Below are 88,458 nucleotides of genomic sequence, written 5' to 3'. Positions count from 1 at the left end.
CGATACGACAAACGCGACGACAACTTCCTCGCATCCGTCCAGCTAGCCTCAATTCGAATTTGGCTCCGATCTTATGAGGCGGTCACCTAGAGCAATTCCAGGAAAAGTGCGAAGCGGTTTTCCGTCCGGAATTGCGCAAAACAATAGCATGGAGCGGTGGGGCGATTCCGTGAAACGCGTAACCGCCCTAAGGAGTACACCGCCCGAAAAATGCGTGATTATGTGCGCCTGCCCGCGACCCTTCGGGCAGGCCTCATTAGGCGCGGCATGCAAATCGACAATCAAGTCCGGTAAGATTCATGAACGCTGGATGAACCGGTATCTCAGCACCTGTTCAGCCTGACCATGGCAAAACAGTGTCCAGTATAGGGCACGGGTAGGGTCAGGAACATGGACTCGTTTATCATGGCACGGCGTTTTGTCATCGTTATGCTGTTTGCAGCCGTCTTCGCATTCAGCTTCTCTGTTGCGGTCGAACACGCCGGCCGCAGCGGCGCGCAATCGCATTTCGGGGCAAGCTTCACCTGCCTGCAAACCGGCGCGCCTTATTGCACGACCGTGCAATAAAGAAACATCTCTCCATCCCGGATGGCTGGGCTGGAGGCACGATTGCAAGAAAATAGCTGCGAAAATCCAGGGCCGTCTCTTTCAACGTCGTTTGCTTGTTAACAACGACACTCTATAATGGCTCATGAGCAACAGAATCTCTCCTTTTTCACCCCTCGACATCTCCTCCCCCAGCCCGGTCCAGCCCCGGACCTTCGATGATTCGGCCAAGGCCGTCGACGCGCTGACGGAGCTTTACGATCGCAATACAGCCTTCCTGATCGCCAGTTTCACCGAGTTGGCCAAGGGTGCGCCGATCACGGCGCGCTACCGCGCCTTCTACCCGCAGGTCAGTATAGAAACGACGAGCTTCGGCCATGTCGACTCGCGTCTTTCCTATGGTCACGTCACCGCGCCGGGCGTCTACACGGCCACCATCACGCGTCCGCAACTGTTTCGCCATTATCTGAAAGAGCAGCTGACGCTCTTGATGCGCAGCCACAATGTACCGGTGGTCGTGTCCGAATCGTCGACGCCCATTCCGCTGCATTTCGCTTTTGGCGAAGGCGCGCATGTCGAGGCCTCCGCTGCGGCTTTCGAGGATATTCCGTTGCGCGACCTCTTTGATACGCCGGATCTGAACACGACGGACGACGAGATCGCCAACGGCGAATATATCCCGCCTCCGGGAGAGCCCTCGCCGCTCGCACCCTTTACCGCGCAACGTATCGACTATTCGCTGGCCCGCCTCTCGCATTATACCGCGACGAGCGCCGCGCATTTCCAGAATTTTGTGCTGTTCACGAACTATCAGTTTTATATCGACGAATTCTGCAAATGGGCGCGGGATCTGATGGCCAGCGGCGGAGACGGCTATACCGAGTTCGTAGAACCCGGCAATATCGTCACCAAGGCCGGCTCCAGCCGGCCCGAGGGTGATGTGACGTCGCCGCGCCTGCCGCAAATGCCGGCCTACCATCTGAAGAAGAAGGGGCATGCCGGCATCACCATGATCAATATCGGTGTCGGCCCGTCCAACGCCAAGACGATCACGGACCACGTCGCCGTGCTACGCCCGCATGCATGGCTGATGCTCGGCCATTGCGCCGGCCTGCGCAACAGCCAGCGGCTCGGCGACTATGTGCTCGCACACGCCTATATGCGCGAAGACCATGTTCTGGACGACGATCTGCCGGTCTGGGTGCCGATCCCGGCGCTCGCCGAAGTGCAGGTGGCGCTGGAGGCGGCCGTCGCCGAAATCACCGGTTTCGAGGGCTTCGAGCTGAAGCGCATCATGCGCACCGGCACAGTCGGCACGATCGATAACCGCAATTGGGAACTGCGCGATCAGGCAGGCCCGGTCAAGCGCCTGTCGCAGGCCCGCGCCGTGGCGCTGGACATGGAATCGGCAACGATCGCCGCCAACGGCTTCCGATTCCGCGTTCCCTACGGCACGCTCCTCTGCGTCTCCGACAAGCCGCTGCATGGCGAACTGAAGCTGCCGGGCATGGCGACCGCCTTCTATCGCACCCAGGTGAACCAGCATCTGCAGATCGGCATCCGCGCCATTCAGAAACTGGCCGAAATGCCGCCGGAAAAGCTGCACTCGCGCAAGCTGCGCAGCTTCTTCGAAACGGCGTTTCAATAAGCCGGGCCAATAGGCTGGGGCTCTCCCCCTACCGCCCTTCTGCCGGTATCGAAACTATCTTGGCAGCGGCCGCAACTTGCGGCCGTTCGTCGTTTGGCGCCGCACCCCAGCTCAGGCACAGGATCAGCAGGGCAAAGCCCGCGAACCCCATCCAGATGCGGAACACGACCCTTCCGACATCCGCCGCGTCAAGCAGCTCTTCTTCCGACATTGTCTTCTTTTGCCAGTAGTGCACGATTGCGGCTTCCAGACCGTACATCTCCGTCTCTCCTTTCGTGACGACGGAGCTGGTCGACCGGGGTCGAGCTTTTTCGACAGGGCCGAAAATTTTTGTCATGCTGCGGATCGAGCTGTCGATTTGCGTACGGCCGGCTCGTCTATGGCTGTTATCAAATTGCGAGAGGAGCAGCTGCGATGAAATATCTCTGCCAGGTCTGGTTCGACGGTTCGATGCTCGACACCATGACCAAGGAGGAAAAGCACAGGCTCGATTCGGATTCGCTCGGCTACGACCGGGATCTGATGGCCAGCGGGCACATGATCCATGCCGAGGCGCTGCAGTCGCCAAGCTCGGCGGTTACGGTGCGGGTCCGCAACGGCGAGACCGCGGTGACGGACGGTCCCTTCATTGAGACCAAGGAATATCTAGGCGGCTTCATCCTGATCGATGCGAAGGATCTGAACGACGCAATCCGGGTTGCTGCCGGCATCCCGCTTGCAAAGCTCGGCAGCATCGAGGTGCGGCCTATCTATTCCTTCGGCTCGGATCTTTGAGGAGGCGGCGATGAAATTTCTTTGTCAGGTCTGGTTCGAGACAGCCGAGATCAGCAAGCTTTCCGAGGAGGAAGGGCGACAGCTGACGCAGGAGTCCATCGACAACGACAACCGGCTGCGCGCCAGCGGCCATATCATCGTCGCCAATGCATTGCGAGAGCCGGAGACCGCCAGAACGGTTCGGGTGCGCCAGGGCGGGACCGCGATCACCGACGGTCCCTTCGCGGAGTTGAAGGAGCATCTCGGCGGCTTCGTGTTGATCGAGGCCAAGGACATGGAGGAAGCCACGCGCATTGCCGCCACCTTCCCCGTCGCCCGCTACGGCATGATCGAGGTCCGTGCAGCCTTCGACATCCGGTTTCCGGATGAATAGGCACTAAGGGAGAGCACGATGCGATTTCTATGCTTGATCTACACATCCGTCGACGTCGACGGAAGGCTGACTCAAAGCGAGATGAACCATCTGATCGCTGAGCATTTCGTCTATGATGAGAGTCTGCGGCAGGACGGCCGCCTGATCGTTTCCGATGCGCTGGAACTCCGAGATAAATCGATCGTCATCCGACCGCAGGGCGACACGTTTTCGGTGACGGATGGGCCATTCGTGGAGACGAAGGAACATCTGGCCGGTTTCTATCTCATCGATGCGCCCGATCTGGATAGCGCGACCGATATCGCCAAACACATTCCCTCGGCACGCTATGGTGCCATCGAGATTCGTCCGGTGCGTATCCTGACGCTTCGGGGAGACTTAGCGGAGAAACACTGACGCCATGTCGCTGAACCAGACCATCGACAGCATCTATCGCAGCCATTCGCGCGGCGTGCTGGCAACGCTGATCCGCTTGCTCGGCGATTTCGATCGGGCCGAGGAGGCGCTCCACGATGCGTTCGCAGCGGCCGCGCAGCAATGGACGGAGGAGACGATCCCGACCAATCCCTATGCCTGGCTTATCTCCGCCGGCCGCTTTCGCGCCATCGATCACATAAGGCGGCGGGTGCGCTTCGATGCTGCCCAGGCCGATATCGCCGACAGCCTCTACCCGGAGGGGGAGACGATGGAGATCGCTGAACGCAAAGAGATCGAGGACGACATGCTGCGGCTGGTCTTCACCTGTTGCCATCCCCTCATTCCGGCGGAAGCGCAGATGGCGATGTCGCTGCGCGAGGTGTGCGGCCTGACGACGGAGGAGATCGCCCACGCTTTCCTGATTCCGGCGCCAACCGTCGCCCAGCGCATCGTCCGCGCCAAGAACCGCATCCGCGCGGCCGGCATTCCTTATGAGGTGCCTGACAAGATGGAGCTGCCGGAGCGGCTGGCCCAGGTGCTGCACGTCATCTACCTCGTCTTCAACGAGGGCTATTCCGCATCCTCTGGCGCAACGATCGTTCGCGCCGATCTCGCAGCCGAGGCCATCCGGCTCGGCCGGCTGTTGCTGCAGCTTCTGCCGGATCCGGAGGTCTCGGGACTGCTGGCGATCATGCTGTTGCAGGATTCGCGACGGCTTGCCCGCGCGGACGCCGCCGGCGAGCTGGTTTTGCTCTCCGATCAGGACCGCTCGCTCTGGGATCGCGGCAGGATTCGCGAGGGCCTGGCTCTCTCGGCCGAGGCCATGACCGCGGACGGCGTCGGCACCTACGCCCTGCAAGCCGCCATCGCCGCCGAACATGCGCGCGCCGCGACAGCAGACGACACGGATTGGCGGCGGATTGTCGCCCTCTATGACCTTTTGCTGCTGGCCAATCCCTCGCCGGTGATCGAACTCAATCGGGCGGTAGCCGTCTCGATGTGTGATGGGCCGGCAGCGGCGCTCGCCATCGTGGATAGCCTGCTCGGCGAGGAGCGTCTGGCGCGATATCACCTTGCCCACGCTGCCAAAGCTGATTTCCTGCGCCAACTCGAGCGCAACGAGGAAGCACGGCAATCCTACGAGATGGCGCTTTCGCTTTGCCAACAGGCACCGGAACAGGCATTCCTGCGCAAGCGGCTGGCCGAACTGGAAGACAAAACCCGGCATTAGCCGGATCAGGCACGCTTTCTGGAAACAAGCAGACCGATGGCGGTGCCCGTCAGTGCCGAAACAACGATCAGGAGGTGGGCGTTGATGCTCGCCTGCGCCAGGTTCTCGAGCGCAGCCTTCTCGCCCGAAGCGCCGAATGCCATGGCACCGGCGGTGATGCCGGCCGGATAGGTACCGACACCTCCCGGCGCATGCACCGGCAGCACTGACGACAATTCGCCGCCGAGCGCGCCGCCGAAACTTGCCGATAACGGCGTGACATTCATCAGGCCGAGCGCCCAGGCAAGTACCGCGACCTTGACCAGCCAATTGACCACCGTCGTCAGCCAGGCGCGCGCAAAGGCCTGGGCATCGACAGGCAGGCCGCGCTCCAGCTCATGTACCAGCCCTTGCGCCTTCTTCGGCAGAATGCGGGCGGCAAGGCGGATCAGCGGCCGGCGCGAAACGAAAGCTGCGACCGGCAAGAACAGGAAAGCCAGCCATGCGATCCAGGCCAGAACGCGGTAAGGCGAAGCAAGCGCAAGACCGACGCCGGCCGCCGCCAGCAGCGCATGCAGGTCGAGCAGCCGCATGACGAACAGCGCCGATGTGCCGCGCGCCAGCGGTATGCCGAATTCGGAGCGCATCAGCACCGGGAAACTGGTCTCCCCAGTACGAAACGGCATCATGATATTAAGCAGATTATGCACCTGCGTCACACGGAAGAGCGCTGCGAAATGGCCAGCCGTTTCCTTCGGGAAATAATCATAGATGCGCCAGGTGCGCAGAAAGTAGGTGCCGGTCAAAAGCGCTAGGGCGAGCAGGATCGGCAGAAGGCCGACCTTGCCCCACTGCGCCAGGATCGAACTCCATCCCCAGAACCATTCGATGAAGGCGGCATAAGCGACGACCACCGCGAGAGTGAGCAGCGTCATTCGGTTGCGAATAAACCAATTCTGTCGGCTGGCAACCGTCGGAGTCTTCATGTAGTTAGGGCACCCAATGCGAGCGGTGGCTGAGGCCGGACATATCGCTCGTTCCGTCCGGCAGGTTCTGCCGGTCTTTTAGGAGAAAGAAGAGTTGCAGACAACGGCAGAGTCGACCCTCCCCCAGGCCGATACGGCAGGCCCTCTTGAGCTTTCGCTGGTTGTGCCCGTCTTCAACGAGGAAGAAAGCGTCGGGCCGCTCGTCGAGCGCATCTGCTCCGCCATGGCTGGCTTTGCAAGACCGTGGGAACTGATCCTGGTCGATGACGGCAGCACGGACGCAACGCTTGCCAACGCGCGCCGGTCGCTGCCGCGCGACGGGCTGACGCTGCGCATCGTCGAGCTTCAGCGCAATTTCGGCCAGACGGCAGCCATGCAGGCGGGCATCGACGCTGCCAGCGGCCGGCTGATCGCCACCATGGATGGCGACCTGCAGAACGACCCGAAGGACATCCCTTCGATGGTCGAAGAGTTGGAACGGCGACAGCTCGACCTGCTCGTCGGCTGGCGCAAGAACCGCCAGGATGGGCTCCTGCTTCGCAAGATCCCTTCCTGGTGTGCCAATTACCTGATCGGCCGCATCACCGGCGTCAAGCTGCACGACTATGGCTGCAGCCTGAAGATCTATCGCGCCTCGATCATCAAGCAGGTGAAGCTGATGGGCGAGATGCACCGCTTCATCCCCGCCTGGGTCGCCGGCGTGGTGCCGAGCTCGCGTATCGGCGAAGTCCCCGTCACCCATCATGCGCGCCAGCACGGCACCTCCAAATACGGGATTTCGCGCACCTTCCGCGTCATTCTCGATCTGCTGTCGGTGATGTTCTTCATGCGCTACAAGGCGCGGCCGGGCCACTTCTTCGGCTCACTCGGCCTCGGCCTCGGCGCGCTTGCCAGCCTGATCCTGCTCTGGCTCTTCATCGACAAGTTCATTTTCGGCAGCGACATCGGCAACCGGCCGCTGCTGCTGGTCGGCGTCGTGCTGCTGCTGTCATCGATCCAGATGATCACGACAGGCATCCTCGCGGAGATGATCGCGCGCATCTACTATCGCGACGATCTTTCGCCGAACTATATCGTGCGCAAGATCTTCGATCGGGATCACCAGGATGCATAGGTTTCTGGTCCGCCGACCGGATGCCATCATCCCGCTTCTCGCTGGCTACTTCATCATCGAGTTCCTGGTGCGCCTCGCCATCCCGCATGGCATGCGCTTCGACGAGTCGCAGCAGGCCCTGTTCTCGCAATGGCTGACGCTTGGCTACGATTCCCAGCCGCCGCTATACAATTGGGTGCAGGCAGTCGTCGTTTCCATCTTCGGCCTGTCGCTGACTGCAATCTCCGCCGTCAAGAACATCTTCCTCTTCCTCGTCTATCTCAGCTATTACAGGCTGGCCAGGGAAGTGCTGACCGACAAGGTCTTCGCGGCGATCGCAACGTTGTCGCTGCTCACCATCCCGCAATTCTTCTGGGAGGCACAGCGCGACCTGACGCACACGGTCGCGCAGCTTGTCACCATCAACCTGTTTCTTTGCGGCGCGATCCGCACGCTGAAGGCGCCAAGCCTTGGTTCCTATGCATTCACCGGCTTGGCGCTCGGCCTCGGCATGCTGTCGAAATACAATTTCGCGCTGCTCGCCGCCGGCGCCCTGGTCGCCGTGCTGATGCACCCGCAGGGCCGTGCCCGCGTCTTCGACAAGCGCTTCCTGCTGACCATCCTCATTTCCCTGGTGATCTTCCTGCCGCACGGAATCTGGCTGATCCACAATTTCGACCTCGCCTCCGGCCGCACGCTCGGCATCATGGCGGAGGAGGCACCGGAGGGCGCTTTCGCCAAGTTCGTGAAAGGGCCGTTGAAATTCTTAAAACTGATCGTCATCATCGGCGCACCGACGCTCATCGTCTATGCGCTGGTGTTCGGCAAGAGCTTGCTGAAGAACTTCGGCCGGTCGAACGAGTGGACCCGCTTCTTCGAAATCCTTTTTGCCGTCATCGCCATAATCGTGCTGATCCTGATCGTCACCATCGGCATGACGGATCTGCGCGACCGTTGGCTGCTGCCCTTCCTCTTCCTGCTGCCGATCTATCTATGCCTGAAGATGGAAGTCGCCGGAATCACGGCCGCGGATTTCGGCAAGCGTTTCTTCTATGTCCCGCTCGTCATGATGGTCGTTATCCCGGCGCTGCTTTTGACCCGCACCATCTTCCCGATGCTGTTTGGCGCCTACGACCACTACAACACCCCCTATCCCGCCTTCGTGCGGCAGATCCTTGCGAGCGAAGGCAAGCGGCCGGGCTTGATGCTGACGAACGGATGGCTGCCCGCCGGCAACCTGCACCTGCAGCTTCCCGACGTGCCGGCCATGTCGCTCTTCTTTCCAAATCTGAAAGCCGATTATCAGTGGAGCGCAAACAAGCCGATCCTGATCGTGTGGCGCCCGGGCAAGGACAATGGTGTCATGCCGCGGGAGTTGTCGAACTGGCTGCGCGACACTCTCGGTTCGCAATATGCGACGCCGGACATCAAGCTCACGGATGTGCAATATATTCATGGAAAACCGGGTGACATGGCGTCTTTCGCCTATGCGTGGGTCTATCCGAAATAGAGGCTCGAACCGTACATGGACTCGAAGGACGGCGTCACACACCTACTGACCGACACCGCCGATCTTCCGCCCTGGGAGATAAAGAGCTCCACTTATCTGGTTCACGACCGGTGGCTGAAGGTCCGGGCCGATAGCTGCGTCACAGCGGAAGGCGTGGAAATCGCGCCTTATTATGTGCTGGAATATCCCGAGTGGGTCGAGATTATTGCGCTCGATGCCGAGGATCATATCTATCTCGTCCAACAGTATCGTCATGGGCTGGGTGTCGTGGCCCTCGAACTGCCCGGCGGAGCCATAGACGCGAGCGATGCAAGCCCAGTCGAGGCGGCAGCGCGCGAGCTGCGCGAGGAAACCGGTCTCTCCTCCACCGACTGGGACTATGTGGGCAAGCTTGCGCCCAATCCGGCCACTCACACCAATCTGGCGCACATCGTCATCGCCCGGAATGTCGAGTTCAGCGCCAGACCGGCGGACGACCCGACCGAACGCATTCGCCTGATCCGCATGCCGATCCGGCAGGCGATCGAGCTGGCGCTGGATGGCAAGATGATCCAGGTCATCCATGTCGCGGCGCTGACGCTTGCCCTTCACAAGGCGGGCAAGTGGGATGCGCCGACGCCGACGGACAAGCGCTGATTACGACTTCGCCTCCGCCCAGACGGCATCGAGCGCCAGCCGCGTGATGCGAACCATGGCATCCACTTCCTCATGGCTGATGACGAGCGGCGGCGACGCCAGCATGCGGTCGGCCGTCGCGCGCAGCACGAGACCGTTGGCGAGCGCGTGGTTGCGGACGGCCGAGCCTATCGCATCGGGCTTCTCGAACCGGCGGCGGGTGGATTTATCGGCGGCAAGCTGCAATGCGCCCATGAGGCCGATGCTGACGGCCTCGCCGACCATGTCATGATCCGCAAGGCTGCCCCAGGCCTCGGCAAAATAGGGACCGATATCGTCGCGAACGCGCTCGACCAGCCGTTCATCCTCGAGAATTCTCAGATTCTCCAGTGCGGCGGCCGCACACACCGGGTGGCCGGAATAGGTGAAACCGTGATTGAACTCGCCGACCTCGTTGATCAGCACGTCGGCAATGCGATCGCTGACGAGTACGCCACCGATCGGCAGATAGCCCGACGATAATCCCTTGGCGATCGGGGCGAGATCGGGCTCGACGCCGAAATGCTGATAGCCGAACCATGAGCCAAGGCGACCGAAGCCGCAGATTACTTCGTCGCAGACCAAGAGGATGTTCCGGGCCTTGCAGATGCGCGCGATTTCCGGCCAATAGGTCGAAGGTGGAATGATGACACCGCCCGCGCCCTGTACCGGCTCGGCGATGAAGGCCCCGACATTGTCCTCGCTCAACTCATCGATCTTCTCCTCCAGCTCTCGGGCGACGTTGAGGCCGAACTCCTCCGGCGAGAGCTCGCCGCCATCGGCGTACCAATAGGGCTGCCCGATGTGGACGACGCCTGGGATCGGCAGGTCGCCCTGCTCGTGCATGTATTTCATTCCCCCCATGCTGGCGCCGGCAACAGTCGACCCGTGATAGCCGTTCCTGCGGGCAATGACGGTCTTCTTGCTGGGCTTGCCGACCGCGCTCCAGTAGACCCGCGCCATGCGGAACCAGGTATCGTTGGCCTCCGAGCCGGAATTGGTGAAGAAGACGTGATTGAAATGCGGCCCGGCATGGGCGCAGACTTTTTCAGACAGCAGCGTCGCCGGCGTTGTCGTCGTGCCGAAGAAGGTATTGTAGTAGGGCAGCTCGTTCATCTGCCGGATCGCGGCATCGGCAATCTCCGTGCGGCCGTAGCCGATATTCACGCACCAGAGGCCGGCAAAGCCATCCAGATATTTCCGCCCTTCACTGTCGAAGATATAGACGCCCTCGCCGCGCTGGATGATCCGTGCGCCGTCGGCGTTCAACTTCTTCATATCGGCGAAGGGATGGAGATGATGGGCGGCATCGAGAGCGGCAAGATTGGAGCGGCTTGGCATGTCGGGCATGATTGAAACTCACCTCATTGCAATTGGTTTCTGCCAGGCGAGTCCGCCGACGCCGCAATTGTGTGCATGGCCCCTCACCCCAGCCCTCTCCCCGTCAAACGGAGAGAGGGAGTTTTCGTGCCAATTACCGCATTGCGCGAAGATGGGCATCGGAGAGTCCCCTCTCCGTTTGACGGGGAGAGGGCTGGAGTGAGGGGCCTGGCACGGAGACTCAGCGTCGCCAGACTTGACTGATAGCTATCATGGTTTACGACCATGCCGTGAGCATTGGGGATTTACAAGAGTATGGCGGCCGACAACGCAACCGAGGGTAATGCGCGTATCGAGGTGCTGATATCGGACATGAACGGCCGGCTGCGGGGCAAGCAGATCCCGATCGCGGCCGAAAAGAAGGTCTGGTCCGGCGCCGTGCGGCTGCCGACCTCGACGCAGTCGCTCGATATCTGGGGCGACGACAATGACGACATGACAGGCCTGTCGCTGACGATCGGCGATCCAGACGGTACCTGTGTCGCTGATCGGCGCACACTCGCGGATATGCCCTGGGCACCGCCTGGGTCGAAGCAGGTGCTGGCCACCATGCATGAGCTCGACGGCAGCCCGAGCTTTCAGGATCCCCGCGCCATTCTTGCGGCCGTGGGCGACCGCTACAAGGCGCTCGGCCTGACCCCCGTCATCGCAACCGAGCTGGAATTCTATCTGCTTGCCGGCGATTGGCGCGAAAGAGGCATCCCCTCGCCGCCGCCCGCATTGACCTATCGCGACGAGCCGAACGGCTACCAGCTCTACGACATGGACGCGGTCGACCTGCTCGACGGCTATCTTGAAACGCTGCGCAGCTATGCCAAGGCGCAGGCGCTGCCGGCGGACGCGACGACGGCGGAATTCGGCCCCGGCCAGTTCGAGGTCAACCTGCTGCATCGCCCGGATGCCCTTGCCGCCGCCGACGACTGCATCATGCTGAAGCGCGTGGCCGAGCAGGCGGCGCGCAAGCACGGCCTGAAATCGACCTGCATGGCGAAGCCCTATACCGATCACGCCGGCTCCGGACTGCATGTACATGCCAGCATCATCGATAATCAGGGCCACAATATCCTCGATGCGGAAGGCGGCGAGCCGAAGAAGCTGAAATCGATCTGCGCCGGGTTACTGCAAACGCTAGAGGATGCGCAGCTGATCTTTGCGCCCTATGCCAACTCGTACCGCCGCTTTCAGCCGGGCTCCTTCGCCCCCGTCGACCTGACCTGGGGCTATGGCCATCGCGGCACCGCAGTGCGCATTCCCGAAAAGGATGGGCCGGGCTCGCGCGTCGAGCATCGTGTCGCCGGCGCCGACGCCAATCCCTATCTGATGCTGGCGGCAATCCTTGGCGGCATGCTGCTCGGTTTAGAGAACCAACTGGACCCCGGCGAGGAGACGACACCGACCTACGTGCCGGCCAATGCTCCGCGGCTGACGCATGACTTCCTGACCGCCGTCGAACGCTTCCGCAGCTCTGTCTTCATCGCCGATATCTTTGGCGAGCGATATCAAAAGCTCTACGGCGATACGAAGCACAAGGAAGCCATCCGCTCTCTGCGCACCGTTTCCGATTTCGACTATCGAACCTATCTGCCGCGTCTCTGACCGCTTCAGACGGCCAGGCTGTTGACGGCACCCTCGCGCTCGATGCTGGCGGCGGTGCCTTCGCGGACCATCACCTTGAGTTCGCCGGGATGAACCTTGAGCGTTACATCGCGCTCCAGCGGCAGCAACTCGCCATCCATGACGCAGTTTGCGAGCTGGCGCAGCTTCGGGAAATGCAGATGCACTTCCGGCGCATGCATGACCATGACATCGGTGTTCTCACGAAACCGGCCGCGCAGCATATCGACGACAAGACGCGCCACGCCGAGCGGCCGCAATGGCTTTGCCATGTAGAAGCCAAGCTCACCGCCCTGCAGATTGTCAGCATAGAGCAGTGCATTGGCGCCAAAGGGATTGTTGGAGACGGAAATCGCCGACACGTGCCGGCGTTCGCGAACGCCGCCGGCTTCGAAGTCGACATCGAATTCCGGCGGATTGGCGATGACCCCGAAGGCGGCACGGGTGCTGGCCGACATCTTTCCGATGCGCGAGCGATAGGTATAGCCGTTGCGATAGCGCACCATGCGCGCATGCAGGCCCGCTGAGAACTGATGCACGAAGGCCCGGCCGTTGGCGCTGCCGATATCGACCTTGTCGACCTCACCTGTCGCGAGCACGTTCAGCGTCTGCCAGATATCGAGCGGCAACCTCAGCGAACGGGCAAACAGGTTCATGGTGCCGGCGGGAATCACGCCGAGGGCGACGCCGGTCTCCCAGGCGATGGCGGCGGCGGCCGAAATCGTGCCGTCGCCGCCTCCGGCGACGATACCGTCTATGTCGTCCCGGCGCGCCGCGCGCTCCATCGCCGACACGACGTCTCGTCCCGCCACGACCACGGCTTCGAAATCATGACCGGCATCGCGGAAGACTTGCTCCGCCTTCGCCTCATAGGCAGCCATATCCGTCGTCCGGAAGGTACCGCCATCGCGGTTGAAAAAGCCGATCAACTTCATTGGGGCTCTTGGTCTTTCCGCAAATTGTATTTCGGGAAGGGGCGAATGCCCCCGTGCGCCTCCCTCACAGATGGTTCCGAATGAAGCGATTTCAAGCATTACAACCGCTCTGCCCGATCGGAACCAGTGTTCACTTATGCAGCATGCGACATGCTGCACTGCAAAAAATGCACGCGACAGAAATATCGACGCCATCGATACTATGGCTTGAGGTATGTCCATGCCCCTCCAGTCCTTTATTTCCCCATGATGCATCGAATGCCGGGTTCCGGGCTCGCTGCATGATTCGCGGCGCCTTGCCCGGGTTTGTCGCCAAGGAGCTTTCGTGAGCGATATTGCCGCCGACATCCTCGATACCCAAACCGTCCTGGAAGCGCCTTCGCGCACGGCCATCGCGCTCGTGACAATGGCCCTCGCGGTCGGCAGCTTCGGCATCGGTACTGGCGAATTCGTCATCATGGGACTTCTGCCTGATGTTGCCGACACCTTTGGCGTCACCACGCCGGAAGCAGGTCATGTCATCAGCGCCTATGCGCTCGGCGTCGTCGTCGGTGCGCCTGTTATCGCCGTGCTCGCCGCCAAGATGGCGCGGCGCACGCTGCTCCTGCTGATGATGGCGATCTTCGCTGCCGGCAATATTTCCAGCGCCTTCGCACCGACCTTCGCAAGCTTCACGGCGCTGCGTTTCATCACCGGCCTTCCGCATGGCGCGTATTTCGGCGTTGCCGCGCTGGTTGCCGCATCGATGGTGCCGGTTCACCGCCGCGTTCGCGCCGTTGGCCAGGTCATGCTCGGCTTGACCATCGCCACGCTGATCGGCACGCCGATCGCCACCTTCCTCGGCCAGCTTCTGAACTGGCGGGCGGCCTTCATGATGGTCGGTGGCATCGGCCTCGCGACCATGCTGCTCATCGCCCTCTTCCTCCCCAGGGATAGGGTCGAGGAAGGCGCCAGCATCACCCGCGAACTCGGCGCGCTCAAGCGCATCCAGGTATGGCTGACGCTTGGCATCGCCGCCGTGGGCTTCGGCGGCATGTTCTCGATCTTCAGCTATGTTGCCACCACCACGACACAGGTTGCGGGCCTTGGGGCAAGCATGGTGCCGGTCGTGCTTGCGCTGTTCGGCATCGGCATGAATGTCGGCAATGTCGTGGGTTCCCGTCTCGGCGACATCTCGCTCAAGGGCACGATCGGCGGCATGATGATTTTCAATATCATCATCATGACGCTGTTTTCGTTGACCGCCGCCAATCCGGTGATGCTCTGCGTCTGCGTGTTTCTGATCGGCTGCGGCTTTGCCGCCTGTCCGGCCGTGCAGACCCGCCTGATGGATGTGGCGGCGGATGCGCAGACGCTGGCTGCCGCCTCAAACCATTCCGCCTTCAATATCGCCAATGCGCTCGGCGCATGGCTCGGCGGCATGGTGATCACCTGGGGCTTCACCGCGGCTGCGACCGGCTATGTCGGCGCGGCTCTCTCGGTCGCCGGTCTTGCGGTCTTTGCCGTTTCAGTTGGCCTGGAGCGCCGTACCGGCCACGCATGAGGCCGCGGGTGCGGCCAGCTCCTGCCGGCCATTGTGGCAGAAGACATTCTCCTCGCCCCATACAGACATCGCCTTGATGATCGGCCGCAGGCTCGCGCCAAGCGGCGTCAGAGCATATTCGACGCGCGGCGGTACGACCGGAAAGACGGTGCGTGAGACCAGCCCGGATTCTTCCAATTCGCGCAGTTGCTTCGTCAACATGCGCTGCGTCACCGACGGCAGCTTGCGGCGGATTTCATTGAAGCGCAGCGTTCCTTCCATCAGGTGAAACAGGATCACGCCCTTCCATTTGCCGTCGAGCAGGCTCAACGTCGCCTCGACCGGGCATCCCGGAAAATTCCTGACGAGCTTGGAGCGGGGAAGCGACATCGACAGTATCCTTTTTGTACCTACGTACAGAATTTGTGCATTCTTGCGCCCTTTGATGATAATGCGCATCTAGCCTGTGTGCAACAAAACCAGGAGCTTCTCCCATGCGTGCAGTCGCCTACAAACAACCTCAGCCCATTTCCGCCGAGACATCGCTCATCGATATCGACCTGCCGACACCCGAGGCCAAGGGACACGACCTGCTCGTCGAAGTGAAGGCGGTCTCCGTCAATCCGGTCGACGTCAAGGTCCGTGCCAGCGCCGCGCCGCCCGAAGGCGAATACAAGATCCTCGGCTGGGACGCGGCTGGCATCGTCAGGGCCGTCGGCCCCGAGGTCACGATGTTCAAGCCGGGCGATGAAGTCTTCTATGCCGGCGCCATCAACCGCGGCGGCTCGAATGTCGAATTCCATCTGGTCGACGAGCGCATCGTCGGGGCCAAGCCGAAGAGCCTCGATTTTGCGGCCGCGGCTGCGCTGCCATTAACCTCGATCACGGCCTATGAAGCGCTCTTCGATCGCCTGAAGGTGCAGGATCCCATTCCCGGTGTCGCGAATGCCATCCTCATCATTGGTGGTGCCGGCGGCGTCGGATCGATTGCGATCCAGATCGCACGCGCCTTGACCGACCTCACCGTCATCGCTACGGCCTCGCGGCCGGAAACGCAGGCCTGGGTCAAGGAGTTGGGCGCGCATCATGTCGTCGACCATTCGAAGCCGCTTGCGCCTCAGATCGAGGCGCTCGGCATCGGCGCGCCCGCCTTCATCTTCTCGACGACCAATACCGCTGACCACATCGCGTCCATCGTCGATGCCATCGCCCCGCAGGGCCGGTTCGCGCTGATCGACGATCCGAAGACGCTCGACGTCATGCCTTTCAAGCGCAAGTCGGCCTCGATCCATTGGGAACTGATGTTCACCCGCCCGCTGTTCAACACGGCCGACATGATCGAGCAGCACAGGCTGCTGACGAAGGTCGCCGAACTGGTCGATACCGGCAAGGTCCGTACGACGCTGACGGAGACCGCAGGCACGATCAACGCGGCGAATCTGAAGAAGGCGCATGCCCTGGTCGAAACCGGAAAAATGAAGGGCAAGGTCGTTCTGGCGGGCTTCTGAGAGACTGAAATTTTCAGCGAATATGGCCGGGCGCGAGGCGTCCGGCCAAGCTATTTAACGCATTCGCAACGGAATTTGTTGCAACGCACAAACTTTCAGCCGCCTAAAGAAATTTTTCTTGCGACATAGTGCCTTTAACTGCTTCCACCTCTTGACTTTTTATGCCTTCGGCGCGACTTCTCCCCCACGTGGGGAATAATGTTTTTCCATGCCGATTAACCGGAGCCATCTTTAGATGCCTAGCGACAGTAGTAGTCGATTGCCTTTGCCGTCAGTAGCATTCGTGCACTAACCGACTCCTGTCGGCTCGCCACGATCCGCTACGACGGCGGATCGACTGGAAAGGCGAGCTTTAATGAATATCAACAGCTTCCCCATGCGGGCTGGCAACGCCGCTCGTGCATTCATCAATAACAACCGCGCCGTAACCATCGCGGAACGCGTCGAGTCCTTGAACGTGCTCGATGTGGGCGAGGCTGCGCGCATTCTCGCCAAAATGCCGGAAGAGCGCGCCGTGCGCATTCTCGACCGGCCGGAATTGCGCAACGCATCCAAAATTCTCGAAGTCATGGGCAATGCGGACGCCTCCCGGCTGCTGCACGGCATGTCCAACGACCGTGTCGCCGACGTGCTGCTCGAGATGGATATCGACACCCGTGCCCGGCTCTTCGCCACGTTCGACGAGCATGCCCGGCAAGCGATCCAGGGCCTGATGGGCTACCCGCCGCGCACCGCCGGCGGCATCATGACGACAGAGTTCGTGAGCGTATTGGCAAGCTGGACCGTTGCGCAGACGCTCGACCACGTTCGCCAGGTCGAGCGCTCCCGCGAAACCGTCTATGCCATCTATGTGCTCGACGACGAGACACATGTGCTGCTGCATGTCGTGACGCTGCGCCGCCTCATCACCGGCGAGCCCGACGCCTGTATCCTCACCGTCGCACAGAAGGGCACGCCGGTAACGGCGCAGCCACTGATGAAGCAGGAGGACGTCGCCCGTCTGATCCGGCGCCACGATCTGCTGGCGCTTCCGGTTGTCGACGACAAGGGCCACATGCTCGGCATCGTCACCGTCGACGACGTCATCGACACGATGATTGCCGATACGACCGAAGACGCCCAGAAGTTCGGCGGCATGGAAGCACTCGGTCAGCCCTACATGAAGATCAGCTTTGGCGGCATGATCCGCAAGCGCGCCGGTTGGCTCGCCGCCCTCTTCCTCGGCGAAATGCTGACGGCAAGCGCCATGCAGCATTTCGAAGGCGAACTGGAAAAAGCCGTCGTGCTGACGCTGTTCATCCCGCTGATCATGAGCTCCGGTGGCAATTCCGGCTCGCAGGCAACCTCGCTGATCATCCGGGCGCTGGCGCTCGGCGAGCTAAAGCTTGCGGACTGGTGGCGCGTGGCTCTGCGTGAACTGCCGACGGGCATCGTGCTCGGCGCAATTCTCGGTCTCGTCGGCTTCGCCCGCATCGTGCTCTGGCAGACCATCGGTCTCTTCGACTACGGTCCGCACTGGCAGCTCGTCGCGTTTACTGTCTTTGCAGCCTTGATCGGCATCGTGACGTTCGGTTCGCTTGCCGGCTCGATGCTGCCGTTCGTTTTGCAGAAGCTGCGGCTCGACCCGGCCAGCGCATCGGCGCCCTTCGTTGCGACGCTGGTCGACGTCACCGGGCTGGTGATCTACTTCTCGGTCGCGCTGATGATCCTCAGCGGAACGATGCTCTGAGGATCATCAGGCTCTCATCCAAAAAGGGGCCTGCAACGGCCCCTTTTCATTTTCACTTCGCCTGTTTCATTCAGGCTGTGGCAGTTTCAGGGCACCATTGGTCTTGATCGTGCGGATCGCAAAGTTCGAGCGCAGATCGACCACGCCGGGAAGCACCAAAAGCTTTTCCGACATCACCTTCTCATAGGCGGCAAGGTCCGCCACCACGACCTCCGCGAGGAAATCGGCCGTTCCCGAAATCAAATGGCAGGCCACGACCTCCGGAATGGCGAGCAATGCTGCCTGCTGCGCCTCGGAATTTTCCTTCGAGTGATGACCGACCTTGAGTTCGACGAAAACCGTGAGGCCGAGGCCGGCCTCCTTGCGATCGATATCGGCGCGGTAACCGCGCAGTAGGCCGGATTTTTCCAGGTTGCGGATGCGCCTCAAACAGGGTGACGGCGAAAGATTGACGCGCTCGGCGATCTCGACATTGGTGGCGCGCGCATCCTCCTGAAGACAGTTGAGGATGGCAATATCGAATTTATCCAGTTTTGGCATATCTGAGAAACTCAAGCGTCCATATTGGCAGATTATTGCCTGTATCATGTTTTTTGAGCCACAACTAGCAAGGACATGCCTCGGCCTTCGGCGCTATCTTCTTCCCATCGAAAGACAAACTGGATCGTTGGAAAGGATATGTCGATGACCGCCTTGACCCTCCCCACCCGCAAAATCAGCCCCACAGCGATCGGCTATGCGGGCGCTATCGTCACCGTGTTGATCTGGGCGAACTGGATTCTGGCGACACGCCACACGGCCGAGACGCAGATGAGCACGATCGACCTCGGCCTGATCCGCTACGGCGTGCCGGCCCTGGTATTGGCCCCCGTCTGGTGGCGGACCGGCCTGCTGCCGAAAGGCGTGCCGCTGAAGCTGCTGGCGCTGATGGTCTGCGGTTCCGGCGCCCTGTTCTTTCAGTTGACCACCTTCGCCATTCAATTCACCCCGGCCTCGGCAGCCGGCATCCTGCTCGGCGGTTCCATGCCGCTGGCCGCCGCCCTAATCGGCGTGACGCTGTTTCGTGAACGGCTCGATGTGACCCGCTGGCTCGGCCTTGCCGGCATCGTCGCCGGCGTCGTCATCCTGCTGGCACGCAGTCTTTACGGCGTGCAGATCTCCTGGGAAGGCTTCACGCTGCTGCCGCTCGCAGCCTTGCTCTGGGCAAGCTACACCCATGCCTTCCGCCGCTCGGGCTTGAGCGCGCTGCAATCGAGCGCCATCATCGCCGTCTGGTCCTTTCTCATCCATGTCGGACTGGCCTTCGTCTTCGGCAGCTCGCTCGCGTCGGTGCCGTTGCCGGAAATCGGCCTGCAGATCGTCAGCCAGGGGCTGCTGTCCGGCCTTGCCGCCACCCTGGCCTACGGTCTTGCCGTCCAGGCCCTCGGCGGCACGCAGGCCGCAGCCTTCACCGCCATCACGCCTGTTCTCGCCACCATCGGCGGCGGGTTCCTGCTCGGTGAGGAAATCGGAGCGGCTGGCATTGCAGCCGCCGTCGTCACCGGCATAGGTGTTGCTCTCTCCACCGGTCTGGTCGCCCGGAAAAGCGCCCAGCATTAATTCCTGTCTTCGACATCATGGCGCTTCGGATTGGCGATCTGGCCCACCCTGGGATACGGATCAGAACCGAAGCGCCATCGCCACGCGTCTGGCCGGATCGGCGCCGTGCGCGACCTCATTCTCCAGGATCCGCGTCAACTCAGCCGGCATCTCTTCATTGCCCAATATTCGAAATCCCAGCGAGGCATAGAAAGGCGCGTTGAAGGCCACAAGTCGGTCGGTCGTCAAAGTGACGCCCGCAGCACCCTGCGTTTTCGCCGCCGCTATGACAGCTTCCATCAGACGCCTTCCGACGCCCTTCTTCTGCCAATGCCTGACAACATCGATTTCGGCAATGTGAACGGAACCATCCTTAAGGATGCCGGCAAGGAAGCCGAACGGCTGGCCGCCGTCATCGACGGCGACGAACAGCAGCTGCTCCGCCTGTGACTGCCTGAGCACTTCGATTGACAGCGATGTCGGCTCGCAGGCCACGGCACCGGCCTCATGCAACGCCCAGAACGCATCGATCTCGATATCAGCAAGCAAATGCTGCTCTTCCGGCCGAGCCAGACGGATCGCCCAGGCGCCTTGCCCGACCTCTGTCATTGCATCTCACATATTCGGATAGACAGGCCCTTCGCCGCCCTGCGGAGGCACCCAGTTGATGTTCTGGTTGGGGTCCTTGATGTCGCAGGTCTTGCAGTGGACGCAGTTCTGGGCGTTGATGACGTAGACCTCCTTGCCATCCTTCTCCACCCATTCATAGACGCCTGCCGGACAGTAGCGGGTCGAGGGGCCGGCAAAAATGTCGTGCTCCGACGATATCTGCAACGCCATGTCCTTGACCTTGAGATGCACCGGCTGGTCTTCCTCGTGGTTGGTGTTCGACAGGAATACCGAGGACAGCCGATCGAAGGTCAAGACGCCATCCGGCTTCGGATAGTTAATCTTCTCGTGCTTGGACGCGGGCTCGAGAGATTGAGCATCCGTCTTGCCGTGCTTCAGCGTGCCGAAGAATGAGAAGCCGAAAAGCTGGTTCGTCCACATGTCCAGACCGCCAAGGCCGATACCGATGAGCGTTCCGAACTTCGACCAGAGCGGCTTAACATTGCGCACCCGCTTCAGATCCTTGCCGATATCCGTCTGGCGCCATTCGGTCTCGATCTCGATCACTTCGTCATTGGCGCGTCCGGCGGAAATCGCCGCCGCGATCTTTTCCGCCGCCAGCATGCCCGACAGCACAGCATTGTGGCTGCCCTTGATGCGCGGCACGTTGACGAAACCGGCCGAACAGCCGATCAGCGCGCCGCCCGGGAAGGTCAGCTTCGGCACCGACTGATAACCGCCCTCGGTGATGGCGCGTGCACCGTAAGAGATGCGCTTGCCGCCCTCGAAGGTGCCGCGGATCGCCGGATGCGTCTTGAAGCGCTGGAATTCCTCGAAGGGATAGAGATAGGGGTTCTTGTAGTTCAGGTGCACGACGAAGCCGACGGCGACCAGATTGTCTTCCAGATGATAAAGGAATGAGCCTCCACCTGTCTTGAAGCCGAGCGGCCAGCCGAAGGAGTGCTGCACCAGACCCCTTTTGTGGTTCTCCGGCTTGACCTGCCAGAGTTCCTTGATGCCGATGCCGAATTTCTGCGGCTCGCGATCTTTCGAGAGGTCGAATTTGGCAATGAGCTGCTTGGCGAGCGAGCCGCGCACGCCCTCGCCGATCAGCACATATTTGCCGAGCAGTTCCATGCCGCGCGTATAGTTCGGGCCGGGCTCGCCGTTCTTCTCGATCCCCATGTCGCCCGTGGCGACGCCGATGACGGCGCCTTTGTCATTATAGAGCACCTCGGTCGCGGCAAAGCCGGGATAGATCTCGACGCCGAGCGCTTCCGCCTTCTCGGCCAGCCAGCGACAGACATTGCCGAGCGAGACGATGTAGTTGCCGTGATTGTTCATGAGCGGCGGCATTATGAAGTTCGGCAGCCGGATGGAGCCGGCCGGGCCCAAGAACAGGAAGTGATCCGCTGTCACTTCGGTCTTGAATGGATGGCCCTCCTCCTCGCGCCAGCCAGGCAGCAGGCGATCGATGCCGATCGGATCGACGACGGCACCCGACAGGATGTGCGCGCCGACCTCGGCGCCCTTCTCGAGCACGACGACGGTCAGGTCCGGATTGACCTGTTTCAGCCGGATCGCCGCAGAAAGCCCCGCAGGACCCGCCCCGACAATCACGACGTCGAATTCCATGCTCTCGCGTTCAGGCAGCTCGCTCGCGTCAGTCATATACTCTCTCCGATTGGCCGGACGCCCGATGGCATCGAAGCGCGGCCTTGTCCCCTTTGGGCGTCTTCCCCATTTCGGTTATCTCTTGTCAAAATGGGAAGGGATTGTCGAGCCGGGAAGCGACAGGCAATCCTCCAATTCGCCCAACTAGCAATCAAGTTAAATTACCTTTACGTTAACGTCAACTTTTGATCCCTTTTACCTGGTCGCTGTCACGCTGTGGCTTTCAAAATCGGCTGATGCCGCTCTATAAGTTCCACTTGAGAACTTCGAGATAGCAGAAGGGTGATCAAGATGGATCTTCGTATCGACGGGAAACGCGCGCTGGTGCTCGCCTCTTCCAAGGGGCTGGGGCATGGTATCGCCGTTGCGCTGGCACGCGAGGGAGTAAACGTCCTGCTTTGCGGCCGCAACGGCGAGAGGCTTGACAATAATTGCAAGGCCATCAACGCCGAGGGGAAAGGCCGGGCCGACTGGATCTGGGCCGATCTCAACGACGAGAATTTCATCGAGATCATTGGCAAGGCCGTTACCGAGAAACTCGGCGGCATCGATATTCTCGTCAACAATACCGGCGGCCCGACGCCGGGAACGACTGAGGATATGACCGGCGAGCGATTGGAGACCTATTTCATCTCCATGGTGGCGCGGATCATCACCCTGACCAATGCATTGTTGCCTGGCATGAAGACGCAAGGATGGGGACGCATCCTCACCGTCGCCTCCTCCGGCGTCATCGAGCCGATCCCCAATCTGGCGCTCTCCAATACGCTGCGCCCGGCGCTCGCCGGCTGGAGCAAGACCTTGGCGAGCGAAGTGGCGGCACAAGGGATCACGGTGAACATGCTCCTTCCGGGCAGCATCGCCACTGATCGACTGGCCGAGCTCGACGCCGCAACGGCCAGGCGCGGCGGCAAGAGCCTCGAAGAGGTCAGCACCGAGCGTCAGCACCGCATTCCCGCCGGCCGCTATGGCCGCGTCGAGGAATTCGCGGCAACGGCCGCTTTTCTCTGCAGCGAACCCGCAAGCTACGTGACCGGGACGATGGTACGCTGCGATGGAGGCGCTGCGCGATCCCTCTAGAGCGGTTGCGCGTTTCACGGAATCGCCTAACCGCTCTGGCTTATTGTTTTTGCGCAATTCCGGACGGAAAACCGCTACGCACTTTTCCTGGAACTGCTCTAAAGTCGTCATCGGCAAATCGAAAACAGGCCTTTGTAAATGGGGCCTGACAACACAATTACGTGAGCAAAGACGGGCCCGCCATGACGCCTGCGGCCTGTCTTTACGCGATAAGCGCTGTAAAAGCGTATGCAGCCCTCCGTTTATTACATGGCGGCAATCAAAAAATAATCATCTGACTATTTGCTGCGCCGCACAATGCAGAGCAAGTCGAAAGCTTTCCAAGCTTTAATTTTTCGTCATGTCGAACTGTGGTAAATTGCACTGGATGAGCGTTCATAAATTCAGGTTATAGGGACAGAATTACCGAACGTTAGCGGTAACGGCGATGTGATGGATTGCGGCGAAGCCCGTCTTTGTTGTGCGACGCAATAAATACACCTCGATGTCATCGCGCTTTCTGCAACTCGCTTCGACCGGTTCTTCAATATGAAAAAATTTTGGCTTCCCCTCGGCCTTCTAGTCGTCGCTGCCCTTGCAGTCTGGGGCTATCGTGACCGTATTCCTTTTCTTTCGGCATTTGTTGATCAGGCCTCCGCAGAAACCAAGGACGGCAGCAAGACGGCGACAGGTAGCCACAAGCGCGCGGCACTGTCTTCGGTCGTCAAGACCGTTGCGGTAACAAAAACACTCCTTCCAAATGACGTCACCGCTACCGGCTCGGCCGTTGCGCAGAATGCGACGACGATTGCCGCGCAGGAATCCGGCATCATCACATCGATCGAAGCCAAGGACGGCGTGATGGTCAAGGCTGGCGATCTGATCGCAAAGCTCGACGCACGGACTGCACAAGCCGCCGTCGACAAGGATCAAGCGACCATAGCCAAGGATCAGGCGACGCTTGTGGCGGCAGAATCAGCCCTCACCCGAGCCAAGAGCCTGCTTGCCAACGCCGGGACGCAGCAAACAGTCGATCAGGCAGTTGCGGCACGCGATACCGCCGTCGCCGACGTCAACGCTGATAAGGCTCAGCTTGCAGCCGACCAGGTGCTGCTGGAAAACACACAAATCCGAGCCCCGTATGATGGGCGTCTTGGCAATGTCGTCCCGAGCCCAGGTGCTTATGTCACTCCCGGTACGGCGATCGTGTCCATCACCCAATACGATCCGATCTACGTACAATTCCATCTGCAGGAAAATCATCTGCGGGAATTGGAGGAAGCTTTGAAGGCTGGCACCGTGCCGGTCAGCACTGTTCCGCGTTCGGATAAGGGCAAGTCTCGCCAGGGCGAAATCAGCTTCTTCGATAATTCGGTCGATGCCGCTTCCGGCACCATCCTTGCCAAGGCAAAGTTCGCCAATGCCAATGGAGCTATCTGGCCTGGCCGATCGGTCAACATCATCGTCCACCTTACCGATAGTCAGCCTGTAATCGTCGCTCCGACGGTTGCCATCAGCCCAGGCGCTGACGGTTTCTTCGCCTTTGTCGTCAAGGACGGCAAGGTTCATATGACGCCGGTCACCGTACAGCGCGAGAATGGGGGCTTTACCGCTGTCGCCAAAGGTCTTTCGGAAGGAGATCATGTCGTCGTCGAGGGACAGGTACAGCTGACCGATGGTCAGACCGTCGTCGAACAGTTCAACGACGGAAAGACACAGAACCTTGCCGCAGCCGATGATCAGTCGGGCCGGAAGAGCGAAACGATTACGGTTGGAGCACAGCAATGATCCCCAATTTCTGTATCCAACGGCCGGTGGCGACCACGCTTCTGGCGCTGGGTGTAGTCATGGCCGGTTTGGCCGGCTATCAGCTCGTGCCGGTCGCGGCTTTGCCCCAGGTCGACTTTCCGACGATCAACGTCTCGGCACAGTTGACCGGCGCCTCGCCGCAGACCATGGCGACATCGGTTTCCACTCCGCTGATCAAGCAGTTCGAAACCATCCCAGGCATCAGTGAAATCTCGGCCACGAACTCGCTCGGCAATACGAGCATCGTACTTCAGTTCGATCTCAATCGCAGTATCGATGCCGCCGCCGCCGACGTTCAGGCGGCAATTTCGAATGCAACGCGCCAGCTGCCCAATAACCTGACGACCCCGCCGGGCTACCGCAAGACCAATCCGGCCGACGCGCCGGTCATGCTTCTTGCCGTGCAGAGCGATACAATGCCGCGCAGCAAGCTCGACGAAATTGCCGAAGACATCATCTCCCCTTCGCTGTCGACGCTCCCGGGCGTTGCCGAAGTGACCGTTTTCGGCGCGCAGACTTACGCCGTGCGTGTCGAGGTCGATCCGAGCAAGCTGCAGGACCGCGGCATCGGCATCGACACCGTCAACACCGCGCTCGTCAACGCCAACAACCAGGTTCCGGTCGGCACTCTGCAGAACAACGCACAGAGCATGACCATCAACGCCAACACGCAGCTTACCGATGCTCAGCAGTTCAAGTCGCTGGTCATTGCCAATCCCAATGGCGCGGCGATCCACCTCAGCGATGTCGCCGACGTCCAGGACAGTGTGCAAAATACCAATACCGGCTCATGGTATGATGGCAAACGGGCCATCATTCTTGCGATCCAGCGTCAGCCGGATGCCAACACCGTCGACGTCGTCGATGCAATCAACGCAAAACTGCCGCAGCTTCATGCGGAAATTCCCGGTTCGGTCACGACGAGCGTCATGAACGACTCGGCGCAACCGATCCGTGACGCCATCTCCGACGTGAAGTTCACGCTGTTGCTGACGATCGGCCTTGTCGTTCTGGTCATCTATCTCTTCACCGGCCATGTGACGGCAACGATCATTCCCGGCCTTGCCGTGCCGCTGTCGCTGATTTCGACCTTTGGCATGATGTATGTGTTGGGCTACAGCGTCGACAACATCTCACTGCTAGGATTGACACTCGCGGTCGGCCTCGTGGTGGATGACGCAATCGTCATGCTGGAAAACATATTGCGACATGTCGAGGAAGGCATGCCGGTATTGCAGGCGGCGATCAAGGGTTCGGCGGAAGTCAGCTACACGATCATCTCGATGTCGATATCGCTGATCGCCGTATTCATCCCGATTCTTCTGATGGGTGGCGTCGTTGGACGCATCTTCAACGAATTCGGCATGGTGGTCGCCATCGCCATCGTCTCTTCGGCGATCGTTTCGCTGACAGTTACACCGATGCTCAGCTCCCGCCTCTCCAGCGGCCATGGCCAGCCACCGCTGCCAGTTCGTCTCTTCAACAAGGGCTTCGACTGGACGCAGCGCGGCTACGACAGAGGCGTATCCTGGTGTCTGCGCCATCGCGCGACCGTGCTTGTGTGCTTCTTTGGTTCCATCGGCTTTTCCGCCTATCTGTTCATGGTGCTGCCGGCGAGTTTCTTCCCCACGGAAGACATCGGCCGCCTGCAGATCTCCACCCAGGCTCGACAGGATATATCCTATTCGGCCATGCGCGACCTGCAAAACCAGGCCGCAGCCCTCGTCAAAAAGAACCCCGCCGTCGACCACGTGATGTCGATCGTCGGCGGCAGTGCGCGCCAGCCGCTGAACAACGGTACGATGTATGTCCAGCTGAAGCCGAAGGATCAGCGCGAGCCGCTGGACCAGACGCTGCGTGAAATACGCACCACCATCGGCACGATCGCCGGTATCAAGGCCTACATCACACCGCAACAAAGCCTGCGCTTCGGCGGCCGCCAGACCGCCAGTCAATACCAGCTGGTGATTCAGGCGTTGAGCGCCGACAAGACCGACCTCTGGTCCAACAAGATCGCAGACCAGATGCGCCGCGATCCGCGCTTCACCGATGTCGCCTCGGATGAGCAGAACAATGCGCTGCAGGCCAATATCGTCGTCGACACCGAAAAGGCGGCCAACTACGGCATCAACAACAATGTGCTGCGCACCACGCTGGAGGAAGCGTTCGGCAATTATAACGCCGCGCAGATCCAGACCACCGGCGACAGCTATGACGTTATCGTCGAATTCGACACCAGCAAACCTTGGGACGACCAGAAGCTGCAGGAAATCCGGGTCGCCTCCGCAAGTGGCGCCCTGGTTCCGCTGTCGAACTTCGCCCATGTCGAGCGCACCACCGGCCCGGTCACCATCAACCAGACCGGCCAGCTCGTGTCGACCACCGTGTCCTTCAACCTGCCTGCGGGCGAAGCCCTCGGTGACGCCACGGCACAGATCGATCAGATCAAGAAGGATCTCAACATGCCGGCGGACGTCTTCACGTCCTATGGCGGCACCGCCCAGATCTTCCAGCAGTCGCAGGGCAGCACGCCTTATCTGATCCTTGCCGCCGTGCTGACGATCTATGTGGTCCTCGGCGTGCTCTACGAAAGCTTCATCCATCCGCTGACCATTCTGTCCGGCCTGCCGGCCGCCGCCCTCGGCGCGCTGCTTTCCCTCAAGCTCTTCGGTTTCGACCTGTCGATCATCGCCCTCATCGGCTTGCTGATGCTGATCGGTATCGTCAAGAAGAACGCGATCATGATGATCGACGTGGCGCTGGAAACGCTGCGATCGGGCAGTGGCGTATCTGCGGCGGAGGCGATCCATGAAGCCTGCGTTCGCCGTTTCCGGCCGATCATGATGACGACCTTCTGCGCCCTGCTTGGTGCCCTGCCGATTGCCGTCGGCGGCGGCGCGAGCTCGGAACTGCGTCAGCCGCTCGGTGTCGCGGTCGTTGGCGGTCTGGTCGTCTCGCAGATCCTGACGCTGTTTATCACGCCGGTGATCTTCCTTGAGATGAACCGCCTGAGCGACTTTCTGGCTCGCCTCGGCAAACGCAAGGACACGGACCAGCATCCGAAAGACAGACCGACGGCTATCGCCGCCGAATGAGATCAACGGGCGCCGAGAGGCGCCTGCTTCGCTTGGCATGCCCGGAATTGCCGATGGCTTCGCGCAAGGCGGGAATGTCACCAGCCGCGTCTTTGGACAGGCCAAATAAAACCCATCGCCAAGTCTTGCACTTGCTACCCAGCCATGTCATGACGCGCCCTCTTTGCGATAGTGGCGCGTCTCGCGCCTCACAGGGGCTCTGTCCCAATCCTGAAAATTTCGACGGAAAGGAGTGCGGGCATGGCTCGGGCGCTTGGTTTCGACTTCGGCACGACGAATACGGTTCTGGCCATGGCCGATGGGCCCGACACCCGATCGGTCGCCTTCAACAGCGCAACAGGCACGTCCGACAGCATGCGCACGGCGCTCTCCTTCATGAAGGACCCGGCGCTGGGCGCTGCGGCACTGAAGGTCGAGGCCGGACATGCGGCGATCCGGCAGTTCATCGACAATCCCGGTGACTGTCGCTTTCTGCAGTCGATCAAGACTTTTGCGGCAAGCGCGCTTTTCCAGGGCACGCTCATCTACGCCAAACGCCATCGTTTCGAAGATCTGATGGAGATTTTCGTGCGGCGCCTGCGCGCCTATGCGGAAGATGGCTGGCCCACCGAAGTCTCACGGATCGTTACAGGCCGGCCGGTGCATTTTGCCGGCGCCAATCCCGACCCCGCACTCGCCACGGAACGCTACAACGCGGCCCTGTCCCGCATCGGCTTCCCGGAAATCCACTATGTCTATGAGCCGGTGGCGGCCGCCTTCTACTTCGCCCAGCATCTGAAGAAGGATGCGACCGTGTTGGTAGCCGACTTCGGCGGCGGCACGACGGACTATTCGCTCATCCGCTTCGAGACCCATGCCGGCAAGCTCACCGCCACCCCGATGGGCCATTCCGGTGTCGGCATTGCCGGCGATCATTTCGACTTCCGGATGATCGACAACATCGTCTCGCCGGCAATCGGCAAGGGCAGCTTCTTCAGGAGCTTCGACAAGCTGCTGGAAATGCCCACCTCCTATTACGCCAACTTCGGCCGCTGGAACCAGCTCTCCATCTTCAAGACCTCGCGCGAATATGCCGACCTGAAAACGCTGGTTCGCAGCAGCCTGGAGCCGGAAAAGCTGGAGACCTTCATCGAACTCGTCGAGCATGACGAAGGCTATCCGCTCTATCAGGCCGTGTCGGCAACGAAGATGGCCCTTTCGGCTGATGAAGAGGCGGAGTTCAACTTCCCACCCCTCGGCAAGGCCGGCCGCACGCGTGTCCGCCGGGCGGACTTCGAAAAGTGGATCGCAGACGACCTTGCCCGTATCGAAGGCGCGCTGGACGATGTGCTGACGACCACGAGGACGTCACCCGACGCGATCGACAAGGTATTCCTGACGGGCGGCACGTCCTTCGTGCCGGCTGTGCGGCGCATCTTCACGGAACGCTTCGGTCAGGAGCGCATCGAGACGGGCGGCGAGCTGCTCTCGATCGCCCATGGCCTTGCGCTGATCGGCGAGCGCGAGGACATCGCCCAGTGGACGGCGTGATAGAGCACGCTGCCCTGCTCTTTCGTTCCTGTGCCGCATTGGCTACAGTTCGTCCATGATCTCCGCCAGCGACCTAACACCGGCCGAACTTGCCGCTCTCCTGCATTTTCATGCGGATGCCGGGGTCGACTGGCTGCTGGAAGAGCAGCCGGTCGACCGATTTGCCGAATTCGAAGCCATGCGGGCCGCACGACTGGGGGCAAGGGCGGCGCCGTCGCGTGACGAAGCGCCGCCGCCTGCGGCGAAAGCGCAGCCGGATCGTCGTCAGAGCGCGAAGCCAGTTGCCGTACCGCCCCCCACCTCGCCGCGCAATGCGCCCGCGATCCCCGACGAACAGGTTATGGAGCAGGCCCGATTCGCGGCTGAAAGCGCGCGGTCGCTTGCCGAGCTGAAGACTGCAATCGAGGCCTTCAACGGCTGCAATCTGAAAAACAGCGCCCGCTCGACGATCTTTGCGAGCGGCACGGCCGAAAGCCGGATCATGGTGATCGGCCCGATGCCGAGTGCCGACGACGATCGGGAAGGCGTGCCCTTTGCCGGCCGCGCCGGATTGTTGCTGGACAAGATGCTGGCCGCCATCGGCCTTCGGCGCGACGATATCCTGCTTACCAACGTCATTCCGTGGCGGCCGCCGGGCAACCGCACTCCCTCGGCACCGGAAATCGAGATATGCCGTCCGTTCATAGAGCGGCAGATAGCGCTCACGGAACCGAAAGCATTGCTGCTGCTCGGCAATTTCACCGCGCGTCATTTCTTCGACAGCGGCGAGACCATCCACGGACTGCGCGGACAATGGCGGGAAATCAGCATTCTCGGCCGAACGATCCCGGCAATCGCCAGCCTTCATCCGCAGGAATTGCTCACCGCGCCGATCAATAAGCGGCTGGCATGGAATGATCTGCTCGCTTTCAAGAATCGTCTCGACGCCGAAATATTAGGCTGATTTTCGCCACGGTTAACAAAAAATGACACTAGCCATGCATTTGTAGCATGGCAGTCTTTCGCGGCTGTGCATTGCGAAATGGATGTTGCACTGCAATATATAGCTGTGTCTTGGGAGGAATCTCAAAAGGAACCAAGGCCATGAGTTCACGTTTTCGTCCTATTCACTGCGGGTTTGACACCCTGCGTCGCGCTCTCGAGCCCGTGCGCGCTACAAACGGACATCGCAATCTCGGCGTCGCTGCCAACGAGCAGATGACAGCCCGAGGCACCGGAATCTCGGCTCGCGTCAGCCGTCCGACCGCCATCTTCGCCGATTTCCGCGCCTGCTGAACAAGCGTGGCCGCGGGTTGCGGCATAGCCTCGCCTTTGATTTTCAGGAATTGCAGCATGTCTTCGGGTTTGCGTTCGCTCATCACCCTCTTTGATTCGGTCGGCCATATCGGCTCCGCGGTGCGCGCTGCCGAGGAATTCGAGCGCGCTCGCAATCTTGGCAGGGACGAATGCAAAGACTCAAGCCCCGCACGGGCAGCAGTGGCCAGCATTCCTCTATGAGGCCTCATGGGCGGGATCGATGATCCGGCCCATCGTTTAGACTATCCAAAAGAAGATCTCATGAAGCACCGCCGGGTATCGACGCCCGGCTGCGTCTCGCCGCCGTTATTGTTTCGGATCGGGGCGCCCTGCGGCAGACTGCGCCCAGGCGAAAGCCTCGTCTATCGCCGCAAGCTTCACAGCCTGCCATCCGCAATACTGATCCAGAAAATCGCGCGATATCCACATACGCGTCTTCTTGGGTTCGTCATACCAGCCTATGTCGCCACGATCGGCGGATTTGCGCAAAAGGCGTTGCAGATGGGTCCGGGATATCATGAAGTGAGCCGCCAGTGCGCGCGCATCGACGCGCCCGATATCGATGTGGCTGTCCATCTCCGCGCTCAGATCCATTTTCGCCATGATGTGGTCGACGACAAGACCACCGGCCTCGGTCCATAAAAACAAGCCAACGCCCTCCGGCGGCTCGCGCCAGACTTCCGCCTCCAGGCAGTGACGCGCCATGCGCGGTTGTGCCAGATCCATCAGCGCCGGAGAGGTGGCAAGTGCGACCGCACGCACGCCATCGTCGAGCAGATCCAGCGCCGCCAGATTGGACAGATACCAGCCAAACATCGCCGTGTGACTGATCTCGGTCGGCACATAGCGCCGGGGGCGTCGAACATGGCCGGGGGCCGGCACGAGGAAGCGATAGGTGAGCAGTTCCTCGATAAAGCTCAGCACCGTGTTGCGGCTGGCGACCCGATGACGCGTGATAAGATCGCGAAGGCTGACGACGGTCAGACCGGAGCCAGGTACCGCCGGATCGTATTCGAAATGAAGCGCATAGGCCGTCTGGGTCAAAAGCCAGCGCTGATGCGAGGCAAGCATTCGCGCAATCCGCGGGCCATGATCGTAGCGGTTCCGCAACGATTCCGCGAGGAAGCGCAACGATGATATGAATTTGGGATGGCGAGCAAGTTGCTCAATGGAAAAGCTCAATCGGGCCTCCTTGGGGTGCCCTTCTCAACTGCCGATAATACAGGATGTTTTATTTTTGTGAACGAGTTCACCGGAATCGATCATAATTCCGAAAGCCTATAGCATGCTATAGTTGTGTAGACGCACTCATACCGTAAGAGATTAAACAAATAATTTACTTTAAATAACTCTTCTCTGTCTGCGCACGCTGTTTTCGATGACAGCAAGGCAATGACGACCCGTCTGAACGATGTGACCGCAATCGCTGCAAAGGCAGCAAAAACAGCCGGAGAATGATTACGCGGCGGCCGGATACACATCCAAGAGTGGCATTCAACCTGAAACGGAAGCTGCCCGTCGATCGAATACTTGCTGTGCCATAACAAAACATAACGATGTAATGATATGACTTTAACTTTGGTTCAGATTTCGATGTAATGATGCGGCGACTTCCAGTCCGAGGTAAGGCTTCGGATTGCGCCCGCCATAGCATAAGCCTTGATCAGGATGGACCATGCGAACAGACACCGGCCAGATTGTCTATCTGGCAGAATATCGTCCCACCGACTTCGTTCTGGAACGCGTGGATCTCACTTTCGATCTGCATCCGACCGAGACCAAGGTCGAAGCGCGGCTGATCTTTCACCGGCGGGAAGGCACCGATCCGAAAGCCCCGCTCGTGCTCGACGGCGATGAGCTGGTTCTTTCCGGGTTGCTGCTCGATCAGGACGAAGTTCCGGCCGGACAATATGAAGCTTCGCCGGACAGCCTGACCATTCGCGACCTGCCGGAAAGCACGCCCTTCGAGCTCACCATCACGACGGTGATCAATCCGGAGGCCAATACACAGTTGATGGGCCTCTATCGCACCGGCGGCGTCTATTGCACGCAGTGCGAGGCCGAAGGGTTCCGCCGCATCACCTATTTCCCCGACCGGCCGGATGTTCTCGCTCCCTATACGGTCAATATCATCGCCGACAAGCAAGCAAACCCGCTGCTGCTGTCGAACGGCAATTTCCTCGGCGGTGCCGGCTACGGCGAAGGCAAGCACTTCGCCGCCTGGTTCGATCCGCATCCGAAGCCGAGCTATCTGTTCGCGCTCGTGGCGGGCGATCTTGGCGTCGTTGAGGACACGTTCACGACCATGTCCGGCCGCGAGGTGGTGCTGAAGATCTATGTCGAGCATGGCAAAGAGCCCCGTGCAGCTTACGCGATGGATGCGCTGAAGCGCTCCATGAGATGGGATGAGGAGCGGTTCGGACGCGAGTATGATCTCGACATCTTCATGATCGTTGCCGTTTCGGACTTCAACATGGGGGCGATGGAAAACAAAGGCCTCAATGTCTTCAACGACAAATACGTGCTGGCCGATCCGGAAACCGCTACCGATGCCGACTACGCCAATATCGAAGCGATCATCGCGCATGAATATTTCCACAACTGGACGGGCAACCGCATTACCTGCCGCGATTGGTTCCAGCTCTGTCTCAAGGAAGGCCTGACCGTCTATCGCGATCACGAGTTCTCCGCCGACCAGCGCTCGCGGCCGGTCAAGCGCATCGCCGAGGTCCGTCATCTGAAGTCGGAGCAGTTTCCGGAGGACAGCGGCCCCCTCGCCCATCCGGTGCGTCCGACGACATACCGCGAAATCAACAATTTCTACACGACGACGGTCTACGAGAAGGGCAGCGAAGTCACGCGCATGATCGCGACCCTGCTCGGCCGCGACCTGTTCAAGAAGGGCATGGACCTCTACTTCGATCGGCACGACGGACAGGCTGTGACGATCGAGGATTTCGTTAGATGTTTCGAGGATGTCAGCGACCGCGACCTCACGCAGTTTTCGCTTTGGTATCACCAGGCCGGCACACCTCTCGTAACCGCCTCCGGCGACTATGATGCCGCCGCCAAGACCTTCACGCTGTCGCTCGAACAAATGCAGCCAAACACGCCGGGCCAGACGACCAAAAAGCCCCTGCATATTCCGCTGCGTCTGGCGCTGATTGCCGAAAACGGCGCTGTGATCGCCCCGACGTCTGTGGCCGGGGCGGAACTGACCGACGACGTCCTGCACCTCACGGAAAAGGCGCAGACGGTGGTCTTCCACGGCATCCCCTCGCGGCCGGTTCTGTCGCTCAACCGCAGCTTCTCGACGCCGATCAACCTGCAGTTCAACCAAAGCGCCCGGGATCTGGCGCTGATCGCTCGTTACGAAACCGATCACTTCGCCCGCTGGCAGGCGCTGATCGATCTTGGGCTGCCTAACCTCCTGCAGGCGGCTCGCGATGCACGTCAAGGCATTGCCGTCACCTGCGATTCCGCCTTCGTCGACGCGTTGTTGGCGGCAGCGGGCGATGACAGCCTGGAGCCGGCCTTCCGAGCACAGGCGCTTGCCCTGCCGAGCGAAGCCGACATTGCCCGCGAACTCGGCGGCAACAACGATCCCGATGCCATCCACACGGCTCGCCAGGCGATCCTCAAGCGGGTCGCCGAAACCGGCAAGGACATCTTTGCTGCGCTTTACGACAGCATGCAGACGCCAGGATCATTCAGCCCGGACGCGGCAAGCGCCGGGCGCCGGGCGCTGCGCAATGCGGCTCTGACCTATCTGTCGCAACTGGATGGTACGCCCGCCCGTGCAAAGGCCGCCTATGACGCGGCAAACAACATGACCGATCTCAGCGCCGCACTGACCATTCTCGCGCATCGCTTTCCCGAGACGGCGGAAACCGCCGCTGCCCTCGAGCATTTCCGCGAGCGCTTCTCCGAAAATGCTCTGGTCATCGACAAATGGTTCGCCATCCAGGCCGGGATTCCCGGCGCAGGCGCGCTGGAGCGCATCCAGCGGCTCATGGAAACGCCGCTGTTCAAGCGCACCAATCCGAACCGCGTGCGCGCCGTGCTCGGCACCTTCGTTTTCGCCAACCCGACCGGCTTCGGCCGGGCCGACGGCGCCGGCTACGGCTTCCTCGCCGACGAGATCCTCGATATCGATCAACGCAACCCGCAGCTTGCCGCCCGTATTTTGACTTCGATGCGCTCCTGGCGCCTGCTGGAACCGGTGCGCGCCGACCATGCCCGCTCGGCTCTGGTGCGGATCGAACGGGCCGGCGGTCTTTCGAGCGACGTGCGGGATATCGTGGAGCGCATCCTGAAGGAATGATCCCGGTCTTGCCGGCCGTCGATCGAGACGGCTGACTTGCGGCATCTTTTTCAGCTTCAGCGAGTCCCGAATGCACGCAACTTACCGGTGCGTGTACAAAAGATGCTGAAATCACAGATGGTTAAGAAAGTTTTACCTCGCCCTCTGGACAAGGCGAATCGCGAGTGATTCATTAAGGCAGATTCGGGCGAGCGGCGCAGCGAATCACACGAGGGACAAGGCTAGAGCGATGGTGGACGTGCGGCGGGCAACCGCGGCCGATGGACGGCTGCGTGTTAATTTCGACGGTCTGAAATCCTGGCATAGCGGCGTTACTGATCGGACGGGTGTCCGGGTGGAGACGATGTCGCGTCGCTTCCCGCAGACCGAACATATCCTCAAGCGCATCATCCCGGTCCTCATCATTTCCTTCCTGATGGTGGTTGCCGCCTCGCATTTCTTCGGCATGGTCACCGAACATGGCCGGATGGCGGCGTCAGCCCGGCGCGCGACCTCGCTTTCCATCGCCGCCGCATCGGCCGCCCTTTCAAACGATGCCAGCCTGTTCCAGGCCGGCAACCGGAGCGACGCGGAGCGGAAGCTTGCGACTTACCTGCCGCAGGATCGGCTGGATAGCGGCGCATTCGTTCTGCTCGTGCAGTCGAGCGGAAGGGTTTTCGGCTCATCCGCCGCCGGCTCCGCCTATATCGGCATGTTGATCTTCGACTTCTTTCCCGAGGTATCTGCCATCCGGAATTTCGGCGATCACGCCGGCGTCATCGAGACGATGATCGACGGCGAGCCTTATTATGCGGCGATTTCATTGATCGGCGACAAGGGCGATTTCATTCTGTCGGCCGCATCGATGGAGCAGATCGACAAGCTCTGGCGCGATGAGCTGACGCTCAACGTCACGCTCTTTGCCGGCATTTCCTCCATTCTGCTCGTCATTCTCTATGCCTATTACACGCAGGTGAAGCGGGCCCGCGATGCCGACGAAATCTTCCTCGAATCCAACCTGCGCGTCGAGACGGCCCTTTCCCGCGGCCGTTGCGGCCTCTGGGATTTCGATTTCACCAGCCGCAAGTTCTTCTGGTCGCGGTCGATGTACGACATGCTTGGAATGCCGGCCGCCGACAAGCCGCTCGCCTTCACCGATGCGGCACGCCTGATGCACCCGGATGACAACAGCCTGCATATGCTGGCCCGCTCCGTCACCCGCGGCAGCGCCGGCCAGGTGGACCAGATTCTTCGCATTCGCCATGCCAAGGGGCATTATGTCTGGATGCGTGCCCGCGCCCAGGTCATTCGCACCAATTCCGGCCGCGTGCACATGATCGGCATCGCCATGGACGTCACCGAACAGCATCGGCTGGCGCAGCGCTACGCCGAAGCCGACCAGCGGCTGGCCGATGCGATCGAATGCACCTCAGAAGCCTTCGTCTTGTGGGACAAGAATGATCGCCTTGTCATGTGCAACGCCCACTTCCAGCAGGCTTACGGACTGCCGGACAAGGTGCTCGTGCCGGGGGCCGAACGCGCCATGGTCAACGCGGCCGCGGCTCGGCCAGTCATCGAGCGCCGCATTGTCGATCCCGGCCGCTCCAATCATTCGCAGACGACGGAAGTCCAGCTTGCAGATGAGCGCTGGCTGCAGATCAACGAACGCCGGACCCGTGACGGCGGCCTCGTTTCCGTCGGCACCGACATTACACAGTTGAAGCGCAACCAGGAACGGCTGCGCGAATCCGAGCGACGGCTGATGGCGACGATCAACGATCTCTCGGCTTCACGTCAGATTCTGGAACGGCAAAAGGCGGAACTGTCGACCGCCAATGCCAATTACCTTTGCGAAAAGGAACGCGCCGAGGCCGCCAACAGGGCGAAATCGGAATTCCTCGCCAATATGTCGCATGAGCTGCGCACGCCGCTCAACGCCATCCTCGGCTTTTCGGAGATCCTGCAGGATCAGATGTTCGGCCCGCTCGGCTCGGCGCGATACAATGAATATGCCAAGGATATCCATGACAGCGGCAAGCATCTGCTGAACGTCATCAACGATATCCTCGACATGTCCAAAATCGAGGCCGGCCATATCAAGCTCAGCTGCGAGCAGGTCGACCTCGCTCCATTGATCGAGGAATGCCTGCGTCTCACCCGCATTCCGGCCACACACAAGAATATTCTCGTCGAGCAGTGCATCTCTGCCGATATCAGGCTCAGCGCCGATCGCCGCGCCATGAAGCAGATCGTGCTCAATCTGCTCTCCAACGCCGTGAAATTCACCAATGACGGCGGCCGCATCGCGGTTCGTACCCGCAAGGTCGAGGATGCCGTAGTGCTGATCATCGCCGATACCGGCATCGGCATTCCAAAGTCGGCCCTGAGCAAGATCGGCCAACCCTTCGAGCAGGTGCAAAGCCAATATGCGAAAAGCAAGGGAGGCTCCGGCCTGGGGCTCGCGATTTCGCGATCGCTGACCGCGCTGCATAACGGCCGCATGCGTATCCGCTCCCGCGAGGGCGTCGGCACGGTCATCGCTATTCGCATTCCCGATCGGCGCTGATCAGCTTCCCACCGTTGTCTGGAATATTTTTCGTACCGCCTTCGAGAGCCGCTTCAGCTCCGCTTCGAGCGTGCGAATATCGGGACAGTCGCCGGCACGGCAGACCAGCTCGATCAGCCCCGAAGGTGCATGTCCCGGATCGAACAAACCGTCGATGCAAAGCCGGATCAGCTGCGACAGCGCTGTATAGAGATGCAGGGCCTCCAGACAAACATCGAGATCGTTGCGGTCCATCAGACTGCCGCCGAGCAATTTCAATGCATCGGCCGTACTGAGGCCGTTCGCATCTATGCCGACGCCGCGAGTCGGCGCGATGAGCCGCAAATATTGCGCAATGAATTCGATATCGATCAGCCCGCCGGGGATCAGTTTCAGATCCCAGATGCTTTCCGGCGGCTTCTCCTGTTCGATCAGTCTGCGCATCTCCAGGACATCCTTGGCGATCTTGGCGATATCTCGCCTTGCGGAAAGAACCTCGCCGATGATGCGTTCGGCATTCAGCGTCAGTTCCTCGTCGCCGCAGATCAGGCGCGCTCGCGAAAGCGCCATATGTTCCCAGGTCCAGGCTTCCTCGCGTTGGTATCTTTCGAAGGAGTTGATGCGCGTGGCGACCGGGCCTTTGTTGCCCGAGGGGCGCAGGCGCATGTCGACCTCATAGAGTACGCCTTCGGCCGTCGGGGCCGAAAGAGCCGCGATCAGGCGCTGGGTGATGCGGGTGAAATAACGGGTCGCATCCAGCGGCTTCGGACCTGAGGATTCACCTGCCGTATCGTCATAGTCGTACAGCAGGATGATATCGATGTCGGAACCTGCCGTGAGCTCGAAACTGCCGAGCTTGCCCATCCCGACGACGGCGACGCGGCCGCCGGGATATTCGCCATGGGCCGCGCGGATTTCCTTCATTACAGCATCCAGCGCCGCCTCGACGATCAGATCGGCGAGATAGGTGAAGGCGCGGGCGGCCATGAAACCACCGATCGCGCCCGTCAGCAGGCGAATGCCAATCAGGAAGCGCTGTTCGGACGCAAAGATGCGCAAGCGGTCCAGCACCTCCTCATAATGCCTTGCCGGCGCCAGAAAGCTTCTGATGCGCTCCGCCAGATAGTCCCGTGTCGGCAGTTCGGCCATGAGACCCGGGTCCAGCATGCCGTCGAAGACATGCGGCTTGGCGGCTATGATCTCGGCGAGCCGCGGTGCCGACGACATGATGTTGACGATGAGCGAGAGCAATGCCGGATTGGTGCTGAGCAGCGAGAAGAGCTGAATGCCCGCCGGCAATCCGGAGATAAAGCTGTCGAAGCGCAGCAGCGCCTTGTCAGCCCGCTTGCTTTCGCCGAAGACCCTCAGCAGCTCGGGCGTCAGCTCGGTCAGCCGCTCGCGCGCCTCGACCGATTGCGTGGCGCGATATCGCCCGTAGTGCCAGGTGCGGATGACGTTGGAAATATCCGAAGGTCTCTCGAAGCCGAGACGTCGCAGCGTCTCCAGCGTATCGGGATCATCACCCTGACCAGTGAAGACCAGATTGCCGGTTTCGGTCGACAGTTTTGTTTCCTGCTCGAACAGGCGGGCATAGCGTCGCTCGACCGTTTTCAAGGTCGTTACCAAAGCCACGGAAAAAGCCGATACGTCGGCAAACCCCATCATGAAAGCAACGCGCTTCAGCTCGGTGTCCGTCTCCGGAAGCAGATGCGTCTGCTCGTCGCGCACCATCTGCACGCGGTGCTCGACATCGCGCAGGAACCAGTAGGCGGCCGCCAGCTCGTCGCGCGTTTCCGCGTCTATCCATTTCGCCTTGGTCAGCTCCGCCAGCGTTTCCTCCGTCGAACGGCAGCGCAGCGCCGGCATGCGGCCGCCGGCGATCAGCTGCTGCGTCTGTACGAAGAACTCGATCTCGCGAATGCCGCCGCGGCCAAGCTTGACATTGTGGCCCTTGACCGCAATGGCGCCGTGCCCCTTGTGCGCATGGATCTGCCGCTTGATGGAATGAATGTCCGATATCGCGGCATAGTCGAGATATTTGCGAAAGACGAAGGGCACGAGATCGCGGATGAAGGCCTGCCCCGCGGCGATGTCGCCGCCGACGGGCCGGGCCTTGATGAAAGCGGCGCGCTCCCAGTTCTGCCCCCTGCCCTCATAATAGATCATCGCCGCATCGACAGGGATCGCAAGCGGCGTCGAACCGGGGTCGGGCCGCAGACGCAGGTCGGTGCGGAACACGTAGCCGTCGGCCGTGCGCTCCTGCAAAATGCGCACCAGCCGGCGCATCAGCCGCGGAAAGATATCGATCGCGTCTTCCGGATTGGGAACGATACCGGCCGTTTCGTCAAAGAAAACGACGATGTCGATATCGGACGAGTAATTCAGCTCCTCAGCACCGAGCTTGCCCATGCCGAGCACGATCAGGCCCGATTTCCGGCTTGGAGCGGCGGGATCGGCAACCGAGATCTTGCCGGCTACGTGCGAAGACAACAGCAGATGGTCGATCGCCGCGGAGATGGAAGCTTCCGCAAGGGCGCTCAGCCAGCGGGTGGTCACCCTCCCGTCATAGATACGCGCAAGGTCGGCAAGCGCGATCAGGAAGGCGGCCCGGCGTTTGGCCACCCGCAGACGGCTCATGACTTCGGATTCCGAAGGCGACGCCCCACCGTCTTCCGCCGGCAACCAGGCACGACGGGCCTGTTCGACCAGTGCCTTGATCTGCGGCGACAAGGGTTTCTCGATGGCCGCAACGAGCAGCGACGGTTCGAGATTGGCCATTTCGCGCAGATGGGGCGACAGTGCCAGCGCGGCGACGACAAAATCCCGCAGGGAACTCTCGCCGCCTAGCAGGGCGGCGATTGCCGGCTCCACGCCGGCGATCTGCTTGAGATCGGCGAGCGTGGACTTCAATTCCGTCTGGTTCAGCGGCCGCAACCGCCCAGGCGGGACATCCCGCAACAAATCGCCTTGCGTCGTCGTCATGCAGCTCTCCCCAAGAGCAATCGGATAAGGCAGGATTAGTCTATTGTTTCTGTGTGGGGAAGATCATGGTGACCGTTAGTCCCTTGGCATCGGAATGCTCGGGATCGGTATCCGAAAGCTCGAGCCGGCCTCCATGCAGCTCCATGACGGCTTCCACCAGCGCCAGGCCAAGGCCCGTTCCCGGCTTGGAGCGGCTTTCGTCCAGGCGGAAGAAGCGCTTGATCACATCGGCGCGCTGATGGGCGGGAATGCCGGGACCGTGGTCCGCAACGGCAAGCATGACAGCATCATGCGTGCGCGACAGCTTGAACGTCACCGCCGGCTCGCCACGGCAACCGGCCGCATATTTGAGGGCGTTGTCGATGAGGTTGAACAGCGCTTGGCCGATCAGTTCGCGATTGCCCTGCACCTCCACATCCGGCTCGATGTCGGCCGTGAGCGCTAGGCCAACCTCTTCTGCGGCCGGTTCATAGAGTTCGGCCGTATCGGCGACGATGGAAGAAAGATCGACGGCGGTCATTTCGGCCGCCACGGACCCCGCCTCGACGCGGGAAATCATCAGCAGCGCGTTGAAGGTGCGGATCAGCTGGTCCGATTCGCCGATGATGCCCTCGAGCGCGACGCGACGGCCCTCGCTATCGCCATTGTCGACCGCCTCCGCAGCCTTGTTCCGCAACCGCGTCAGCGGCGTTTTCAGGTCATGCGCAATATTGTCGGAGACCTGCCGCAAGCCTTCGTTCAATTTCTCGATGCGCCCCAACATGGCGTTCAGCGATGCCGACATGCGGTCGAACTCATCGCCGGAGCCCCCAACGGGCAGGCGCTGCGAAAGGTCACCCGCCATGATCTTACGGCTGGCATCCGTCATCCGGTCGATGCGCTTCAAGGCGTTGCGGCCGATACCGAACCAGATGACCAGCGCACCGACCCCCATGATCGCCAGCGCCAGCATCAGCGCCTGGCGTACCAGCAGGCGGAAGCGCTCCGGTTCACCGAGGTCGCGGCCGATCAGGATGCGCAGGCCGTTGTCGAGAATGAAGATATTGGCGATCGCCAGATGCCGGCGCTCCGGATCGTTGGTTGCGTCGGTATAGCGCTCGTAGGTGAAAGGCAGTTCCGTCCAGCCGGCCTGACCGAGTACACCGGGCTGCACCGAGGCGACGTTGCCGGCGAGGATATCGCCGGAGGGGCCGGCAATGACGTAGAGATTGGCGCCCGGCTGGCGGGCCCTACGCTCCATCGTGCGCAAGAGCAGGTTCAGGCCGCCAATATCGTAGGCACGCTTGACCTGATTGACTTCCTGCTGAACGGCATCGCGGATCTGACCGGTCAGCAACCGCTCGGACATGGCCGTCACGTAGAAAACGAGCGTGGCGGCACAGAGCGCAAAAAGAAGGATGTAGAGGGCTGAAAGGCGGACTGCGGTGGACTTGAAGAGGACGCGAAAGCGACTCATCCCTCATCCTTGATCATATAGCCGGCGCCGCGGATCGTCTTGAGCAGCGGCTGGCTGAAATCCTTCTCGATCTTGGAGCGCAGCCGCGAGACATGTACGTCGATGACGTTGGTCTGCGGATCGAAATGGTAATCCCAGACATTCTCGAGCAGCATGGTGCGGGTGACAACCTGGCCGGCATTCTTCATCAGATATTCCAGCAGGCGGAATTCGCGCGGTTGCAGCGGGATCTCCTTGCCGCCGCGGCGCACCTCATGCGACAGCCGGTCGAGCTCCAGATCGCCGACGCGATAGAGCACATCCTGCTCCGGCGTACCCTTGCGACGGCCGAGGACCTCGACGCGCGCCAGCAACTCGCTGAAAGCATAGGGCTTCGGCAGATAATCGTCGCCGCCGGCACGCAAGCCGGTGACGCGATCATCCACCTGGCCGAGCGCGGAGAGAATGAGGACCGGCGTATGTACGCCCTTGCGGCGCAATTCGCTGATGACGGACAGTCCGTCGCGGCGGGGCAGCATGCGGTCGATGATGGCAACATCGTAGGTGTTCTCGGTGCCCATGAAGAGACCGCTCTCGCCGTCGCTTGCGTGATCGGCAACTATGCCGGCCTCGCGAAACGCCTTGGTGAGGTAGGCCGCCGCTTCGAGATCGTCTTCGATGATCAGAATCTTCATGTGGGCGACATTACCCGCCGAGGGCGTATCGGCACAACCGGAATCGGAAGAGGTCACGGCATGTTGGCCAGCGGTCGTCATTTTTCACCTGCCTTGAAGCCAGTCATTGTGGGGGCTTTGAAAAGGGAAGCCGCACAAGCCGTGGCCTGCGCGGCTTCCCAATGCATTCAGTCGGCTGATGGGATCAGCCGGCGTTGATCGGCAGGGCGACGAAGCGGCTGCCATCGTTGGACTGGATCTGGAACAGCGCGCGCGTGCGGCCGTCCTTCTTCGCCTGTTCGATGACCTTGGAGATGTCGCCGGCGTTCGAGATCTGCTGGTTGTTGACGGAAGTGATCTTCTCGCCTTCCTTTATGCCCTTGTCGGCAGCATCGGAGTCGGGATCGACAGCGGTGATCGCCACACCCTTGCCGTCGTCGGACGGACCGACTGTCATGCCGAGATCAGCCAGAGCCTTTTCGGAGGACGGCTGCTGCGGCTGGTTCGGCTGCGCGTCGTCGTTGGAAGCCTGGTTCTGATCGGCCGGCAAGCTGCCGAGCTCGACCGTGACGGATTGGGACTTGCCATTACGCCACAGGGACACCTCGACCTTGGCACCCGGCTGCATGGCGCCGATGCGACGGGCGAGGTCACGCGGATCCTTGACCGGTTCGCCATTGACTGCCGTGACCACGTCGCCGTTCTTGATGCCGGCCTTCTGTCCCGGGGAACCGTCCTGCGGGGAAACGACAAGCGCGCCACTTGCGTCGGAAAGGCCGAGGGATTCGGCAATATCCTTGCTGACGGGCTGGATCTGTACGCCGAGCCAGCCGCGCGAAACGGTGCCGGTCTTGATCAGATCGGTCACGACATCCTTGGCTGTTGTCGCCGGGATCGCGAAGGCGATGCCGACGCTGCCGCCCGACTGCGAGAAGATGGCGGTATTGATACCGACCACCTGGCCGTTGAGGTTGAAGGTCGGACCGCCGGAATTGCCCTTGTTCACCGGTGCGTCGATCTGGATATAATCGTCATAGGGGCCGGAATGAATATCGCGGCCACGAGCGGAAACGATGCCGGCGGTGACCGTACCGCCAAGACCAAACGGGTTGCCGACGGCAACGACCCAGTCACCAACGCGAACCTTGGCGTCGTCGGCCCAGCCGACATAGGTGAACTTCTTGCCCTTGGGGTCGACCTTCAGAACGGCGAGGTCGGTACGCGAATCCTTGCCGACGAGCTTGGCGTCAAGCTCGGTGCCGTCGTTGAGGACGACGACGAAGGCAGCGCCGTCGGAAACGACGTGGTTGTTGGTGACGATATAGCCGTCCTCCGACACGAAGAAGCCGGAGCCTTGAGCGACCGGCCGCAGACGACCCTTGCCGTCCTCGGAGTTCTTCTGCTGGTTCTGGCCCTTCTGCTGGCCGCGGCCCTGCTGCTGCTCGAACTGCTTGAAGAACTTCTTCAGCGGATGATCGTCGGGAAGGTCGTCGAAGCCACGGCCGAGCCCGAAGGAATCGTCTTCATCGGCAACCGTATTGATGCGGGATTCGACACGGACCGAGACGACCGCCGGCGATACGGCATCCACCACGTTGGCGAAACTCGGCACCTGCGGCGCCTGCACATTGACGACATCGGCATAGGAATTGCTGACGACAGCCGGAACACCCGTAGTCAGAGCAGCGACAGCGAGGCCGGCGACGACAGAAGCCTTCATAGCGGTGCTACGGGACAAGGTGTTCTTGATATTCCTGAACATATGCGAGTTACCTTCTCTTCTCTCGTCAGATTTCCACGGATGGGAAACCGGTTATGATGCGTGATGGTAAAGATATAGGGCGCCGGACGTTACAACGAACTGTCCGCCCCATGAAAAATTCGTAATGTATGGAAATGATTGCAATGGCGCGCGGGTAAATGACGACCGCATCACTTGCCGAGGATATTGTCCAATTGCGCCTCTTCCTCCGGAGTGAGAGGCTTGCCGGTCGGCTTACCGGCACGGCGACGGGCATAGACGACAAGGGCAAATCCACCTACGACAAAGAGCGCAATCGGTGCGCCCCAAAGTATAAGCGTCTTCTCCGTAAAACGCGGCTTCAGCAGGACGAACTCGCCGTAGCGGGAAACGATGTAATCGAGCACCTGCCTGTCGGTATCTCCGTCGACGAGGCGTTTGCGCACGAGCAATCGCAGATCACGGGCAAGATCGGCATTGGAATCGTCGATGGACTGGTTCTGGCAGACCATACAGCGCAATTCGGATGAGATGGTGCGCGCCCGCGCTTCCAGAGCTGGATCGGGCAGGACCTCGTCCGGATTGACGGCGAAGGCCGGCAGCGGCACCATGATCGCCGCAAGACAGAGGCACAGGCGTGCAAAGGTCGCCAGAGCCTGTGCGATCGCGAGATGGGATGTCGACCAACCTCTGCTCATTCCGCCGGCTCCAAGGCGGGGCGCGCCTGCTTTACCTTGCGGCTCGGCGCGCCGACACGCAGGCGGCGATCGCTAAGCGAAACGAAGCCGCCGATGGCCATGACGAGAGCGCCCATCCAGATGCAGAGAATGAACGGTTTCCACCAGATGCGCACCACCATGCCGCCATCCTTGCTGGCGTCACCCACCGACACGTAGAGCTGGCTCGGCCCAAGCGTCAGGATGCCGGCCTCGGTGGTTGCCGTGCGGTTGGCCGTGAAGACGCGCTTGGACGACGACATTTTCGCGAAGGCGACGCCGCCGCGGCTTACCGTGAAGCGGGCGCGATCTTCCGTGTAGTTCGGGCCGACGCCCGGTTGCATGCCCTCGAAACGCAGGCTGTAGCCGCCGAGTTCGGCCGTCTCGCCCGGTTTCATGCTGGTGATGTTCTCCGTCTCGAAGGTCGTCACGGCAACGATACCGAGCACGGTGACGCCGAGACCGGCATGGGCAAGTGCCGTGCCGAAGGCGGAGCGCGGCAGCCCGCGCAGACGGCGCCAAGCGACATTTGCCGCCACCTTGCGAACGCCGGCGCGATACCAGAGATCGGCCAGGGCGCCGAAGACCAGGAAGAAGCCGGCGGCAAGGCCGAGAACGGCAAGCACCGGACCACCATGCCGCAAGTAGAAAAGAACAAGTCCGGCAAGGAAGGCAAGACCGGCCACAACATAGAGCCGCTGCAGCGCGCCGAGCAGGTCACCCCGCTTCCAGGCCAGCAAGGGGCCGAATGGCACGGCAATGAGGATCGGCATCATCAACAGCCCGAACGTCATGTTGAAGAACGGCGGCCCCACGGAAATCTTGTCGCCGGTTAGGGTCTCCAGCGCCAGCGGATACAGCGTGCCCGTCAAGACAGTGCCGCAGGCAACCGTCAAGATGAGGTTGTTCAGCACCAGCGCGCCCTCGCGCGAGATCGGTGCAAACAATCCGCCGGCGGCAAGCTTCGGCGCACGGAAGGCGAAGAGCGACAGCGCGCCGCCGATGAAAAGGAGGAGAATGCAGAGAATGAAAATGCCCCGCGTCGGATCGCTGGCGAAGGAATGAACCGATGTCAGCACGCCGGAACGCACAAGGAATGTACCAAGCAGCGACAGCGAAAAGGTCAGGATCGCCAGCAGAACCGTCCAGATCTTCAGCGCATCGCGCTTTTCCATGACCAGTGCGGAATGCAGGAGCGCCGTCCCGGCAAGCCAGGGCATGAAGGAGGCATTCTCCACCGGATCCCAGAACCACCAGCCGCCCCAGCCGAGCTCGTAATAGGCCCAGTAGGAGCCCATGGCGATGCCGAGCGTCAGGAAGCTCCAGGCAGCCAGCGTCCAGGGCCGGACCCAGCGCGCCCAGGCAGCGTCTATGCGGCCCTCCAGCAGCGCCGCAACGGCGAAGGAGAAACAGACGGAAAAGCCGACATAGCCGAGATAGAGCAACGGCGGATGGATGGCGAGGCCGATATCCTGCAGGACGGGGTTGAGATCCCGGCCTTCGGCAGGCGCCGGGTCAAGCCGGATGAAGGGATTGGAGGTCAGAAGGATGAAGACTAGGAAGGCCGATGAGATCCAGGATTGTACGGCGAGGACATTGGCGCGCAGCACATCGGGCAGATTGCGGCCCAACAAGGCGACGAGTGCGCTGAACAGCGACAGGATCAACAGCCAGAGCATCATCGATCCCTCGTGATTGCCCCACACCCCGGAGATCTTGAAAATCAGCGGCATCAGCGAATGGGAATTGGCCCAGACGTTCAGCACCGAGAAATCGGAGGCCACATAGGCATAGGTCAGGACGCCGAAGGAAAAAGTAACGAGCACAAACGTGACGACGGAACCGACCGGCGCGATATCCATCATCGACACATCGCCGCGCCGCGCGCCGATCACGGGGAGGATGGAAACGATAAGCGCGGTCGCCAGCGCGAGGACCAGGGCATAATGTCCGAGCTCGATGATCATTGAGTCGCCTCCTTACCCTTCCAGACGCCATCCGCCTTCAGCTTGTCGGCAACCTGTTTCGGCATGTAGCGCTCATCATGCTTGGCCAGAACGCTGTCCGCAACGAAGACATCGCTGCCCGGCTCGAATTTGCCTTCGGTCACGACACCCTGTCCCTCACGGAAGAGATCCGGCAGGAGGCCGTCATATCTCACCTTGATCGTATCTTTGCCGTCGGTCACAGAGAATTGCACCTGCGTGCCCTGGCCGCGCACGACGGAGCCTTGGCCGACGAGTCCGCCCAGGCGGATGAGCGTTCCGGCATTGACCGGCGTCTTGGCGAGATCACCAGGCATGTAGAAATAGGCAACCGACTGGCTGAAGGCGAACAGGACGAGCAGCACGGCGATGGCGATGAACCCCATGCCGCCGGCGATGACAGCCAGACGTTTCTGCTTGCGGGTCATTGCTGCGTCACCTCCGTCGGCAGTCCCAATTCTTTTGCCAGCGCCAGGAGCTGTTGTCCCTCCCCACCATCCGCCGGGAAGGCCGTAAGGCCGCGCTTCAGCGCATCGACGGCGCGATCCCGGTCGTTCAGCACGACATAGGAGCGGATCAACCGCATCCAGCCCTCGAAATTCTTCGGATCTTCCTTGAGCTTGGCATCGAGGCTATCGACCATGCCGCGGATCATCTGCTGGCGATCGCCGCTATTCAAGCTATTCGCAGCCGCGACATCCTCGGCCGTCGGATTGCCGGGCGCATTCACATTTGCGGACGCCACCGGCTTGCCGCCGTTCTTGACGATATGCTGGTCGACGGCCGCAAGCCACGGCGCATCCGGCGGCGATTGTTTCGCCAGAGCCTCGAATGCGGCTTTCGCATCCGCCGCCTTGCCTTCCTGCTCCAATGCCAGCGCCAGATAGTAGAGCGTTCGTGGGTTGGCGTCATCAAGCGCCCGCGATTGCTGCAGTACGCTGCGCGCATCCGCGGTTACGATACCATCAGCCTTGACCACCAACACCTCGCCCAGATCGCCGAGCCGCGCGGCGTTCGGCCCCAGCAGGCGGATGACGTTGCGATAGGCAAGCTCCGCATCGCCTATGCGGTTGGTCTTGAAGTAGATCGGCGCCAATACCTCCCAGCCCTTGCCGTCATCCGGGTTCCTGGCGAGGTGCTGTTCGATCTTGACGATCGAGATGGCAAGATCGTTTCCGGGCTTTTCGAGCCGCGCTTCCAGCGGCTGCGACGGCAGCCCGGGCTCGCCATTGGCAAGATAAAGACAGAGCCCTACGACGGGAAGCATGACGACGATGAAGGCCTGGGAAAGGCGATAGCTGCCACGTTGAGACGATTTCGCTTCGCTCGCCTCCTCCTTGGAAGCGGCGATCAGGCGTCGGCCGATTTCCGCGCGGGCGTAGCCGGCCTCTTCCGCGGAAATCAGCCCGCCGGCAAGATCGCGATCCAGTTCACGAAGCTGATCGCGGTAGACCTCGGCCTCTCCCGAACGACGGTCGCCAGCCTCCTTTGCACCACGCAGAAGAGGGTGAAGCAACACAGCGCCGACAACAGCCGTCAGAACGGCCACGAGAATCCAGAACAGCATAGACGCCCAATACTTTAACGAGGCGCTTATTCCAACCGCGAAAGCCCCGTTGACGAAGATTTGAGGCGTTTGGCCGCGCCTACTATGCCTTCGCCCCAGCGGGAAAAGCTGCCCAAGGGGCGAATGAGGGGATGAGGAGCGAAACGACGAAGGCAATCCTGACGGTGCAACGCCGTCTCACCCGGCGCTTTGGCGCCACTCTCTCCCCACTGGCGCGAGGGCTAAGACCATCTCAGTTGAGCGGCGTCCATGTGCCGTTGTCATTGCGGCATGCGGCACCCCTTGCCGTGGTCGGCTTTCCCTCGACCGTGATCGTGTGCGTGTATTGCCGGCAATTTTGCGAGCCGACCTGATAGGGAGCAGCGGCAATGACCTCGCCGCTGGCATTCCTGCCGTTCCAGACCACGGGCTGACCGAGCGGCGAGCTCTCCAGCGCCCGGTACTCCGCTTCCAGCGCCCGCTGCAGGTCACTATCGCTGAGCTTGATGCCGGTTCGTCCGACAATGCCGCCTTCAAGCGCGACAATATAGGTCGTCGACCCCGCGGACTTCGAAGAGTGGAGCAGGCTTATGCCGCCGCCCTTGCCGCTCGTCGTCGAGCAACCTGAAAGCGCAATCGCGACAAAAACGGAGGGGGCGATCAAGAAAAAGGTACGAAGCTTCATACAACCGAACCAGTATCAACAAGCAAACTATAGGTACTGCGATGCGGCATCATCATGACCCACCACATCTTTTTGTCATCATGCCGTGCCTCACGCAACATCCTTCGTCAGACCAGGCAGAATTAGGCTGGCGCGAAGGCCGCCCCAGGCACCGCGGGAGAGTTCCAGCCGCCCCTGATATTCGTTGGTGATCTCGCTGACGATCGATAGCCCGAGACCGGTGCCCGGCTTGCTCTCGTCCAGCCTGCGCCCGCGCTTCATCGCCTCGCGGATCTGATCCGGCTCGAGGCCGGGTCCATCGTCCTCGACCACCAGTTCCACCCAATGACGCCGCACGGGATCGATGCCCTTGATTTCCGGCGGCGCCTCGCTCGCGGAAAGACGCACCTTGTGCTCGGCAAAGCGGGCGGCATTTTCCAGCAGGTTACCGACCGTCTCCTCCAGATCCTGCTGCTCCATGGCAAGGGCAAGATTGGGAGCAACCGACAATTCGAACTCCTTGTCCGCATTGAGCCGCCGCATGACACGGACAAGCCGCTCCAGCGCCGGTTCCGCCTCGGTGCGCGCCAGCACGGATTCGCGCTGCGCCGCGATACGGGCACGGTTGAGATAGGATTGCACCTGCCCCTGCATAGCCTCGGCCTGATTCTTCACCAGATCGCCGTGCGAGCGCTCCAGCACACGGGATTCGTTGAGCAGCACCGCGATCGGCGTCTTCAGCGAATGGGCGAGATTGCCTACCTGCATGCGGGCTCGCTCGACGATGCGTCGGTTGCTTTCGATCAGGGCGTTGACCTCATTTGCAAGCGGCAGGATCTCGCGCGGGAAATCACCCTGCAAACGCTCGCTCTCGCCGGCACGGATGCGCTCCAGCGCCGCGCGGGCCTTATCGAGCGGCTTCAAACCGTAGAGAATGGCAAGCGCGTTGACGATGAGGCTGCCGACGCCGAAACCGACGAGCGCAAAATAGAGGCTGTGGGAGAAATTGCGGACATCGTCCTCGACGACAGCGACATTGCCGGTGACGCGAAACCGAGCTGCATGGTCCGTATCGAACTGGATTTCGGTTTCAGCCACCTGCACGCGGTTTCCGAAGGCATCCGTAACGATGTAATAGCGCTGGTATTGCTTGTCGAAGGGTGCCTCCAGCACCGACAGCACCGGCAGGTTCGATGCGCCGAGGGACGGCGAGACCAGCGGTGTCGCGGTATAGGTACCGAGCGGTTCGACTATCCAGTACCAGCCGGTCTTCGGCTGGGCGAAGCGCAGGTCGCCAAGCTCCGGCTTGCCAGATAACTCACCCTGATCGCTGATCGTGACCGAATTGATCACACTGGAAAGCTGTGCGCGCAACAGGTCCTCAAAACCGCGCTCGGCACTCTTACGATAGATATTGGAGATAACCAGGCCGATCACCACCAGCGCCACGGCGGACCAGAGTGTGGTCAACAGCAGGACGCGAGCGGTGAGCGACTTAATTCGCATTGGTCGGAGCTTGGATTCGGTAACCAAGGCCACGGACCGTCTCGATCAGATCGACGCCCATCTTCTTGCGCAGACGGCCGACGAAAACCTCGATCGTATTGGAATCGCGATCGAAATCCTGATCGTACATATGCTCGACCAGCTCCGTGCGCGAGACGACTTCACCCTTGTGATGCATGAGGTAGGCAAGCAAGCGGTATTCATGAGAGGTGAGCTTGAGCGGCTTGCCGTCGACCGTCGCCTTCGAGCTCTTGGTGTCGAGCCGCACCGGACCGCAGATGATTTCCGAGGAGGCATGGCCTGCGGCGCGGCGGATCAATGCGCGGATACGGGCGAGCACCTCTTCGACATGGAATGGCTTGGCGACATAATCGTCGGCGCCGGCATCGATGCCGGCCACCTTGTCGCTCCAGCGGTCGCGAGCGGTCAGGATCAGCACAGGCGTGGCCCGCCCGGCGCCGCGCCATTTCTCCAGCACGGTGATGCCATCCATCTCCGGCAAACCAATATCTAGAATGATGGCGTCGTAGGGTTCTGTATCGCCCAGGAAATGGCCTTCCTCGCCGTCAAAGGCCGTATCGACCACGTAGCCTGCCTCTTTCAAGGCCTCGGCGAGCTGGCGATTCAGATTGATATCGTCTTCGACTATGAGAATGCGCATGTTGGACCCAATTTCCCCGGTTCGAGAAACAGTACTGTAAATCGAGCTACAGTGGAATCATGGAAACGATAAGATTTTGCGTGAGATTCAAGGCTTTAGAACGTCCGCTGTGCGTTATGACCCAAGATGCTCATGCTTCACATCGGCACCTTCATCGTCACCTTGCGCGGACGCTGCCCGTTGCCCTGTACGAGAACGGTGATGACACAGCTATCGCCGGACGGCTGCGCGGAAAGGAGCTGCCCACCCGTCTTTTCAACGACAGCGGCCGCAGCCTCGCTGCAATCGCTGTTGGCGCGGGCCACCAGGGTCGACGTCGGCGCCGGCAAAACAGCCGAGCCGGCCAAGACGACCGCCGCTGCTGCTATGCTTAAAAATGAGGCCATGCTTCAGACTTCCCACAGGGACATTAACTTGAGCAAATATGTACCCAAACACGTCTGAATGGCAAATGAATGGGCTGTAATTTTCCGCTCGCAGGACGTGCAGCAAGCTAAAAATTGAATTTAACTATTTGAATCTATTATATGCGGAGTTCCAAAGCGGCGGCGGCGGCAGTTTATCGAATGCTATCGATGCCAATCTCCTATCCATGCTCGTGTATCCGGTTGGCGGCAACATGCATAAATCCAAGACTCAGGCATTTTTAATCATTCTTGATTATCATTGCCTCATAAGCGCGTCATGATCGATCGCGCATGCTTGGCCAACCCAATCGGCCCTCAAGTGTTTTACGAACGTAAAACACCAAGTTTTTCTTGAGTCTTTTGAATCGGTTGAGGGCGCTTCTTCTGTAGAAGAGTCAGGAACCTTAGACGTTGATTCAAGAACCTCTCGCAATGAATCCGCTCGGCGACAATCCGATTCCGTTCGAGCGCTCAATCGCTTGAAATTGCTGGCGATGGAAGGCCCCGCCAAGGCTTCGTTCAGAACGGTTCGCGGATCGCCACCGTCGTCTCGTAATCGGCGGCAATCCGCATTTCCCGCAGCGGGCGAACGCGATCGATGGAGCGCTGATAATTCGGATGCGCCTTGTAGGCGGCGAGCGCGGCCTCGTCATCGAATTCGCCATAGACGACGATATCGACTTCGGTGCCGAGCTGGTCGGTCTTTACATTCGTGCCGATCTCCAGCAGGCGCGCATGCGGGATGGCGGTCAGGATCGACAGGCCGGAGCGGACGTCCTCAAGATTGGCGCGATCGGGAACGGTGAAGAAGACGATATGACGGATCACGCGACGGCTCCCTGTGCGTGTGCGAAGGCACCGCGCGATATCATGCGCGCGGAATCAATTCAATGAATCGGCCGCTCACCCATGAAACCGTTTCGTCGCAGGCAACCATTTTCCGCATCGCAGCCCGGCATGATATTATCGTCCTCATGAAAGACGAGGATCTCATTGCCCTTGCTCTCGGGCTGCCGGAGACGGCAGAAAGCTCACATTTCGGAATCCGTGACTTTCGGGTGCGGAGCAAGATCTTCATGACTCTCCCGGGCCCCGATTTCTGCGTGGTCAAGCTGACGCCCGATCAGCAGCAGATGGCGCTGGCCACCTTGCCGCAGCATGTCGCGGCCGTGCCGGGTGGCTGGGGGCTCAAGGGATCGACACGGCTTTTCCATCACGGCGCGGATCGTGAGGCGGTAAAGGCGCTCGTGCGTCGGGCATGGCGAAACGTGGCGCCGAAATCTATGGCTTTACCGGAGGTTTAGGCTCCATGTGGTCTTCCACGGTCAACGGCCAGTCGACGACATAATCCTCGAAATCGTCGAGCGCGACGTCGTTCTCGCTGATCGTGCGTCCCCGCGCGGAGACGCCGGCGATATGGACCGTTTCCGGATCGCCAGATATCAACGGGTGCCACCAATAGAGGTCACGGCCTTCGTCGACGAGACGATAGGCGCAGGTGGGCGGCAGCCATGCCAGCTCTGGTACCTTTTCCGGCGTCAACTGCACGCAATCGGGCACGAAATCCCAGCGGTTCGGATAGCTGGTGCATTGACAGCTTTCGCCATCCATCAGCTTGCAGCGGACCGACGTGAAATAGACGTCGCCGCTATCCCAATCCTCCAGCTTGTTGAGACAACAGAGGCCGCAGCCGTCGCAAAGGCTTTCCCATTCCGGCGTGCTCATCTCCGCCAGCGCCTTGCTTTTCCAGAAAGGTATCTCGTCCATCCTCATCATCCTCGCCGCCCAGGCAGGAAATGCGGGCCGCGACATGCGTGTCTCTTGTTCTTTTCTCTAAATCAACCAATTATTCAATTCGCCACTCTATGAGATAATGGGCTTTGCGTGCGCCACAAGGAGACACGCAGCAGTATTGTGGTCGGGAAGTAGCGCGTGGAAGACCCATCCAATCCAGAAGACGGGCCGAAGACAGAGCCCGGGACGCAACAGGAGAGCGGGGCCGGAAAGCCGCCGCGCCGGAAACGCTATTTCTTTCTGCGTATCGATTCATGGATCGACTCCACCTTGTGGAATGCCGGTTTTCGGCTTGGCGAAGCCTGGGAAGATATCACGATTTTCTTCCGCCGTTTCCGCGTGCGCGGCTGGAAACGCATCGTTTTCGAACTGCTCGGCGAAGGCCTGACGCTCGGCGCGGCCGGCTCCGTCGTCATGCTGATGCTCGCCATGCCGGCTTTCGAGGCGACACAGGGCGACTGGCGCAATCGCGGCAACTTTGCCGTCACTTTCCTCGACCGCTACGGCAACGTCATCGGCCATCGCGGCATCATTCACGAGAATTCCGTTCCCGTAGACCAGCTGCCGGACTATTTCATCAAGGCGGTGCTGGCGACCGAGGACCGGCGTTTCTTCGACCATTTCGGCATCGACGTGATCGGCCTGTTCCGCGCAGTGACGGTCAATGCGCAGGCCGGCGGCGTCGTGCAGGGCGGCTCGACGCTGACGCAGCAGCTTGCCAAGAACATCTTCCTCAACAACGAACGCTCCATCGATCGCAAGATCAAGGAGGCCTTTCTAGCGATCTGGCTGGAAGCCAATCTCTCCAAGAAGGAGATCCTCAGCCTCTATCTCGACCGCACCTATATGGGCGGCGGCACTTTCGGCGCGGCCGCTGCGGCGCAATTCTATTTCGGCAAGAGCATCACCGACGTCAATCTGGCGGAGGCCGCGATGCTCGCTGGCCTGTTCAAGGCACCGGCGAAATATGCGCCGCATGTCAATCTGCCGGCCGCGCGCGCCCGTGCCAACGATGTGCTGTCCAACCTTGTGCAGAGCGGATTGATGACCGAGGGCCAGGTGATCGCCGCGCGGCGCAATCCCGCCTCCGTCGTCGACCGCGCCCAGATCGACTCTCCGGACTACTTCCTCGACTGGTCCTTCGATGAAGTGCAGCGGCTCGCCACGCGTTTTCCGGAACGCTCGCTGATCGTCCGCACGACTATCGACATGGGGCTGCAGAAGGCGGCGGAGGATTCGATCCAGTCCAGCCTGATGGAATATGGCGAGCGCTACCATGCCAAGCAGGGCGCCAGCGTTCTCATCGAAAGCGGCGGCGCGGTCCGCGCCATGGTCGGCGGCAGCGACTACGGCGAAAGCCAGTTCAACCGCGCGACCAAGGCGCTGCGCCAGCCAGGCTCCTCGTTCAAGATCTACACCTACTCCGTGGCGATGGAGAACGGCATGACGCCGACATCCACCATCGTCGACGCACCGATCACCTGGGGCAACTGGAGCCCGCACAACTACGAGAACCGCTATGAAGGCAAGGTGACGCTGACGCAGGCGATCACGCAGTCGATCAACACGGTTCCGGTGCGTCTGGCCAAGGAGAAGTTCGGCATTCAGCCCATTCGCGACATGGCCAAGGCCTTGGGCGTGGAGACGCCGATCCGCAACGACAAGACCATTCCGATCGGCACATCGGAAGTGACCGTGCTCGACCAGGCCACGGCCTATGCGGTTTTCCCGGCCGATGGCATGCAGTCGCGGCGTCACGGCATCGAACAGATCACCGGCTATGACGGCAAGGTGATCTATGATTTCAGTCGCGACGAGCCGTCCGCCAAGCGCGTCCTCAGCGAAAAAGCCACCTCCTACATGAACCAGATGCTGACACAGGTTCCGGTGATCGGCACCGGCCGCAAGGCAGCGCTGGACAACGGCATCGTCATCGGCGGCAAGACCGGCACAACTCAAGCCTATCGCGATGCCTGGTTCATCGGCTTTACCGGCAACTATACCTGCGCCGTCTGGTTCGGCAACGACGACTATACCTCGACCAACAACATGACGGGCGGCACGCTGCCGGCCATGACCTTCAAGAAGATCATGGACTATGCTAACCAGGGGGTCGTGCTGAAACCAATTCCAGGCATCAGCAATCCATTCCCGGTGCAGAAGCCGCAGACGGTGGCGGCCAAGAAGCCGGCGGACACGACGGATGGCGGCCTGCCGCCGCTCGTGCGACCGCGCTCGCTGTCGGTGGATTCCACGAAGATCCTTCGCGATATCGGTGAAAGGCTGAAGACGGCTCCAGCGCTCGAAGCGCAAAAGTTGGCTGCTGCGGAGTAGCGGTCGTTCGGGGCAAGAGGAGCGAGATCCGCGATTGGCCGCCGCTCCTTTCGGCTTTCCACCGAAAAGATACAGGAAAACATCTGAACTCGACATCCCAGCTGCGGGAGCAAGCAACCCCGGCAGATGCTCGCATTCACGAGGCTCCTTCGCGCGTTTTTGCCCATCGGTGATATCGAACCAACGACGCCCGCCCTTCCCCCTACCTTCAGAATCAGGAATAAATCGACACTGATTTGTCACGAGGACGATCCCAGGGTGTTCCGAGTTCCCCTTCTTGTTGCGCTTTCACTGCTGATCGCCTTTGGCGGCGGGATCGTGTTCACGCTTTTTGCGCTGGATGTGACCTCCGGTTTCGGTGCGATCAAGCTAGGCGTCTGGCAGGCGTTTCCGGAAATGCAAACGGCCGAGGCCGATCCCTATGCCAAGTCGCATCGCGCCCGCGCGGGCCGACTGCTCTACGGCACGGCGGAGGGGTTGGTGTTCACCGCTTCCGACGATAGTGCCGGCGGGCGGCTGACGACAAGTTGCAGCTATCGCATCAGCGGCCAGACGCCGCCGGCGCGGCTCTGGACGCTTTTCATCGCTGGTATTGACGGCGAACCGCTGGCCGGGCCTGCGGGACGACCGTCGATGATCAATTCCTGGATCGTGCTGCGCAATCCGGATTCAAGCTTCGACATTACCATTTCGCCCGACGCCCATGCAGGCAACTGGCTCGCGCTCCCCGCCGCCGGCAATTTTCGCTTGGTATGGACGCTGCTGGATTCGCCTGCGGCCAGCAATTCCGGGCTGATCGATCTGACCATGCCGAAACTCGAGAAGATCGGATGCGGCCATGTTTAGATTCGTTTTCGCTGTTCTGACCGGCCTATTCGGCGCAGCGCTGCTGCATCTCGTCATCATCCTGTCACTGCCGCATTTCTCGGATCGCGACGCCTATACCCGGGTGTCCGACGAAGGCGACGAAAACCATTTCTACATGCTCGACGACAAGGATGACGATGCGGGGCTTTCCAATACCGACCCCTATATCCGGACCGCCGTTTGCGCATTCGACATCGAAGACAAGCCGGTACACCTTACCGCCAAAGGCAAGGTGCCCTTCTGGTCGCTCGCCGTCTACGACGCGGCATCCAACGAGGTTTTCAGCATGAGTGACCGCACATCCGTCGGCGGGACGCTCGATTTGCTGCTGGCATCTCCCATACAGCTCACCGGCATCCGCAAGGCCCTACCGCCGTCCCTCGCGCAATCGATCCTCGTCGAAGTGCCGCGCACCCAGGGCTATGCGGTTCTGCATACGATGGCGCCGCAAGCCAGCTTCGACGATGCGGCCCATGACTTCCTGTCGGAAGCCGGCTGTGACGAATTCAATGACAACTGAGAATGGGCCAGAACAAAGTCTGAGCCCATGACTAGCGAGACAGGCGCTGCGATCTAAAGGCTGCGTACCGCGGCGAAGATGTGTTGTCGCGATGCCGATCCCACCGCGACAGTCCATATGATGGGCAGCTACTTGCTTTTCGCCCGCTTGCCCCCCGCCCCCGGGCGGTCGGTTACGGTGTCCAGATGCTCGTAGCGAACGCCGGTAAATAGCAATAGTTTTGCTTCCACCGGCTCCTTTTGAGCGCGTGGCGGCATTCGCGATCGCCGCTCCGAAAGAGATATGATCTTTGCCATTCTCGTCTCCATTTGCGTCTCGAGACGGATGAACTTGCGACTGATTTCACCCTGCCCGTCCTCAGAGCGGGCTAGCGCTTCTTCCAGTCCCAGCCTCATATTTTGGGCCAAGACGAAAGACATTCACGCCTTCTCACGGTATTTACTGGACACCGTGGCATGGGTACCGGTTGTGGCTCCCATGCTAACTTTATTGACGACCGCATTCTGCAAATCACTGCTTTTGACCGAATTCAGACACAGCGCGGTTAACAGAATGCTAATCATCATCGCATTTCACCCTAGGCACGAGTCGTCATACCCTCATAACGCTGTGAAGGCGGGATTAGTTTCACCAGCCGATAAAAAATCACCGGAATCGGTTTGGTTATGAAACCCTGCAATATCATATCCTTAAGTGAATCATCGGCGCCGCTGGCGAATAGGCAACCGACCATCGCGTTGCAAAAAAGCGTCACGCAAATATTATTTGCGCTCACAGAAAATTAACGTATTGTCAAAGCGAAAACTGAGGGCGATGCAATGCATGCGACGGGCAATTCCGTCTTCTTACCTGAGGATGTCATGGTCCTGCGCGGGGCGCTCGATACATGGTGCACAGAGAAGCGGATCGATATCACAAGTGCTGAAGCCCAGCTCGCGGCCTCTGCGGCCATTGGCCTATTTCAGTCCGGCTACAATACCTCCGAAAAGCTGCTCGCCGCGCTGCGTGAGCAGAGAGGCATCTAGACAACTTCTTCCCAATTAGACTGTGATCGAAGCGAAACGCGCGGCTTCAGACAAGCCTGCAATGCTTTATGGCGACATGCCAAGCCAAACCCCTATAGGTTGAGCCGTCACATCAATGCCTCGCTGCGAATGCGTTTTTGCAGCAGGGTGATCCCCCTCGGCTGCAGCTTATCCGGCATAAATCCGGCCGATATTCTCGCGCAAGCTTAACGCGCAATTTTTATTGGCATTTTAATAAAGTTTTCATCAACCATTAACCTTGCCGGCCTTAGTCTTCTGTAAAAGCCAGATAAGGACGACCGTGTCCACACCCGTTTCGACAATCGCCGCCGAAGCCGTTCCCAACGGTAAAAGGGCGACCCGGCCCGACCGGACAGAGGCGCGGTGGGGTACAGGTCCAACAATCCGGCTCCCAGCGTTTTTGTTCTGCGTATCAGTATGGGTGTTGGCGTGCGTGACCGGTTTCGAGACCTCGAAGAACCTGCGACAGTCCGCAAGAAGGACGTGGTTCTAATGGCGACGATCACCAGCTTCGAGGGCATGAACCATCCTTCGAAATCGGAACTTCGCCAGTTTGCGGAACTCTTCACCCCGGTTTTCCAGGCATCGTCCGAAGAGGCAAAGCGGCAGGCCGTTGCCGCCCTTTCCCAATGTCCGACAGTGCCTCAAGCCGTCGCCCTGTTCATCGGTTGCCAGCCGATCGCGATCGCCGCTCCGTTCCTCACCAGCTCGCAGGCGATCGATGACGATACCCTCATCACCATTGCCCGCACGCAAGGGGCAGCGCATGCGCGGGCAATCGTCCGCCGGCCGTCCCTATCTCCCAAGGTCATCGACGCGCTTGTCGGCCTGCACCAGGCCGAGCCCGATCGCGGCATAACGACAGCGGACTCCCCGGCGAGGGAAGCAACGCCGAAGACCGACCCGCTGGAATCCGAACGGCTGTCGCGCGAAGAAGCATTGCGCCAGCAAATCAAGCAGGCCGCTCGTCACCTGGCCCGCGACGATCAGGATCGCCTCGGTTTGCGCAGCCTCAGCGAAACGCAGGAAGCCCTGCTCGTACGTTTCGCGCGAGAACGCGATGCACTGCAGTTTGCCACCACATTGGCCGATGCGCTCTCCTCCAGCCGTTGGCTCACCGAGCGCATCATGATCGATACATCAGGCCAGCAGCTGGCGGTGACGCTGGTCAGCCTCGGCATGGGCCTCGCCGACGCCGTCTATTCGCTTGAGCGCTTCTATCCGCATCTTGCGGAGCGGCATGGCAGCGTCAGCCGCGCATGGCTGGTTCTGGATGGAATCGATACCGAGGAAAGCCAGGCACGAGTAGATGCGTGGCGCCGCGCCGACAGCTACACTTATCTGCCACAGGACAATCCGGCCCCTCGCCCGGCCGAACCTCTCTTCGGCGCCAAGTCCGGTACGATCCGGGAGCTGCGCGTGGTAGGCCGGCGATAGCAGCCGTCAATCCAGAGGGTTGGGACGTTGGTCGGCGAGCGGGACGATATCGGCGATATCGTCGGTCTCCAGTTCGATGATCCATAGATCCGGATCGAATTTCAGCTCGCGATCGAGCGTCTGGCGAACCTCGGCGGCTTCCTTGCGATTAATGCGGATCTCGAACAGGCGGGTGCCGCTCTCCTCATCGTCAAAGAAGCTCTGCGGTGCCGGGGCATAGAGGGTCTCCGACCCGTCACGGAACCGTTGGCGGATGAAGATCGCTCCGGCCTGCTCCTCGCCCTTCCGCTCGACGGCGGCAAAGTCGCCCCGGGCGAACAGACGTCGGGTCAAGGCGGACACAAAAATGTCGCTGCGCAATCTCATGGCCGAGCTATAACGAGAAGCGGCCGGCGAAGCAATTGAACGCACGCGCTAAAGCGCGCCGATATCCTGCAGCTTCTTCAGGACGGCGATGTTCGGCTCGCCGGTTTCCGGCAGGCGATAATGCTTCTGGAACCGGCGGATGGCGGCCTTGGTCTGCTCGCCGGCGACGCCATCGATGCTGACGTTGCTGTAGGCGATGTTGCTCAGACCCTTCTGGATCTGCATCACCATGTTGACCTTGTCGACTGCATCGCTCGGCGTGGCCTTCGCAGCGACTGCGCCGGGCTTCATGTTTTTCTCGGCGTTCTGGATGGCGGCGGCAACCGGGTCGATGGCTTGCGCGGTAGCCGACACATTGACGGGGCGCTCCGCAGGAACGGTCGCAACATTCGTCTTGCCGGCAGGCACAGCGCCGGCATTGGCCGCCTTCAACGCGGCCAGGAGCTCGGGTGTGGGCGCGCCCGTCTGGGCCAGGCCGGACGCCTCCTGGAAAAACAGAATGGCAGCGGTCGTGCGGGATCCGGTAACGCCGTCGGCTGCGCCATCATAAAGACCATGGCGGATGAGTTCGGCCTGCACGTCGGCAACCAGCTTCGATGGCGTGGCGGCCGGCGCTTGTCCGGCGGTCGGGCTCGCCGCCTGGCCCGCCGCGGCAGAAGGCGTGGAACCGGTTGTGGAAGCCTGTCGCTCGATGCGGAATGTCGTGACATTGCCGGCATCGGCCTGCTGCGCATGCAGGAACGACTTGCGGCCGGGGATCTGATAGGGAGCGCCAGGATCGCGGGTACGCAGCAAGGGCGACGGATGCGCGCCTGGCTGATACCAAAGCGCATTGGCGGTTACAAAGCCGAAAACCCCGAGGAAGAGAGCAACACCGCCGGCGATTGCCGGATGCCTGCCGACCGCACCGCCGACCAGACCGGCAAGAGCACCCGCGCCGCGCAGCCCAAGGCCGCCCAACGCGGCGCCGCCGCGCAGGCCGAGGCTGCCCACGGCAACCGCTCCACGAGAAGCGAAGCCGGGCTGCTTGCGCTTGCCCTTACCTCTTCCCTTAGGCGATTTTCGCTTTTGCGGGGCCATTCATCTCTTCCTCGTTTCGCCTTTCATTCGTCTCCATAGTATGTTTCAGGCGCGGCGGAAAATCGACGGGGCGATTGGCATCCACAGACTGTTGTGTCGTCAAGGCGGCCGAACCGTCGAACGGAATAAGGATTGTGATCACCGTGCCCTCGCCTGGTGCGCTGGCGATCGAGAAGCTTCCGCCGTGCAACGCCACCAATCCCTTGACCAGCGACAGGCCGAGGCCGGTGCCGGCGTAGCGGCGCGTATAATCGTTCTGGATCTGCACGAAAGGCTGCCCGAGCGAGGCCAGCCGCTCGCTTGCGATGCCGATCCCGGTATCGCCGACCGAGAGCTTCAGCATCCCGTCCGCCAATGCCGCATCGACGGTGACGGCGCCGCCCGCATCGGTGAACTTGATCGCATTGCCGACGAGATTGATCAGAATCTGCTGGAGAGCACGCTGGTCGGCGACGATCTCGCCGAGGCCGCGCTGAACGCGGCTCGTCAAGGTCAGCCCCTTTTCCTTCGCCTGCAGCGCCAGCATGGCTTCGCATGCGGCAATGGAGTCCTCGATCGGGAAGGACTCAAGCATAAGCTCATAGCGCCCGGCCTCGATCTTGCTCATATCGAGCATGGTATTGACCACGGACAACAAATGCGCGCCGGACTGGCGGATCAGGCCGACATATTCCCGCTGCCGATTGTTCTCCAGCTTGCCGAAATATTCGCCGCCGAGAATATCGGAGAATCCAAGGATCGCATTGAGCGGCGTCCGCAGCTCGTGGCTGACGGCGGCAAGGAAGCTTGACTTGGCGTCATTGGCCGATTGCGCCTCGGCGGTCTTGCGCGCGGCGTCCTCGCGAAGCTGCTTATCCTGCGAGATATCCCGCAGCTGGCCGACGATCGTCGTCAATCGGCCTTCGCCGTCGCGTCGTGCCGTCAGCTCCATGCGGACATGGACGAACTGCTCATCCCCGCCCATGACGGTCGAGCGTTCCAGGCGCAGGTCTACGCCGAATGCATCGCGGCCCTGACGCAGCACATCGACCGCCTGCAGAAAAAGGATCCGGTCCGAAACATGAATCTGTTCGATGAAGCCGCGACCGGCCGGGTCCCGCATCCAGCTCAGGAATTCCGCGCGATCGCGGCCGCCAACCGTAGTCACATTGCCTTGTGGATCGAGCAGTAGGACGAGCCCGAAAGCGGCTTCGAGCATCAAGTCATGATGCTCGACGATGACCGCCTCGGTGGTTTGGGAATCAGGTCTCTGGCGCGACAGCGCGATGCTGCCGACAGCCGAAAACAGGAACGCGGCGCAAACGGTGGCGACGCCCGCGGGCAGTGCCACGGCCGGGCTTGTGACAAATGAAAGCCCGATGGGAACCGCAAAGAGAGCCACGGATGAGGCAAGCGCAAGCCGGCGCAGGATCGCCAGTTCCTGCCCACGGACTTCGCTATTCCCGTTCGTCCGGGAGAGCCAGCTTCCGCCTACCCGGTCTACGAAGGCTCCAGCCCCGACAGTCATGTTACTCAATACGCGCACACTACAACCCGTCAAAACGGTCACTTATTGGACCTCACAATAGGCTCTGGCGACTTAAGGAAAGAATAAAGGAAAGCCCCGCCGGCTGGCCGAAAAAGCTCCAAAATCCCGTTTTGGCGCAGAATGCGGGACCTTTGTTTTTTGTGGTTAACAGCGGGTAAGCAACGGATTTTATTTAGATTTCCGTCGTGCGTTAACTTTTGCGACAGGGCCTGTGGCCGCAAAGCCCTGCATATCAGGCGGATAGGGCGAGACATGCTTAACAGCAATCGCTACAATTTGATCTAAATGCGGTTCGAATTCGGAAAGCTAAAATTTGAATCAAATTAGCCGAAAATGCCGAGGAGTTTTGAAAAGTGATGTTGTCCTCTGCCGGATAGGGTTCGAGCCACATCGGACAGACAAGTCCGAATCGGCGACCGAGCCGGATGACAGAGAAAGTGGGCAAGGAAATGTGGTTTCTCATTAGAACAGGGTTCTGGTTCTCGCTGGTTCTCATGTTCCTGCCGATCTTCGCGAAGCCCGAGGGCGACCCCCGCCCGGCGGGAGAGCCAACCGTGCAGGTCTCCGACGCGCTTTCGGCCGCCACAGGCGTCGTCCAATATGTCGGCGCGATGTGCTCCGAGAAGCCGGATGTCTGTATGAAGGGCGGTGAAACGCTGACGGCCCTCGGTTATCAGGCCCGCGACGGCGCACGCGTCGCCTACGACATGCTCGGGCGCCACTTCAAGGATCAGTCTTCAAATTCTTCCGTCAACACTGCGGCAGCGCGCGTGAGCCCCGAACAGGTCGCCGCCACGACGCAACCGATGCCCGTCAAGCGCGTCATCGGCACCGAAACCGCCGACGTGTTGACCACCGGCACGGTCAAGCTGCCCTCTTCCGTGCCGCTGCCGATGCCGCGTCCGCGAACCTGACGCCTTTTCTTGGCCACCTTGCGCGCCGCAGGCCTCGACAGGCCAGCGGCGTTCTTTTTATCCGCGGGTTCAAATCGCCCGTCGTTTCGCCTATATCCAAAGTCGATGGACAAATTGGATCGATATGATGGCAACGCTTGACAAGATCATCGAGGACTTTTCCTTCCTGGACGACTGGGAGGATCGCTACCGCTACGTGATCGAGCTCGGCAAGGCGCTGCCCGATCTACCGGAAGATAAACGGACGCTGGAAAACAAGGTGCAGGGCTGCGCCAGTCAGGTCTGGCTCGTGACGCATGCGTCCGGCGACCCTGAAAATCCGGTCCTGACGTTCGAGGGAGATTCCGACGCACATATCGTGCGCGGGCTGGTGGCGATCGTGCTTGCCATTTATTCCGGCAAACCGGCGTCCGAAATTGCCGCGCTCGATGCGCTCGATGTCTTCGGCAAGATCGACCTCGTCGAGCATCTCTCCTCGCAGCGCGCCAATGGACTGCGCTCCATGATCAAGCGCATCCGCGAAGAAGCCCGCGTGAGAGCCGCAGCATAGGCCCGGCTGGCGTCACGATGATAGACAAAACCCGGCTCGCAAGCCGGGTTTTTCTGCAGACCAGCTAGGGCGGTTACGCGTCTCACGGAATCGCCCAACCGCCCTACGTGATTGTTATTGCGCAATTCCGGACGGAAAACCGCTACGCACTTTTCCTGAAATCGCTCCTGGGCGCTTAACGAGTGCCGCGCTTGCGACGCTGGCCGAGACCCATTTCCTTCGCTAGCCGTGAACGTGCTTCCGCGTAGGCCGGCGCCACCATCGGGTAGTCAGCCGCCAGATCCCATTTCTCGCGATATTCTTCAGGCGAGAGACCATGATGGGTCATCAGGTGACGCTTCAGCGACTTGAAGCTGCCGCCGCATTCCAAACAAGTGATTTGATCATCCTGTACAGATTTGCGAACGGATACGGCCGGCTTCTGCTTTTCAACCACGGTAACGGCAGGAGCCGGAGCCGAGGTGCTGCTCAAGGCGGAATGTACGTCGGAAATCAGATTCGGAAGGTCGCTGACCGGGACGACATGGTTGCTGACATAAGCCGCGACTATATCGGCTGTCAGCTCAACCAGTAACTCGTGCCCATTGCCAAGGGCCGTATCTGTCATTTTGTTCTCCTGTTCATCGGCTTGCCTGCTGGCCGCGCCTCCATCGAGCGCGCAAGGCACAGCATTGCTGTATAAACCGCGCGGAGCCCCGGAAATCATATCGATTCCAAGTCTCGTTGCGCCAGGCAATCCGCACTAACGCATTGCCCGCATTCGTAGCAGCCTCCAGCAAAAAGCGGTGCTTTACGCCACGTTTCTTATCGCGTGAAATCCACCCCTAGACGTCATGCGACGAAAACCGCTTCTATACCGTCTGATGTCAGAATTAGTGATTAGGGAAAATGATCCCCAATCATTAACCGGAAGAAAGCTTTGTTCAGCTTTGCTCCAAAGAAAGATCAAAGCATCGAGAACTTATACCCGGTCGAGACTAACTCAACATCAAAACTCTACTTGAATCTGAATTAGCACTCTTTACCCAAATGTCCAGTTTTTAATCCCATCATTTCTTCTCAAAAATCTCATCTATTAAAAATAGATAACTAAAGAGGCGAACATGTATTGCTTTTCCGACAATCTTTGCGTTTGTTAGCGCCTTGTTTTGGACAGGCGTTTCGGCATTTGTCCCGTCAACAGTTCGTCTCTCACCGAGGGCAAAGTCAACCGATGACCGGCCTTATGTGCCGCGCGTGCAAGAAGATGCGCCGAAATCGGCGCGGTCAGCACGAAGAAGACGAAACCTGCCAAGGCACGGGCCAATATCGATAAGTCCTGCGAATGAATACCGACTGCAAGTAGCAAAAGACCGGAACCAACAGTTCCGGCTTTCGACGCGGCATGCATGCGGCTGTAGAGATCGGGTAGACGAACGATACCGATCGCGGCGATCAGCGAGAATAGTGCGCCGGCCAACAGCAGAGCGGCAACAATGACAGCCCAGAACAATTCCACTACCGCCCTCCCTTCTGCCGACGACTATTCTTGCGGGTTTTCTTGCCCTGCTGCGCGTTGCCACTGTCCCGCGCCACGTGAGGTTGCACCGGCGCTTTGGACTGCGCGTGCGTGAGGATGAAACGGGCAAAGGCAACGGTAGCAAGAAAGCCGACAAGGCCAAGCGAAATGGCAATATCGATATAGAGCGTGAAGCCGGTTTTGATGGCGATGACGGCGATGAAGCCGATGGCAACCGCCACCAGCATGTCGAGCGCCAGAACACGATCTGGCAGTGTCGGGCCGGCGACCACGCGATAGACGGTCAGCAAAAAGGCGATGCTCAGAATGCCGAGCGCCACCATAGCGGCGGCCGAAACGATGGATGCGGCGATCATCGGAAAGCCTCCATGATCCGACGCTCGAAGCCCTCGGCAATGCTCCGCCTGATGGCGTCCGGATCGGAACAGTCGAGCGCGTGCACGTAGAGGATCTTCCGGTCGTCGGAAACATCGACGGAAAGGGTGCCGGGCGTCAACGTGATGAGATTGGCAAGCAGCGTGATTTCGAAATCGCGGTCGACTCTCAGCGGGAAGGCGAAAATCCCCGGTTTTACATCCATCTTCGGGCTCATGACGGCCATGGCGACGGCCCAGGCGGATTTGGCAAGCTCGCACAGAAACAACAGCAACAGCGCGAGTATTCGGCGGACACGGCCGAGGTAAAGGACGCCGCCATAGGACGACCGCACGATCCCAAGCGCAACGGCCGCGAGAAGAAAGCCGAACACCAAATTCATGAAGGAGGCGCTGCCGGTGACGGCGACCCAGACGATGGCAAGCAGCAGATTGAAGACGAACAGGATCATTGCACGCCCCCCGCAGCAGGAAAGACAGAGTGCAGATAGGCGGATGGATCTACAAGGTCTGCCGCGGCGCGCTGCGTCAGATGCAAAAGGCGCTCCGGGAAAAGGCCGAAACCGACGACCAGCGCGGCAAGAGCGAGAAGCGGCAGACCGGCCTGCCATCTGATCGGCTCAACGGCCACAGCGCCTCCCTCACTCCCCGGGCGCCAGTATGCCAGCAGGAAGACCCGGCCGAAGGCGATCGTCGTCAGGAAACCGACCAGCAGGATCGCGGCGGCCAGCCACCAGGCGCCTGTTGCAAGCGCCGCCTTCACCAGAACGACCTTGGGCCAGAAGCCGGAAAAAGGCGGCAGGCCGCTGACGGCGAAGAACAGCACCAGCGAGAGGCCGGCGAACCAACCGCTCCGCCGATAAAGCCCACCGAGCGAAGTCAGCGAAAAACCGCCGCCGAGCCGGGCAGCCTGGCCTGCCAGCAGGTAGAGCGCCGTCATCAGCACCATCGAGTGCAGCGCATAGAAGATCGTCCCGCTGAGACCATCGGCGCTACCGAGTGCCACGCCCGCCAGCATCGTGCCGATGCCTGATATGACCATGTAGCCAAGCATGCGGCGAATATCATTTTCGCCGAGCGCGCCCAGCACGCCTGCAAGCATCGTCGCGATGGCGACGACGGTAATGACCGGGCCAAGCTCGGCGCGCTCGACGGGCAGCAACATGACGAGAACCCTGATGAGAGCATAGACGCCGACCTTGGTGAGCAGGCCGGCGAACAGGGCCGAAACGGTGATGCGCGGCGTGTGATAGGAGGCGGGAAGCCAGAAATTGACGGGGAAGGCAGCCGCTTTCATGCCGAAGGCGAGCAGGAACAGGCCTGCCAGCGTCATCAGCGGCCCGCTGCTGTCGCCAGCCCTCGCCTTCATCGCGATGTCGGCCATGTTGAGCGTGCCGAAGATGGCGTAGAGATAGCCGACGGAGACCAGAAACAGCGTGGTGGCGATGAGATTGAGCACGGCATATTTCAACGCGCCGTCGATCTGTTCCCGCTCGGAACCGAGGATCAGCAGGCCGAAAGACGATATCAGCAGCACCTCGAACCAGACATAGAGATTGAAGACGTCGCCGGTCAGGAAAGCGCCGCTGACGCCGGCAAGCAGCAGCAGCAGAAATGGGAAAAAACCATAGCGGCGCCCGCTGGTGACAATCTCGCCGAGCGAATAGATGCCGCCCGCGAGCGCGACGATAGCCGCCGTCAGGGCCATGATCGCGCCGAGAAGATCGACGCTGAAGGCGATGCCGAACGGCGGCAGCCATCGACCCATCACCATCGTCACCGGCCCATCGCTGGCGACCCTGTAAAGCAAGGCGGCATCGACCAGCACCAGCAGCATCAGGCCGGGAATGGCGATCCAGGCGTGCCATTCGGTGCGGTTGCGCAACATCAGAAGTATCGCGCCAAGGCTGATGCACAGGGCCACCGGCAGGATCACCAGCCAATGCCCGAGCGGCACTGGCGCAGCCACCAGCGCGGCGGAGAGATCGACAGCGGTGTCGGCTGGTCCGGCCATATCGCTAGTAACCCAAAGGCGGCAGCGGCCGCTCGTCCGGTTCGGCCACCAGCATCTCGCCGGTATTGTCCGTCTTGAGGTCCTGATAGGCCCGGTAGGTCAGGACGAGCAGAAAGGCGAGAAACGAAAATGAGATGACGATCGCCGTCAGGATCAGCGCCTGCGGCAGCGGGTTGGCAGCAGCCAGATCGAGCGTAGTCGCACCTCGCGGGATGATCGGCGGCACCTCGGGAGTTACCCGGCCGGCGGTAAAGAGCAAGAGGTTGACGGCATTGCCCAGGATCGCGATGCCGAGCATGATGCGGATCGAGAATTTCGACAGCATCAGGTAGATCGCGACCGTAAAGAACAGGCCGACCAAAGCGGAAAAGACGACCTCCATCAATCCACCTCCCGCTCTTCGAGCGCGAGCGCGATCGAGGTGATGGCGCCGACGACGACCAGATAGACGCCGATATCGAAGAGCATGACGGTGGAAAGCGGCACTTCGACGCCGAACACATGCGGATAGATCCACAGCCCGGTCATGAACGGCACGCCGGAGAAGACGGACAGGAAACCGGCGACGGTCGCCGCCAGCAGGCCGAAGCCGGCAATCGCCAGCGGATGAAACATGATCGCGCGCCGCACCGCCGTCACGCCGCAAGCAATGCCATAAATCGCCAGGGCGGAGGCCGCGATCAGCCCGCCGATGAAGCCGCCGCCAGGCTCGTTATGGCCGCGCAACAGGACAAAAACGGAAAAGAGCAGCATCAGTGCAGTGAGAAACGGCGCGGCGGTGCGGAAGATCAGCGTGTTCATGAACGCTCAGCCTCCAACTTTTCCTCAAGATCAGGATCGTTGGCCGCAAGCTTGCGCTCGCCGCCCGCCCGAATGCGGATCAGCGCCAAGATCGCAAGCCCGGTAATGGCCACAACGGCGATCTCGCCGAGCGTGTCCGTGCCGCGGAAATCGACGATGATCACATTGACGACGTTGTCGCCATGGGCGATCAGCTTCGAATAGTGATTGAAGAAGGCCGTCAACGTCAGGTCGAAGGGTGCCTGCGTCGCCTTCAGCAACAGGAGGCCGAAGCCGACGCCGCAAGCAATCGCAAGCGCGGCATGGGCGACCATTTTCAACGGCGGACGGCGATCCGAGGAAGACAGACGCAGCCGCGTCATCACCATGGCAAGGATCACGACGGAAAGGGTCTCGACCATGAATTGCGTGAAAGACAGATCCGGCGCGCCGAACAGCAGGAAGATGACGGCCACGGCAAAACCCTGAATGCCGAGCGAAACGATAGCGGTCAGCCGGTCGCGCGCAAGGACGACGGCAGCAAGCCCTATAACGGCGATGAGGAAGATCGTCGCCTCATGCCATTGCAAATTCGGCCATGAGGGGATTGCCGGCAGTTCGCCATGGATGGTGAGCGGGATCAACAGCGTGGCTGCAAGGCAAACAAAGGTCACGGTGACATAGATTTCCAGGCGGCCGGGTTGCAGGACGCGCGAGACGAGGTGTGACAATCGCACCAGGCTGGAAATGAAGCCATCAAAGCCGCGGTCCGGTCCCGGGCCCAGAGCCCGCAAGACGACCGACATGAGAAAGCGGGCGCGATCAAGCTTCCAATAGACAAGGATGCCGATCAACACGGTCGCCACCGACAGCGCAAGGGGCAGACCGACATGCGGGACGAGCGACACCGATATCTGCAATCCCTTGCCGCTGACGGCACTGGCCATCGGCGACGAGACATAGGCATGCCATAGGCCCGAGAGCAAAGCCGAAGCGAGACCGAGCAAGGCAAGCACTACCGGTCCGAGCCAGAGCAGTGGGGGCGCCTCATGCGGATGCTGCGGCGTCTCGGTCGTCGGTCCCAGGAAGGGCTTCAGCGCCACGGCAAAGGCGATGGCAAACATCAGCGCGTTGCCGGCAACGGCGACGATCGTCAGAATGATCGCGCCCGGCGAGGCCTGTGCCAGAGCCGCATAGATCTCCTCCTTGGCGAGGAACCCGAAAGCGGGCGGCAGGCCGCCCATCGAGATGGCGGCGATCAGGGCGGCAGCGAAGGTCAGCGGCATGGCGGAGCGCAGGCCGCCCAGGCGCGTGATATCTCTCGTTCCCGTCTCGTGGTCGACGATGCCGGCGATCATGAACAGAGCGCCCTTGAACAGCGAATGCGCCACCAGATAAAGGACGGCGGCTTCGACGGCGTAATCCGAGCCGAAACCGGTGAGCAACACGAGCAGGCCGAGGGAGGAGACCGTCGTATAGGCCAGCTTCAACTTCAAATCGGTCTGCCGTATGGCAAGCAAGGTTCCGACCAGCAGCGTCGCAGCGCCGAAAATCGGGAGGATCGTCTGCCAGGCCATCGTCCCACCCATGGCCGGATTGAGCCGCATCAGCAGATAGACGCCCGCCTTCACCATGGTGGCGGAGTGCAGATAGGCCGATACGGGGGTCGGCGCTTCCATGGCGTTCGGCAGCCAGAAATGAAACGGAAATTGCGCCGATTTGGTGAAGGCGCCGCCGAGCACCAGGATCAGGGCTGCGAGATAGAGCGGGCTCCCGCGCAAGGCATCGCCGGCTTTCAGCAGGTCGGACATCGAGCCAACCCCGGTGATCTGCCAGATGAGCAGCAGGCCCGCGAGCAACAGCAGCCCTCCGCCACCGGTGACCACCAGTGCCTGCAGCGCTGCCCGGCGCGACGCCTCCCGCTGATGGTCGAAGCCGATCAGCAGGAAGGACGTGATCGAGGTCAATTCCCAGAAGACGAACAAGGTGAGGAAACTGTCCGAAACGACAAGGCCGAGCATCGAGCCCATGAACAGGAAGATGAAGGAGAAGAAGCGCCCGAGATCCGCATGCCCCTTCAGATAACCGCCTGAGTAGAGAACGATCAGCGTGCCGATGCCGGTGATGAGCAAAGCGAAGGTCAGCGACAGACCATCGAGCAGCCATGAAAAGCGCAAGCCGAGGCTCGGCACCCAATCGAAACCGGCCCGGACGACCTGCCCCGAGGCAATGTCGGGGAGAAACCTCGTAAAATGGAGAAAGGCCAGCGCAGGAAGCAGCGCCAACGGCCAAGCCGCATGGTGCCCAAAACGCCGAACGATGACGGACGCGATCAGCGCACCGAAAAAGGGCAGACATAGAGCCAGGAATGTCAGGCCCGCGAAACCGGCCATGTCCTCTCCCTGCTGAACACCAATGCGGAATCCGGCATGGCCGGAGCTAGGTTGCAGGGATAGGCGAAAGGCGGGACCGTCTCAAGTCCTGCGGGAATAAAACCGGGATTAAACCACTGAAATCGGCTTTCGGCAGGAACAGCCTACAGGTTGAGGATGCGCACCATGTTTCTGACGGCGATCGTTTCACAGCATCGGCTCAGAAGTCCGGCACAAATGGCTGCAGTGTCGAATAAGCCGCTAAACGTGCATGGCTCGCAATGAAGCTGTAACGAATTTAGGCTATTTTATTCTTATTCTTAGAATCGCTATGGAATTTCTGCTGAAAAATGCGCTATTCTTGATCGGTTTGCAGATCCAGCCTCCCGGAAACCGCAATGCTCGCGCGCCTGACCGCCCTCCTGCTTCTTTCCCCTGCGTCGGCCTTTGCCGCCGACTGGTGGTCCTATGACAATACGGGCTTCGGCTATGCGATCGAGCTGCCGTCGGAATTTCATCTCTCGGCCCCATCAGACGATGCCAACCGCCTTTCCCTGTCGCCGGCGGATCGATCTGCCATGCTGCAGGTTTTCAGCACGATCATCCCCAACGGCGACTTCTCGACGGAAGCGAATGTGCGCGTGGCGCTCGCCAAGGATCAGGGCTGGAAGATTTCCTACTCCAAATCGAACTCGCGCGGCATCAGCTTCTCCGGCACAAAGCAGGGTCGTATCGTCTATGTGCGCGGCGTAGCCCTCTGCAACGGCGGAGCGGCCTTTTTCCAGATGGATTATTCGAAGGCGGACATGCAGCGCTACGACGCCATGGTCATGCGCCTGGTGCGCAGCCTGCGCTCCACGAAGAAATGCACGCCGACGGCGCAGGTCGTCAAAAGTTTTCCGGTGACAGGCTGAAGCACGTCAACACCGCCGAATAGTGCACGGCGGCGGCGGCAATGACAAAGCCATGCCAGATGGCGTTCTGGAAGCGCAGCTTTTCCCAGACATGAAAGATGACGCCGAGCGAGTAGATCACCCCTCCGATGACGATGAGCAGCATCGACGCGAACGGGATATAGGTCGAGACCGGCTTGGCCACAATCACGCCGCTCCAACCCATGACTAGATAAAGCAGGATCGCCAGCCGATCGTAACGCCCCGGAAAGAAGCATTTCAGCACAATGCCGAAGGCTGCAAAAGCCCAGACTGCGATCAGCATGGCAAGCAGCAGCGGATCCTCCGCGCCGCGTTCGAGAAAGGGTGTATAGGTGGCGGCAATCAGCACATAGATGAAGGAATGATCGAAACGCCGCAGGAACCATTTGGTATGCGATACGGGCCAGGCATTGTAGGCGAAGGACATCCCCAAGGTCAGCACGAGACCGACGCCGTAGATCCAGGCGGCAGCGATCCCACCGTAGGAGCTCCAGACGGTCGCGTAGAAGATCAATACGGTCGCGCCGATCAGCGCAAACACGACGCCGACGCCGTTGACAATGCTGTCGGCGATCACTTCGTATCGATCATAAGCCCAGCGAATGCCTCTATATTCGGCCATCTGTGCGCGTTCCAATTCCGTAACAGCCCGATTCTTGCACCTCACCGAAGTGGAAGCAACCGCACCAAACGGGCATTTCAATAAATCTTCGTGAACGCGCGGAGTATCTCGTCAACAGGGAGCGAACGCTCAATCCGCAATTTCTGGCCTTCTGTGAACAATCGAAATCCGCCATATAGGATGGCAAGTACAGCGGGCGAGAGGACATCGAAGAGGCATATCAACCGGCGAAAAATCTCCCGCCCACCGCTGACGGTTTCCTGCCGTCCACGCCGGTTGCCTTTCCAGAACATCGAGGTTGGAATAACCCATGACCGAAACCGCCCCCTCCTATGCACTGACGCGTCCTGCCTATGTCGGCCAATCGCATCTCGTGGTCACCGACCTGCCGCTGGTGTCGCGCTTCTATCAGGACATGCTCGGCCTCAAGGTGGTCGAGAAGACGGCGAGTGGCGAAGTCCTGGGCGTCGCCGGCCAACCTCTCCTGACCCTCACCACGGATCGCGCGGCCGTGCGCGCGCCGCAAACGGCGGCTGGCCTGTTTCACACCGCCTTCCTCATGCCGAGCCGGGTCGAACTCGCCCGCTGGCTTCGTCATGCAGCACATAATAACGTCGTGCTCGAAGGCGCGTCCGACCACATCGTCAGCGAAGCCATCTATCTGTCGGACCCGGAAGGCAACGGCATCGAGATCTATGCCGATCGGCCACACGAGCAGTGGACGTTTCATAGCGACGGCACGGTCGAGATGGCGACCCTCAGGCTTGACTTGCAGCAGCTCTATGAAAGCGCTCCGCAGGACCGCTGGGACGGTATGGCCGAAGGCTCGGCGATCGGCCACATCCACCTGCAGGTCGGCGACGTGGCAGAGGCGAACGCCTTCTATCGCGACGTTCTCGGCATGAAGGTCATGGCCGCGCGCTATCCCGGCGCCACCTTCCTTGCGACCGGCGGCTATCACCATCATCTCGGCGCCAACACCTGGAACAGCCGCGGCGCGGGAGTGCGCTCCGAACACATGACCGGCCTTTCTGACTACACCCTGCGCTTCAACGACAAAGTCTCGCTTGATAAGGCCGTGGCCGCCCTCGACCAGCATGAGATCAAGACCCAGAAGCGCGACGGCGGCGTTTCGCTGCGGGATCCCTGGGGCATCGGGCTGAACCTGGTCGCGTAATTTGCCCGGCTGACCAAGCATGACAAGGCCCGTTCCGGAACTGGAGCGGGCCTTTCGCGTTTTAGTGGTAAGGCGATCGTGCCTTCGGGGATTTGATGGGATGGAGATCGATAAAATCGCCGGCAGGCATGCAGGCGGAACGGCGGCGCAGGAAAGCGGCTCCGCGGCGGGCGGATATGGCAACGAAGCCGACGCGGCCGAACTGGCGGATTATCCAACAAATGGCAAACTCCATGTCGCCGCCTCATGGGCGACCATAGGCATCTTCCTCATCCTGGCGCTTGCAGGCGTCTATATGATGTCGATGATCCTCATTCCGGTGACGCTTGCCGTCGTGGTCGGGATGATCCTTGGTCTTGCGGCGGAGAAACTGAGCAGACTTGGCGTGCCCCGTGTCCTCAACGCCATTCTCCTGTCGTCGGCGGTAGCACTGGCCATCGTCCTCGTCGTCAACGCGCTCGCCGGGCCGCTGGCAACGCTGGCTCAGGAGGCTCCCGATTTCTTCCAGCGAACCTCCGATAGGCTGATGCCTTATCTCAACCGGTTCAAATGGCTGCATATTTCCCCGGAGACTTTCCAGAGCGGTCCCATGTCCATCACCACGCTGCTGGAAAACAGCGGCAATGTCTTGCATCTTCTCTCCAGCAATCTCACACCGGCCATCGTTCAAATACTGATCTTCTTTGCTGCGCTCCTGTTGTTTCTCTCCGGCCGGGTTACCCTGCGTAAAACGATCATCATGACCTTTTCCAGCAGGGAGTCGAGACTGACGGCAATCCGCATCATCAATGCGGTGGAGCGGGTGCTCGGTTTTTATTTCGCCACGGCCTCGCTGATCTATGCCGGCATCGGCGTTGCCATGACTGTTATCGCCTATGTCGGCGGCATGAGCGTGCCGATACTCTGGGGCGTATTTGCCTTCCTCTCGAGCTTCATCCCGTTCCTCGGCGTCACGACGATGACGATTGCGCTCGCGATCGCCGGCATCATCACGCAATCGGACATCATCTTTGCTCTAGCGCCGGCTGCGGCCTTCTTTGCTGTGCATCTTGCGGTGGAGAACCTGGTGTTTCCCGCGGTCATGGGCCGGCAATGGGAGCTCAACCCCTTTGTCGTGTTCCTCGCCATCATATTCTGGACATGGATGTGGGGCGCCATCGGCGCCATGCTGGCGCTGCCGCTTTCGCTGATCGTCATGACCGTCGTCGATGAACTCTTCATCGAGGAAAAAACCCAGCCGCAATTGCCAGGCTGAGACAAACCGAGGCTTACGCCATCAGTTCGTCGTGCCGTCGTCGCCCTTTTCGGGGATATCCTGCAGGCGGACGAACTGCACGCCCTTGACCTTCAGCGCCAGGATGCTTGCCACCACGCCCTCTCCCGCCGCATGCGTCGGCTGGTTGATGTGGGAAATAATGACATCGCCATCCTTGGCGGAGGCATATTGCTTCTCCACCATCTTGGCCGGCAGCAGCGAGCCGCTGTCGCCGTTCACGGAATATCCGGCAACGCGATAGCCCATGCCGCGGATCTGCATAATGGCGGCGGGTGTATATTTCGCGGTCGCGCCACGGAACCAGCGCGGCTGCTGAATGCCGGCGGCAATCATGGCGTCGGCTCCGCCCTTCACTTCCTGAGCTACCGCCTGCGGCGATCCTGCGGCGGCTATGCCGTAGACCTTGGTCGGAACATCGACGGCCGGAATATGGTTCTGCCCATGATTTTCCAGCTCGAAAAGGTCGGGATGGGCGAGGAAGACGGCAAGCGAATCCGGATTGGTGCGCAGCCAGCGCGCGGTGACAAAGATCGTCGCCGGAATATGCTGATCGACCAGCGTGCTGAGAATGCGCGGATCGGTCTTGCCCATGCAGGCATCGAACGTCAGCGCGATGCGCGGCGCGCCCTTCCCTGCCCGATTGACGTGCAGATGCGGCTCGACGAGCTTGACGTTCGAGACAGGGGCCTTTGGTGGAAGCTCAGGCCAGCCGGCAGGCTGTTGCGTCGGCTGAGCGGCGAAGGCAACCGGAACGGCAGCGACAAGGAATGCGGACGTCAGCAAAAAACGGTTCATCGGGCAGCCACCGAGCGGATCGAGCAAATGAAATCTGGCGGAAGGGGCACGTGATTGCCATAGGTTTTCCGCCTCGGCGTCCGCCATCATCCGCCAACACGCCGGAAATATGGCAAGCCGACGGCAAACATGCCGATTTCGCATCACAAATGCCGTGACTCTGCAAAGCATCGAGGTCCGGGCTTCAACCTGGCCGCGTCTATGCTACGATTGATATGAGGCCGCTCTATCACTATCTGCCTATTTTTCCGTGCTCCCAAAGAGAGACATGCATGAGTCGCGATCCCTATGAAGTTCTGGGCGTAAAACGGGACGCCCCGCAAAAGGATATTCAAAACGCCTATCGCAAGCTTGCCAAAAAGCTGCATCCCGACCTCAACCCCGGCGACAAGCAGGCCGAGGACAAGTTCAAGGAGGTCTCGGCAGCCTATGGCATTGTCGGTGATGAGGAGAAGCGCGCGCGTTTCGATCGTGGCGAGATCGATAGCAGCGGCACCGAGCAGGCGCCGCGCAACTACTACCGCGATTATGCCGCGAACGAAGGCCAGCGCGGTCCCTATCGGAATGCCGGAGGATTCGCCGATTTCGGCGATGCCGACGACATATTTTCCAACTTCTTCTCACGGCGCAGCCGAGGCCAATCCCAAATGCAGGGTCAAGATCGTCACTATTCGATGGAAGCCGACTTTCTTGACGCCATCAACGGCGCGAAGAAGCAGATCAGCTTGCCTGACGGGCCGGCGCTCGACGTTCAGATACCGCCGGGCACCCGCGACGGGCAGACCCTGCGCCTGAAGGGCAAGGGCGAACCCGGCATCAATGGCGGCAAGCCTGGCGATGCATTGATTGCGGTACATGTCCGTCCGCACCGCTTCTACACCCGCGACGGCGACGATATCCGGCTGGAACTGCCGATTTCGCTGACTGAGGCGGTGCTCGGCGGCAAGATCCGGGTCCCAACACCCTCCGGTCCTGTCACCGTGACACTGCAGCCGAATTCCAATACCGGCAAGGTGCTGCGGCTGAAGGGCAAGGGCGCACCGGTGCGCGGCAAGGAAAACGGCGACGCCTACGTCACCCTGAAGGTAGTCCTTCCGGATGCGGCGGATCCCGAACTCACGCGTTTCGCCTCCGAATGGGAGGCCGGCAAGACGCAAGATCCCAGAAAGACCATGGGAGGATAGGCGATGGACGAGAGAGAGTTTCGACTGCACCTCGAAATCGAGACCACAGTTCTGGAAGTCTGGATCTCTGAGGGTTGGCTGGTGCCGGAAGTGACGGATCAGGGCCGGAATTTCCGCGAGGCGGACATCGCGCGCGGCCAGCTTATTCTCGACCTCAGCAATGCCATGGGCCTCAACCAGCCCGGCATCGATGTCGTCATGGATCTGGTCGATCAGCTTCATAGCCTCAGGGCGACGCTGCGCGACCTGACGGATGCCGTCCGCCGGCAGCCTTCGGATGTGCAGGAGCACATCCTGTCGGAACTCACGCGCGTGGACGTGCAAAAGCGGAGATAGAGCCTTCCAGCGGCTTCACGGCATCGCTGCGCAATTTTCCTGAAAATGCCTTGGGCGCTCAGTCGTAAAGATAGTGCTGCTGCCAGCTGTCGCGCGGCACCTTATCGCCGATCTGATAACTCAGGTCCCGAACATGAATGTGCTGCGGGCCGGTGACGCATATATACGAGAGATGATACCAGTCACCCTTGCTGCGGAAGACCGCGCCGGGCGCATTCATCGAATCCGGGTTCATCGCCGGGTCGCCGAACGTATAGGCAATCACCTTGTCCGGCTTGAAACCCGTCTTTTCCGTGCCAATCCGCTTCATGGCCTCCGCGTCGCATGCCTGCTCCATCCGCTCGGAAGGATCAAGCTTTTCCAACTCCTTCTTCATGGTCACATCAACAGCGAAGGCAGAGTTAGCGAAAGAAGCCAGAGGGATAAGGATGGCAAAGAGTTTCAGCATGATGACCGGTCCCTTGCATTTTTCCGAATTTGATTGCGTCCGCTCCCCTCGGGGAAGGCGGTTCAACCGCCCTTTATGTCGACGCATTGTATGCCGACTTCGGTAAAGAATGTGGTCTCATCAAGGCAGCCCCCAATCGGTTTTCCCGCAAGCCGCCTGTCCGATCGAGACTAATATCGGCGACTTGCATGAAACTTGACGGGGCACTTGCCTATTGAACCTCATGCAGCCGCCCTCTATTTCTCTCTTCTCCTCGCATCCGACTTTCACACCAGAGAAAGCGCTCCAGTGTCAGTTTTCAAGAACCTTCCTACCCCGCCTGCCGCCCCGAAAAAAACCATTACGGATACGCGTCATGGCATCAGCCGCAGCGACGATTATGCATGGCTGCGCGCCGACAACTGGCAGGCAATGTTCAAGGATCCTTCGATCCTGGCCCCGGAAATCCGCACGCATCTGGAGGCCGAAAACGCCTACATGAATGCCGCGATGGCCGACACGAAGGAGCTGCAGAAGGTTCTCTTCGGCGAGATGAAGGGCCGCATCAAGGAGGACGACAGCTCGGTGCCGGTCAAGGACGGCCCCTACGCTTACGGGACGCTCTTCGTCACCGGCGGCGAGCAGCCGCATTATTTCCGCGAAGCCCGCAACGGCGGCGACCGCAAGCTTTTATTGAACGGCGACAAGGAGAATGAGGGGAAGTCCTATTTTCGCCTTTCAGGCCTCGATCACTCCACCGACCATAGCCGCGGCATCTGGGGATATGACGACAAGGGCTCTGAATATTTCACGCTGAAGGTCCGCGATCTCGAGACCGGCGAGGACCTTGCCGACGTGCTCGAAAACACCGGCGGCGGCGGCGTCTGGGCGCCCGACGGCAAGAGCTTCTTCTACACGCTGCAGGACGAGAACCATCGCCCTTCCAAGATCTTCCATCACATCGTCGGCACGCCGCAATCGCAGGACCGGCTCGTCTATGAAGAAGAAGACGCAGGCTTCTTCATGGGCGTCGGCGGCTCTTTGCTTGATGACTACATCTTCATCGATATCCACGATCACGAGACCAGCGAATACCGCATCATCCCGACCTCCGACCTCACCGCAGAGCCGAAGCTGGTGGCGGAGCGCGAGACGGGGATCGAATATGAGATGACGGAAGGCGGCGACGTCTTCTACATCCTGACCAATGACGGCGACGCCAAGGATTTCAAGATCATGGAGACGCCGGCCGACAAACCGGGCAAGGAAAACTGGCGCGAAGTGGTGGCCCACAAGCCGGGCACGCTGATCCTCAACCATATGGCCTATGCCCGACACCTCATCTGGCTGGAGCGCAAGGACGGACTGCCGCGCATCATCATCCGCGACCGCCACAGCGGCGAGGAACATTCGATTGCCTTCGAAGAGGAAGCCTATTCGCTCGGCCTGCAGGGGGCCGCGGAATACGATACGGATGTCATCCGCTTCTCCTATTCCTCGATGACGACGCCGAGCCAGCTCTACGACTACAATATGGTGACGCGCGAGCGCACCCTGCTGAAGACGCAGGAGGTGCCCTCTGGCCACAATCCGGCCGACTACGTCACCCGCCGCGTCTTCGCGCCCGCCTGGGACGGCGAGCAGGTGCCGGTAACCCTGCTTTATCGCAAGGACACGCCGCTCGACGGTTCCGCGCCATGCCTGCTCTATGGCTATGGCGCCTATGGCATCGCCATTCCCGCCGGTTTCAACACCAATTGCCTGTCACTCGCAGATCGCGGCTTCGTCTACGCCATCGCCCATATCCGCGGCGGCAAGGACAAGGGTTTTTCGTGGTACGAAGACGGCAAGATGGAGAAGAAGACCAATACGTTCAGGGACTTCATCGCCGCGGCCGACTATTTGAATGAGCAGAAGTTCACCTCTTACGCGAAGATCATCGCCGAAGGCGGATCGGCCGGCGGCATGCTGATGGGCGCTGTCGCCAACATGGCACCGGAGAAATTCGCAGGCATCATCGCCGCCGTCCCCTTCGTCGACGTGCTCAACACCATGCTCGACGACACCCTGCCTTTGACGCCGCCGGAATGGCCGGAATGGGGCAATCCGATCGACAGCAAAGAAGAGTACGAGCAGATCGCCGCCTACAGCCCCTATGACAATGTCGGGGAAAAGCCCTATCCGCCCATCCTCGCGCTCGGCGGCCTCACCGACCCCCGCGTCACCTATTGGGAACCGGCAAAATGGGTCGCCAAGCTGCGCGACAAGACGACAGGCGACGCGCCGATCCTCTTGAAGACGAACATGGATGCCGGCCACGGTGGCGCGTCCGGACGCTTCCAGCGCCTGGAGGAAGTGGCTTTCGAATATTCCTTCGCCATCAAGGTAGCGGACAAGATGTAGGCGGAAGCCGGGAGGAGAGAATGACCGTCTTTGTCGCCCTGCTGCGTGCCGTCAATGTCGGCGGCACCGGCACATTGTCGATGGCGGAGCTGAAGGCGCTCTGTGAGGAAATCGGCTTCACGGACGTGAAGACCTATATCCAGAGCGGCAATGTGCTCTTTCGCTCCGAAGAGGATGAGGCCAAGGTTCAGGTCCGCTTGGAGGAGGCGCTGGCCCGCAAGATGGGCAAATCGCCCGGGGTGATCCTGCGCAGCCGTCAGGCTTTGGAAGCTGCGGCGGAAGGCTCGCCCTTCCCGCATGCCAAGCCGAACTATCTGCTCATCACCTTCCTTCCGGAGGCGGCGCCAAAGGATGCTCTGGACAAGCTCGTCGCGCCGGGCGGGGAAGAAGTGCAGGTTGCCGGCAGGGAAATCTATATCCACTACCCCGACGGCTCGGGACGTTCCAAGCTGAAGCTGCCTGCACTGAAGGCAGGAACATCGAGAAATCTCAATACGGTTAGGAAATTGGCGGAGATGGCCCGAGAGCTGGAAGATGGCTAGGGACGGATATCTTCCTACCGGAAACAAGCGCCTTGCACGCCCTCGTCGCCAGCCCTACCTTAAAGGCATGAGCTCTTCCCTTTCCGAAACACAGGCGCATCAGGCACCTAGCATTCCGTTCGACAACAGCTATGCGCGCCTGCCGCCGCAATTCCTGGCGGATCAGGCGCCGACACCTGTTGCCGCGCCGCGGCTGATCAAGTTCAATGAGGCACTGGGACGGGAACTCGGGCTAGACGTGGACGCGCTGGAACGCAACGGCGCGGCGATCTTTTCCGGAAACGAGCTCCTGCCGGGGTCGCAGCCGATCGCGATGGCCTATGCCGGCCACCAGTTCGGCAATTTCGTGCCGCAGCTCGGCGACGGTCGTGCGATCCTTCTCGGCGAAGTGAAGGATCGCAACGGCAGACGTCGCGACATTCAACTCAAGGGTTCTGGTCCGACGCCGTTTTCGCGGCGCGGTGATGGCCGTGCCGCGCTTGGCCCTGTTCTGCGCGAATATGTCATCAGCGAAGCCATGCATGCGCTGGGCATTCCGACGACTCGGGCGCTTGCGGCGGTGACCACCGGAGAGCCGGTCTACCGCGAGGAAGTGCTGCCCGGCGCGATCTTCACGCGTGTTGCGGCAAGCCATATCCGTGTCGGCACCTTCCAGTTCTTCGCCGCCCGCGGCGATACGGACAGCCTGCGGACACTGGCAGATCACGTCATTGCCCGGCACTATCCCGAGATCAGAGACCGAACGAACCCCTATCTCGCGCTGCTGGAGGCCGTGGCCGAGCGGCAGGCAGCGCTGATCGCGCGATGGCTGCACGTCGGCTTCATCCATGGCGTGATGAACACCGACAACATGACTGTATCGGGCGAGACGATCGATTTCGGCCCCTGCGCCTTCATGGATGCCTACGATCCGGCGACCGTTTTTTCCTCGATCGACCGCAACGGCCGCTACGCCTATGCCAACCAGCCGGCAATCGGTCAGTGGAACCTCGCTCGCCTCGGCGAAACGCTGATTCCCCTGATCGACCCATCCGTCGATACGGCGATCGACCTGGCGAATACCATTATCAAAGCATATGGCGAGCGCTTCCAGGCCTATTGGCTCTCCGGCATGCGTGCCAAGATCGGCCTGGCAAACGAGGAAGACGGCGATCTCGACCTGATCCAATCGCTACTGGCGACGATGCAAGAGCAGAGCGCGGATTTCACGCTCGCTTTCCGCCGCCTTGCGACCCTCGCCGCGGATGAAGATGTCACGGATTTCGCCGCCACCTTCCAGGATCCGCAATCCATCGCGCCGTGGCTTCAACGCTGGCGCGAGCGCCTCGGCCGCGATCCCCGGACGGCAGCAGCGCGCGGCCAAGCGATGCGGAAGGCCAATCCTGCCTTCATTCCGCGCAATCACCGAATCGAGCAGGCGATCCAGGCGGCGGTCGAGGACGATGACTTTTCCCTGTTCGAAGCGCTGCTGAAGGTGCTCGCTAAACCCTATGAGGACCAGCCTGCCTTTGCGCCTTATGCCGAGCCGCCATTGCCGGCGGAACGGGTGCTGCAGACCTTCTGCGGCACCTGACAAGGCCCGCCGCTTAAGCTCCGGACAGGCTTGCGGAGTCATCGTCCGTCAACCCATAGGGAGATATGACGATGAAAGTGCATCACGGCACCCAGAATTATTTCAGCACCCCGATACGCAGCCAGCAGGATGCTGACTCCGACGGCAGTTCACCCTTTACCTTGCCCGACGATAGCAGCGAGCAGGAAACGCAGGCACCGTCCATCGCATCCGGCGGCGTCCCCTCCTCCATTTCATCCGGCTTATGGCTCAGCCAGATCGGTTCGACGTCGTCCTCGGCGACCGACGGTAGCACCGGTGGAGACAGCACCGGTACCACAAGTAACAGCAGCTCTACCTCATTGAGCGAGCAGCCCAGCCAGGACATTCTGGACGAATTTACCAAATGGGCGAACATGTCGCCGGCGGAAAAGATCCGGGCGCAATATCTGGAAGAGAACAATCTGACGGAAGATTCCTTGAAGGCCCTGCCTTCCGCTGAGCAGAAGGCCATCAACGACCAGATCGCAGCCGAGATCAAGCAGAAGCTCGGCACCGACGAGAATGACGCAGACAAGGAAACGGACAGCGCCTCCGCCGCATTATCCATCGCCTGAACATGTTGCGAAACCACATGAAGACGATGGGATCCTGATTCACGTCACGATCGTATCATATTGTTTTGTCTGCGATATTTCCTGCTATTGCCCCACCATTCCGGTGACGATCTTGCCGACGTCGGCGAAGACGGCCTCGATATCCTTCGCAGGCGCGGTCCCCTCGGCGACGAAAGTCGTCACCAGGATCGGGCCACGATCCGGCGGCCAGACGACGGCGATATCTGCAAAGCAGCCGTTGTTGCCGGTGCCGGTCTTGTCGCCGACCTTCCACTCCTTCGGCAAGCCGGCGCGCAGGCGATTATCGCCGGTGGTGTTGCCGACCAACCAGTTGATCAGTTGATCGCGCGATGTTTCGGATAGCGTATTGCCGAGTGTCAGGAGCCCGATGGAATCCAGCATCGCATCCGGTGTCGTCGTATCGCGCGGATCGTCCTTGATCGCCTGGTTAACGTCAGGCTCGTTGCGGTCAAGTCGGGTTTCCGTGTCACCGGTGCTACGCAGCCAGGATGTCAACGCCGCAGGACCGCCGAAGCTCTGGAGCAGTAGATTGCCGGCGGTGTTGTCGCTCAAGGTGATCGCGGCGCCGCAGAGTTCGGCGATGGTCATGCCATCGGTGCCGGCATGCTTTTCGGTTTCCGGCGAATAAGTCACCACGACGTCCTTGCCGTAGGTGACGCGACGGTCGAGCTTTTCGACACCCTGATCGACCCGAGTCAGCACGAAGCCGACGGCGAGCGCCTTGTAGGTGCTGCACAGGGGGAACCGCTCTTCCTCGCGATAGCCGAGGGAAATGTTGGTTTCCGTATCCAGCACAGAGACGCCGAGCCGGCCGCCGGTCTTCTTTTCCAGATCCGCCAGCTGCTTGTCGACGTCGTCAGTCAGCTGCGAATTGCCCTGCGCGCCATTATCGCTGTCCATGCCCTGCCCGCTGTCGGGCGTCGCGGAATCGCCTTGGGCGGCGGGCGCCTGTGGCGAGGTGCCGGCATCCTGCGCGAAGAGTGCATTCGCACCGAATGTCAGTGCGGGCAGGAACAGCGCCGAGCCAGCCACGAGGCGGCGGCGGGTAAGCAATATGGGCATGCGAAAGCCTCCAGCGGAATCGGCAGATTTTGGGCTATGCGAGGAATATGGCAAGCCTCCGACCGGCCCGATTGCTACCGGATTCTATGCTGCCTTGTCGACAGTCACTTCAACGGTAACGTGGGAAAGCTCATGAATATCGGCAAGCCGAGCCTTGTAGAAGGCCGGATCGCGCGACACGGGCGTTGCCACCGCGACGATCGCCGCATGATGTCCAGGCCCAACCTGCCAGACGTGGAGATCGGTGATGCGATCCTCGCCCGTTTCGATCGCTTCGCGAATCTCGTCCGGCAAGTCTTCGCCGGGCGGAATGAAATCGAGCAGAATGGCGCCGGATGCGCGCAGCAGGCTCCACGACCATTGCAGGATCACCAGGCCGCCGACGATACCCATCAGCGGATCGAGGAAGGTCCAGCCAAACCGGCTGCCGAGCGACAGGGCAATGATGGCCAAAACGGATGTCATCGCATCGGCAATCACATGGACATAGGCCGAACGCAGATTGTTGTCCTTGCCGCCATGGGCGTGACCGTGGTCGTGATGATGGTCATGGGAGTGGCCATGGTGATGATGATCGTGATCCTCGCGCAAGAGCCATGCGCTGACGATATTGACGACGAGGCCGACCGCAGCGATGGCGATCGCCTCGCGGAAATTGATGGCCACCGGATTAAGGAGCCGCAGCAGGCTCTCCCAACCCATCAGCAGCGCGATCACTGCAAGTACGATGGCGCTGGCGAACCCGGCGAGATCGCCGAGCTTGCCCGTGCCGAAGGTAAACCGGGCATTATGCACATGCCGGCGGGCGTAGAGATAGGCAAGCGCCGAAATCAGCATGGCGCTGGCATGCGTCGACATATGCCAGCCATCGGCCATCAGCGCCATGGAACCGTAGACCGAGCCGGCACCGATCTCGACCACCATCATAACAGCCGTCAGCGCGATGACGAGCCAGATACGACGCTCATTGCGCTGATGATCCGAGCCGAGAAAGACGTGGCTGTGGCCAGCATCCGAGGAAACACTCATGACATCATTCTCCTTGAACGTCCCGAAGCCCTGATCAGCGCAGATAGGTCTTGAGCACATCGGACATTTCATCGACCGCCTGACGGCGGGCTTGCTCGTCCTCGGCATTGAGCACATGCTCATGCAGATGATCTTCCAGAATTTCGCCGGTCAGTCCCGTCAGGGCGCCGCGGATGGAGGCTAGGAGCTGCAGCACCTCTCCGCACGGCCGCTCGGCCTCGAGCGCGCGTTCCACCGCTTCCATCTGGCCCTTGAGACGGCGGACGCGAGACAGGAGCTTGGCTTGCTGGCGAATGGTATGGGACATCCGAATCTCAATGTTTAATATAGGGGGGTATACTATTATTGATGCCGCAACGGAAGCCTTGTCACTTGCAAATCCCCTGAACGCTCGCATATATATTGCTCTAGAGACTAGAGGTATCGGAGATCATGCCATGTTATCGATCGGCGACTTGTCCAAGCGTACCGGCGTCAAGGTGCCGACCATCCGCTACTACGAGCAGATGGGTTTGATATCGGAACCCGACCGCAGCGAGGGCAACCAGCGGCGTTACTCCAAGACCGATCTGGAGCGCCTGGCCTTCATACGCCACGGCCGGGATCTTGGCTTGACGATCGACGCGATCAAGGAGCTGATCTCGCTCAGCCAGCATCCGGACCGCCCCTGCGTTGGGGCTGACCGCATCGCTCGCGAACATCTGGACGATGTGCGCACCAAGATCGCGCAGCTGAAGAGGCTGGAGCACGAGCTCGAGCGTATCGTGTCGCATTGCGACGGCCACAGCATCGAAGACTGCTATGTGATCCGGGCACTGTCGGACCACGGACTATGCGAAGCGGAGCATTGAGGCGCCCCATTGACAAATACGCTGAACCGGATCATCTATGCGCCATGATCAAGCACGCGCTCCATAATCGCTCGTATTTTTGGCTGTACCTGTAAGGGGCGGCCAAGACAGATCATTTTGTCAACAAGCCGCCGTCAGGCGGCTTTGTTGTATCGGCAGCGTCCTGACGGCTCATTGAAAAAACAAGGACGCAAATGCCATGCTAGACGATAGCGACATCTCACTACTCCGCCCGCCTGTTCTGACCATCCGCAATGCGCACCCGCGCGACCTGCCGGAGCTGAACGACATGATCCGGCTGCTGGCCGCCCATCACGGCGACCCTTCCGGCGCGACACCCGAGCAGCTCGAGCGCGATCTTTTCGGCCCGATGCCCTGGATCACGGCGCTGGTGGCCGAAGGCGAGAACGGGCTGATCGGCTACGCCATCCTCGTGCCGCTCTACAAGGCGCAAGAGGGACAGCGAGGCATGGACCTGCATCATCTCTTCGTGCGCGACGGCCATCGCGGCCACGGCATCGGGCAGCATCTCGTCGACCGCGCCCGCGAAGTGGCCCGCAAGTCCGGCTGCAGCTTCCTTTCCGTCGGCGCCGCGACAGGCAATGTTCAGGCGCACCGCTTCTATGAAAACATGGATTTCAAGCCGCGTCCGGTCACCGGCATGCGCTATCTGCAGGCTTTGGCCTGATGCCGGCCTTTACAGGGATTGCCGTCGACTGCTCCAAGCTTTAGTGATCGATGGCGATCCCGCGGCCTGCAAAAAACTTCTCGAATACCTCCAGTGACATCTCCGCGTTCTCACGCGTCGCATCGACGTGACCGGACGGATTGTGGAAGCGGATCCTGCTTCCATCGATGGCCGTCACCAGCACCAGATGGCCGCCCTTTGCCGGCGGCTCGGTCTCGGGCCAGCGGATCGAGTGATGCACTGACGCGATGAAGAACTCCGATTGCCCGAGGATATCGGCAATGTCAGCGGCGGAAATCCCGGTGACGACCCTGGCATTCAGATCGAAGCGCTCCCTGACGAAGGGAACGAAGGGCGCATAGATCAACCCCTTGATCCTGCCGTCCGGCTCCTCGACATAGCCGCCATGCTCCTTGCATCCCATCGCCAGATCCATGAGTGGAACTGTTTTGCCGGTGCGTGCGGCAAGCACCATCTTCAGGCAGGCCATGCCGCAGAGATTGCCGGCCCAGCGGGCATAATCTTCGACGCTGCTTGCGCCGGAAGACGCCCAGAGCGGGTCCCTCAGCAAAGCCACCTGCGCGCCCTCGGCCACGACAGCCAGCGTCATGTCAGGCGTTTCCCATTGGCTGAAATAGGGAACTTGATGCGCCACCCTTACGTCCACGACTGCTCTCTCCCGTTGCCGAATCCCGCGCTATTGCCGCTATAAGCTTTATCGCAAATGCGCTAGAAAAATGGCTGTCGGCTTCGATCTGCAACGGGAGGCGTGCCTTGGAACAGCGGTTCACATTCGACGGCGTCGCCAGCCTCTACAACAATGCCCGCCCCACCTATCCCGACAGGCTCTTCGACGATGTGATCGCCTTCGCCGGCCTCAACGACAGGGATGAGATCCTCGAAATCGGCTGCGGCACAGGACAGGCGACGCAGGCGTTTGCGCGGCGGGGTCTTTCCGTTCTCGCGCTCGATCCGGGCGAGGAATTGATCGCGGTTGCAAGGAAAGGTCTGAAGGAATTTGCCAAGGTTCGCTTTGTGCAGACCACCTTCGAGGCTTGGCCGGGCGAAGTGGGAGCGTTCAAGCTGATCGCTGCCGCACAATCCTTCCATTGGGTTTCGCCTGAGTTGCGCTTCGCCAAGACCGCTGCCCCGCTTGCACCGGATGGAACCCTGGCAGTTTTCGGCAATGTACCAATGCCGCCCGAGCCGCCGTTCGGGGAGAAATTCGCCGATATCCATGCCCGCCATGCACCTCAACTCTCCGGGCCTCCGGCAGAGGCATGGTATCTGCCGGACGGTCCATTCGCGGAATTGCTGCGCCAATCCGAATATTTCGAAGCGCCGGCACAGCATTGCTATCGCTGGAGCCGGAAGCATACCGCGCAAAGCTATACCGCCCTGCTGCGTACGCTTTCAGGCTATCGGCTTTTACCGCCGAAGGAACTGGCGGCGCTTCTTTCTGCCATTGCCGATGCCATCAATGCCAATGGCGGCGAATTCGAGCTGCGATACGAAACGCATCTTTATCTCGCCCGGCGCTCGGATGCGGTCTAACAAACCCTTCGCCTCACCGCGACGGCAACGCCTTCAAATAGGCAGCAATCGCCTCGCGATCAGCAGCCGGCAAATGGGCGATGTTTTGCTGCACTTCGGCCATGGAACCACCAGCGGAATCATACTCGGGCGTGAAGCCGGTTTCGAGATAGTTGGCGATATCCCCGGCGCTCCAGCT

General features: G+C 60.6%; 85 protein-coding genes (1 of these 85 cut by a window edge). 42 read left to right on the top strand and 43 right to left on the bottom strand.

What is annotated here, in order from left to right; genetic code table 11:
* Nucleotides 1–405 precede the first annotated feature (405 nt).
* A complete protein-coding gene (locus FHT29_RS20225) occupies nt 406–567 on the top strand; it encodes a hypothetical protein (protein ID WP_162693676.1) in 162 nt (53 codons plus the stop codon).
* Nucleotides 568–691: 124 nt separating this feature from the next.
* A complete protein-coding gene (locus tag FHT29_RS20220) occupies nt 692–2,194 on the top strand; it encodes an AMP nucleosidase (RefSeq protein ID WP_037193816.1) in 1,503 nt (500 codons plus the stop codon).
* A gap of 28 nt (nt 2,195–2,222) precedes the next feature.
* On the opposite strand, the gene FHT29_RS20215 is transcribed toward FHT29_RS20220, so the two are convergent.
* The gene (locus FHT29_RS20215) at nt 2,223–2,453 is read right to left on the bottom strand and encodes a hypothetical protein (protein WP_037193814.1); all 231 of its coding nucleotides are present in this window, start codon (nt 2,451–2,453) and stop codon (nt 2,223–2,225) included.
* Between the two features lie 155 nt (nt 2,454–2,608).
* Here FHT29_RS20215 and FHT29_RS20210 point away from each other — a divergent pair, with 155 nt between their 5' ends.
* Genes FHT29_RS20210 through FHT29_RS20195 form a run of 4 tightly spaced genes read left to right on the top strand, consistent with a single transcriptional unit; the run spans nt 2,609 to nt 4,989 of the window.
* Nucleotides 2,609–2,968, top strand: coding sequence for a YciI family protein (locus FHT29_RS20210; RefSeq protein ID WP_168600074.1), 360 nt, complete (start codon nt 2,609–2,611; stop codon nt 2,966–2,968).
* A gap of 10 nt (nt 2,969–2,978) precedes the next feature.
* Nucleotides 2,979–3,341: a YciI family protein gene (locus FHT29_RS20205; protein ID WP_168600073.1), complete on the top strand. Its 363-nt coding sequence runs from the start codon at nt 2,979–2,981 to the stop codon at nt 3,339–3,341.
* A gap of 18 nt (nt 3,342–3,359) precedes the next feature.
* Nucleotides 3,360–3,737, top strand: coding sequence for a YciI family protein (locus tag FHT29_RS20200; RefSeq protein WP_168600072.1), 378 nt, complete (start codon nt 3,360–3,362; stop codon nt 3,735–3,737).
* A gap of 10 nt (nt 3,738–3,747) precedes the next feature.
* Nucleotides 3,748–4,989: an RNA polymerase sigma factor gene (locus FHT29_RS20195; protein WP_168600078.1), complete on the top strand. Its 1,242-nt coding sequence runs from the start codon at nt 3,748–3,750 to the stop codon at nt 4,987–4,989.
* 5 nt (nt 4,990–4,994) lie between these two features.
* Here the strand turns inward: FHT29_RS20195 and FHT29_RS20190 are convergent, their stop codons facing one another.
* Nucleotides 4,995–5,954, bottom strand: coding sequence for a lysylphosphatidylglycerol synthase domain-containing protein (locus FHT29_RS20190; RefSeq protein ID WP_168600071.1), 960 nt, complete (start codon nt 5,952–5,954; stop codon nt 4,995–4,997).
* A 94-nt stretch (nt 5,955–6,048) separates the two neighbouring features.
* Here FHT29_RS20190 and FHT29_RS20185 point away from each other — a divergent pair, with 94 nt between their 5' ends.
* The 3 genes from FHT29_RS20185 to FHT29_RS20175 are packed head-to-tail and all read left to right on the top strand — an operon-like array spanning nt 6,049 to nt 9,193.
* Nucleotides 6,049–7,068, top strand: coding sequence for a glycosyltransferase family 2 protein (locus tag FHT29_RS20185; protein WP_037193803.1), 1,020 nt, complete (start codon nt 6,049–6,051; stop codon nt 7,066–7,068).
* The gene (locus FHT29_RS20180; RefSeq protein ID WP_168600070.1) at nt 7,061–8,557 is read left to right on the top strand and encodes a glycosyltransferase family 39 protein; all 1,497 of its coding nucleotides are present in this window, start codon (nt 7,061–7,063) and stop codon (nt 8,555–8,557) included. Before FHT29_RS20185 ends, FHT29_RS20180 begins: the two co-directional genes overlap by 8 nt.
* A gap of 15 nt (nt 8,558–8,572) precedes the next feature.
* Nucleotides 8,573–9,193: an NUDIX hydrolase gene (locus FHT29_RS20175; RefSeq protein ID WP_168600069.1), complete on the top strand. Its 621-nt coding sequence runs from the start codon at nt 8,573–8,575 to the stop codon at nt 9,191–9,193.
* Here the strand turns inward: FHT29_RS20175 and FHT29_RS20170 are convergent, their stop codons facing one another.
* Nucleotides 9,194–10,561, bottom strand: a complete 1,368-nt coding sequence (locus FHT29_RS20170; RefSeq protein ID WP_168600068.1) for an aspartate aminotransferase family protein — start codon at nt 10,559–10,561, stop codon at nt 9,194–9,196.
* A 285-nt stretch (nt 10,562–10,846) separates the two neighbouring features.
* Here FHT29_RS20170 and FHT29_RS20165 point away from each other — a divergent pair, with 285 nt between their 5' ends.
* Nucleotides 10,847–12,187 (top strand): glutamine synthetase family protein, encoded by a 1,341-nt coding sequence (locus FHT29_RS20165; protein ID WP_168600067.1) that lies wholly within the window; start codon nt 10,847–10,849, stop codon nt 12,185–12,187.
* A gap of 5 nt (nt 12,188–12,192) precedes the next feature.
* Here the strand turns inward: FHT29_RS20165 and FHT29_RS20160 are convergent, their stop codons facing one another.
* On the bottom strand, nt 12,193–13,140 hold the full coding sequence (locus tag FHT29_RS20160; protein WP_047562164.1) for a diacylglycerol kinase family protein: 948 nt from the start codon (nt 13,138–13,140) through the stop codon (nt 12,193–12,195).
* A gap of 334 nt (nt 13,141–13,474) precedes the next feature.
* On the opposite strand from FHT29_RS20160, the gene FHT29_RS20155 reads away from it, so the two are divergent.
* Entirely contained in the window at nt 13,475–14,683 is a 1,209-nt protein-coding gene (locus FHT29_RS20155) for an MFS transporter (RefSeq protein ID WP_348644870.1), read from the top strand.
* Here the strand turns inward: FHT29_RS20155 and FHT29_RS20150 are convergent.
* Complete coding sequence (locus FHT29_RS20150; RefSeq protein WP_047562171.1) at nt 14,648–15,052, bottom strand: helix-turn-helix domain-containing protein; 405 nt, start codon at nt 15,050–15,052, stop codon at nt 14,648–14,650. The two genes, FHT29_RS20155 and FHT29_RS20150, sit on opposite strands and share 36 nt — an antisense overlap.
* A gap of 104 nt (nt 15,053–15,156) precedes the next feature.
* Here FHT29_RS20150 and FHT29_RS20145 point away from each other — a divergent pair, with 104 nt between their 5' ends.
* Together FHT29_RS20145 and mgtE are read left to right on the top strand one after the other, a co-directional pair.
* The gene (locus tag FHT29_RS20145; RefSeq protein WP_047562173.1) at nt 15,157–16,170 is read left to right on the top strand and encodes a zinc-binding alcohol dehydrogenase family protein; all 1,014 of its coding nucleotides are present in this window, start codon (nt 15,157–15,159) and stop codon (nt 16,168–16,170) included.
* Nucleotides 16,171–16,525: 355 nt separating this feature from the next.
* A complete protein-coding gene (gene mgtE, locus FHT29_RS20140; protein ID WP_047562175.1) occupies nt 16,526–17,899 on the top strand; it encodes a magnesium transporter in 1,374 nt (457 codons plus the stop codon).
* 66 nt (nt 17,900–17,965) lie between these two features.
* Here mgtE and FHT29_RS20135 read toward each other — a convergent pair whose 3' ends face one another.
* Nucleotides 17,966–18,439: an Lrp/AsnC family transcriptional regulator gene (locus tag FHT29_RS20135; protein ID WP_037193784.1), complete on the bottom strand. Its 474-nt coding sequence runs from the start codon at nt 18,437–18,439 to the stop codon at nt 17,966–17,968.
* Nucleotides 18,440–18,583: 144 nt separating this feature from the next.
* On the opposite strand from FHT29_RS20135, the gene FHT29_RS20130 reads away from it, so the two are divergent.
* The gene (locus FHT29_RS20130; protein ID WP_047562185.1) at nt 18,584–19,498 is read left to right on the top strand and encodes a DMT family transporter; all 915 of its coding nucleotides are present in this window, start codon (nt 18,584–18,586) and stop codon (nt 19,496–19,498) included.
* Nucleotides 19,499–19,558: 60 nt separating this feature from the next.
* Here the strand turns inward: FHT29_RS20130 and FHT29_RS20125 are convergent, their stop codons facing one another.
* A complete protein-coding gene (locus FHT29_RS20125; protein ID WP_047562177.1) occupies nt 19,559–20,086 on the bottom strand; it encodes a GNAT family N-acetyltransferase in 528 nt (175 codons plus the stop codon).
* Nucleotides 20,087–20,092: 6 nt separating this feature from the next.
* Nucleotides 20,093–21,757, bottom strand: a complete 1,665-nt coding sequence (locus FHT29_RS20120; protein ID WP_168600066.1) for an electron transfer flavoprotein-ubiquinone oxidoreductase — start codon at nt 21,755–21,757, stop codon at nt 20,093–20,095.
* Between the two features lie 294 nt (nt 21,758–22,051).
* Between FHT29_RS20120 and FHT29_RS20115 the strand changes: the two genes are divergently transcribed.
* The 6 genes from FHT29_RS20115 (at nt 22,052) to FHT29_RS20090 (ending at nt 30,528) form a co-directional block, all read left to right on the top strand.
* Nucleotides 22,052–22,840: an SDR family oxidoreductase gene (locus FHT29_RS20115; RefSeq protein WP_168600065.1), complete on the top strand. Its 789-nt coding sequence runs from the start codon at nt 22,052–22,054 to the stop codon at nt 22,838–22,840.
* 528 nt (nt 22,841–23,368) lie between these two features.
* Nucleotides 23,369–24,607, top strand: a complete 1,239-nt coding sequence (locus FHT29_RS20110; protein ID WP_168600064.1) for an efflux RND transporter periplasmic adaptor subunit — start codon at nt 23,369–23,371, stop codon at nt 24,605–24,607.
* Nucleotides 24,604–27,723, top strand: a complete 3,120-nt coding sequence (locus tag FHT29_RS20105; RefSeq protein ID WP_037193775.1) for an efflux RND transporter permease subunit — start codon at nt 24,604–24,606, stop codon at nt 27,721–27,723. Before FHT29_RS20110 ends, FHT29_RS20105 begins: the two co-directional genes overlap by 4 nt.
* 240 nt (nt 27,724–27,963) lie before the next feature.
* A complete protein-coding gene (locus FHT29_RS20100) occupies nt 27,964–29,253 on the top strand; it encodes an Hsp70 family protein (protein ID WP_037193774.1) in 1,290 nt (429 codons plus the stop codon).
* 55 nt (nt 29,254–29,308) lie between these two features.
* A complete protein-coding gene (locus FHT29_RS20095) occupies nt 29,309–30,196 on the top strand; it encodes a uracil-DNA glycosylase (protein WP_037193771.1) in 888 nt (295 codons plus the stop codon).
* Nucleotides 30,197–30,336: 140 nt separating this feature from the next.
* Nucleotides 30,337–30,528 (top strand): hypothetical protein, encoded by a 192-nt coding sequence (locus FHT29_RS20090; protein WP_037193769.1) that lies wholly within the window; start codon nt 30,337–30,339, stop codon nt 30,526–30,528.
* 327 nt (nt 30,529–30,855) lie between these two features.
* Here FHT29_RS20090 and FHT29_RS20085 read toward each other — a convergent pair whose 3' ends face one another.
* On the bottom strand, nt 30,856–31,731 hold the full coding sequence (locus FHT29_RS20085) for a hypothetical protein (RefSeq protein WP_047559764.1): 876 nt from the start codon (nt 31,729–31,731) through the stop codon (nt 30,856–30,858).
* Between the two features lie 493 nt (nt 31,732–32,224).
* Between FHT29_RS20085 and pepN the strand changes: the two genes are divergently transcribed.
* Nucleotides 32,225–34,873: an aminopeptidase N gene (gene pepN, locus FHT29_RS20080; RefSeq protein WP_047559761.1), complete on the top strand. Its 2,649-nt coding sequence runs from the start codon at nt 32,225–32,227 to the stop codon at nt 34,871–34,873.
* Between the two features lie 229 nt (nt 34,874–35,102).
* Nucleotides 35,103–37,418, top strand: coding sequence for a PAS domain-containing sensor histidine kinase (locus FHT29_RS20075; RefSeq protein ID WP_037193763.1), 2,316 nt, complete (start codon nt 35,103–35,105; stop codon nt 37,416–37,418).
* Here FHT29_RS20075 and FHT29_RS20070 read toward each other — a convergent pair whose 3' ends face one another.
* From FHT29_RS20070 to FHT29_RS20010, 13 genes are all read right to left on the bottom strand, one after another.
* Complete coding sequence (locus tag FHT29_RS20070; protein WP_047559758.1) at nt 37,419–40,379, bottom strand: bifunctional [glutamine synthetase] adenylyltransferase/[glutamine synthetase]-adenylyl-L-tyrosine phosphorylase; 2,961 nt, start codon at nt 40,377–40,379, stop codon at nt 37,419–37,421.
* A gap of 40 nt (nt 40,380–40,419) precedes the next feature.
* The gene (locus FHT29_RS20065; RefSeq protein ID WP_047559755.1) at nt 40,420–41,835 is read right to left on the bottom strand and encodes a HAMP domain-containing sensor histidine kinase; all 1,416 of its coding nucleotides are present in this window, start codon (nt 41,833–41,835) and stop codon (nt 40,420–40,422) included.
* Nucleotides 41,832–42,590: a response regulator transcription factor gene (locus tag FHT29_RS20060; protein ID WP_037193758.1), complete on the bottom strand. Its 759-nt coding sequence runs from the start codon at nt 42,588–42,590 to the stop codon at nt 41,832–41,834. The genes FHT29_RS20065 and FHT29_RS20060 overlap by 4 nt, the downstream gene beginning before the upstream one ends.
* 103 nt (nt 42,591–42,693) lie before the next feature.
* Nucleotides 42,694–44,250 carry a Do family serine endopeptidase gene (locus tag FHT29_RS20055; RefSeq protein WP_047559753.1) on the bottom strand — a complete coding sequence of 519 codons (1,557 nt, stop codon included), beginning with the start codon at nt 44,248–44,250 and terminating at the stop codon, nt 42,694–42,696.
* A 170-nt stretch (nt 44,251–44,420) separates the two neighbouring features.
* Complete coding sequence (locus FHT29_RS20050) at nt 44,421–44,840, bottom strand: cytochrome c-type biogenesis protein (RefSeq protein WP_131512159.1); 420 nt, start codon at nt 44,838–44,840, stop codon at nt 44,421–44,423.
* A gap of 83 nt (nt 44,841–44,923) precedes the next feature.
* Entirely contained in the window at nt 44,924–46,912 is a 1,989-nt protein-coding gene (locus tag FHT29_RS20045) for a heme lyase CcmF/NrfE family subunit (protein ID WP_168600063.1), read from the bottom strand.
* The gene (ccmE, locus tag FHT29_RS20040; protein WP_037193754.1) at nt 46,909–47,358 is read right to left on the bottom strand and encodes a cytochrome c maturation protein CcmE; all 450 of its coding nucleotides are present in this window, start codon (nt 47,356–47,358) and stop codon (nt 46,909–46,911) included. The genes FHT29_RS20045 and ccmE overlap by 4 nt, the downstream gene beginning before the upstream one ends.
* On the bottom strand, nt 47,355–48,497 hold the full coding sequence (gene ccmI, locus FHT29_RS20035) for a c-type cytochrome biogenesis protein CcmI (RefSeq protein WP_047559746.1): 1,143 nt from the start codon (nt 48,495–48,497) through the stop codon (nt 47,355–47,357). The genes ccmE and ccmI overlap by 4 nt, the downstream gene beginning before the upstream one ends.
* 232 nt (nt 48,498–48,729) lie before the next feature.
* On the bottom strand, nt 48,730–49,161 hold the full coding sequence (locus tag FHT29_RS20030; protein ID WP_047559742.1) for a membrane protein: 432 nt from the start codon (nt 49,159–49,161) through the stop codon (nt 48,730–48,732).
* Nucleotides 49,162–49,251: 90 nt separating this feature from the next.
* On the bottom strand, nt 49,252–50,646 hold the full coding sequence (locus FHT29_RS20025; protein WP_037193751.1) for a HAMP domain-containing sensor histidine kinase: 1,395 nt from the start codon (nt 50,644–50,646) through the stop codon (nt 49,252–49,254).
* Entirely contained in the window at nt 50,636–51,307 is a 672-nt protein-coding gene (locus tag FHT29_RS20020) for a response regulator transcription factor (RefSeq protein WP_037193750.1), read from the bottom strand. Before FHT29_RS20020 ends, FHT29_RS20025 begins: the two co-directional genes overlap by 11 nt.
* A 137-nt stretch (nt 51,308–51,444) precedes the next feature.
* On the bottom strand, nt 51,445–51,693 hold the full coding sequence (locus tag FHT29_RS20015; RefSeq protein WP_034507944.1) for a hypothetical protein: 249 nt from the start codon (nt 51,691–51,693) through the stop codon (nt 51,445–51,447).
* 540 nt (nt 51,694–52,233) lie between these two features.
* Nucleotides 52,234–52,542, bottom strand: coding sequence for a Dabb family protein (locus tag FHT29_RS20010; RefSeq protein ID WP_047559738.1), 309 nt, complete (start codon nt 52,540–52,542; stop codon nt 52,234–52,236).
* 146 nt (nt 52,543–52,688) lie between these two features.
* On the opposite strand from FHT29_RS20010, the gene FHT29_RS20005 reads away from it, so the two are divergent.
* A complete protein-coding gene (locus FHT29_RS20005; RefSeq protein WP_168597130.1) occupies nt 52,689–53,018 on the top strand; it encodes an MmcQ/YjbR family DNA-binding protein in 330 nt (109 codons plus the stop codon).
* Here the strand turns inward: FHT29_RS20005 and FHT29_RS20000 are convergent.
* Entirely contained in the window at nt 52,996–53,481 is a 486-nt protein-coding gene (locus FHT29_RS20000) for a YcgN family cysteine cluster protein (RefSeq protein WP_037193748.1), read from the bottom strand. The two genes, FHT29_RS20005 and FHT29_RS20000, sit on opposite strands and share 23 nt — an antisense overlap.
* A 165-nt stretch (nt 53,482–53,646) precedes the next feature.
* Here FHT29_RS20000 and FHT29_RS19995 point away from each other — a divergent pair, with 165 nt between their 5' ends.
* The 3 genes from FHT29_RS19995 to FHT29_RS19985 all read left to right on the top strand — a co-directional run bounded on the left by FHT29_RS19995 (nt 53,647) and on the right by FHT29_RS19985 (nt 57,229).
* Nucleotides 53,647–55,842 carry a transglycosylase domain-containing protein gene (locus tag FHT29_RS19995; protein WP_037193747.1) on the top strand — a complete coding sequence of 732 codons (2,196 nt, stop codon included), beginning with the start codon at nt 53,647–53,649 and terminating at the stop codon, nt 55,840–55,842.
* A gap of 258 nt (nt 55,843–56,100) precedes the next feature.
* Complete coding sequence (locus tag FHT29_RS19990; RefSeq protein ID WP_047559817.1) at nt 56,101–56,688, top strand: DUF1214 domain-containing protein; 588 nt, start codon at nt 56,101–56,103, stop codon at nt 56,686–56,688.
* Nucleotides 56,681–57,229 (top strand): membrane protein, encoded by a 549-nt coding sequence (locus tag FHT29_RS19985; protein ID WP_047559734.1) that lies wholly within the window; start codon nt 56,681–56,683, stop codon nt 57,227–57,229. Before FHT29_RS19990 ends, FHT29_RS19985 begins: the two co-directional genes overlap by 8 nt.
* 128 nt (nt 57,230–57,357) lie before the next feature.
* Here the strand turns inward: FHT29_RS19985 and FHT29_RS19980 are convergent, their stop codons facing one another.
* Nucleotides 57,358–57,525, bottom strand: coding sequence for a hypothetical protein (locus FHT29_RS19980; protein ID WP_167669520.1), 168 nt, complete (start codon nt 57,523–57,525; stop codon nt 57,358–57,360).
* A 522-nt stretch (nt 57,526–58,047) separates the two neighbouring features.
* On the opposite strand from FHT29_RS19980, the gene FHT29_RS19975 reads away from it, so the two are divergent.
* Together FHT29_RS19975 and FHT29_RS19970 are read left to right on the top strand one after the other, a co-directional pair.
* On the top strand, nt 58,048–58,254 hold the full coding sequence (locus FHT29_RS19975) for a hypothetical protein (RefSeq protein WP_037193743.1): 207 nt from the start codon (nt 58,048–58,050) through the stop codon (nt 58,252–58,254).
* Nucleotides 58,255–58,704: 450 nt separating this feature from the next.
* Nucleotides 58,705–59,712 (top strand): DUF2336 domain-containing protein, encoded by a 1,008-nt coding sequence (locus FHT29_RS19970; protein WP_047559814.1) that lies wholly within the window; start codon nt 58,705–58,707, stop codon nt 59,710–59,712.
* Nucleotides 59,713–59,718: 6 nt separating this feature from the next.
* On the opposite strand, the gene FHT29_RS19965 is transcribed toward FHT29_RS19970, so the two are convergent.
* The 3 genes from FHT29_RS19965 to FHT29_RS19955 are packed head-to-tail and all read right to left on the bottom strand — an operon-like array spanning nt 59,719 to nt 62,665.
* Nucleotides 59,719–60,078, bottom strand: a complete 360-nt coding sequence (locus FHT29_RS19965) for a DUF1491 family protein (RefSeq protein WP_047559729.1) — start codon at nt 60,076–60,078, stop codon at nt 59,719–59,721.
* 48 nt (nt 60,079–60,126) lie between these two features.
* Nucleotides 60,127–61,158, bottom strand: a complete 1,032-nt coding sequence (locus FHT29_RS19960; protein ID WP_047559725.1) for a peptidoglycan-binding protein — start codon at nt 61,156–61,158, stop codon at nt 60,127–60,129.
* Nucleotides 61,130–62,665 carry an ATP-binding protein gene (locus tag FHT29_RS19955; protein ID WP_173410555.1) on the bottom strand — a complete coding sequence of 512 codons (1,536 nt, stop codon included), beginning with the start codon at nt 62,663–62,665 and terminating at the stop codon, nt 61,130–61,132. The genes FHT29_RS19960 and FHT29_RS19955 overlap by 29 nt, the downstream gene beginning before the upstream one ends.
* A 446-nt stretch (nt 62,666–63,111) precedes the next feature.
* Here FHT29_RS19955 and FHT29_RS19950 point away from each other — a divergent pair, with 446 nt between their 5' ends.
* Both FHT29_RS19950 and FHT29_RS19945 read left to right on the top strand, forming a co-directional pair.
* Nucleotides 63,112–63,600: a DUF5330 domain-containing protein gene (locus FHT29_RS19950; RefSeq protein ID WP_246703058.1), complete on the top strand. Its 489-nt coding sequence runs from the start codon at nt 63,112–63,114 to the stop codon at nt 63,598–63,600.
* Nucleotides 63,601–63,727: 127 nt separating this feature from the next.
* Complete coding sequence (locus FHT29_RS19945) at nt 63,728–64,150, top strand: SufE family protein (RefSeq protein ID WP_037194376.1); 423 nt, start codon at nt 63,728–63,730, stop codon at nt 64,148–64,150.
* A 175-nt stretch (nt 64,151–64,325) separates the two neighbouring features.
* Here the strand turns inward: FHT29_RS19945 and FHT29_RS19940 are convergent, their stop codons facing one another.
* From FHT29_RS19940 to FHT29_RS19905, 8 genes are all read right to left on the bottom strand, one after another.
* The gene (locus FHT29_RS19940; RefSeq protein ID WP_034507962.1) at nt 64,326–64,757 is read right to left on the bottom strand and encodes a MucR family transcriptional regulator; all 432 of its coding nucleotides are present in this window, start codon (nt 64,755–64,757) and stop codon (nt 64,326–64,328) included.
* Between the two features lie 528 nt (nt 64,758–65,285).
* A complete protein-coding gene (mnhG, locus tag FHT29_RS19935; protein ID WP_037193739.1) occupies nt 65,286–65,648 on the bottom strand; it encodes a monovalent cation/H(+) antiporter subunit G in 363 nt (120 codons plus the stop codon).
* Nucleotides 65,648–66,025: a cation:proton antiporter gene (locus FHT29_RS19930; RefSeq protein WP_047559719.1), complete on the bottom strand. Its 378-nt coding sequence runs from the start codon at nt 66,023–66,025 to the stop codon at nt 65,648–65,650. The genes mnhG and FHT29_RS19930 overlap by 1 nt, the downstream gene beginning before the upstream one ends.
* On the bottom strand, nt 66,022–66,495 hold the full coding sequence (locus FHT29_RS19925; RefSeq protein ID WP_047559717.1) for a Na+/H+ antiporter subunit E: 474 nt from the start codon (nt 66,493–66,495) through the stop codon (nt 66,022–66,024). Before FHT29_RS19925 ends, FHT29_RS19930 begins: the two co-directional genes overlap by 4 nt.
* Nucleotides 66,492–68,057: a Na+/H+ antiporter subunit D gene (locus FHT29_RS19920; protein WP_047638823.1), complete on the bottom strand. Its 1,566-nt coding sequence runs from the start codon at nt 68,055–68,057 to the stop codon at nt 66,492–66,494. Before FHT29_RS19920 ends, FHT29_RS19925 begins: the two co-directional genes overlap by 4 nt.
* Nucleotides 68,058–68,061: 4 nt before the next feature.
* Nucleotides 68,062–68,439, bottom strand: a complete 378-nt coding sequence (locus tag FHT29_RS19915) for a Na+/H+ antiporter subunit C (RefSeq protein WP_037193735.1) — start codon at nt 68,437–68,439, stop codon at nt 68,062–68,064.
* Complete coding sequence (locus FHT29_RS19910; RefSeq protein ID WP_047559710.1) at nt 68,439–68,858, bottom strand: Na+/H+ antiporter subunit B; 420 nt, start codon at nt 68,856–68,858, stop codon at nt 68,439–68,441. Before FHT29_RS19910 ends, FHT29_RS19915 begins: the two co-directional genes overlap by 1 nt.
* Nucleotides 68,855–71,230 carry a putative monovalent cation/H+ antiporter subunit A gene (locus FHT29_RS19905; RefSeq protein WP_047559707.1) on the bottom strand — a complete coding sequence of 792 codons (2,376 nt, stop codon included), beginning with the start codon at nt 71,228–71,230 and terminating at the stop codon, nt 68,855–68,857. Before FHT29_RS19905 ends, FHT29_RS19910 begins: the two co-directional genes overlap by 4 nt.
* Before the next feature lie 377 nt (nt 71,231–71,607).
* Here FHT29_RS19905 and FHT29_RS19900 point away from each other — a divergent pair, with 377 nt between their 5' ends.
* The gene (locus FHT29_RS19900; RefSeq protein WP_047559705.1) at nt 71,608–72,123 is read left to right on the top strand and encodes a hypothetical protein; all 516 of its coding nucleotides are present in this window, start codon (nt 71,608–71,610) and stop codon (nt 72,121–72,123) included.
* On the opposite strand, the gene FHT29_RS19895 is transcribed toward FHT29_RS19900, so the two are convergent.
* Nucleotides 72,098–72,766: a hemolysin III family protein gene (locus FHT29_RS19895; protein ID WP_037193728.1), complete on the bottom strand. Its 669-nt coding sequence runs from the start codon at nt 72,764–72,766 to the stop codon at nt 72,098–72,100. The genes FHT29_RS19900 and FHT29_RS19895 overlap by 26 nt on opposite strands.
* Nucleotides 72,767–73,076: 310 nt before the next feature.
* Between FHT29_RS19895 and FHT29_RS19890 the strand changes: the two genes are divergently transcribed.
* Both FHT29_RS19890 and FHT29_RS19885 read left to right on the top strand, forming a co-directional pair.
* Nucleotides 73,077–73,943: a VOC family protein gene (locus FHT29_RS19890; protein WP_047559703.1), complete on the top strand. Its 867-nt coding sequence runs from the start codon at nt 73,077–73,079 to the stop codon at nt 73,941–73,943.
* A gap of 100 nt (nt 73,944–74,043) precedes the next feature.
* Nucleotides 74,044–75,198, top strand: coding sequence for an AI-2E family transporter (locus tag FHT29_RS19885; protein WP_052212502.1), 1,155 nt, complete (start codon nt 74,044–74,046; stop codon nt 75,196–75,198).
* A 21-nt stretch (nt 75,199–75,219) separates the two neighbouring features.
* Here the strand turns inward: FHT29_RS19885 and FHT29_RS19880 are convergent, their stop codons facing one another.
* Nucleotides 75,220–76,014, bottom strand: a complete 795-nt coding sequence (locus tag FHT29_RS19880; RefSeq protein ID WP_037194374.1) for a polysaccharide deacetylase family protein — start codon at nt 76,012–76,014, stop codon at nt 75,220–75,222.
* Nucleotides 76,015–76,286: 272 nt separating this feature from the next.
* Here FHT29_RS19880 and FHT29_RS19875 point away from each other — a divergent pair, with 272 nt between their 5' ends.
* A complete protein-coding gene (locus tag FHT29_RS19875; protein WP_047559700.1) occupies nt 76,287–77,198 on the top strand; it encodes a DnaJ C-terminal domain-containing protein in 912 nt (303 codons plus the stop codon).
* A gap of 3 nt (nt 77,199–77,201) precedes the next feature.
* Nucleotides 77,202–77,534 carry a chaperone modulator CbpM gene (locus FHT29_RS19870; RefSeq protein ID WP_047559697.1) on the top strand — a complete coding sequence of 111 codons (333 nt, stop codon included), beginning with the start codon at nt 77,202–77,204 and terminating at the stop codon, nt 77,532–77,534.
* 58 nt (nt 77,535–77,592) lie between these two features.
* On the opposite strand, the gene FHT29_RS19865 is transcribed toward FHT29_RS19870, so the two are convergent.
* Nucleotides 77,593–77,982: a DUF930 domain-containing protein gene (locus FHT29_RS19865; RefSeq protein WP_037193717.1), complete on the bottom strand. Its 390-nt coding sequence runs from the start codon at nt 77,980–77,982 to the stop codon at nt 77,593–77,595.
* A 288-nt stretch (nt 77,983–78,270) separates the two neighbouring features.
* Here FHT29_RS19865 and FHT29_RS19860 point away from each other — a divergent pair, with 288 nt between their 5' ends.
* The 4 genes from FHT29_RS19860 (at nt 78,271) to FHT29_RS19845 (ending at nt 83,075) form a co-directional block, all read left to right on the top strand.
* Nucleotides 78,271–80,364 (top strand): S9 family peptidase, encoded by a 2,094-nt coding sequence (locus FHT29_RS19860; RefSeq protein WP_037193716.1) that lies wholly within the window; start codon nt 78,271–78,273, stop codon nt 80,362–80,364.
* 20 nt (nt 80,365–80,384) lie between these two features.
* On the top strand, nt 80,385–80,906 hold the full coding sequence (locus FHT29_RS19855; protein ID WP_037193714.1) for a DUF1697 domain-containing protein: 522 nt from the start codon (nt 80,385–80,387) through the stop codon (nt 80,904–80,906).
* Between the two features lie 67 nt (nt 80,907–80,973).
* On the top strand, nt 80,974–82,479 hold the full coding sequence (locus FHT29_RS19850; RefSeq protein ID WP_037194370.1) for a protein adenylyltransferase SelO: 1,506 nt from the start codon (nt 80,974–80,976) through the stop codon (nt 82,477–82,479).
* Between the two features lie 71 nt (nt 82,480–82,550).
* The gene (locus FHT29_RS19845; protein WP_037193712.1) at nt 82,551–83,075 is read left to right on the top strand and encodes a hypothetical protein; all 525 of its coding nucleotides are present in this window, start codon (nt 82,551–82,553) and stop codon (nt 83,073–83,075) included.
* Between the two features lie 84 nt (nt 83,076–83,159).
* On the opposite strand, the gene bla is transcribed toward FHT29_RS19845, so the two are convergent.
* From bla to dmeR, 3 genes are all read right to left on the bottom strand, one after another.
* Nucleotides 83,160–84,158 (bottom strand): class A beta-lactamase, encoded by a 999-nt coding sequence (gene bla, locus FHT29_RS19840; protein WP_037193710.1) that lies wholly within the window; start codon nt 84,156–84,158, stop codon nt 83,160–83,162.
* Nucleotides 84,159–84,242: 84 nt separating this feature from the next.
* Nucleotides 84,243–85,187 (bottom strand): CDF family Co(II)/Ni(II) efflux transporter DmeF, encoded by a 945-nt coding sequence (dmeF, locus tag FHT29_RS19835; RefSeq protein ID WP_037193708.1) that lies wholly within the window; start codon nt 85,185–85,187, stop codon nt 84,243–84,245.
* Between the two features lie 34 nt (nt 85,188–85,221).
* A complete protein-coding gene (dmeR, locus tag FHT29_RS19830; protein ID WP_037193706.1) occupies nt 85,222–85,494 on the bottom strand; it encodes a Ni(II)/Co(II)-sensing transcriptional repressor DmeR in 273 nt (90 codons plus the stop codon).
* Between the two features lie 130 nt (nt 85,495–85,624).
* Here dmeR and FHT29_RS19825 point away from each other — a divergent pair, with 130 nt between their 5' ends.
* Both FHT29_RS19825 and FHT29_RS19820 read left to right on the top strand, forming a co-directional pair.
* Nucleotides 85,625–86,038: a helix-turn-helix domain-containing protein gene (locus tag FHT29_RS19825; protein ID WP_037193704.1), complete on the top strand. Its 414-nt coding sequence runs from the start codon at nt 85,625–85,627 to the stop codon at nt 86,036–86,038.
* Between the two features lie 199 nt (nt 86,039–86,237).
* Nucleotides 86,238–86,726: a GNAT family N-acetyltransferase gene (locus FHT29_RS19820; RefSeq protein ID WP_037193702.1), complete on the top strand. Its 489-nt coding sequence runs from the start codon at nt 86,238–86,240 to the stop codon at nt 86,724–86,726.
* A gap of 40 nt (nt 86,727–86,766) precedes the next feature.
* On the opposite strand, the gene FHT29_RS19815 is transcribed toward FHT29_RS19820, so the two are convergent.
* Complete coding sequence (locus FHT29_RS19815; RefSeq protein ID WP_312865248.1) at nt 86,767–87,381, bottom strand: C39 family peptidase; 615 nt, start codon at nt 87,379–87,381, stop codon at nt 86,767–86,769.
* A gap of 119 nt (nt 87,382–87,500) precedes the next feature.
* Between FHT29_RS19815 and FHT29_RS19810 the strand changes: the two genes are divergently transcribed.
* Nucleotides 87,501–88,280: a class I SAM-dependent methyltransferase gene (locus tag FHT29_RS19810; protein WP_047559690.1), complete on the top strand. Its 780-nt coding sequence runs from the start codon at nt 87,501–87,503 to the stop codon at nt 88,278–88,280.
* 13 nt (nt 88,281–88,293) lie between these two features.
* Here FHT29_RS19810 and FHT29_RS19805 read toward each other — a convergent pair whose 3' ends face one another.
* A protein-coding gene (locus FHT29_RS19805; protein WP_037193699.1) for a cytochrome c crosses the window boundary here: on the bottom strand, nt 88,294–88,458 show its final stretch. Its footprint extends 750 nt past the window's final position; 165 of the gene's 915 nt are visible here — the last part of the coding sequence; its start codon lies beyond the right edge, outside the window; its stop codon occupies nt 88,294–88,296.

This window comes from Rhizobium sp. SG741 (assembly GCF_012275435.1).
Lineage (GTDB): Bacteria > Pseudomonadota > Alphaproteobacteria > Rhizobiales > Rhizobiaceae > Rhizobium > Rhizobium lusitanum.
The sequence above is the reverse complement of the archived record's forward strand: the minus strand, read 5'-3'. Positions and strand labels throughout refer to the sequence as shown.

Coding starts and splice junctions, on each gene's coding strand:
- FHT29_RS19910 (WP_047559710.1), bottom strand. CDS start 68,858: ATGAACACGCTGATCTTCCGCACCGCCGCGCCGTTTCTCACTGCACTG.
- FHT29_RS20200 (WP_168600072.1), top strand. CDS start 3,360: ATGCGATTTCTATGCTTGATCTACACATCCGTCGACGTCGACGGAAGG.
- FHT29_RS20170 (WP_168600068.1), bottom strand. CDS start 10,561: ATGCCCGACATGCCAAGCCGCTCCAATCTTGCCGCTCTCGATGCCGCC.
- dmeR (WP_037193706.1), bottom strand. CDS start 85,494: ATGTCCCATACCATTCGCCAGCAAGCCAAGCTCCTGTCTCGCGTCCGC.
- FHT29_RS19965 (WP_047559729.1), bottom strand. CDS start 60,078: ATGAGATTGCGCAGCGACATTTTTGTGTCCGCCTTGACCCGACGTCTG.
- FHT29_RS20075 (WP_037193763.1), top strand. CDS start 35,103: ATGGTGGACGTGCGGCGGGCAACCGCGGCCGATGGACGGCTGCGTGTT.
- FHT29_RS20225 (WP_162693676.1), top strand. CDS start 406: ATGGCACGGCGTTTTGTCATCGTTATGCTGTTTGCAGCCGTCTTCGCA.
- FHT29_RS19855 (WP_037193714.1), top strand. CDS start 80,385: ATGACCGTCTTTGTCGCCCTGCTGCGTGCCGTCAATGTCGGCGGCACC.
- FHT29_RS20090 (WP_037193769.1), top strand. CDS start 30,337: ATGAGTTCACGTTTTCGTCCTATTCACTGCGGGTTTGACACCCTGCGT.
- FHT29_RS19940 (WP_034507962.1), bottom strand. CDS start 64,757: ATGACAGATACGGCCCTTGGCAATGGGCACGAGTTACTGGTTGAGCTG.
- FHT29_RS20220 (WP_037193816.1), top strand. CDS start 692: ATGAGCAACAGAATCTCTCCTTTTTCACCCCTCGACATCTCCTCCCCC.
- FHT29_RS20175 (WP_168600069.1), top strand. CDS start 8,573: ATGGACTCGAAGGACGGCGTCACACACCTACTGACCGACACCGCCGAT.
- FHT29_RS19820 (WP_037193702.1), top strand. CDS start 86,238: ATGCTAGACGATAGCGACATCTCACTACTCCGCCCGCCTGTTCTGACC.
- FHT29_RS20130 (WP_047562185.1), top strand. CDS start 18,584: ATGACCGCCTTGACCCTCCCCACCCGCAAAATCAGCCCCACAGCGATC.
- FHT29_RS20025 (WP_037193751.1), bottom strand. CDS start 50,646: ATGCGAATTAAGTCGCTCACCGCTCGCGTCCTGCTGTTGACCACACTC.
- FHT29_RS20060 (WP_037193758.1), bottom strand. CDS start 42,590: ATGACGACCGCTGGCCAACATGCCGTGACCTCTTCCGATTCCGGTTGT.
- FHT29_RS20015 (WP_034507944.1), bottom strand. CDS start 51,693: ATGGCCTCATTTTTAAGCATAGCAGCAGCGGCGGTCGTCTTGGCCGGC.
- FHT29_RS20045 (WP_168600063.1), bottom strand. CDS start 46,912: ATGATCATCGAGCTCGGACATTATGCCCTGGTCCTCGCGCTGGCGACC.
- FHT29_RS19825 (WP_037193704.1), top strand. CDS start 85,625: ATGTTATCGATCGGCGACTTGTCCAAGCGTACCGGCGTCAAGGTGCCG.
- FHT29_RS20145 (WP_047562173.1), top strand. CDS start 15,157: ATGCGTGCAGTCGCCTACAAACAACCTCAGCCCATTTCCGCCGAGACA.
- FHT29_RS19875 (WP_047559700.1), top strand. CDS start 76,287: ATGAGTCGCGATCCCTATGAAGTTCTGGGCGTAAAACGGGACGCCCCG.
- FHT29_RS20160 (WP_047562164.1), bottom strand. CDS start 13,140: ATGAAGTTGATCGGCTTTTTCAACCGCGATGGCGGTACCTTCCGGACG.
- FHT29_RS20120 (WP_168600066.1), bottom strand. CDS start 21,757: ATGACTGACGCGAGCGAGCTGCCTGAACGCGAGAGCATGGAATTCGAC.
- FHT29_RS20110 (WP_168600064.1), top strand. CDS start 23,369: ATGAAAAAATTTTGGCTTCCCCTCGGCCTTCTAGTCGTCGCTGCCCTT.
- mgtE (WP_047562175.1), top strand. CDS start 16,526: ATGAATATCAACAGCTTCCCCATGCGGGCTGGCAACGCCGCTCGTGCA.
- FHT29_RS20135 (WP_037193784.1), bottom strand. CDS start 18,439: ATGCCAAAACTGGATAAATTCGATATTGCCATCCTCAACTGTCTTCAG.
- FHT29_RS19850 (WP_037194370.1), top strand. CDS start 80,974: ATGAGCTCTTCCCTTTCCGAAACACAGGCGCATCAGGCACCTAGCATT.
- bla (WP_037193710.1), bottom strand. CDS start 84,158: ATGCCCATATTGCTTACCCGCCGCCGCCTCGTGGCTGGCTCGGCGCTG.
- FHT29_RS19950 (WP_246703058.1), top strand. CDS start 63,112: ATGACAGAGAAAGTGGGCAAGGAAATGTGGTTTCTCATTAGAACAGGG.
- FHT29_RS20190 (WP_168600071.1), bottom strand. CDS start 5,954: ATGAAGACTCCGACGGTTGCCAGCCGACAGAATTGGTTTATTCGCAAC.
- FHT29_RS19880 (WP_037194374.1), bottom strand. CDS start 76,014: ATGAACCGTTTTTTGCTGACGTCCGCATTCCTTGTCGCTGCCGTTCCG.
- FHT29_RS19955 (WP_173410555.1), bottom strand. CDS start 62,665: ATGACTGTCGGGGCTGGAGCCTTCGTAGACCGGGTAGGCGGAAGCTGG.
- FHT29_RS19930 (WP_047559719.1), bottom strand. CDS start 66,025: ATGATCGCCGCATCCATCGTTTCGGCCGCCGCTATGGTGGCGCTCGGC.
- FHT29_RS20055 (WP_047559753.1), bottom strand. CDS start 44,250: ATGTTCAGGAATATCAAGAACACCTTGTCCCGTAGCACCGCTATGAAG.
- FHT29_RS19985 (WP_047559734.1), top strand. CDS start 56,681: ATGTTTAGATTCGTTTTCGCTGTTCTGACCGGCCTATTCGGCGCAGCG.
- FHT29_RS20050 (WP_131512159.1), bottom strand. CDS start 44,840: ATGGTGCCGCTGCCGGCCTTCGCCGTCAATCCGGACGAGGTCCTGCCC.
- FHT29_RS20065 (WP_047559755.1), bottom strand. CDS start 41,835: ATGAGTCGCTTTCGCGTCCTCTTCAAGTCCACCGCAGTCCGCCTTTCA.
- dmeF (WP_037193708.1), bottom strand. CDS start 85,187: ATGAGTGTTTCCTCGGATGCTGGCCACAGCCACGTCTTTCTCGGCTCG.
- FHT29_RS20215 (WP_037193814.1), bottom strand. CDS start 2,453: ATGTACGGTCTGGAAGCCGCAATCGTGCACTACTGGCAAAAGAAGACA.
- FHT29_RS19845 (WP_037193712.1), top strand. CDS start 82,551: ATGAAAGTGCATCACGGCACCCAGAATTATTTCAGCACCCCGATACGC.
- FHT29_RS19925 (WP_047559717.1), bottom strand. CDS start 66,495: ATGATCCTGTTCGTCTTCAATCTGCTGCTTGCCATCGTCTGGGTCGCC.
- pepN (WP_047559761.1), top strand. CDS start 32,225: ATGCGAACAGACACCGGCCAGATTGTCTATCTGGCAGAATATCGTCCC.
- FHT29_RS19960 (WP_047559725.1), bottom strand. CDS start 61,158: ATGGCCCCGCAAAAGCGAAAATCGCCTAAGGGAAGAGGTAAGGGCAAG.
- FHT29_RS20150 (WP_047562171.1), bottom strand. CDS start 15,052: ATGTCGCTTCCCCGCTCCAAGCTCGTCAGGAATTTTCCGGGATGCCCG.
- FHT29_RS19905 (WP_047559707.1), bottom strand. CDS start 71,230: ATGGCCGGTTTCGCGGGCCTGACATTCCTGGCTCTATGTCTGCCCTTT.
- FHT29_RS19890 (WP_047559703.1), top strand. CDS start 73,077: ATGACCGAAACCGCCCCCTCCTATGCACTGACGCGTCCTGCCTATGTC.
- FHT29_RS20095 (WP_037193771.1), top strand. CDS start 29,309: ATGATCTCCGCCAGCGACCTAACACCGGCCGAACTTGCCGCTCTCCTG.
- FHT29_RS19915 (WP_037193735.1), bottom strand. CDS start 68,439: ATGGAGGTCGTCTTTTCCGCTTTGGTCGGCCTGTTCTTTACGGTCGCG.
- FHT29_RS20000 (WP_037193748.1), bottom strand. CDS start 53,481: ATGGACGAGATACCTTTCTGGAAAAGCAAGGCGCTGGCGGAGATGAGC.
- FHT29_RS20125 (WP_047562177.1), bottom strand. CDS start 20,086: ATGACAGAGGTCGGGCAAGGCGCCTGGGCGATCCGTCTGGCTCGGCCG.
- FHT29_RS19900 (WP_047559705.1), top strand. CDS start 71,608: ATGCTCGCGCGCCTGACCGCCCTCCTGCTTCTTTCCCCTGCGTCGGCC.
- FHT29_RS20100 (WP_037193774.1), top strand. CDS start 27,964: ATGGCTCGGGCGCTTGGTTTCGACTTCGGCACGACGAATACGGTTCTG.
- FHT29_RS20020 (WP_037193750.1), bottom strand. CDS start 51,307: ATGCGCATTCTCATAGTCGAAGACGATATCAATCTGAATCGCCAGCTC.
- FHT29_RS20115 (WP_168600065.1), top strand. CDS start 22,052: ATGGATCTTCGTATCGACGGGAAACGCGCGCTGGTGCTCGCCTCTTCC.
- FHT29_RS19870 (WP_047559697.1), top strand. CDS start 77,202: ATGGACGAGAGAGAGTTTCGACTGCACCTCGAAATCGAGACCACAGTT.
- FHT29_RS19865 (WP_037193717.1), bottom strand. CDS start 77,982: ATGCTGAAACTCTTTGCCATCCTTATCCCTCTGGCTTCTTTCGCTAAC.
- ccmI (WP_047559746.1), bottom strand. CDS start 48,497: ATGCTGTTCTGGATTCTCGTGGCCGTTCTGACGGCTGTTGTCGGCGCT.
- FHT29_RS20205 (WP_168600073.1), top strand. CDS start 2,979: ATGAAATTTCTTTGTCAGGTCTGGTTCGAGACAGCCGAGATCAGCAAG.
- FHT29_RS20180 (WP_168600070.1), top strand. CDS start 7,061: ATGCATAGGTTTCTGGTCCGCCGACCGGATGCCATCATCCCGCTTCTC.
- FHT29_RS19975 (WP_037193743.1), top strand. CDS start 58,048: ATGCATGCGACGGGCAATTCCGTCTTCTTACCTGAGGATGTCATGGTC.
- FHT29_RS19885 (WP_052212502.1), top strand. CDS start 74,044: ATGGAGATCGATAAAATCGCCGGCAGGCATGCAGGCGGAACGGCGGCG.
- FHT29_RS19980 (WP_167669520.1), bottom strand. CDS start 57,525: ATGGCAAAGATCATATCTCTTTCGGAGCGGCGATCGCGAATGCCGCCA.
- FHT29_RS19895 (WP_037193728.1), bottom strand. CDS start 72,766: ATGGCCGAATATAGAGGCATTCGCTGGGCTTATGATCGATACGAAGTG.
- FHT29_RS20070 (WP_047559758.1), bottom strand. CDS start 40,379: ATGACGACGACGCAAGGCGATTTGTTGCGGGATGTCCCGCCTGGGCGG.
- FHT29_RS20105 (WP_037193775.1), top strand. CDS start 24,604: ATGATCCCCAATTTCTGTATCCAACGGCCGGTGGCGACCACGCTTCTG.
- FHT29_RS20030 (WP_047559742.1), bottom strand. CDS start 49,161: ATGAAGCTTCGTACCTTTTTCTTGATCGCCCCCTCCGTTTTTGTCGCG.
- ccmE (WP_037193754.1), bottom strand. CDS start 47,358: ATGACCCGCAAGCAGAAACGTCTGGCTGTCATCGCCGGCGGCATGGGG.
- FHT29_RS20165 (WP_168600067.1), top strand. CDS start 10,847: ATGGCGGCCGACAACGCAACCGAGGGTAATGCGCGTATCGAGGTGCTG.
- FHT29_RS20005 (WP_168597130.1), top strand. CDS start 52,689: ATGAAAGACGAGGATCTCATTGCCCTTGCTCTCGGGCTGCCGGAGACG.
- FHT29_RS20210 (WP_168600074.1), top strand. CDS start 2,609: ATGAAATATCTCTGCCAGGTCTGGTTCGACGGTTCGATGCTCGACACC.
- FHT29_RS19945 (WP_037194376.1), top strand. CDS start 63,728: ATGGCAACGCTTGACAAGATCATCGAGGACTTTTCCTTCCTGGACGAC.
- FHT29_RS19920 (WP_047638823.1), bottom strand. CDS start 68,057: ATGGCCGGACCAGCCGACACCGCTGTCGATCTCTCCGCCGCGCTGGTG.